Annotated in this window: 97 protein-coding genes, 3 tRNA genes, 1 rRNA gene, 1 pseudogene and 1 other annotated feature (2 of these 103 cut by a window edge); of the genes and pseudogenes, 25 read left to right on the top strand and 77 right to left on the bottom strand. The window is 38.2% G+C overall.

Features of this window, described 5'->3' with window-relative positions; all coding sequences use genetic code 11:
- From MY533_RS00815 to MY533_RS00805, 3 genes are all read right to left on the bottom strand, one after another.
- Positions 1-609, bottom strand: partial view of an MFS transporter gene (locus MY533_RS00815; protein ID WP_248717671.1) — the 5' portion only. It extends 552 nt beyond the left edge of the window; only the first 609 of its 1,161 coding nucleotides appear in the window; it begins with the start codon at positions 607-609; the stop codon falls past the left edge of the window.
- A 548-nt stretch (positions 610-1,157) separates the two neighbouring features.
- The gene (locus MY533_RS00810; protein ID WP_248717670.1) at positions 1,158-5,549 is read right to left on the bottom strand and encodes an S-layer homology domain-containing protein; all 4,392 of its coding nucleotides are present in this window, start codon (positions 5,547-5,549) and stop codon (positions 1,158-1,160) included.
- A 665-nt stretch (positions 5,550-6,214) separates the two neighbouring features.
- Entirely contained in the window at positions 6,215-7,795 is a 1,581-nt protein-coding gene (locus MY533_RS00805; protein ID WP_248717669.1) for a sensor domain-containing diguanylate cyclase, read from the bottom strand.
- Between the two features lie 404 nt (positions 7,796-8,199).
- Here MY533_RS00805 and MY533_RS00800 point away from each other — a divergent pair, with 404 nt between their 5' ends.
- Together MY533_RS00800 and MY533_RS00795 are read left to right on the top strand one after the other, a co-directional pair.
- Positions 8,200-9,111 (top strand): CAP domain-containing protein, encoded by a 912-nt coding sequence (locus MY533_RS00800; protein ID WP_248717668.1) that lies wholly within the window; start codon positions 8,200-8,202, stop codon positions 9,109-9,111.
- 396 nt (positions 9,112-9,507) lie between these two features.
- On the top strand, positions 9,508-10,692 hold the full coding sequence (locus MY533_RS00795) for a CaiB/BaiF CoA transferase family protein (protein WP_248717667.1): 1,185 nt from the start codon (positions 9,508-9,510) through the stop codon (positions 10,690-10,692).
- Between the two features lie 234 nt (positions 10,693-10,926).
- Here the strand turns inward: MY533_RS00795 and MY533_RS00790 are convergent, their stop codons facing one another.
- The 4 genes and pseudogenes from MY533_RS00790 to MY533_RS00775 all read right to left on the bottom strand — a co-directional run bounded on the left by MY533_RS00790 (position 10,927) and on the right by MY533_RS00775 (position 15,940).
- On the bottom strand, positions 10,927-12,402 hold the full coding sequence (locus tag MY533_RS00790) for a hypothetical protein (RefSeq protein ID WP_248717666.1): 1,476 nt from the start codon (positions 12,400-12,402) through the stop codon (positions 10,927-10,929).
- Between the two features lie 828 nt (positions 12,403-13,230).
- Positions 13,231-13,785 (bottom strand): HPP family protein, encoded by a 555-nt coding sequence (locus MY533_RS00785; protein WP_248717665.1) that lies wholly within the window; start codon positions 13,783-13,785, stop codon positions 13,231-13,233.
- Between the two features lie 231 nt (positions 13,786-14,016).
- The gene (locus MY533_RS00780) at positions 14,017-15,375 is read right to left on the bottom strand and encodes an acetamidase/formamidase family protein (RefSeq protein WP_248717664.1); all 1,359 of its coding nucleotides are present in this window, start codon (positions 15,373-15,375) and stop codon (positions 14,017-14,019) included.
- An 82-nt stretch (positions 15,376-15,457) separates the two neighbouring features.
- Positions 15,458-15,940 (bottom strand): annotated as a pseudogene (locus MY533_RS00775) (PH domain-containing protein).
- 867 nt (positions 15,941-16,807) lie between these two features.
- Here MY533_RS00775 and MY533_RS00770 point away from each other — a divergent pair.
- Both MY533_RS00770 and MY533_RS00765 read left to right on the top strand, forming a co-directional pair.
- A complete protein-coding gene (locus MY533_RS00770; protein ID WP_248717663.1) occupies positions 16,808-17,530 on the top strand; it encodes a response regulator transcription factor in 723 nt (240 codons plus the stop codon).
- On the top strand, positions 17,527-18,921 hold the full coding sequence (locus MY533_RS00765) for a sensor histidine kinase (protein WP_248717662.1): 1,395 nt from the start codon (positions 17,527-17,529) through the stop codon (positions 18,919-18,921). Before MY533_RS00770 ends, MY533_RS00765 begins: the two co-directional genes overlap by 4 nt.
- Before the next feature lie 26 nt (positions 18,922-18,947).
- On the opposite strand, the gene MY533_RS00760 is transcribed toward MY533_RS00765, so the two are convergent.
- The 7 genes from MY533_RS00760 to MY533_RS00730 form a co-directional block, all read right to left on the bottom strand.
- A complete protein-coding gene (locus MY533_RS00760; protein ID WP_248717661.1) occupies positions 18,948-19,310 on the bottom strand; it encodes a YxeA family protein in 363 nt (120 codons plus the stop codon).
- Position 19,311: 1 nt separating this feature from the next.
- The gene (locus tag MY533_RS00755; RefSeq protein ID WP_248717660.1) at positions 19,312-21,180 is read right to left on the bottom strand and encodes an ABC transporter permease; all 1,869 of its coding nucleotides are present in this window, start codon (positions 21,178-21,180) and stop codon (positions 19,312-19,314) included.
- Entirely contained in the window at positions 21,167-21,934 is a 768-nt protein-coding gene (locus MY533_RS00750; protein WP_132363565.1) for an ABC transporter ATP-binding protein, read from the bottom strand. The genes MY533_RS00755 and MY533_RS00750 overlap by 14 nt, the downstream gene beginning before the upstream one ends.
- A gap of 185 nt (positions 21,935-22,119) precedes the next feature.
- Positions 22,120-22,596, bottom strand: coding sequence for a glutathione peroxidase (locus MY533_RS00745; protein ID WP_248717659.1), 477 nt, complete (start codon positions 22,594-22,596; stop codon positions 22,120-22,122).
- A 19-nt stretch (positions 22,597-22,615) separates the two neighbouring features.
- Complete coding sequence (locus MY533_RS00740) at positions 22,616-23,950, bottom strand: FAD-dependent oxidoreductase (RefSeq protein ID WP_248717658.1); 1,335 nt, start codon at positions 23,948-23,950, stop codon at positions 22,616-22,618.
- Positions 23,951-23,963: 13 nt separating this feature from the next.
- Positions 23,964-25,109, bottom strand: coding sequence for a VanZ family protein (locus tag MY533_RS00735; protein ID WP_248717657.1), 1,146 nt, complete (start codon positions 25,107-25,109; stop codon positions 23,964-23,966).
- Positions 25,110-25,407: 298 nt separating this feature from the next.
- Positions 25,408-25,695, bottom strand: a complete 288-nt coding sequence (locus tag MY533_RS00730) for a DUF6509 family protein (RefSeq protein ID WP_132363573.1) — start codon at positions 25,693-25,695, stop codon at positions 25,408-25,410.
- Positions 25,696-25,864: 169 nt separating this feature from the next.
- On the opposite strand from MY533_RS00730, the gene MY533_RS00725 reads away from it, so the two are divergent.
- From MY533_RS00725 to tatC, 5 genes are all read left to right on the top strand, one after another.
- Positions 25,865-27,049, top strand: coding sequence for an alanyl-tRNA editing protein (locus MY533_RS00725; protein WP_248717656.1), 1,185 nt, complete (start codon positions 25,865-25,867; stop codon positions 27,047-27,049).
- Positions 27,050-27,379: 330 nt separating this feature from the next.
- Complete coding sequence (locus MY533_RS00720) at positions 27,380-28,126, top strand: gluconate 2-dehydrogenase subunit 3 family protein (protein ID WP_248717655.1); 747 nt, start codon at positions 27,380-27,382, stop codon at positions 28,124-28,126.
- A gap of 14 nt (positions 28,127-28,140) precedes the next feature.
- Positions 28,141-29,853 carry a GMC family oxidoreductase gene (locus tag MY533_RS00715; RefSeq protein ID WP_248717654.1) on the top strand — a complete coding sequence of 571 codons (1,713 nt, stop codon included), beginning with the start codon at positions 28,141-28,143 and terminating at the stop codon, positions 29,851-29,853.
- Between the two features lie 295 nt (positions 29,854-30,148).
- Positions 30,149-30,352 carry a twin-arginine translocase TatA/TatE family subunit gene (tatA, locus tag MY533_RS00710; RefSeq protein WP_132363581.1) on the top strand — a complete coding sequence of 68 codons (204 nt, stop codon included), beginning with the start codon at positions 30,149-30,151 and terminating at the stop codon, positions 30,350-30,352.
- 11 nt (positions 30,353-30,363) lie between these two features.
- Positions 30,364-31,209 (top strand): twin-arginine translocase subunit TatC, encoded by an 846-nt coding sequence (gene tatC, locus MY533_RS00705; protein WP_248717653.1) that lies wholly within the window; start codon positions 30,364-30,366, stop codon positions 31,207-31,209.
- 14 nt (positions 31,210-31,223) lie between these two features.
- Here the strand turns inward: tatC and MY533_RS00700 are convergent, their stop codons facing one another.
- The 11 genes from MY533_RS00700 to MY533_RS00650 form a co-directional block, all read right to left on the bottom strand.
- The gene (locus MY533_RS00700; RefSeq protein ID WP_132363585.1) at positions 31,224-32,039 is read right to left on the bottom strand and encodes a metallophosphoesterase; all 816 of its coding nucleotides are present in this window, start codon (positions 32,037-32,039) and stop codon (positions 31,224-31,226) included.
- A gap of 835 nt (positions 32,040-32,874) precedes the next feature.
- Positions 32,875-33,597 (bottom strand): amino acid ABC transporter ATP-binding protein, encoded by a 723-nt coding sequence (locus MY533_RS00695; protein ID WP_248717652.1) that lies wholly within the window; start codon positions 33,595-33,597, stop codon positions 32,875-32,877.
- Positions 33,590-34,249, bottom strand: a complete 660-nt coding sequence (locus tag MY533_RS00690; protein WP_132363591.1) for an amino acid ABC transporter permease — start codon at positions 34,247-34,249, stop codon at positions 33,590-33,592. Before MY533_RS00690 ends, MY533_RS00695 begins: the two co-directional genes overlap by 8 nt.
- A gap of 84 nt (positions 34,250-34,333) precedes the next feature.
- The gene (locus MY533_RS00685) at positions 34,334-35,131 is read right to left on the bottom strand and encodes a transporter substrate-binding domain-containing protein (RefSeq protein ID WP_132363593.1); all 798 of its coding nucleotides are present in this window, start codon (positions 35,129-35,131) and stop codon (positions 34,334-34,336) included.
- Between the two features lie 263 nt (positions 35,132-35,394).
- Positions 35,395-35,754, bottom strand: coding sequence for a Na+/H+ antiporter subunit G (locus tag MY533_RS00680; protein WP_248717651.1), 360 nt, complete (start codon positions 35,752-35,754; stop codon positions 35,395-35,397).
- Positions 35,732-36,016 (bottom strand): Na(+)/H(+) antiporter subunit F1, encoded by a 285-nt coding sequence (locus tag MY533_RS00675; RefSeq protein WP_049663615.1) that lies wholly within the window; start codon positions 36,014-36,016, stop codon positions 35,732-35,734. Before MY533_RS00675 ends, MY533_RS00680 begins: the two co-directional genes overlap by 23 nt.
- Positions 36,016-36,498, bottom strand: coding sequence for a Na+/H+ antiporter subunit E (locus MY533_RS00670; RefSeq protein WP_132363597.1), 483 nt, complete (start codon positions 36,496-36,498; stop codon positions 36,016-36,018). Before MY533_RS00670 ends, MY533_RS00675 begins: the two co-directional genes overlap by 1 nt.
- Positions 36,498-38,003 carry a Na+/H+ antiporter subunit D gene (locus tag MY533_RS00665; RefSeq protein ID WP_248717650.1) on the bottom strand — a complete coding sequence of 502 codons (1,506 nt, stop codon included), beginning with the start codon at positions 38,001-38,003 and terminating at the stop codon, positions 36,498-36,500. The genes MY533_RS00670 and MY533_RS00665 overlap by 1 nt, the downstream gene beginning before the upstream one ends.
- On the bottom strand, positions 37,996-38,334 hold the full coding sequence (locus tag MY533_RS00660) for a Na(+)/H(+) antiporter subunit C (RefSeq protein ID WP_132363601.1): 339 nt from the start codon (positions 38,332-38,334) through the stop codon (positions 37,996-37,998). The genes MY533_RS00665 and MY533_RS00660 overlap by 8 nt, the downstream gene beginning before the upstream one ends.
- 3 nt (positions 38,335-38,337) lie before the next feature.
- Positions 38,338-38,760 (bottom strand): Na(+)/H(+) antiporter subunit B, encoded by a 423-nt coding sequence (locus tag MY533_RS00655; protein WP_132363603.1) that lies wholly within the window; start codon positions 38,758-38,760, stop codon positions 38,338-38,340.
- Positions 38,747-41,161, bottom strand: coding sequence for a Na+/H+ antiporter subunit A (locus MY533_RS00650; protein ID WP_248717649.1), 2,415 nt, complete (start codon positions 41,159-41,161; stop codon positions 38,747-38,749). Before MY533_RS00650 ends, MY533_RS00655 begins: the two co-directional genes overlap by 14 nt.
- Positions 41,162-41,922: 761 nt before the next feature.
- Here MY533_RS00650 and MY533_RS00645 point away from each other — a divergent pair.
- The gene (locus tag MY533_RS00645) at positions 41,923-42,609 is read left to right on the top strand and encodes an adenine nucleotide alpha hydrolase family protein (protein WP_132363607.1); all 687 of its coding nucleotides are present in this window, start codon (positions 41,923-41,925) and stop codon (positions 42,607-42,609) included.
- Positions 42,610-42,646: 37 nt separating this feature from the next.
- Here MY533_RS00645 and MY533_RS00640 read toward each other — a convergent pair whose 3' ends face one another.
- Positions 42,647-43,852: an MFS transporter gene (locus tag MY533_RS00640; RefSeq protein ID WP_132363609.1), complete on the bottom strand. Its 1,206-nt coding sequence runs from the start codon at positions 43,850-43,852 to the stop codon at positions 42,647-42,649.
- A 118-nt stretch (positions 43,853-43,970) separates the two neighbouring features.
- Here MY533_RS00640 and MY533_RS00635 point away from each other — a divergent pair, with 118 nt between their 5' ends.
- Entirely contained in the window at positions 43,971-44,696 is a 726-nt protein-coding gene (locus MY533_RS00635; RefSeq protein ID WP_371873283.1) for a DUF421 domain-containing protein, read from the top strand.
- A gap of 18 nt (positions 44,697-44,714) precedes the next feature.
- On the opposite strand, the gene MY533_RS00630 is transcribed toward MY533_RS00635, so the two are convergent.
- A complete protein-coding gene (locus MY533_RS00630) occupies positions 44,715-45,419 on the bottom strand; it encodes a CBS domain-containing protein (RefSeq protein ID WP_371873282.1) in 705 nt (234 codons plus the stop codon).
- A gap of 668 nt (positions 45,420-46,087) precedes the next feature.
- Here MY533_RS00630 and MY533_RS00625 point away from each other — a divergent pair.
- Positions 46,088-46,741 (top strand): GAP family protein, encoded by a 654-nt coding sequence (locus tag MY533_RS00625; RefSeq protein ID WP_248717647.1) that lies wholly within the window; start codon positions 46,088-46,090, stop codon positions 46,739-46,741.
- A 109-nt stretch (positions 46,742-46,850) separates the two neighbouring features.
- Here MY533_RS00625 and MY533_RS00620 read toward each other — a convergent pair whose 3' ends face one another.
- The 6 genes from MY533_RS00620 to MY533_RS00595 all read right to left on the bottom strand — a co-directional run bounded on the left by MY533_RS00620 (position 46,851) and on the right by MY533_RS00595 (position 52,181).
- Positions 46,851-47,633, bottom strand: coding sequence for an ABC transporter permease (locus MY533_RS00620; protein WP_248717646.1), 783 nt, complete (start codon positions 47,631-47,633; stop codon positions 46,851-46,853).
- Entirely contained in the window at positions 47,630-48,523 is an 894-nt protein-coding gene (locus MY533_RS00615) for an ABC transporter ATP-binding protein (RefSeq protein ID WP_248717645.1), read from the bottom strand. The genes MY533_RS00620 and MY533_RS00615 overlap by 4 nt, the downstream gene beginning before the upstream one ends.
- On the bottom strand, positions 48,520-48,723 hold the full coding sequence (locus tag MY533_RS00610; RefSeq protein WP_132363619.1) for a PLD nuclease N-terminal domain-containing protein: 204 nt from the start codon (positions 48,721-48,723) through the stop codon (positions 48,520-48,522). Before MY533_RS00610 ends, MY533_RS00615 begins: the two co-directional genes overlap by 4 nt.
- 248 nt (positions 48,724-48,971) lie before the next feature.
- Positions 48,972-50,654, bottom strand: a complete 1,683-nt coding sequence (locus MY533_RS00605) for a hypothetical protein (RefSeq protein WP_248717644.1) — start codon at positions 50,652-50,654, stop codon at positions 48,972-48,974.
- Positions 50,655-50,781: 127 nt separating this feature from the next.
- On the bottom strand, positions 50,782-51,213 hold the full coding sequence (locus MY533_RS00600; RefSeq protein ID WP_248717643.1) for a protein-tyrosine phosphatase family protein: 432 nt from the start codon (positions 51,211-51,213) through the stop codon (positions 50,782-50,784).
- 20 nt (positions 51,214-51,233) lie between these two features.
- Positions 51,234-52,181, bottom strand: a complete 948-nt coding sequence (locus tag MY533_RS00595) for a carbohydrate kinase family protein (protein ID WP_248717642.1) — start codon at positions 52,179-52,181, stop codon at positions 51,234-51,236.
- Positions 52,182-52,457: 276 nt separating this feature from the next.
- Between MY533_RS00595 and MY533_RS00590 the strand changes: the two genes are divergently transcribed.
- From MY533_RS00590 to MY533_RS00560, 7 genes are all read left to right on the top strand, one after another.
- Complete coding sequence (locus MY533_RS00590) at positions 52,458-53,021, top strand: GNAT family N-acetyltransferase (protein WP_248717641.1); 564 nt, start codon at positions 52,458-52,460, stop codon at positions 53,019-53,021.
- Positions 53,022-53,034: 13 nt separating this feature from the next.
- Positions 53,035-53,952 (top strand): EamA family transporter, encoded by a 918-nt coding sequence (locus MY533_RS00585; protein ID WP_248717640.1) that lies wholly within the window; start codon positions 53,035-53,037, stop codon positions 53,950-53,952.
- A 415-nt stretch (positions 53,953-54,367) separates the two neighbouring features.
- Entirely contained in the window at positions 54,368-55,459 is a 1,092-nt protein-coding gene (locus tag MY533_RS00580) for an extracellular solute-binding protein (RefSeq protein ID WP_248717639.1), read from the top strand.
- A 124-nt stretch (positions 55,460-55,583) separates the two neighbouring features.
- Entirely contained in the window at positions 55,584-56,654 is a 1,071-nt protein-coding gene (locus tag MY533_RS00575; protein ID WP_248717638.1) for an ABC transporter ATP-binding protein, read from the top strand.
- 12 nt (positions 56,655-56,666) lie between these two features.
- Positions 56,667-58,388 (top strand): ABC transporter permease, encoded by a 1,722-nt coding sequence (locus MY533_RS00570; protein WP_248717637.1) that lies wholly within the window; start codon positions 56,667-56,669, stop codon positions 58,386-58,388.
- 27 nt (positions 58,389-58,415) lie between these two features.
- Positions 58,416-59,930, top strand: a complete 1,515-nt coding sequence (gene argH, locus MY533_RS00565) for an argininosuccinate lyase (protein ID WP_248717636.1) — start codon at positions 58,416-58,418, stop codon at positions 59,928-59,930.
- Complete coding sequence (locus tag MY533_RS00560; RefSeq protein WP_248717635.1) at positions 59,927-60,874, top strand: N-acetylglucosamine kinase; 948 nt, start codon at positions 59,927-59,929, stop codon at positions 60,872-60,874. Before argH ends, MY533_RS00560 begins: the two co-directional genes overlap by 4 nt.
- A gap of 302 nt (positions 60,875-61,176) precedes the next feature.
- Here the strand turns inward: MY533_RS00560 and MY533_RS00555 are convergent, their stop codons facing one another.
- From MY533_RS00555 to MY533_RS00540, 4 genes are all read right to left on the bottom strand, one after another.
- The gene (locus MY533_RS00555) at positions 61,177-62,478 is read right to left on the bottom strand and encodes a transglutaminase domain-containing protein (RefSeq protein WP_248717634.1); all 1,302 of its coding nucleotides are present in this window, start codon (positions 62,476-62,478) and stop codon (positions 61,177-61,179) included.
- 105 nt (positions 62,479-62,583) lie between these two features.
- Positions 62,584-63,741, bottom strand: a complete 1,158-nt coding sequence (locus MY533_RS00550; protein WP_248717633.1) for a transglutaminase domain-containing protein — start codon at positions 63,739-63,741, stop codon at positions 62,584-62,586.
- A gap of 246 nt (positions 63,742-63,987) precedes the next feature.
- Positions 63,988-64,248: a metal-sensitive transcriptional regulator gene (locus tag MY533_RS00545; RefSeq protein ID WP_004233098.1), complete on the bottom strand. Its 261-nt coding sequence runs from the start codon at positions 64,246-64,248 to the stop codon at positions 63,988-63,990.
- 66 nt (positions 64,249-64,314) lie between these two features.
- Positions 64,315-65,034, bottom strand: coding sequence for a glycosyltransferase family 2 protein (locus MY533_RS00540; RefSeq protein ID WP_248717632.1), 720 nt, complete (start codon positions 65,032-65,034; stop codon positions 64,315-64,317).
- Between the two features lie 423 nt (positions 65,035-65,457).
- On the opposite strand from MY533_RS00540, the gene MY533_RS00535 reads away from it, so the two are divergent.
- Complete coding sequence (locus tag MY533_RS00535; RefSeq protein WP_248717631.1) at positions 65,458-67,320, top strand: tetratricopeptide repeat protein; 1,863 nt, start codon at positions 65,458-65,460, stop codon at positions 67,318-67,320.
- Between the two features lie 352 nt (positions 67,321-67,672).
- Here the strand turns inward: MY533_RS00535 and MY533_RS00530 are convergent, their stop codons facing one another.
- From MY533_RS00530 to aceA, 6 genes are all read right to left on the bottom strand, one after another.
- A complete protein-coding gene (locus MY533_RS00530) occupies positions 67,673-69,043 on the bottom strand; it encodes a sensor histidine kinase (RefSeq protein WP_248719118.1) in 1,371 nt (456 codons plus the stop codon).
- Entirely contained in the window at positions 69,043-69,714 is a 672-nt protein-coding gene (locus MY533_RS00525) for a response regulator transcription factor (protein WP_248717630.1), read from the bottom strand. The genes MY533_RS00530 and MY533_RS00525 overlap by 1 nt, the downstream gene beginning before the upstream one ends.
- Positions 69,715-69,843: 129 nt before the next feature.
- Positions 69,844-70,941, bottom strand: a complete 1,098-nt coding sequence (locus MY533_RS00520; RefSeq protein ID WP_248717629.1) for a DUF1648 domain-containing protein — start codon at positions 70,939-70,941, stop codon at positions 69,844-69,846.
- 3 nt (positions 70,942-70,944) lie between these two features.
- Positions 70,945-71,340, bottom strand: a complete 396-nt coding sequence (locus tag MY533_RS00515) for a GntR family transcriptional regulator (protein WP_248717628.1) — start codon at positions 71,338-71,340, stop codon at positions 70,945-70,947.
- 426 nt (positions 71,341-71,766) lie between these two features.
- Positions 71,767-73,365 (bottom strand): malate synthase A, encoded by a 1,599-nt coding sequence (gene aceB / locus MY533_RS00510; protein ID WP_248717627.1) that lies wholly within the window; start codon positions 73,363-73,365, stop codon positions 71,767-71,769.
- 110 nt (positions 73,366-73,475) lie between these two features.
- Positions 73,476-74,759 carry an isocitrate lyase gene (gene aceA, locus MY533_RS00505; RefSeq protein ID WP_132363653.1) on the bottom strand — a complete coding sequence of 428 codons (1,284 nt, stop codon included), beginning with the start codon at positions 74,757-74,759 and terminating at the stop codon, positions 73,476-73,478.
- 214 nt (positions 74,760-74,973) lie between these two features.
- Here aceA and MY533_RS00500 point away from each other — a divergent pair, with 214 nt between their 5' ends.
- Positions 74,974-75,645 (top strand): LytTR family DNA-binding domain-containing protein, encoded by a 672-nt coding sequence (locus MY533_RS00500; RefSeq protein WP_248717626.1) that lies wholly within the window; start codon positions 74,974-74,976, stop codon positions 75,643-75,645.
- Between the two features lie 138 nt (positions 75,646-75,783).
- Here MY533_RS00500 and rrf read toward each other — a convergent pair.
- The 19 genes from rrf to MY533_RS00405 form a co-directional block, all read right to left on the bottom strand.
- A 5S ribosomal RNA gene (gene rrf, locus MY533_RS00495) occupies positions 75,784-75,899 on the bottom strand.
- A 193-nt stretch (positions 75,900-76,092) separates the two neighbouring features.
- Positions 76,093-76,538: a sequence feature (most likely nonfunctional fraction of RNA operon), on the bottom strand.
- Between the two features lie 888 nt (positions 76,539-77,426).
- Positions 77,427-77,699 carry a hypothetical protein gene (locus tag MY533_RS00490; protein WP_248717625.1) on the bottom strand — a complete coding sequence of 91 codons (273 nt, stop codon included), beginning with the start codon at positions 77,697-77,699 and terminating at the stop codon, positions 77,427-77,429.
- 223 nt (positions 77,700-77,922) lie between these two features.
- Positions 77,923-79,425 (bottom strand): lysine--tRNA ligase, encoded by a 1,503-nt coding sequence (gene lysS, locus MY533_RS00485; RefSeq protein WP_248717624.1) that lies wholly within the window; start codon positions 79,423-79,425, stop codon positions 77,923-77,925.
- Positions 79,426-79,609: 184 nt separating this feature from the next.
- Entirely contained in the window at positions 79,610-80,650 is a 1,041-nt protein-coding gene (gene dusB, locus MY533_RS00480; RefSeq protein ID WP_248717623.1) for a tRNA dihydrouridine synthase DusB, read from the bottom strand.
- A gap of 163 nt (positions 80,651-80,813) precedes the next feature.
- Positions 80,814-81,335, bottom strand: a complete 522-nt coding sequence (folK, locus tag MY533_RS00475) for a 2-amino-4-hydroxy-6-hydroxymethyldihydropteridine diphosphokinase (RefSeq protein WP_248717622.1) — start codon at positions 81,333-81,335, stop codon at positions 80,814-80,816.
- Positions 81,335-81,700, bottom strand: a complete 366-nt coding sequence (gene folB / locus MY533_RS00470) for a dihydroneopterin aldolase (protein WP_132364396.1) — start codon at positions 81,698-81,700, stop codon at positions 81,335-81,337. Before folB ends, folK begins: the two co-directional genes overlap by 1 nt.
- Positions 81,700-82,554: a dihydropteroate synthase gene (gene folP, locus MY533_RS00465; protein ID WP_248717621.1), complete on the bottom strand. Its 855-nt coding sequence runs from the start codon at positions 82,552-82,554 to the stop codon at positions 81,700-81,702. The genes folB and folP overlap by 1 nt, the downstream gene beginning before the upstream one ends.
- A gap of 13 nt (positions 82,555-82,567) precedes the next feature.
- Positions 82,568-83,407, bottom strand: a complete 840-nt coding sequence (gene pabC, locus MY533_RS00460) for an aminodeoxychorismate lyase (RefSeq protein ID WP_248717620.1) — start codon at positions 83,405-83,407, stop codon at positions 82,568-82,570.
- Positions 83,408-83,989 (bottom strand): aminodeoxychorismate/anthranilate synthase component II, encoded by a 582-nt coding sequence (gene pabA, locus MY533_RS00455; protein WP_248717619.1) that lies wholly within the window; start codon positions 83,987-83,989, stop codon positions 83,408-83,410.
- Complete coding sequence (pabB, locus tag MY533_RS00450) at positions 83,986-85,395, bottom strand: aminodeoxychorismate synthase, component I (protein ID WP_371873280.1); 1,410 nt, start codon at positions 85,393-85,395, stop codon at positions 83,986-83,988. The genes pabA and pabB overlap by 4 nt, the downstream gene beginning before the upstream one ends.
- 306 nt (positions 85,396-85,701) lie before the next feature.
- On the bottom strand, positions 85,702-86,631 hold the full coding sequence (cysK, locus tag MY533_RS00445) for a cysteine synthase A (RefSeq protein WP_248717618.1): 930 nt from the start codon (positions 86,629-86,631) through the stop codon (positions 85,702-85,704).
- Positions 86,632-87,086: 455 nt separating this feature from the next.
- Positions 87,087-88,058: a peptidyl-prolyl cis-trans isomerase gene (locus MY533_RS00440; protein ID WP_248717617.1), complete on the bottom strand. Its 972-nt coding sequence runs from the start codon at positions 88,056-88,058 to the stop codon at positions 87,087-87,089.
- Positions 88,042-88,923 (bottom strand): Hsp33 family molecular chaperone HslO, encoded by an 882-nt coding sequence (gene hslO, locus MY533_RS00435; RefSeq protein ID WP_248717616.1) that lies wholly within the window; start codon positions 88,921-88,923, stop codon positions 88,042-88,044. The genes MY533_RS00440 and hslO overlap by 17 nt, the downstream gene beginning before the upstream one ends.
- 21 nt (positions 88,924-88,944) lie before the next feature.
- Entirely contained in the window at positions 88,945-89,712 is a 768-nt protein-coding gene (locus MY533_RS00430) for a type III pantothenate kinase (protein ID WP_132364372.1), read from the bottom strand.
- A 798-nt stretch (positions 89,713-90,510) separates the two neighbouring features.
- Positions 90,511-91,344 carry an aldo/keto reductase gene (locus MY533_RS00425; protein WP_248717615.1) on the bottom strand — a complete coding sequence of 278 codons (834 nt, stop codon included), beginning with the start codon at positions 91,342-91,344 and terminating at the stop codon, positions 90,511-90,513.
- A 148-nt stretch (positions 91,345-91,492) separates the two neighbouring features.
- Positions 91,493-93,517, bottom strand: coding sequence for an ATP-dependent zinc metalloprotease FtsH (ftsH, locus tag MY533_RS00420; RefSeq protein WP_248717614.1), 2,025 nt, complete (start codon positions 93,515-93,517; stop codon positions 91,493-91,495).
- A gap of 448 nt (positions 93,518-93,965) precedes the next feature.
- Positions 93,966-94,508 carry a hypoxanthine phosphoribosyltransferase gene (hpt, locus tag MY533_RS00415; protein ID WP_132364364.1) on the bottom strand — a complete coding sequence of 181 codons (543 nt, stop codon included), beginning with the start codon at positions 94,506-94,508 and terminating at the stop codon, positions 93,966-93,968.
- A gap of 64 nt (positions 94,509-94,572) precedes the next feature.
- A complete protein-coding gene (gene tilS / locus MY533_RS00410) occupies positions 94,573-95,979 on the bottom strand; it encodes a tRNA lysidine(34) synthetase TilS (protein WP_248717613.1) in 1,407 nt (468 codons plus the stop codon).
- 28 nt (positions 95,980-96,007) lie between these two features.
- Positions 96,008-98,401, bottom strand: coding sequence for a SpoIIE family protein phosphatase (locus MY533_RS00405; protein WP_248717612.1), 2,394 nt, complete (start codon positions 98,399-98,401; stop codon positions 96,008-96,010).
- A gap of 625 nt (positions 98,402-99,026) precedes the next feature.
- Here MY533_RS00405 and MY533_RS00400 point away from each other — a divergent pair.
- The 3 genes from MY533_RS00400 to MY533_RS00390 all read left to right on the top strand — a co-directional run bounded on the left by MY533_RS00400 (position 99,027) and on the right by MY533_RS00390 (position 99,266).
- Positions 99,027-99,101: transfer RNA gene (locus MY533_RS00400), tRNA-Gly, on the top strand.
- Between the two features lie 11 nt (positions 99,102-99,112).
- Positions 99,113-99,189 (top strand) — tRNA-Met (locus MY533_RS00395).
- 5 nt (positions 99,190-99,194) lie between these two features.
- Positions 99,195-99,266: transfer RNA gene (locus tag MY533_RS00390), tRNA-Glu, on the top strand.
- Positions 99,267-99,449: 183 nt separating this feature from the next.
- On the opposite strand, the gene MY533_RS22060 is transcribed toward MY533_RS00390, so the two are convergent.
- A complete protein-coding gene (locus MY533_RS22060; protein WP_256469492.1) occupies positions 99,450-99,581 on the bottom strand; it encodes a hypothetical protein in 132 nt (43 codons plus the stop codon).
- Positions 99,582-99,720: 139 nt separating this feature from the next.
- Between MY533_RS22060 and MY533_RS00385 the strand changes: the two genes are divergently transcribed.
- The gene (locus tag MY533_RS00385) at positions 99,721-99,972 is read left to right on the top strand and encodes a hypothetical protein (protein WP_248717611.1); all 252 of its coding nucleotides are present in this window, start codon (positions 99,721-99,723) and stop codon (positions 99,970-99,972) included.
- A gap of 150 nt (positions 99,973-100,122) precedes the next feature.
- Here the strand turns inward: MY533_RS00385 and MY533_RS00380 are convergent, their stop codons facing one another.
- The 14 genes from MY533_RS00380 to glmU all read right to left on the bottom strand — a co-directional run.
- Positions 100,123-100,551, bottom strand: a complete 429-nt coding sequence (locus MY533_RS00380; RefSeq protein ID WP_036215142.1) for a S1 domain-containing RNA-binding protein — start codon at positions 100,549-100,551, stop codon at positions 100,123-100,125.
- A 134-nt stretch (positions 100,552-100,685) separates the two neighbouring features.
- The gene (locus tag MY533_RS00375) at positions 100,686-101,150 is read right to left on the bottom strand and encodes an FtsB family cell division protein (RefSeq protein WP_248717610.1); all 465 of its coding nucleotides are present in this window, start codon (positions 101,148-101,150) and stop codon (positions 100,686-100,688) included.
- 17 nt (positions 101,151-101,167) lie between these two features.
- Entirely contained in the window at positions 101,168-101,659 is a 492-nt protein-coding gene (gene yabQ / locus MY533_RS00370; RefSeq protein WP_371873279.1) for a spore cortex biosynthesis protein YabQ, read from the bottom strand.
- A complete protein-coding gene (gene yabP, locus MY533_RS00365; protein ID WP_004229167.1) occupies positions 101,656-101,955 on the bottom strand; it encodes a sporulation protein YabP in 300 nt (99 codons plus the stop codon). The genes yabQ and yabP overlap by 4 nt, the downstream gene beginning before the upstream one ends.
- A 159-nt stretch (positions 101,956-102,114) precedes the next feature.
- Positions 102,115-102,405: an RNA-binding S4 domain-containing protein gene (locus tag MY533_RS00360; protein WP_132364343.1), complete on the bottom strand. Its 291-nt coding sequence runs from the start codon at positions 102,403-102,405 to the stop codon at positions 102,115-102,117.
- A 4-nt stretch (positions 102,406-102,409) separates the two neighbouring features.
- Positions 102,410-103,870 (bottom strand): bifunctional methyltransferase/pyrophosphohydrolase YabN, encoded by a 1,461-nt coding sequence (gene mazG / locus MY533_RS00355; RefSeq protein ID WP_248717609.1) that lies wholly within the window; start codon positions 103,868-103,870, stop codon positions 102,410-102,412.
- A 9-nt stretch (positions 103,871-103,879) separates the two neighbouring features.
- Positions 103,880-105,502, bottom strand: coding sequence for a putative polysaccharide biosynthesis protein (locus MY533_RS00350; protein WP_248717608.1), 1,623 nt, complete (start codon positions 105,500-105,502; stop codon positions 103,880-103,882).
- A 148-nt stretch (positions 105,503-105,650) separates the two neighbouring features.
- Complete coding sequence (spoVT, locus tag MY533_RS00345) at positions 105,651-106,187, bottom strand: stage V sporulation protein T (protein WP_132364334.1); 537 nt, start codon at positions 106,185-106,187, stop codon at positions 105,651-105,653.
- Between the two features lie 507 nt (positions 106,188-106,694).
- The gene (mfd, locus tag MY533_RS00340; RefSeq protein ID WP_248717607.1) at positions 106,695-110,207 is read right to left on the bottom strand and encodes a transcription-repair coupling factor; all 3,513 of its coding nucleotides are present in this window, start codon (positions 110,205-110,207) and stop codon (positions 106,695-106,697) included.
- Between the two features lie 425 nt (positions 110,208-110,632).
- On the bottom strand, positions 110,633-110,860 hold the full coding sequence (locus MY533_RS00335) for an anti-sigma-F factor Fin (protein ID WP_132364328.1): 228 nt from the start codon (positions 110,858-110,860) through the stop codon (positions 110,633-110,635).
- 419 nt (positions 110,861-111,279) lie between these two features.
- Positions 111,280-111,840, bottom strand: coding sequence for an aminoacyl-tRNA hydrolase (gene pth / locus MY533_RS00330; RefSeq protein WP_248717606.1), 561 nt, complete (start codon positions 111,838-111,840; stop codon positions 111,280-111,282).
- A gap of 265 nt (positions 111,841-112,105) precedes the next feature.
- Complete coding sequence (locus MY533_RS00325; protein WP_248717605.1) at positions 112,106-112,696, bottom strand: 50S ribosomal protein L25/general stress protein Ctc; 591 nt, start codon at positions 112,694-112,696, stop codon at positions 112,106-112,108.
- A gap of 606 nt (positions 112,697-113,302) precedes the next feature.
- Positions 113,303-114,262, bottom strand: a complete 960-nt coding sequence (locus MY533_RS00320; RefSeq protein ID WP_132364320.1) for a ribose-phosphate diphosphokinase — start codon at positions 114,260-114,262, stop codon at positions 113,303-113,305.
- Positions 114,263-114,286: 24 nt separating this feature from the next.
- Positions 114,287-115,343, bottom strand: partial view of a bifunctional UDP-N-acetylglucosamine diphosphorylase/glucosamine-1-phosphate N-acetyltransferase GlmU gene (gene glmU / locus MY533_RS00315; protein WP_248717604.1) — the 3' portion only. It continues 314 nt past the right edge of the window; the window shows 1,057 of its 1,371 coding nt (coding positions 315-1,371); its start codon lies beyond the right edge, outside the window — the gene reads right to left on this strand; the stop codon is at positions 114,287-114,289.

Here is a 115,343-nt window from a genome sequence, read left to right as displayed (position 1 = left end):
CCAGACTTTAGTTTTTTCTTGTACAGTACCATTTTCTGACGTCGAGTGTGGTGTCTTTATCACAAAAAATGCCACTAATACGACTATGATTGTGATTACTTCAAATACTAACCACACTCCTCGCCAGCCAAGCTCAGGAAAATGCTGTAGCATAAAGGGTACAATTAATCCAGACAATAACATCCCTACTCCTGCACCACTCATTAGTAACCCCATCACCGTCCCTCTCTTCTTTGGGAATGAGCTAACTGCTATTGATAGTAGTGGTGTATAGACGAGAGCACTACCAGCACCAGCTAAAAATAAAGCTATAGCAGCCCACCAAAAGTTCGGGATAAATATAAGACTTCCTAAACCCGCAATAACTAAGCCTCCACCTACCAACAGCACGTTTTTCGCCCCAATATGCATCGTCAGCATCCCAGACAGACCTACTGTAAGTAAATAACCTAAAAAAAGCACCGTACCTAATAAACCTGACTGTGTTGTAGTTAATGACAGCCCTTCCTGCATAAAAGGTAATATAATACCGTAAGCCATACGAGCAAATCCCGTAGTTGTAACGATTAATAGCATTCCTGTTATAACAAATACCCAAAAGTTTTTCATTTCCATTCCCCTTTCATTATTAATGCCTATAACTCTTAAAATAAAAAACTATTCACTATGTTGATCTAAGATCCCCTTTTCGTCTTTTCTATTTTTAGGAATATAGTTATCTTAATTTTTTTAGTTCTACTACTCTACCGATTGACGGATAATAATGCGGTTTAACGGATTTTATTTTAAACATAAAAAGACACCTCAATGGGATTTGAGGTGTCTCTTCTAGGAACTATACATTTCTATCAGTAATTTTATTCTAGGCATTAGACTTGCTTTTTATTGAAAAATGGAAAGCAGAGCAAGCACTACAATTTTATAACGACCAAGTAGATACCGAACGGAAAATTAATTTCTGATGGTAATGAATTGCTTCTTTCTTCTTGAAAGTGTGAATTGCTAAATTCATTTTAATTCAAGAAATGCCTATCAAATAAATACATTGCCTTTGCTAAGATTTTAGCCAGGGGGGTTTCATCCAAAAAGATTGGCGGAATCTTTCATCAAAAGTGAAAACCAAGTGGTCTTTATATGACCACTTGGTTTTTGTATGCTTATGGCGATGTTTGGATGGCAGGGTCCTTATAGCCAACCTTCGCATAAAACTTATGGAAATTACCATACTTATCTTCCAATACAATTGTTACCCAGTCACCGTTAAAGAATTTGGCTGGATGCGTCAGCTCTTTTGTAATACGAGCAACATTTGTTGCAATTGTTCCTGTTCCTTTTGCTAATGAACTATTTGAGCCATTTACAACTGTATCAATTACCTCTGCTGGTAATCTATCTTTAATAACATTAGGATCTGTTCCTGCTGTATCGGATAAGTAGTAGTACTTCAGTAATTCGCCATTTTCATAGAATTGTTGAGCAGAGCCCAGTAAATCGAAAGTCGCTTGAACTTTTCTATCGTCACCTGACGATTCAAGGTAGCCAAGTTTAATTTCCATAAACTTCGCATCCAATGTTCTGTATAGATATTGACCAGTATTAATGAACTTATGTCCTTCAAAGCCTGGAATAACAAAATCTCGAGTTTTATCATTCATTGTAACAGTAATTGTTTTATCACCGTCACTTTTTGATTTCGGTTTAATAATGAGTTTACTTTCTTTTGTAGTATCTGCTCCTACTGTATAAGACACAGGTTCGTATTTGTTTGTCACATCAATATCATTACCATTCGTGTCTTTTGTAGTAATCTTCAAGATATCTGTTAAACCAACAACAACTTTATCATCTGTTCCTACAAGGCTTGATTTACCGTTTTCATCACGCATAATCGTTTCACTAAACGTGATTGTAAATGTATCATCATTATTGCGATAGATAAGTCCTGGATACTTTATCTTGTCCATAGGGGACGTCATGCCAATGCTTGGTGGTGTACCATCCGAGTAGAAATCTTGTTTCATCAACTGTGTTCTATCATGGTCATTATATGGATCATTCGCCTTATAAATCGTGAAATTACCATACGTATCCTCTGCTCCGACGTAAACAACATATTCAGTATGTGGCTTTAATGATACTCCTACCGCATCTACTTTTCCTGAAATACCTTTACCTATTTTAGATACAGATGGACTTGCTTTCAGTTTCGTTTCTAAATACTTTTCATCAGCTGGCGCCGTTAATTTAGCGTCTGGATTATCAATTAAATTGCCATCTTTATCTTTAATTCTCTTTTCTACAAACCAGTAATGAACTTTTGCTGTTTCGTTCGTTTCAAAGCTAATCGTTGCTTTTTTATCATCATTTTCTTTTGGTTTAAGATCCAAATCTCGAATTAACGGTGCTTTAACATCTCCAAATACTTCTTTAGGACCTGCAATTTTAGAAAGCTCACCACCACGATCTTTTAGTACCATGTAAACAGAATAGCTGCTAAACGGATCCAGGTTTTTTTGTTCAACAGATACAGGGAATTTTTGTGTAGTCGTTTCTAAATCAGCAGTACCTGAGCCACGTTGAATATAAACATCTTCTCCACCAATTTGGAAGTACCCAGATTTATTAGAATCACCGGCAAATTCATTGATAAAATCACGTTCTGTAATATTATTATCTGTTAAATACTGTTGGAAAGTCTTCGTTTCGCCATTATCGACTACAGTATCTGGTAGTATCATATAGTAATACGTACCTGCCTTGTTCGGCTTGAATTCAACTTCTGCTCGACGGAAACCATCAGATTCATCAGCTTTATTCACTGTATTTTCTATTTTTATAACTGGCATTACAGTATCTTCATGTTTATACTCCGCGTAGTTACGGATAGAGTTTCCTGGCTTCACGTTATTTGCGTTTTCAAATGCATTATCCGCTAAATCTTTAACACCAGGTAACACCGTTACACGTAGTGTATCACCATTAACAAACCCTGTATCCGATGGAATTGTTAATAATACTTTTTTATCTCCAGGCTTATACTCTACAGCTGATGGTTTAATCCCTTTTTCTCCAGTTACATTAACAATAACTGTACCTGTTAACAAATAATTATTAACGTCATTAGCACTTTTTGGGTCTAATGCTTCGCTCACAGTTAGCTCAAACTGATTGTTGTTCTTTCTTACTAGCTTTCCTTGTTCCACATATGGAGGAACATTATCAAGCTCGCTCGTTTTAAACTCCTTCACTGTAGCGGGATCTTTTGAATAATTCCCTGAATCATCCTTCATCACTACATAAAGTTGATACTCTGTTTCAGCCTCTAAACCTGTTAGAATTTCAGTAATTCCAAGTTTACCTGCAACTGCCTTGCCCTTACCTGTTGGTTTAGCAACAATATCTGCTGTTGTTGGATCAGCAGCGGTTGTCTTTTTACGTACGTAGTAGTAATAGTCTCCTGGTTCACTCGCTGTAAAGGTAAACTCTGCACGTGTACCACCCTGTAGAGGTGTAACTGTTAAAGATTTAACAGTTGGCGGTGTTCCATCTTTCATTTGGAATGATTGTGATTTAATATCCGAAACATTTTTCGCCCCGTCAACAACCATCACATAAACGACATATTCTTTTTTCTCACCTAAATTAGTGATTTTAATAGTGTTTTTGCCATTCACCGCTGCGCCTGTTCCATTTGCCGCATTGTCAGTAGAAATACGATTCACCATTTCTTTTTTCGTTGGTGCTTCAGCGCCTTTTTCACGAACAATATAGTAGTAAGTTCCAACTTTATCTGATGTAAAGTCGACCTGAACATCACTACCGTTTAGAACTGCTACATTTGTAATGTCGATTAAAGGTTTTGTTTTATCAGCTGGTTTTTGATTATCAATGTCGTCTTTATCGACTGGTTTACCGTCTGGATCTGTAATAATGCCAATATTATCTTTATCCTCTAGGAAGTCATCGAAAATATTATTCGGTGACTCGTCCTTCGGTATAATAGCTTTGTCAACATACGTGTAATCGCCAAGATCCACCCAACCATAAACATTATCAACGTACAAAATCCCTACGCGACCGTCTATATAAAGCTCTAAATCAGTAAAGCTATTGTAATTTACCCTGTCGATATTACCAGTTCCGTAAATTGTTATCTTCGTTTCTGTATCAAGGTTTAGTGTGCCAATATTTCCTTGAATCTCAAATTCACGGACACTCCTGATGATGTCTACACGTGGTAGCTTCATATTTGTTTCGATTTTTGTACCACTTTGAGAGACAACTAGGCGTGATACAGTGCTGTTATAAAATTCGATATGTTTTTCAACATTTTTCATCGTCACTTTATCTTTAGACCAGTTCACAAATGGCTTGTTTTTATCAGGATTCTTGTCGGAATTCTGATCTGTCCAATTTTGAAGATCTGTTGTTGGACCGTTATTGGATGAGGACGAGCCTTCATCAGTTGGATTATCTGGATTAGACCAGTTGATAAATGCCGTATTTGTGCTTGCTATAGTAGGGCCCAGTCGTAATGGCTTATAGTAGGAAACACCTAATTGTAAAGGTGGACGTACCGTTTCATTAACAAACATTGTGCCAGTCAATGTAACATTTGAAAATTCAATATAGTTCCCATTGACAACGATTGTCGCACCAAAGGACCCATGATTACCATCAAACTCTAGAAATCTTGAGCTTGTCCCACTAGCGTTCAATGTTAGCTTCGACACAGAGCGAATGGTTTTCCCTGACAGATCCCCTTCAATAAGTGCACCTTTTAATACCGCGGCGTTATCTTCGTTAAAAATATGCGAGAAACTTGTCGGTACTGTGTAAGGCTCACCATTTATGTAGATCTGGTCGTCTTCAACACCTGTAATTTTGAAAGATGTGGCATTGCCCCTTTGCTCTTGTGAACGCACAATAAAGGATGCAATTTGTCCACGTGTTACCGCATTATATGGTGAAAAAGTGACAGGTGTTGTCCCTTCTGTAATCTTTAAATCTACTAAAGTTTGAATATAGATAGCGTTGCTTGTTTGGCTAGTTACATCTTTGAAACTATTATTGTAATTAGATGCTACCTCAAATTTAAAGCCAAGCACTAAAATTTTCGCTAATTGCCCACGCGTAATCACTTCATTTGGCATAAATGTTCCATTTGAATACCCAGCCATGATTCCTGCATTTTGTAATGCGGCTATATATTTGTAGTATTCACTGCTTTTTGGGACATCTTTAAAATAAGGATCTTGTACATTATTTAAATCTAAGTTTAAAACAGTTGCCAGCATTTTCGCTGCTTGACCTCGTGTTACATTTTGATCTGGTCGAAAGGTTTTATCTGCATACCCACTTATCGCACCTTGAGAGTATAATTTTAAAATATTATCGTAATGGCTTGAATACTGGTCAATATCCGTGAATGGTGAATTAGCCGCAGCGGACGCTTTTTGTGGTGGTGGCACTACAACAGCAACCCCACTAGTAGCAAAAACAGTTGCTATAAGTGCTTTATTCACTTTTTGGACTTTTGTTTTATCCATTCCACTCTTCCTTTCATCTATGTATTTGATACGTTCAAAATATCATTTTCATCATACCCTTTATATCGACAGGTATATAGTGAACCTTCATAGATAAACCTAAATTAATGGAAGAAAAACGTTAACAAAATACAGAAATAAATATACGGAAGTTCACCATCATAACGTGAGGTTGATCTCCGTTCCGACTGGGCGCTTTCCTGGGGGCGTCCGATGAGCCGCTTCGCTTCGCTGCAGGGTCTCATCTGTGACGCTAATCCCCAAGGAGTCGCCCAGTCTCCACTCCAATCAACTTATACAATGGCATACGTTTTGTACCAACTTATGTGATGAATCAAAAAACTATTTGGACACTGACACTCTAAGCTATCCAAATTGCACTACTCACCAATCACTTATCTTTTCTCGATTCCTTTCCCTTAATCCAATAAAAAAAGCCAAGGAGCATCGGTGCTTACTTGGCTTTAACGATATATAGGCGTACATCTAGTCGCTTGCGATGTCATAAGGGAAAGGGGGATAACCTTACATCTTGTCAAGTCGATCGAGAGATGTGTCCCGAGTTTACGTATCATTTGGTCATATGGGAAATGACTTAAAAGTAGCTTGCCCAAATAATCGTTCCATTAATCATGTACCCTAAAAATTAGAAATGTATGCTTATTTTAAAACATTTTTTTTTTATTTTTTGGCTCTGCTACCATGACTCGATTTCGTCCAGCTTGTTTTGCAAGATACAGCGCATCATCTGCTACTTCAATCAACTTTTCTGTCGTGTCAGCCATATGTGGATACACTGCAACACCCGCTGATAATGTAACTGGGCGACCACAAGGACTTGTAGTATGTGCCAACATATCGCGGAGTTTTTCAGCAACCTGTGCGGCTTCCATAGCAGTAGTAGTTGGCAATAACATCACAAATTCCTCACCACCATAGCGACAGCAAACATCTCCTTCACGAGCGACCGCTTTCATATTAAGAGCTAAAAATTGTAAAACTTTATCACCTACGGCATGACCATACGTATCATTAACACTTTTAAAATGATCTAGATCTAGCAAAATAAGGGCATGTGGCAAATCGTTCTCAAGCCACTCAGCTAGCATCGCATCCATTGTGCGACGATTAGTTACACCTGTTAACGGATCTGTTGTAGATTGATCTTTAAAATAGGACACCTGTCCCTGTAAAAAAGTTAAACTCCGAATGAGTGCACTTTTTAAAAAGTGCGCTTCAAAGTACCAACTACGTACAGATTTTAAGCCTTCTACATTTTTCGATTCCATGCTCTCCTCTGTTAAAGTAGCCAATTGCTGTAAGGGATTAGCTATACGTGCTGCCATCCAAAGGACTATAAAAAGCGAAATTAGCATTAGCGGAATGGATTTTATAGCTACATCCTGTACTCTATCAAATGAAGGAGCCAATGCAACCTTTAACGGTCTTTGAGCAACTACTCCCCAGCCTGTTAAAGGTACGGTGCTATAACCAGCAAGCATTTCTACCCCTCTAGTATTTGTTACTTGCTGAGCCCCACTTTTCCTAGAAACCACTGCTTGAACAACTTCATTATCAATAGCGATATCATTGACCCTACTTGAGTCCTGATGATAGATAACGCGCCCATCTGAATCAACTACGTACACATATGAACCATCATGATAATAATGCTCCCCGAGTAATTCATTAAAAACATTTCGTTCCTTTAAATAAATTGTCCCGGCTACCATTCCTAAATATTCATTTGTCTCTGAAAATATAGGATACGAGATAAAAATAAGGAGACGCCCTGTAATCCCCTTATAAGGCTTTGAGACAAGAGGTTCCCTTTTAGATAAAGCCTCTTTCGCTCCAACTGAAGTTAATACTTTACCTTGTACCTCCTCAGATGGTGGTGAAATAGATAATACATGACCTTTTGCATTTGTAATAAGAACAGAGTTAAACATGTTATTTTGCTCTTTCAAACGCTCGGTTTCCTGAATTAATGCATTGCTATCATGCATTTTCGTCTTTATCGCACTCGCGCTATACCTTAAAATTTGGAAAGATTCTTCAAGATAGGAACTTGCGGTTGTTGCTAATTTCTGTGCATATACTCGATTCGTTTCAAGCGAATTTTCTTTAATCGAAGCAACATTCATACGGTAACCGCTCCAAACGCTACCAATGCCTGTTAAGAAAAAAGCAGCCATGGCAACACCCATGATTAAATACTTTAACTTTATTTGTTTTGATTTCATTTTCTATTATTTACCTCTAGTTTATAATTTCTTCTATTATTCTATTTAAGCACAAAACATTCCTTATTAAGAAAATTTCTCGTATTGAGAGCAAAGTATTTGTGAAAAACAGTACTTTTGAAGTCCCTTTTATTACAAAAGCTTATCTTAAAAATTCGAAATGAGAATTTACCTTGTATATAAGAGGTACACGAGTGAAGCGGCTTATCGAACTCCCTTAGCGATAAAGCGCTCAGCCAGAACGGAAATCAACCCTAACACTTTGATGGTTAGCCATATAGTAGGCAATGTTCCAGGATTTTAGCATCGTTAATATGACAAAAATATAGTATTTTATATCTATAGGACTTTTATTATTTTGATAGATTTTCATTATAAATTTATTATTAGAAGAGGGTTTAAATATGTTGTTACGTAAAGTAGCTCCAATTATGGTTGGTTTTAGTATGGCTTTATGGACGAATACTGCTCTCAATTCGAATAAGTCAGCTCGTACAAAAATAACAAATACACAAAATACCTTGTCACTATCCAGCTTTCAAAGTGAGTATAAAATGAAATGGCATCAAGTAGAGATGGACTACTCCCAATATTTCCTCGTAGGAAGGCATAATTCCAAAGTGGTCGGAGGCTATGAAACACGCGCTGGGCATAGCGTATTTGGTATTCCTATTGGTGCTAATCGAATAGATGTGAATAGAATATACGGTCTTCCACTTAGAGCTATTCACTATCAAAGCACAAGCTATTTGCTCGATTACAATGATTGTGACGGTAATACTTCACACGGGACCTATTTGATCGATGGTCACTATGTTACTTTTTACTATGATTTACACAAAAACAATATTGTTCGTTCTATTATTTGGATTAATGCCAAAACCGAATTTAGTAAACGTGGTTATTATGGTAGGCCTTCCGATGAACTACGAATAGGCCTTGAAGATTTAATGGTTGAACTTATTAACCATGAGCGGGTTAGAGAAGGTTTGCAACCACTCATTTATGACAAAAGATGCAATCCTATCGCTCGGCAGCATAGTAGCAATATGATCACACACCAATTCTTTAGTCATGAAGATCATAATGGTAATCATTCCAATGATCGCCTCAATGCTGGTAGAGTTAATCACTATTGGTATGGCGAAAATATAGCACAAGGTCAGCCCAATAGTATATTCGCCCATGAAGCACTGATGAATTCAAAAGGACATCGTATAAATATTTTAAGAAAAGAATTTACACATATTTTTGTTGGTGTCTGCTTCAAAGATAACGGTGCGCCCTATTATACAATTAACTTTTATTCTAAGTAATTTAATAGTTACGTTGATGGCGGATGACCAATATACACAAAAATCTCTATGCAGGAATCTATTGCATAGAGATTTTTTAAACCTTATCGCCGTGTAAAATTTATTAAAACATATGATTTTATAAGTGATTGGTTTGGATTTATTATAGAGATAACATACATTCTGAATTTTTTCACTTTTATCGTTATTCTGACATATGATTTTTCCACTAGATATTTTATAATAAAATTTAACATAGTCAAGCCATCAATTCTTTTGTTATAATACTGATAATTTATCACCGCACTGTATTAATACAGTGGTGATGCATGCTTTTCACAAAATGGGGATTATGAGAAAAGCGCTACAATGCATTTTTGAATACAGTGTAGCCTACACAAAAAGGGGTTGGGAGATTTGGGTATTTTAAAGGGGTTAAAAATTCTCGATTTTTCTGCATTACTACCGGGACCAATGGCAACGATGATATTCGCTGATCTTGGCGCTGAGGTTATTCACGTTGAATCATCAAAGCGCGTAGATTTAACACGTATTATGCCTCCTTACGACGATGATCATGAGGCGTATATTCATCAACATTTGAATCGTTCTAAAAAGTCATTAACATTAAATTTAAAATCACCTGAAGCTATAGAAATTGTTAAGTCACTCGTGAAAGAGTACGACATCATTATCGAAGGATTTCGACCCGGTGTCATGCAACGACTTGGCATCGGCTATGAGGCTCTAAAAGAAGTAAACCCTAAGGTTATTTATTGCGCTATTACAGGCTATGGACAAACTGGACCATATAGCAATCGGCCAGGACATGACAATAACTATTTATCATTAGCGGGCATACTTGATTATTCACGTCATAAAGATAAAAAACCTGTCTCAATGGGTATTCAGCTTGCTGATTTGGCTGGGGGCACGATGCATTCAGCAATCGGAGTACTCGCAGCTGCTTTACACCGTGAAAAAACAGGTGAAGGGCAATATATTGATATAAGTATGACCGATGCTGTATTTTCACTCAATGCTATGTATGGATCTGCCTATATTGGCGGCGGTCGTATACCTCAGCCTGAGCAGGAAATTTTAAATGGCGGTAGCTACTATGACTTTTACAAAACAAAGGATGGCCGATTTTTCTCGGTAGGAAGTCTTGAACCTCAATTCCGCAGATTACTCTGTGAAGCGCTTGATATTCCTGAGCTCATTGATAATACGTTTAATGATTCATACTACACACAAATTCGTTTTAAAGAAGCTGTCCATGATGCGTTTTTATCGAAGACTTACGAAGAATGGCTTGAAGTATTTAACGAGGATTTCGAGGGATGTGTCGAACCAGTATTAACTTTCCCAGAAGCATGCGAGCATCCTCAGCTTAAGGCTCGTGATATGATTGTTGATATTCCCAAAAGCGACGGTACTACGCAAAAACAAATTGCATCTGCTTTTAAGTTTGACGGTTATAAGCCTCAGTACAAGCATGTCGGTGCCAAGCTTGGAGAGCATAATGAAGAAGTGTTGTCTTCACTTGGCTATAGTGTCGAGCAAATTGCTGACTTAAAGGACAAAGGGGTTTTAGAATAATATCATTAGCCAACTACACGAAATAAAAAAAGGTGTCTACTGTTGCAAAACACATTAGACACTTTTTTGTATTTCTAATCAATTATGCCTCGGCAAGATGTTAATAACTCAGTCGTATATACTGTTCGCACAGATAAATTGCCACAGGACGTGCGTTCTTGGACGGAGTTCCTCTATAATTTCAGCGGTTATCTTTTGTGCCAATAGCTATGGATGTTTGTACACCCGCCGAAGTTAAACATATGCGCTAATAAAGACTCGTAGCTTTTCAAAATGGTCATCAATAAGTAAATATTTTTTATAAATTTCCATTAATTTTTCAAACAGCTCATACTGTTCCGTCACAAATAAAACTTTTAAAATATTGAGCATATGCAAGGATGCGCTCAGTGCTACCAAATAGCAAGGTGTTTCTAGCTGACGATAATATCGACGCCATTCTTCCACAGACAAACCAATATGCTGTAATGAATTATTCACATGGAGAGCAATATCCTGTTGAACTGATGCCTCAATCGCAATAAATTGCTCATTACTATAGTTACCCTGTACTAAAGAGGCATGTATTTTTTTATTGGATGCTAGTACATGTTCCTTTAAAAGCAGGAGCCCCTCTTGATAACGCTCCATTTTCACATAATGATCAAGCAATATGGCATACAAGTTTTCTAAAAAATTAAGTTCATAATTTTTAATAATGGCCGGAGGTGTTGGCTTACGGTTCGGCAATAAGTCCTTATATTCCAACAAAATCTCTATCGCGTAATTATTAAGTCGTTCATCTTCTAATAAATACTCTCCGTAGTGAATAACAGTTTCAGAATTCTGCTCATGATGTGCTATATGAAACAGTAGATATGCAATCAGAACTTTTTCTTTCTCTGTCAGTGCATACATCGAATAACGCCAATCCGCTTCAAAGGAAGTAATTAGCGCTTTAACACAACGATAATCCCCTTTCGATAAACGATAATGCGTTACAATTTGGTAAAGATGTAACTGTTTTTTAGCCAAGCATGTAGAATTTCGGTTATCCACATAAGTTATACACTTATCAAGAGTTTCTCTATAATTATTCACAAAGTTATCCACATGTACACAAGTTTTTCTTGTGGATTGCTCAACATGACCCATCATTTCATGGATAAATGTGAATTGTTCTAATGGTTTGTGGATAAATAGTGAATAAACTTTTTTTATGAAAAGCCAATGCCAAAATTGGGCTTCTTCTTTATAAATCATATGCACAAAATATTCATTATCAAATTTATATAAAAATATAGTTTGTAGTTCGTTAACTGGCATTGTAATTTGCATTCGCTTCCCGAAAATTAGCCAAATTAATCGCTCTAAGTCCATTGTATGCTGTGCAAAAAGCTGCTCAAAAAAGGTCTCCTTGCCTTTTTGCGTATAAAAAAAGGCATTGAGACGTTCATTAACAAATTTAGTATCTAAACCATGGTTATTAAAAAAAGTTTTCATATCTGCCGTTACACGACCCCAATATTTTCGTGCAGTTGAAAACGCAATATTCATCGCTGTTTCCTCATTCACTAAAAATAAACTAGGTGAAAGTGCAGTACCTAGAATTTTCGGGTCTGCTGGTGAATCAATCTCTGCTTCTACCCATTTTGAAAGTAACTTTTCAGCACCCTTTTCACCACTTTGTTTATAGGTCATGAATAACTGCTCATCACAATCCAACAACATGCAAATGGAGCCCCCCATCAAATTCAACCAACAAAGATCTTCCCCTATCATGTAAAATACTTGCCTAAAAGTTTAATCACTCTTTCTTCAATATAACAAATCTTATCCAACATATGCTAAAGAAATCGTGATATGGATAAAAGAAATGACAGCAAAAGTATTCGTGTAATATCGACAACTTTAACTACAACGCATAAAAAAAGCCATCTAAAGGTCAAATACCTCATAGATGGGGAAAGATGATTTGCTGTTTAAAAGATGAGCGGCAAATGAGCTCATTGGACAATCACTCATAAGTTGGTAGCCCATTCGTATTGTCACAAATAGCTCATTGCCTACGCCAGCTCAAAGCTAACGCCATAGTACGCACAACTTAAAAAGCTATGCATCATTCACCAATACAAACGAGAAAAAGCACTCTCACAACAGTAGACGAGCGACCAACAAAATAGTTACAAAAAAAATCCGTCATTTTTGACGGATGTTTTTCTGCCCCGAAAGCGTAGCGGCAGGGGCAAAAGCTTTTCTAATCCGTCAATTTGACGGATTTTTTCTGCATCGAAAGCGCAGCGGCAGATGCAAAAAGCTCTTTACGTCAAATTTTTTGAGGGATTTTTTTCTGCCCCGAAAGCGTAGCGGCAGGGGCAAAAGCTTTTCTAATCCGTCAATTTTGACGGATTTTTTTCTGCATCGAAAGCGCAGCGGCAGATGCAAAAAGCTCTTTACGTCAAATTTTTTGAGGGATGTTTTTCTGCCCCGAAAGCGCAGCGGCAGATACAATGTTTAGCTTTGGAACAAGACATTTTTCCGCCACTTCCTTAAATTTTTTTACCAAAATAAAGGATACTTCCGCGTTTCTCGCAGATTATTTATCACAAGACCAAAGAATACGATAATGAGTGCACCAATAAGAACGGGCATTACTAGATAGCTCCAGCCATAGCCTCCTAAAATAATAATAATTGGATTCGCTCCTGCTGGCGGATGAATGATTCCTAATAAGGCCATAAAAAAAATGGTTAAACTTACGCCAAGGCTAATTGAGACTATGCTCGTCCCTAACAACGAATACATGGTCAAGCCGACAAAGGCCGAAATCAAATGACCTCCTATTATATTTCGAGGTTGTGACAACGGCGCATTCCAAGCGACAAATACAAGTACACAGCTCCCACCAAGTGACCCCATTAACCATGGGGTACCTGTATAGTTCGTCAACCAAAGCAAGGCGGAAATACATATTAACCCACCGATTGCACCTGTTATTGCATCGGCAAAATTTGTTCGTGAAGGAGCATGTCCCCCACCTTTCATCTTGAATATGTATGTTTTAATAAGATTTGATTTTTCTCCCTTGTCCTGTAAACGTACGAAATCTGCCATGAGTCACCTTTCTTTCTATTCATAATTCTATAAAACCGTATCATTTTTTGTATATTCTAAGCTTGTTCTATTAAACAACTACTTAATAGAGTCTAATTTACAAATGTAATATTTTGCAATCATTTAAAGTATGTCTTTCACCATATTTTTTAGCATTTTAATCTATTAGAAAGAAAAAGCAAACTATGAAATTTTCTAGTTTGCTTTCTTTTTAGACTTCATTTTATGCATTTAATCATATTGTTTTTTCACTGGTTTATAAATTTTTGCTTTTTTTAGTACTGTTTTAGGTACTTGGAAAGTTGCTGTTACAACTCCTGGATGACGACCAATTTCAATCGATCCTGTAATCGTCGCTCGATTCATAACCTCTGGCTCGCTCATCTCAAAAAGCCTTGCAGCACGACTTATAGCATTAGTTGTTGCTTCATTTAATGTTGTTCCAGAGCCAATAATTGATACAGGGAATACGTCCTCCACTTGTTTAACGCCGAATTCCTCAGCAAGCTCACGTGCACGGCGTTTTTCTTCCTTTGTAAAAGGTTTAGCCGTATAAGGTAAATCCTCTGTATTTGGCAGTAGCACAGGGCCATCCAAAGCTACTTTTTTCAACACACTTACCTGAAGTTGAACAATACCAGCAACATCCGTTGTATGTCCTGCAATTTCTCCATCCCCTTGCATTGCGTGCATATCACCAATATACACACCACCACCCGGAACCTTTACTGGACAAATAATTGTTGCCCCCTCACGGACACGGCTTATATCCATATGTCCATCTGTACGATGTGTATCTAATTCAGTCTGCGTAAATGCATATTCATGTGGCGCACCGATTAAAAACGAACCAAAATCACCAGCATTATGGGAATCGGGCATCGCCTTTGAAGGTGTCGTTCCAAGCTGCCCTAAAAAAGGTCGCATTCTTGCCATAACACCAATCAAATCACTTGGTGCTAATGCAACCGCAGGATTTTGCGCAGAATTTTCAGGTGTACGCATATAATTTTTAGCATCAAGTGCAATACGACGAGCGCCTTCTCGCCCAACAGTGACACCAATATTGCCTTTATGATCTAACGCCATAGTATAGCCATGCGTCATGTTAAAAGGTGATGTTTCTGTATCACATGTCGAACAGCGAATGGCCTGTCGACCTATTCCTTTGACAACTGTATTAGGATGTAGCTTACCACAGCCGGGACATTTTACTGATACGAATGGATCCCCAATGAATCGGTCTAAAATCGCCTCATCATGCCCAGATGCCGTTGCTACTGTTGTTACCTGTATTGATTTAATCTTGATAACAATGGCGTCTCCTACCTCTGCCCCTTCTACAAATACAGGCTTCGTTACTTCATGCCCACCGCGGATCGTTGGTGTTAGCATCGGGCCCCAACAGCCTGGTGTCGTATTAGCAATAATTGTTCCACCGTCTTTGACAGGTCCAAGCATATTTTGTTGTGGATCTAAAATACCATCTATGAACTCATTTACGAATAACGTTTCGACAGCTTGCGGCTGCTGTACAAGATCTTCACTTTGTATTCCTTCTTTTTCTAGCATTTGCAATTCGCTTGTCATTTTTTCGTCACGCTCCTAGTTCTAATTTTATGTATATACTTAAGTTAAAAATGCTCTCCACAAAACGTAGAGAGCTATATTTTTAATTGTTCATGTATAAATCAAATATGTGTGAGAAATCACCTTTCTTGTATTTTTCTTTATGGTCAATCATCCAATTATTCGCAAAACATGTAATCTCCTCAAATGATGCAGATGGTTCTGCTACCTCTAGCTTGTATGCATTTTGCTTTTGCTCATAGCTAATGGCATGTGACACTTTATATAAATCTTTAATGTCATCGATAAAACGTTTATGAATATCAATTGATAATGGTTTATTGTCGATTGTAAATTTAATTTCGACATTAAGGTCAATAGTTCCTGCTGTTTCGAGGAATACATTACTAATATTGTGCATTAGGTAGTCGTAACGACGCAGTAAACGCTTTTTGCTCATCGCGCACTCACCGTTTACATGGATAATCGCACGATTTGTAAAGCAATAATCATCTGCGTCCGTCATCATAGCCCTCTCGAGTGATAACTACCCGAAATCTGAAAGTCCGAGCGCGTCTGCTGCTATTTTTTTAAAACATTGTTTCCACCTTAATGATTGACACTCTTATTACGCTTTTACATCTGTAAATGTGTCAAAAAGCCTTAGTACTCTTACTAGTACTGACCTTTTCTGGGATGGTTTTAAAAAGTTATGAAAAAGCTCCTGCGATCAATGACACGCAGGCGCTAGAGAGTATTGTATTCTAATGTACAGTTGTTATCATTCTTCATGAATTTCTAGCAAAATATAATATTGCTCACTTAATAAAATGAGATTATCTAAATCCGGATAACAATTACCGTTTTCCCATTTTGAAGGTTCATCACCAAAAGTTATGGATGACTTTTGTTAAAACTTCTACTATGTAAATAGTTGATTGGAGTGGAGACTGGGCGACTCCTCGGGGATCAGCGTCACAGATGAGACCCTGCAGCGTAGCGAAGCGGCTCATCGGACGCCCCCCCAGGAAAGCGCCCAGTCGGAACGGAAATCAACCACACGTTTTGGTGATGATCAATTTTGACTCATTGGTTACTTTTTCCGCAACCTAAAGTTGCATCGTTGATTTTAAAGGCTTTTCCACAAAGTTCTAGAAACCTGTACGTGTTTAAAAATAAACTTTTCAGCTGAGTATGTAAATCATTATTTCCCCTTTATAGATAACTAATTGGTCTTTATATTTCTTAATTCAAATAATGAATAATGTCTCAATTCCTTTTTTAAGCAAGTTTCATTTATAATGAGTCACATAACGTGAAATTTTCAATCGGTTATTTTTATAGCAAAATAATAAGGAATTGCTTATCGTGCTATCACTAACTTATTAGCCATACGCTATTCTTAAAATTCTAATGACGATTGACCATATAAAGAAGAAAGGACGTGTGAACAATGCAAGAACCAACAATTCTAGTAGTGGATGATGAGGCAGATTTAGCAAAGCTTCTAAAAGTCAGCCTGCAAAAAGAAGGGTATAAGCAAATTCATACAGCTGGCTCCATTCAAGAAGCCTGGACGAGCTTTCAACAGACTCAGCCCGATATTGTACTTCTTGACGTGATGCTTCCTGATGGTGAGGGCTACGATTTATGTCGACGTATTCGAGAAGTGTCGCATGTGCCGGTGCTTTTCATGTCAGCCAAAAACGAGGAAATTGATAAAATTTTAGGACTTGCTATCGGAGGAGACGATTATATTACGAAACCTTTTAGTCCTAAAGAGGTCGCCTATCGTGTGAAAGCACAGCTTCGCAGAGCTGGTTATCAAACGCAGGAAGCAGTGCCAGTAACTTCAGCGAAATCGATTCAAGTTGGACCATTCTTGCTTAATGGAGATGAAACGGAGGTACATAAGGACGGCGTTTTATTGGAGCTAACAGCGAAAGAAATCGGTTTGATGGCTTGCTTTATGAAACATCCTAATCGAATTTTAAGTAAAGAAACTCTGTTTGAGCGTGTATGGGGAGAGGACTTTTTCGGCTCAGACAACACTGTTATGGTGCATATTCGACGTTTGCGTGAAAAGGTTGAAAATGATGCGTCAAAACCTATGTATATTACAACGGTAAAAGGGCTTGGCTATAAATTTGTCGTTCCTAAAGAGGAGCAAGTATGAAATGGAAATTAACAGCACGTTTTCTCCTGTCAGTATTATCTATTGTCATCATAGTCATTTTCGTCAATACAGCTATTCTAGTTGGACTTCTCACCTATCGACTAACAAATGATTATGATAGTGGTATACATGCAACTACAGAGGAAAGCTTTGTCCGGGACTTCCAGCAGTATATTGAAATTAATAATGGTACACCTTCGGTAAATGAAGAGGGGTTGCAACATTTACATCAACGAAATGCTTGGATTCAATTACTTGATGTTAATGGTCAGGTCCTTAAATCTCATTTCGCACCAGATGAGGCTCAGTCCCATTATGCACCCATCGATTTAATTCAAGTATATAAATATAAAGAGTTTGATGGTGACACTACGGTGTATGTAGGCAGTAAAGATGATGTTAGTTACCTTATTGGTATTAAGGGTAGTGGTGTTACAAGATTAGTCATGCATTTTTCTGGCTCATCTGTATTACAATTTAGTGGCAAGTTTGGGTTATTCATTGTTATTGCCGACCTATTAGTAGCTACATTAGTTGGATGGCTTTTCGGTCGTACGCTGACCAAGCCTCTATATGCACTGATTGAACGTATTCGTCATTTAAAAAATCGTCAGCATATGCCTAATAAAATGCCTGGTGGTGTATATAAACCTGTTTTTGAGAATTTAAATGAGGTATCAAGAGAGCTTGCTGCACATGAACAGGAACGTAAAAGATTAGAGATGATGCGTGAGGAATGGATCAGCAATGTTTCCCACGATATGAAAACACCCCTTGCCTCCATTCGTGGTTATGCGGAGCTACTGAATGATGGAAAATCAACGCCTTATGAACAAACGGAATATGCTCAAATTATCGAAAAACAATCATTGCATATGCAAAATTTACTAGATGATTTAAATTTAACTATGCGATTAAGACATCAGCAGCTTCCATTAAGTTTAACCGAGGTAAATATGGTGCAATTTATTCGTGAAATCGTTATTGATACACTTAATACCCCACAATATGAGCAAGCCAATATTGAATTTAATGCAACTAAAGATGTTATTAAACATCACATTGACGAACATTTTATGAGACGAGCAGTAATGAATTTTTTACACAATGCATTGCTTCATAATCCTTCTGATGTTGCAGTTAATGTCCTTGTAGATGACCATTCTATTACGATTTCTGATAATGGTAACGGTATTTCTGCAGAAGATCTTGAACATATTTTCGAACGCTATTATCGAGGTACGAATACTGAGCAAACACATGGTACTGGTTTAGGTACTGCTATTGCTAGAGATATTATTGAAGCGCACGGAGGAACTGTAACAATTACCTCTGAAGAACAACAAGGTACAGCTGTCAGCATTCAATTACAAGAAGAACAAAAGGAGTAGCCCAACACAGGGACTACTCCTTCTTCTTATTTCTTCATTAGCTCCTGTACTTTCGCAGGTAGCTCATGGAATTTTACTTCGTCATATGATGTAACTTCCGTCTCTTTTTTTACATAAAGCTTCAAATATGCATCGTGACGTAAATTTTTCTGAGCTGAAAATTTTAATGTTTGCTCTTCACCTTTTTCGTCATAAGCAGGTATCTCGTACCAATACGATTTCATAATTTGTCCACTATCTAGCTTATATTCCTCTACTTCACCATCAGTAGTGATATGAACATAGTATGCTTCTTTATTTAAACGGTTAAAATCAACGGTCATCAGCACAACAAGTCCTGCTACGAACAATAGGAACAATGCTCCTATACCTAAGAAAACCTTTTTCATATTAATTCCCCTGTCTAATAATTTTATAGAATGAACGAACTGTAAAGATATAATATACGCCGTAAATTGCTGAATAAGCAATCATCCACAGAATTACTGGTTTAGTAATATCCATACTAAATAGCTGTGAAAAGGCTAGTAGCGCAAATGCGCTATGGACGATGCCAACAAGGAGTGGTGCACTAAAGATAACGGCAACCTGCCCTGCAACTGTTTTTAGTATTTGTTTTTTGTTCACACCAATTTTATTTAAAATAGCATATTTAGGCTGATCTTCCTCTGCCTCTGTTAAAACTTTGAAGTAAATAATACTTCCTGTCGCTGCTAAAAATACTAATCCTAAAAAGCTTCCTACAAACAATAGTGATCCTACAGTAGCTAAACCATCCTCATAACTTTGCGGAACACTTGAAAACCCTTCTTGCTGTTCAGTAGATAATTGATTGTAAATTTCCTTTGAAATAGCCTGTTGCTTTAAGTCATTATCCATACCAACTACCTGCATTTTAACATCTTCTGCATTAGTTGCAGCGAACACTTTATCATTTACAACGAGGACTGTCCCAGCTGGAATAAAGTTTAATACACTCTCTGTATACATTTTATCCACATGGAATGATTCCCCGTTCTCTAATTTAAATTCTTCACCGGTAAAATCATGTGAAAAACGTTCATCAAAGCTTGTATCAAGTAAAACTGTTGCACCATTTGCAATGTGCAGTTGTTCATCTTTTCCCTGCAATTTTGCTAGACGATTATAGTCGGATTCCTTTAATAATGTATATTCAAAAAACGAAAATTCATTATCCACACGTAATTTTTTCACAGAAAGCGATTCGTTGTATAAGACGTCTTCTTGAGAAAATTTTACCGTATCGCCCTTCCACATAAATGTGTTAGGTAGCGCATGACGTACACTGGCTTCGGCATTGTAATACATACCGAAAACGCCGCCACCTGCTGTGATCGTTGTCGCACTTAAAATAGCGATAATAGAAAGTGATTTAGCATTTGCTCGAATACGGTACAATAATTGTGATACACCAATTAAATTCAAGCCTTTCCATGACCAAGAAGTTGCTTTTTTCAACGCCGTTAACACAAATACGCTAACACTATGGAATAATAAATATGTCCCTGCAATTGTCATACCTATAACCATTAGTGGCGTCCCTAATATTGTGAAGAATCTCCAAATTTTACTCGTAAAAATATCAGCTGACGCTGTATAATAACCAAATGCAAGTAGCGCTGTCCCAAGAATAGCTGCTATTAATGATGCACGTGGAATTTTCTCTCCTTGCTTCTCAGCATGAAACAGGTCAATCAATTTAAATTGATAGATGACACGATAGCCTTGTAAAGATGTGAATAAAAATAGTAGCGCAAAAATACATGTTGTATTGACTAGAGCCTCAGGGGAAAATGTTAAACTTCCTACAACCTCAAAGCCCATTAAACGTACTAAGATCATTAATAAACCTTGTGACATAAAGAATCCAAGAACAATCCCTAGTACTAGAGAAACAAAACCGATCACTAAATTCTCAAAAAAGAGCATTAAGCCGATTTTCTGTTTACGTACACCTAATAGCGAATAAAGTGCTACTTCCTTTTTACGTTTTTTCATAAAAAACGAATTGGAATACGCCATAAAGATGACGATAAAGAATAATAACACAACAGATGATCCACTCATTAAGCCTTTAATTTGCCGTGAAAATTGTTGTGAGGCTAAAATATCATCATTATATTTTAATGTCACAAACGTAAAGTAGATGACGATACTAAAAACCATCGAGGCGATATATAAAAAGTAGTTCGACAAATTACGCTGAATATTTTTACGCGCTAAACTAAATAACGTCATTTACTCCACCTCCGATGCCAGCAAGCACCTGTAAAATCTCTTGGAAAAATTGCTTTCTTGTTTGAGTACCACGATGAATTTCCTTAGAAAGCTGTCCATCTTGAATAAATAGAATGCGCTGGCAAAAGCTTGCTGCGAATGCATCATGCGTCACCATCATAATAGTGGACGCTTGAGAATTATTCAAATCACTTAAACTTTCAAGTAAGTCTGTTGCTGATTTTGAATCCAGAGCACCAGTTGGCTCATCCGCAAATATTAATTTCGGCTCTGTCACTAATGCACGTGATGATGCTGTACGTTGTTTTTGCCCGCCAGAAATTTGGTAAGGGTATTTATCGAGTAACTCTTTTATCCCAAATAGTGTAGCTATGCGTTCTACCTTTGCGTTAATTGCCTTTGTTGGCACTTTTGCAATCGCAAGTGGCAGTACGATATTTTCACGAACGGTTAAAGAATCAAGTAAGTTATAGTCTTGGAAAATAAAACCTAGATTGTCGCGACGAAAATCTGCTAACTCTGCGTCCTTCATGCGCGCTAAGTTTGTATCACCAATAATGATTTCACCAGTCGTTGGTGTATCGATTGTCGCTAACACATTTAGTAGCGTCGATTTCCCAGCCCCCGAAGGCCCCATTACACCAACAAACTCTCCTTTTTCTACTTCAAATGATATATTCGATAGCGCTGTAAATGTATTTGCGCCTTTGCCGTAAGTTTTTTCTACATTTTGTACCTTTAATAATGGCGTCATAAACGCTCACCTCTTCTTTCTGACTTTAGTATACGACCCCAAACTTACAACAAAGTTGTCGCAAGCTTACAACAACCTTAAATTGTAGACAATTTATCGAGAATTTTTTGCACTTTATCGAAACTTTTATGTGTTTTATCGACCAAAAAGGATTCACACACAAACTGTGCGTGAATCCTCCAACTTTAGTATGCTAATACTTTTTTAATATCATTCTCAAAACTACTTGGCTTATCCGCTGAACCATAGCGTCCTACAACCTCACCATTACGATTCACAAGGAATTTGGTGAAATTCCACTTTATACGGTTGCCTAGAAAGCCTTTAGAATGGGATGTCAAATGCTCAAAAATAGGGTGTGCATCTTTACCATTGACCTTTACGATTTCATGCATCGGGAATGTCACACCATATGTCAAACGACATTGGGACGCCGCTTCCTCAGCAGTCGCAACTTCTTGCTTAAACTGATTTGATGGGAAGCCAAGAATAACAAGGCCTTTATCCTGATACTTTTTATATAGATCTTCTAATTCTTCAAACTGTGGTGTAAAACCACATTTGGAAGCCGTATTAACAATTAACATTGCCTTACCCTTATAACGATCTAAACTATACTCAGTACCATCGTCTAAAGCGACTTGAATGTCGTAAATGCTCATTTCTAATTACCCCCTAATATTATAAACGCCCATTTTTTCTGGCAATCTGCTGTAGAGGATCCCAAACACCATTGAATGGAGGCGCGTAGGCTAAATCTAAATCTAGTAAATCTGGTAATGTCATTTTATTGTATAAGGCGGTCGCAAACACATCGATCCGTTTATCAACACCTGCTGGTCCAACAATTTGTGCTCCTAAAAGTTGTTGATCTCGTTTACGAACAACAATTTTAATAAACATCCGTTGAGCACCAGGGTAATAACCTGCAATATGGCGGGCAGATAATTTAAAGGCCTCATACTCAAAGCCCAGCTCTTTAGCCTTGCGCTCATTAATACCTGTCGTAGCGATTGTTAAATTGAAAAACTTTAAGATTGAAGTACCTACAATACCGCTAAACGGCGCAGATTTGCCTGACATATTGAGTCCCGCTAAACGACCTTGCTTATTAGCAGTCGTGCCAAGAGGTACATAATCTAAGCGTTCTTTTACAATATTAAAATGCGTTGCACAATCTCCCGCAGCATAAATATGGTCAACAGATGTCTCTAAATGTCGATTGACGATAACTGCACCATTTTTAGCTAGTGCTACACCTGTTCCCTCTAAAAATTGTGTATTCGGTTTAATTCCAACAGCCATAATGACTAAATCTGTATCAAAAGCGCCATTGTCCGTAATGACACGCTCAACACGGTGATTGCCCTCAAACGCCTCTACTTTTGTATTTAGCACAAGCTCGATGTCATTCTTTTTTGCTTCCTCATGAACATGTTGCGCAAGCTCTTCGTCTAAAATTCTTGCAACATAGCTACCTCGTTGAATCAATCTTACTTTTTTACCACAAGCATGTATCGTCTCGGCCATTTCTAGCCCAATATAGCCTGCACCTATAATTGTTACATTTTCTATATCTAACGTTAAATCAGCTAGTAAATCCTCTAGCTGCGGTATTGTTTTCACCGTGTGTATACCAGCTAAATCTGAACCCTTCTCCACCGGTATAATAGGATCTGCACCTGTTGCAATAAGTAGCTTATCATAAGGAATTTCAAACGATTCCCCGGACGACTGCGTTCCAAACACTAGCTTCTGTTCGACATCAATTCTGGTCACCTCATGACCAACACGGGCATCAATACGATACTTATCACGAAAAGTTTCTACATCTCTTGCTATAAGACGCTTAGTCGATGAAATACGCCCATCTACCACATAGGGCAAGCCACACTGCCCATATGAATAAATAAAGCCACGTTCTACAGATGTAATCTCTGCTCCTGGTACATTTCGATATATTTCCATTGCTGCTGACATTCCGGCAGCATCTCCTCCAATGATTACGTATTTCATCCAACAATCCCCCTTATTTTTTTCTCGTTGCTAGTAAGCCTGCGTAATAGTCCATAAATAAACGGCGTCTACCTCCACTTACGATGACCCGTATTACATGAATAGCAATTACCATCGTTAGAACAAAATTCGCAATAAAGGCTAGCAATGTAATGACAATTTGCAGTACATAAAATGGTGAATCCATATCTAATTGAATATTTCCAAAAGTTGTTATCATTTGCGACGTACATACTACCACGAGAATAGCAACACAACGGCGCCAAGATTGACTGACAATACTTTTACCATTTTCACTGACCATTGTAAAACGCATAAATTTCATCCCTAATGTTGCCCCACCTGTAAAGCTTGGAACAACTCCAAATAGCAACATATACAAAGCAATTTTCACTAAAAACTCGAACATGCCACTATAGCCTGTTACGACACTAACGAAGAACAAAATGAACTGTGCGATTATCAAATCCACTGCTAGTGCTAACAAAATAGATAATGGCTTGATGATATCTTTTTCGACCATTTCTGCTGCTTTAGCCGCTACCTCTTCATGTGAAGGAAACAGCGCCCACACAACAGGGGCTAAAAAGAATCCTAATAGTGCACCAACACTGTTAAGCATTAAATCATCCACATCAAAAATTCGATACGCACAATTAAAGATGCCATAAATCCCCGTAAATTGAGTTACCTCATAAAACAATGTTAGCAAAAAGCTAAATAGAAATGCACGCTTCCAGTACTCTCTTTTTTTAAGAAAATAACGCAAGTATACTCCGAATGGCATGAGCAGTAAGAAATTATAGAAAGCTTGATAAAAAGCGGGCTGCTTCGGTATATAAATCCACGTTGATGGATTCGTCAGAACAATCCCACTATCCTTTAAAATATCCGTGACAAATTGAAAAGGATGTAAATTATAATGGACTGTATCTGCAGCTTGTAGAGAGCAAGTATCACGTGTTTCCGGGAAAGGTAGTAAAACTAAGCATAATGCCGATAAAAAGTAAAAAATAAAGGAGAACATAATAATCGTTTTGGATACAGATAAGTAGCCATATTTCCGATACGTATAAATAAGCCAAGGTACAAATAGTATAAAGGAAAAGAAAATTGTTATTAACAAAGCTACCATAATAGAATGTGTATAAACTGACATAGAACACCTCTTCACCATAAAGTGTGGTTGATTTCCGTTCCGACTGGACGTCCGATGAGCCGCTTCAGTGATAAACTTCAAAATAACCTTAAACTTAGTTTAGCACTTGAATACAACACGAATGTTTCACCAACCTTAAATAATCTTAACTAATGATGTAAAGTTAAAATTCCGCGTAAACTCCCAGGAGACAAACAAGAGTACGCCAATGTAGCTCGTGCCTGCCTACTGAAAGAAGAGCGGAATTTTACCAAATAAGAATATTAATTTTTGTTGGAAAGGCATTTACGCGAACATATTATGCTTTTGCAATTTCCTCATTGCAGAATGCTAAAATTTCCTCTAGCTCTTCATCCTCTAATGCAAAGTCTAAATATTCACCTTCAGCTTTTTCCATGATGAAGTAATTTAAAATAAATGACTCTTCACCTTTTTCAGCAATTAGTACACGAATTTCAATTCCTGCTTCGTGATAAAGCTCATCCTCTTCATCAATATCTACATCTAAAATAAATTCGTAGCGCTTGCCTTCAATAATGTTTGTTGGATCTAATATTTCTTCCATTGAGAATTGTGTAATTTCCATTGTACGATCTCCTTTAAGTTAACCTGTTCTTATATATATTAAATCAAATTCAGCATGGGTCAAATAGAAAACTCATATACACTAGAAAGTAATTATGCCACAATGAAATGGAACTAATTGAGAGATATGATTCTCATATGAATACTCTACATAAAGGGGAGGCTTTTTCTTGAAAGAACTACTATATTATCAAGATGTTATGCTGCGTGAATTTAATGCAACATTTGTCAATAAAGGGACCGATTTAGATGGCCGTAACTACGTGGTGCTATCAAATACTGCATTTTATCCAACTGGAGGCGGACAACCTCATGACACAGGTACTTTAAATGATATCGAGGTCATCGATGTTGAGAAAATGAATGATGAAATTCGTCATTATATTCAAGGTGACTCTTCAAATTTAGTTGGTGAAGTGCATGGTAAATTGAATTGGCAACGGCGCTTTGATCATATGCAGCAGCATGCAGGTCAACATATTTTAACAGCGGCTTTTGTCGAGCTTTTTGATGCACCTACCGTTAGCTTCCACTTGGGCACTGAGCAGGTCACAATTGATATTGCAGTGGATACCCTAACGGAAGAGCAGCTTGTAGCAGCAGAAGCTCGTGCTAATGAAATTATTCTAGAGAATCTTCCGATTGAAACGAAATGGATTACAGAAAAAGAACTGGAGAACTATAGCCTACGTAAAGAGGTAGCCGTCACAGGAGATATTCGACTTGTTATTATTCCGGACTTTGATTACAACGGTTGTGGCGGTACACATCCAACATCTACAGGACAAGTAAGTGCGATAAAAATCCTTGGCACTGAAAAAATGAAGGGTAATATTCGTATCTCCTTTGTCTGTGGTTACAGGGTTTTAGCAGAGCTTGCCATGCGCAAGAAAGTACTAGCTGACGTTGCAAGACAATTAAGTGTACCTGAGGTTGAAGCAGCTACAGCACTTACAAAAATGTTAACTACACAGAAAAATACAGAAAAAGCACTCGTAGCAGCAAAAGAGGAGCTACTGAATTATGAAGCAAAGGCGCTAGTATCTAGTAAAGAACGTATTATTACTGCAGCCTTTACTCAGCGTACTATGCAAGAGCTGCAAAAATTAGCTAGAACTATTGTCGCTGAGCAGACTGAAGCGATCGTATTACTTATTTCAGAAAATGAAGACAAGCTCCAGTTTGTCGCAGCACGTGGTGCAAAAGTTGAGAAAAGTATGAAGGACATTGCTGCAAAAGCATTGCCACTCATTAACGGAAAAGGTGGCGGCAGTGAGCAGATGGTACAAGGCGGTGGCGAGCGTATTATTTCTACCGAGCAACTTTTTGAAGCTATGCAAGAAGTAGTTCAATAACAAATCATTTCGATGATAGGAGCTCCCCATTGCTGGGGTAGCTCCTTAACTCATTTATGGCATCGTTTACTGAACATCCTATTGCCGCTATCTCCCCCATTGATAATTATCCACAGACATTTGCTCAGCTGCAGTAATCATTATCTTATTTCCCCACACATTATCCACATTCAATGCACAACTTATCCACAATCTATCCCGATTACATTAAATTGAATCATCGATTGGATTAAATTATAAATTTTACCAGGGATACCTGATTATAATTTACTTTTTTTGCTGATTATAAAAAATAGAATAGTTTCTATACATTTTGAGGGGAGGATTTCTATGAGTTCGGAAAAAGATATTTCACGTCGTGATTTTTTGAAAACGACAGGGATTGCAGCAGGTACATTAGTCGGCGGTGGATTAATAGGAGGCCTTGTAGGCTATAACATGCCTGGTAAAGGAACTGCTACGCTAGAGCATGGTCAGCATGGAACTGCTACTGAAGAGACTGGCTCGCCAAAAGCTAAAATGTTTTTTATGAATCAAAGAGATTTCAATATTTTAGCAAATGCGACTGAACGTATTTTCCCTGAGGACGATTTAGGTCCAGGGGCAAAGGGCTTAGATGTGCCTTACTTTATCGACCATCAGCTAGCAGGCCAATATGGTAGTAATTCTAAAGAATACATGCATGGACCATTCGGTGAGGGTGCGCCAACACAAGGTTATCAGAGTCGTTTAACGCGAGCGGAAATTTTTAAGCAAGGTGTCCAAAGGTTGGAGTCGGAAGCACAGAATCGCTATAAAAAGAGCTTCAATGATATAGAGGCTAAGCAAATGGATGAAATTTTAACTGCCTTCCAGAAAGGCGACGTACAAATGAGTGGCGTCACATCTGCTTTCTTCTTTACTTTATTACGTGCAGCAACATTAGAAGGTGCTTACTCTGACCCTATATATGGCGGTAATCGTAATATGGATGGCTGGCGTATGAAAGGCTTCCCCGGTCATCAAATGGCGTATATTACGCAAATCGAAGAACCGAAATTCCAAAAAATTGAGCCTAATTCATTAGGTAGCCACTAATAGGGGGTTAGTAAATGGCAAAAACATTACCAAGTGTAGATGTTGTAACAGTCGGGGTAGGTTGGACCGGTGGCATTGTCGCTGCAGAGTGCTCGAAGGCAGGCTTAAAGGTCGTTGGCTTAGAGCGTGGACAAAAGCGCGGCACGGAAGATTATTTGACAATCCACGATGAGTATCGTTATGCAATTCGTTATGATTTAATGCAAAATCTCTCAAAGGAAACGATCAGCTTCCGTAATAATCGGAATATGAAGGCATTGCCTATGCGTCAGCTCGGTTCCTTTTTACTTGGGGAAGGGCTTGGCGGCTCTGGTACACATTGGAACGGTATGTCGTATCGCTTCTTACCGTATGATTTTCAAATTAAAACAATGACAGACAAACGTTATGGTGCGAATAAGCTTGGACCTGATTATTTATTACAGGATTGGGCATTAACATACGATGAACTTGAGCCCTATTTCGACAAATTCGAAAAAACGTCCGGTATTTCAGGTGATGATAAAAATCCTTTTAGCGGGAAACGTTCAAATCCTTATCCGACGGGGCCAATGAAAATGACACCGATGCTTACGCAATTTGAAACAGCTGCAAAAAAATTAAAACTATCGCCTTACATGGTACCTTCTGCAAATTTATCAGAAGTTTATAAGAACCCTGACGGTGAAACGATTAATGCTTGTCAATACTGCGGCTTCTGTGAACGCTTTGGTTGTGAATATGGCGCCAAATCATCTGCGGAGGTTACTGTTGTTCCTACTGCATTAAAAACAGGTAACTTTGACTTACGCTATAATTCCAATGTTGTTGAAATTTTAAAGAAAGGCAATAAAGTAACTGGTGTCCGATACATCGATACGATATCTGGTGAAGAATTTATTCAACCAGCAAACGCTGTTGTACTTACTAGTTATGTCTTTAATAATGCCAAGTTATTGATGGTCTCTAACATTGGGGAACGATATGATCCAGCTACTGGAAGAGGGACACTTGGAAGAAACTATTGCTATCAAATACTTCCTGGAGCTGCAGGGTTTTTCGATGAGCAGTATAACACATTTATGGGTGCAGGTGCCCTTGGTATGAGTTTAGATGATTATAATGGAGATAATTTCGATCATAGTGATTTAGATTTTATTCACGGTGGAAATATAGCTCTGACACAAACAGGTGCGCGTCCTATTGGCTCAAACCCAACACCTCCTGATACGCCAACATGGGGATCAGAATTTAAAAAACAATCTATTCATTTCTATACACGCTCATTCGGGATTGGTGCACAGGGTGCTTCAATGCCACATAAAGAAAATTATTTATCTCTAGATTCTACGTATAAGGATGCTTACGGCTTACCTCTTGTACAGTTAACCTACAACTTTACGGATCAGGATCGCGCACTTCATAAATATATTTCAGCACGTGCAGCTGACATTATGAAAGAAATGGGCGCTAAAATTGTTGTCCCAAATGCTGAAATCACTGATTACAATATTGTACCGTATCAAACAACCCATAATACAGGCGGAACAGTTATGAGCTTAAAGCCAGAGGATGGCGTTGTGAATAACTACTTGCAACATTGGAATGCAGAAAATCTTTTTGCTGTGAGTGCCGGAAACTTTGCACACAATAGTGGCTATAACCCAACAGGTACTTTAGGGGCACTTGCCTACCGCTGTGCAGAGGGTGTTGTGAAATATAGCAAATCAGGTGGTTCCTTAGTATAACTTCTTTTTAGCGGGTGTTTGGACACCCGCTAAAATAGAGGAACTGAGTCTAAGAACGCCACGTCCTGTGGCAAGTTATCTGTGCGAAAGCGAAGCGACAACAACAACACACTACTGAGTGACCAACATCTTCTGTTAACGCTGCGTTAGTACTACGCTTTCGCGCAAAAAACATCTGTTGGTCGGATGTCACAGAATCGAAAAAGGAGTTCTTTGTGCTTGCACAAAGCCGATTCCAAATGCAATTATGCCGAGGCATGATTGATATACTAATTTTTTAAAAGGAGGTAAGACTATGGGAGGTCTCGGAGCAATTGGGGTACCTGGGTTAATCATTATTTTAGTCATTGTTTTAATCGTGTTTGGTCCAAAAAAATTGCCGGAAATCGGTGGTGCAGTCGGTAAAACATTTGCAGAGTTCAAAAAGTCCACGAAGGGGCTTATCGATGATGAGGATGATTCAGTGAAAAAAGAAGAAAAAAAATCTGACGCTTCGTAGGAGGTTGTCCTATGGATCCATATGAAGAAGGAAAAAGAAAATATTTAAGTCCACTTGATAAGCAAGAAGCTGAGCCTCTCACACCTGTAGAGGCTTTTGTTGAAGTTCCAGTTGAGACAATTGAACCGGATACGGAAGCCGATGGGTCCCTTTTTCCAATAGCCTCATTGCTTGAACATCTTACAGAACTGCGAAAACAAATTATTAAAGGGCTTATCGTATTTATTTTATTTTTTATTATCGTATTCTCTACTATTAATAGTTGGTTCCCTTATGTAACTCGAGGACATACACTAATTATTTTAGGGCCGTTAGAGGTTGTCAAATTTTATATGACGATTTCCACAACATTAGCATTTGGGCTATCAATGCCATTTTTAGTTCATTTTTTGTGGAGTTTCGTAAAGCCAGGTTTAAAAGAAGAAGAAAGCCGTTTCCTCGGTCTTTATGCACCTGTCATGCTTTTACTCTTTTTATTAGGCGTAGCTTTCGGTTACTTTATTGTGAATCCACTTAGCTATTCATTTTTAGTAAGTGTTGGAGCAGCTAATTTTGATGTGATGGTATCCGCAAATGAATACATGCATTTTTTAGTGATGACAACTGTACCACTCGGACTACTCTTTGAATTACCAATTGTAGCCCTCTTTTTATCGGCCATTGGTGTACTAACGGCTGAATCCATGAAAAAAATACGAGGCTGGTCTTATATCGGGATGGGCGTTGGTTCTGCTGTAATTACACCACCGGATTTTATTAGTCAGCTACTCGTCTTAATTCCGATGATTATTTTATATGAAATAAGTATCTACCTTGTTAAACGTATAGAGCGTAAACAAATAGAAAGCACTGCGTAGCAAAGACGCAGTGCTTATTTTTTCTTTAATTCCATGACAACAATCTCTGGTGGATTAAAAATCCGCATAGGTACTGTACTGTTGCCTAATCCTCGACTAACGACCATAGTTGTTGTGCCTTCTTTAGAAAGACCAGCCGTATATTTCGGGAATATTCCCTGTCCTCGTGCGAAAAGACCGCCAATACCAGGAATTCGAACTTGTCCACCATGGGCATGTCCTGCAAATACTAAATCAATTCCAAACTCTACATACGTATTAAACACTTCTGGTCGATGTGCTAGTAATATCGTTAATATATTTGGTGGAACATTTTTAGTTGCTATTTCTAGCATTTCTTTCGTTGTTCTACCTGATAACGGATCTTCTATGCCAACAATCGCCAAGCGCTCCCCGTCGCGCTCAATAAAGGTCGATTCATTGGACAAAACATGTACACCTAACGATGATAGCTCCTCATAAATTTCATTCACTTTATTCGTCGCTACTTCATGGTTTCCTAGTACATAATAGACATCCGCTAATTTAACTAATCCTCTAGCAGCTTGCAAGCTTCGCTCCAAATCATAACGATTACTATCAACTAAATCACCTGTAATAAAAATTAGGTCAGGATTTGTTGCTTTCACCTTTGCTATGAGCTTCTCTTGCTGTTCGCCAAAGAGAGCATCCTGTAAATCTGATATTTGTGTAATGCGTAGCCCATCGAAGCTGGCAGGCACTTTTTCTGACTCGAATTCATACTTGCTTACAACCAGCCAGTGATTGTTTACGTACAAAAAAATGACTATAAAAACAACAAAAAAAGCTACATATAATAATTTTTTCAATCGCAATCGCTCACCCTAGGCTACTTTTTCATCAGATCAATTTCGCCTTGGCGTAATCGCCGCTAACGCTTTGCTTCGCGCAAATAAACAATGCGTCCGAATTTTCCACAATTCAACCCTTTAAAAATCCGTGACATCCGCCGGAGGCTTTGGCCAACATATGTTGATCACTCAGTCGTGTGCTGTTGTTGTTGTTGTTGCTGTCGCTTCGCTTTCGCACAGACAAAACCCGTGTTGCTGTCGCTTCGCTTTCGCACAGACAAAACCCGTGTTGCTGTCGCTTCGCTTTCGCACAGACAAAACCCGTGTTGCTGTCGCTTCGCTTTCGCACAGACAACTTGCCACAGGACGTGGCGTTCTTTGCTTAAGTTCCTCTATTTCAGTAGATACTCACTGAAAAGGAACACATGCACATTCATCTCATCACCTTGGAGAGTTGGGAGATTCTACTGAATGAAGATAAAAATCTGACCCCCCTATTATAAGCATAAAACAAAATAATTGTAAGCACATACACAGAAAATCATTAGATTGAACGAAAGAGTAACCCAAAAGTGCTACATTTAAAGGTTACTCTAAAGTAGGGCAAGAATGATCAAGATTATTTTTGAACTCTTCAAACATATTAAACCGAGTGATAAAAGCTTATCTACTCAGGCTTAAATATCACTAACTTGAAATGCCTACTTGCTCTTCAAATCTATGACTATTGAAATATTTTTTGCTATTAAGAAAATTACGGGGCCCTGAAGAGATAAAATAAAATGAATACCTCAACAAAAACAAAAAGCGCATTTAGACACTCCTTTTAGAAAGTCTAAATGCGTTATGTCGTTTATAATACTTTTTCTAAGAAATCCTTCGCACGCTGAGTAGACGGTGCGGCAAAAAACTGTTCTGGTGATGTATCCTCAATTAACTTTCCGCCGTCAAGGAATAGTATACGGTCAGCCACTTCACGTGCAAAGCCCATCTCATGCGTTACGATTAACATCGTCATCCCAGTATCAGCAAGATTTTTCATAACCGCTAATACCTCTTTTACCATTTCAGGATCAAGAGCAGAAGTAGGCTCATCAAATAACATTACTTTTGGATCCATTGCAAGTGCTCGGGCAATGGCAACACGTTGCTTCTGCCCTCCTGATAGACGGTTTGGATATTCATTGCGCTTATCAAATAGGCCTACCTTCATTAATAAATCTTCAGCCTTTTTAATCGCAGCTGCCTTATCCATTCCCTTCACATTAATCGGTGCATATGTTAAATTTTCAAGTACCGTTTTATGAGGGAAAAGATGAAAATGTTGAAATACCATACCGACTTCTTCACGGATCTTCATAATGTTTGTCCCTTTGTCCGTTAGAACGTCGCCAGCAATTGTAATCTTTCCGCTCGTTGGCTCTTCTAATAAATTTAAGCAGCGCAGGAATGTTGATTTACCAGACCCTGATGGTCCAATAATAGCAATTACTTCTTTTTCTTTAATTTCTGTTGAAATACCTTTTAGTACTTCATTTTTCCCATATGATTTGTGTAAATCTTCAATTTTAATCACTTTTTCTCATTCCTTTCTCGATTCGTTTGCCAAGGAACGTTAATACAAGTGTCATAATGTAGTAGATTACACCTGCAAATAGTAAAGGTTCTAGATAGCGATATGTTGCACCACCAACAATGTAAGCACGGCGCATAATATCAAGTGCACTAATAACTGTGACAACAGCTGTTTCTTTATTTAATGTAATAAACTCATTGACTAAAGATGGCAAAATATTTTTTATTGCTTGTGGGATAATAATATCCTTCATCATTTTTGCATACGGAATACCAAGTGCTTGTGCCGCTTCCATCTGTCCTTTATCTACGGCATTAATACCAGCGCGAATGATTTCAGAAATATAGGCACCTGAGTTTAACCCAAATGCAATAATAGCCGTTGGAACTGGGTCAATTTGAATATCTAATAACTGTGGCACTGCATAGTAAATAATCATTAATTGTAATACGAGCGGTGTGCCACGGAAAATCGATGTATAAAAATCTGCAAACCAACGCAAAACATTCACTTTACCAATTTTACATAACGCTAGTAATATACCAATTATAAAACCGATGATTGAAGCACCGATTGCAATTTGAAGTGTAACACCTATCCCTTTTAATATGTAAGGAATAGAGGGAATGATAGCTGTAAAATCTAAATTCACAGTGCCCCCTCCTTTCTTGTGTTCTTTTAAGGAAATGAAAGTATAAGCGATAGCTCGAAATAGAGCTATCGCAGTCCTACTTGCTTATTTAACTTTTAACCATTTTTCTTCTAGCTCTTTAATTTTGCCTTCAGCAGCTAATTCTTTTAATGCTTTGTTAATTTTATCTTTAAGATCGCTACCTTTTTGAACAGCGATTGCTTTGAAGTCTTCAGGTTGCTCTTTAACAAGGAACGCCTCAAGTTTATCATTCGTATCAAGATAACCTTTTGCTACACCACTTTCTACAATTCCAGCATCTAAACGTTTAGACATCATGTCTTGAATAATTTCAGGAATTCGTGTACGTCCTTCAACTGTTGCATCTACTTCTGTAGCAATTTTGTTGCCTAATTTTTCTTGAATTGAAGCGTTTTGAACACCAATTTTTTTACCAGCTAAATCAGCTTCTTTTTTAATTCCACTATCCTTTTTCACGATAAACACTTGCTCTGTTTGATTATATTTATCAGAGAAATCTACAACTTTTTCACGTTCTTTATCAGGAGACATACCAGAAATAACAACATCCACTTTACCTGCTTGTAGAGCTGGTACTAGACTATTGAAGTCAATATCTTGAACTTGCATTTCTGCACCAATCTTGTCACCAACTAATTTAATTAAATCGATATCAAAACCAATAATGTCTTCACCTTTTGCAGCGTCAACATACTCAAATGGTGCATAATCAGATGAAGTACCTACTTTTAATACTTGCTTTTCTTCTGTGCCTTCGCTTGCATTTGTTTTTTTATCGCTTGCCTTATCATCTTTTGCGCCACATGCTGCTAATACACCAATTACTAGCACAAGCATTAGCATAAAAATTTTGTTTTTCATATTCACGATCCCCTTTTAATTGTATTTTTTGTCTATAAAAATCTACGTTCTCGAAATTAATAAAATGGATATTTATTCACTTTAGAGAATAAAAAATCTATCTGCTAATAAGATATACCCTTTTGACGTAATAATCAAGCAAAACTAAAAATTTTCCGATAAAACATTTTACACTTAATTTTCAGATAAATCAATCTACTCAGACAAATGCAGCAGTTATATTCAACAAAGGACCCCCAAAAATGGGGGTCCGACCACTAATGTTATTTTTCATCTGGAAATAGCTTTTCCTTCAACTCATCCTCTCCAGACCCTTCTGCTAAAGGTACTCGAGAGCGATACGCTGCACGACATATTAAATGCCCTGCTACAGGAGCTGTTACGAAAACGAAGATAATTCCTAAAATTAAACGTACACTCACATATCCATCATGCACCCAAAAGTAAATAAATGCACCCAGTAGACATGTTAAGACCGACAATGTTGAACTTTTCGTTGCAGCATGTGAGCGTGTGTAAACGTCCGGCAAACGAATCATCCCTAATGCACTAATAACACTTACAATGGAGCCAATCAATATAAGGATAACTGCTGCCCATTCAATCATTTGATTTACGTTCAACAATCACACCTCTTTCAATATATTTCGTAAATGCAATCGTGCCGATAAAAGCTAAAATACCTAATATTAAAATAGCTTCTAAATACGCCTTTGTTTTCAATATAATGGAGACGATAGCGATTGCTGAAAGTAAATTAACACCTATTGTATCCAGTGCTATGGCACGGTCGGGCAACGAAGGACCTCGAATCACGCGAAACAGCGACAACGCAATCGATACACTGAATAACGCCAGAGCCAATAGCAAAATTTTTTCAGTCATTAACGTGTCACCTCCATGATTGCTTGTTCAAATTTCCCTATAGAACGAATGACAGCTTCTTTTGATTGTTCAATATCCATTGCATGAATATAAAACATGTCTCCCTCTTCACAAACTTCCATCACTACTGAGCCCGGAGTAAGAGTGAGCAACAACGCAAGTGCTGTTATTTCCCAATCTCCTTTAAGCACTGTTTTATACGTAAATATACCAGGCGTAATCTTGAGCTTCGGCGTAGTAATTTGTCTTATTACACTATAACTCGATAATAGTAGCTCCCAATTAAAGAGCCATAATAATTTAATGATTGAAAATACACGTCGTAAATAAAATTGCGTGCCGTAAAAGCGATGCATAGCATATAAAATTCCTATTCCGACGATAAACCCCATTAAAAATGTCGAAAACTGCGGGATAACTTCATCTTGTAACAAGAGCCAAAGTGTTGCGATAAATAAATTTAAGATAAATTGCATCGCCATTATTTATTCACCTCACCTTTCCACGTCGTACCATCCAGCACTGCATCAATATAGATGGATGGTGTGTAAAGCGTTTTTGCTGCATCTGTTACATACGGAGCCAGCCATTCAGCTCCAATTCCTAAGCCAATTGTACAAGCTGCCAATAATGTTAGTGGCAAGACCATACACTTTGGTAACGGCTTTTCATCCTCTAGACTAATAATGGTTTCTCCAAAGAATGAGGAGAGGAATATTCGTAATAGTGAATACAAAACAATTAAACTAGATAAAAATCCTAATCCTAGTAGAACAAAATTTCCGCCCTCAATAGCTCCTTGTCCAATTAAAACCTTCCCTAAAAAGCCACTTAATGGTGGTATTCCAGCAAGGGAACACATGACAATAAAGAATAACCAACCAAAAAGAGGGTAATTTCGAATGAGCCCACTCATTTTATCAATAACCGTTTCGCCAGTAACGTACATCATCATTCCAACTGCTAAAAACAGCATGGCCTTAGCTACCATATCATGCATCAAGTAATAGGTTACACCCTGTAAAGCTGACTCCGTACCGATCGCTAGACCAGCTACTATAAAGCCGACACCAATTAGGACATTATAAGAGGCAATTGTTCTTACATCTCGCCCTGCTAATGCTCCCATACATCCAGCAATAATCGTAACTCCCGCCATAATTCCTAGCACCATATGAGTCACTTCAGTATTCGTTGGGAAAAGTAATGTAAAGGTGCGGACGAGTGCATAAATGCCAACCTTCGTTAATAATGCTGCAAAAAGTGCAGCTATAGCTGTTGGAGGTACACTGTATGAGCCCGGAAGCCAGAAAAATAATAGGAGGCCAGCTTTCAAGCTAAAAACAATTAAGAAAATAAGAGCCACGGTCGTTATTAATGGATTAGCTCCTGCCTCCATAACACGGACAGAAATATGTGCCATATTCAACGTGCCAACTGTTCCATATAAAAAAGCTAATGCCACTAGGAAAATCCAAGATGCAACAATATTAATCAGCACATATTTTAACGCCTCGCGCAGTTGAACTTTATCGCCACCTAAACTAATAAGTGCATAAGAAGCAAGTAACATAACCTCAAAGCACACAAACAAGTTAAAAATATCCCCTGTTAGAAACGAACCGTTAACTCCCGCTACCATAAGTAGGACAAACGGATAAAAATACATCTTTTCAAAGCTCTTACCGATTGAAAAAATGGCATACAGCAAACAAATGGCTGCGACAATATTCGCTACTAATATAAGAAGCATTGCGAATGAATCTGCAACAAATAAAATGCCGAACGGTGGTGCCCAGCCACTAAAATCAATACGCATCACACCTTGTTTTTGAATCTCTAGCAATAAAATGACACTAATAAGAACAACAAAGCTTAATGTCAATAAACTAATAATGCGCTGCAAAAAAACATTTTCACGTAAAAATACAAGTAAAATCGCCGTAATAACCGGCACGATTAATGGTAAGACAATCATATTACTCATCCGGCGTACCTCTCAATTCATCAAAATTCGCCGAATCGTTCGTTTTATACGCTCGGTAACCAAGAACGAGTACGAACGCCGTTACTGCAAAGCTAATGACGATTGCAGTTAAAATTAATGCTTGCGGCAAAGCATCTGTATAAGGACCTTCTGATTCTTCTAAGAGTGGTACATCCCCTTTTTTCAGTCCACCCATCGTTAATATTAGTAAATGTGCCGCATGCGATAAGACTGCAGTTCCTAAAATCACACGTAATAACTGTTTCGAGAGGATTAAGTACGTCGCAACAGCTACTAATACACCAACTAACACTAGTATTAAAGACTCCATTGGCTACTCATCCTCACTTATACTTAAAATTATTGTGACTACAACACCTACTACCGTTAAAGCTACGCCAGCCTCGAAAATTGTTACAGTCGAAAAGCCCATTTTCCCAAATATCGGTACATTTATATAACTATGTGTTTGCGTTAAAAACGGAACATCGAAAAATAATGAGCCGATTGCTGTGCCTGTCGCAAGTAATACGCCAAGCGCCGCAACTTTTTTAAAATCCAATGGCATTCCTTTATGCACCGTTTCAATGTCATATGCTAAATACAACAGAACAATGCCAGAGGCCAGCACGAGACCACCTATAAAACCTCCACCAGGAGCATGATGCCCTGCAAAGAATAGATAAATACCAAGGGTTAAAATAATGAAGACGACCGTCTTTGTGATAGTACGTAAAATGACGTCATTGATTTTCATGATCCGTTTCCTCCTTTCGTGGCTTTAGCTTCGTTAATGTATATACTCCTAAGCCTGCAATCAGAAGAACGACCACTTCTAGCATCGTATCAAATGCACGGAAATCGCCTAATATTGTGTTGACAATATTTGAGCCACCCGCGAGTTCGTAGGAATCATTGAAGTAAGTAGCCACTGGCTTAAAGCGATCAAAATGGACAACCGCTAAGCCAATTAAAGTAACTGTGGCGCCAACGAAAATGGATATAATCGCCTTAGACCATTGCTTTTTTTTCCGCGAAGCTTCAGGCATTAAATCGGGTAAATATTTAAAGCATAGAAGGAATAATGCAGTTGTTACAGATTCAACGACTAATTGGGTTAATGCTAAATCAGGGGCACGGAAAATAACAAAGAAAAATGCAATTGAATAGCCGAGTACGCCATTTAATAACATGGCTGTTACACGTCCTTTAGCGAAAATTATCCATACTGCGGCGAACATCATCACAAATACTAAAATGAGCTCATAAGACTCAATTGTGGAATCCTTTGCAAAATTAAATGCACTAGCATCCGACCAAATAAAATATCCTGCAATTAGCGCAACAAAAAATACATAAATATAAACAAAATAATGCGTTAAATTGCCTGTCATATAACGATTAGTAAGCTTCGCAGAACTATTTTCACTAAACTCAATCATACGATTGTAATACATATTAAACGTATATCTTTGCGGGAATATCCGATACAAAGGCTTCCAGCTTTTTAACGTTTTAAATAAGATGACCCCAATAATAATTACACCGAGCGTCATTAACAATTCTGCATTTATGCCATGCCAAGCATGAATATGTGGCGTTAATTCACTCGTTGATGGGAATGTTGGATAAATGCTCGCCATAGCAGGCTCTAAAATATAATGCCCTAGCACGTTCGGGAAAAAGAAAATCCCAACTACAAAAATGCACAGAATGATTGGCGAAAATAGCATCCCTAACGGAGCTTCATGCGGTTTTTTATCCAACTTATCTAGCCGTAGTTTTCCGAAAAATGTTCGGCTGATCAAAATCATACAGTAAACAAATGTAAAGATACTTGCCACCCATGCCACTATTGGAAAGAGTAGTCCCAAATCAGCAATTGAAAATGCCTCTACGTTGCGAATCGCTAGTACCGCTGCGAAAAACATTTCTTTACTTAAGAAGCCATTAAAGGGAGGTAAGCCTGCCATAGAAAATCCACCAATGACTGCAATTGTGAAAGTTATCGGCATTATGGCCATTAGCCCTCCGAGACGGCGAATATCGCGTGTGCCTGCTTCATGATCGACAATACCAACCATCATGAATAGTGCACCTTTAAACGTGGAGTGATTAATAAGATGGAACAACGCTGCAAAGCTTGCCTGCGTATAAAGAACAGTATCTGGCGCATAACCGTAATAATGACCTACCGATCCTAGCCCAAATAAGCTCATAATCAATCCAAGTTGACTAATCGTTGAAAAGGCTAGTAACGCCTTTAAATCCGTCTGACGCACAGCATTAAATGAACCCCAGAACAATGTTAGAAGGCCAATCACACTTACTAGCCAGAACCAAACAGCCTCTCCTCCAAATACTGGGGAAAAACGTGCAACTAAATATATACCGGCTTTTACCATCGTTGCCGAGTGTAAATAAGCACTAACCGGTGTTGGCGCCTCCATCGCATCTGGTAACCAAATATGGAAAGGAAACTGTGCGGATTTTGTAAATGCACCAATTAGAATAAGGATTAATGCTGGGCTAAACAGTGTATGATCTCGTATAATGCCTACATTGGCTACGATTTCGCGAATACTAAATGTACCTGCAGCTACATAGAGCATCAAAAAGCCTGCTAACATTGAAAGGCCACCAAAAACGGTAATTGTCATAGCTTTCCTTGCACCAGCACGAGATGCTTTTCGATGATGCCAAAATGCAATTAACAGGAAAGATGACACACTTGTTAGCTCCCAAAATGTGTATAAGACCATTAAATTATCTGAAAAGACGACGCCAAGCATAGCGCCCATGAATAGTAATAAATAGCAGTAAAAATGGTGAAGAGATTCTTTCGTTGATAAATAAAAAATAGAATATAAAATAACTAAACTACCTACACCCGTAATCAGTAAACCAAAAATCATACTGAGTCCGTCGAGATAAGTTGTGAAATTTATATTAAAAGAGGGAATCCACTCATATGTATGCATAAACGTTTTACCCTCGGCAATTTGAGGAATGTAGCGCGCGAGTAAAAGAAACAAGATGAATGGAACGGATAACACAAACCAGCCTAGATGTGCAACACGCCTTAGTCGCCTATAAAGTAGTGGAATAAGTGCAGCACAGATAATTGGTAAAAGAATCGCAAAGAGAACTGTAACCAAGTGAAAACCTCCTACTAACAATTTCGTTCAGCAACTGTATGATATGGTGCGAAAAAACTGTGTATATGAGAAAATAACCGATAATAAAGTATTCCCAAATCTACTGAAGTTACTACTGTTTTATACTTTGCTTCACGCACAAAAATTTAACAATTGCTGGAGATCCTAAAAAAACTCACTAAAAATGAATAAAGCTAACTAACATATTAGAAATTCTCTTGAAATTTGATTCATGTAATAAAGTGTGTACTCCTTGAATCGGAAAACAAATGGTAAAGATCTAGCTCAATTTATACAGGGAAAAAGTTTCTGGTGATTACACTGCATAAAACAAAGGGAGTCTTTCAGGCTATGAACTTTTTCTACTGAGAAGCCTAAATACCGATAACGTATTGCCTTAAAGCCTTTAGAAAATGGCACGACTTTTTGAGAGATAATATGTACACACTATCCATGTCACTATAGTTTTACCAAGTCACTTGACTAACTAATTAACTAACTGCATAATAGTGTGGCATATAGAGGCAATTGGCTTAAATGTACGGAATGCATAATTCAAATAACTGTAAAGTATAGAGATAACCCAGTTTCCTCAAGGTTTTCCCAATATATTATCATTAACTTTTATACGTTTTTTAGTATACAATATAAATGAGCATAATGCACTGTATCAGTATCGATTTTTGCTGTTTTAGGCTATTTTTTTCAAAACCGACTGTAAAAATGACAAAATAACGACAAGATAAGAGGTGTTAATTTTTATGAAGCATGTAAAAGGGCGTTTAGACGAAAGTATATTAGTTTGTGTCTACTATGGACTTAACGGTGAGCGATTAATACGACGTGGTCATAAAATGGCTACAATGTTAGATTGTCCGCTCTATATTCTTTCGGTCGATTCGCAACCCCTTGATGCATTTGATGCAGAGAAATCTAGCTACATTGAGCAATGGAAAAAGTTATCTGATGAGCTTGAAATTGAAAAGTTCATATTACAAGATAATGAGAAGCGCCCCATCCAAAAGGTTATTGCAGAAGTGGCAAAAAATTACGGAATCTCCCAAATTATTGTAGGCCAAAGTGCACAAAGTCGCTGGGAAGAGATTACAAAGGGTTCCTTCTTAAACGTCTTACTAAAAGAGGTTCCTTTTGTTGATTTTCACATTGTAGCTGTCCAACGTCCAACTGACGACGATGCGAACGATACATACGAAAAAGGTGTACGTGCTTATTTAATCCAAGAACACGAAGATTTTAAAGTAGCATTTACATGTCCTAAATATGTATCAATTGAAGGTATATTTTTCAAAGAGATTGGCACTGACTTTGATAATGGTATTTTTAAATTCACTTACAACGATAAAATGCATGAAGTTCACATATCAGAGGGCTATGTACTAGATAAAGAAAAACTTCCGGCTGAATTTTTATCTCCATTACGCCAATAATAAAAACGCGTTTCTCAAACTTGAGAACGCGTTTATTTTACGCCGCCGAAGCTGGTTTATCCTTAGGTAAGAAAAATGCTACTAGTAATAATAAAGGAAGCAAAGATACAACCATCATCGTAAAATCAATACCCCTATGATCCATTAATACACCAATTACCATCGCACCGATTGCGCCCATTCCGAAAGCAAAACCAGTTGTTAAACCAGCCATTGTTCCAATTTTTGTTGGAACAAGCTCCTGTGCGTAGACAACTGTTACTGAGAAGCTAATCATAATGAGTGTGCCGATAATCACTAAAAATATCATTGCTGCCCATAACGGTACATAAGGCAATGCCAAACAAAATGGCATCGGCACAACAACGGACAGTAAAATTACGTTTTTTCTACCAATTCGATCGGATAATGAACCTCCGAAAAATGTGCCAACGACGCCAAAGGCCATAAAGGTGAAAATTAATATTTGTCCAAGACGAAGACTAACATCATAATGATCCATTAAATAAAACACATAAAAACTTGTAATATTCGTTGTATAAAATGATCTCGCAAAAATAATCGTAAACAGTAACGTTAACGCAATACCTACTTGTTTCTTTGTTAATGGAGGCAAGTTCGAAACTAATACTCGTTTTTTCTTTGCTATACGTTCTTGCTCTAGCTGCTTTCTATACCACGCTGCAATTTTGCTCAATAAAACAATACCTATTGCTGCCACTACTAAGACAATTGCTGCACCACGTTGCCCAAAAATATCAAAAATATAAGCACTAATTAGTGGTGCAAGTGCTTGCCCAGAGTTTCCTCCAACCTGATAAACTGATTGAGCAAGTCCTCTTTTTGAGCCAGCTGCCATGAATGAAACACGAGAACCCTCAGGATGGAAAATAGCTGAGCCAAACCCTAAAAATAATACTGCAATAATAATTATCCAATATTGTGATGTGAACGCTATAATAGCAATGCCTATAAATGAGCTTGCCATCCCAATCGGTAGTGCGTAAGGCATCGGCTTTTTATCGCTAGCAAAACCAACAACAGGCTGCAGAGCAGAAGCAAACATATTTAATGCGAACGAAATAAGACCTATTTGCGTGAAAGTTAACCCTAAATCACTCTTCAATATCGGGAACATCGCTGGAATAACAGCTTGCATTGTATCATTGATAAGATGGGCAACAGCTATTGCAATCATAATTGGATAGACTGGATTGTTTAAATTCCCATTTTGTTTATTCATACCGCCACCTCCCTTTCTAATCTTTGTAAATTTTCATTATAAGAGATCGTCGCATACAATTGTCCTTTTTGCACAAGCTATTCATTGAAAATAGCAGTTTTAAGGGAGTGATTTATGTATGAATATAGACGAATTTTTTAAAGCCGATTTTTGGGAAATGATACTTAGGGCAACACTTTCCTTCTTTGCTCTACTCATCGTCACCCGATTACTAGGAAAAAAACAGCTTGGGCAACTAACCTTCTTCCACTATACAACAGGTATCACATTCGGTTCCATTGCTTCTGAAATAGCAGCACAGGCTGAAACACCCTTTTTAGATGGCCTTATTGCCCTCATTTGGTGGAGCATCTTAACTTATATTATGACTATCATTACTATTAAATCTAAAAAAGCTCGTGTAATTGTTGATGACAAGCCAACAATCCTAATTCAAAACGGAATTATTTTAGAGTCCGCCTTAAAGAAAAATCGTCTGCATATGGATGAGTTAGCGATGATGCTACGGGAACAGGCCATATTCTCAATACAAGATGTCCAATATGCATTACTTGAAACGACGGGTAAATTAAGTGTGTTACCAAGACCCGCTGAGCAACCGGCTACAAAGCAAGATGTTAAAGCTGATGTTACGCCGCCAACCTATATACCAACAGAAGTGCTTTCTGACGGTAAGGTTATTTATGAAAATTTAGTTGAACTTGAATTGACTGAAGATTGGCTTATGAAAAAGCTGAAAAAGCAAAATGTCCAAGCCGTTGAGGATGTTTATTTTGCTCAGGTTCAAACAAACGGCTCCCTCTATATAAGCATGAAGGATAAAGCAAGACGATCAAGCTCTTAACAGCTTGTCTCGTCTTGCTTAATCTATTTTTACAATATCTAATGGTGTAACAATGCCGATTAGTTTTTGATGTGGTTTACCATGCTCCGTTATTAATAAAGCTTCAAAGCGACGTCCCCGTTCCACACCTTGTTTAAAAATATCTTCGGCCTCGTAAATCGTTATGTATCTACTCACAAATTTATAATTCACCTTATTTTTTTCATGCATCAAAATATCATGTAAAGACGGAATTTTCTTAGGTATTTGATCGCCTCCCATCATCGTAGCTAGCCAATTTGTAATTCCTACTGTCGTTACAAGCCCTTTAAATTGATCTTTATGATATACGGGAAACTGTGTAAATTTACGATGACGTATAACTTTTAAGACATGTTTTAGTGAATCTCTTTCCTGAAAAATTAATACTTTTTTATGAAACATTTGGCCAACAAGTGTTGGCTTAGCAAGTGTTGCATCTATATATTCAATTCTTTCCACAACATCTATATGTGGTTCAGCGATGACATACTCTAATGATGTGCGATGATGAACAATTGCATTTCGTAAATCTGCATACGAGCGCAGATCGTCTTCGTATTTACGAACTAGTACTTCCTTTTTCTTCGCTTGATCGATAAGACGATAAAAGGGCATAAAGTCCTTTGCGCCAACAATATCTCTTAACCTATGATCTATCCGATTAAACGCTGTAAGAAAGCGATCGGAATTTTCTGTAGCCAATTTTTCCACTTCCTCCTACTTATATTTTCATATTTTCCGAGTTATTAGACAAATTCTGTTTCATAGCTCCATTATATTCCTAAGTTATGGATATTCCAAGATAAGTAATTACATCATATAGCCTTGTTGCCATAACGTGGGGTTGATTTTCGTTTTAACTGGGTGCTTTCCTGGAGGCGTCGGGCCATTTATTTATGCTACTTTTTTACAGTGTCCAAACACCTGCTAAAAGAAGATAAACAAGTATACCTAGATTACTTGAAAATTATGCAAAGTTTTTTGAATATTATTGGATTGGTATGTATAATATTGGTAATAGCCAAAAAGGGGGATTTGCTTTTTCTTGTCATTCATAAGCATCTAAACAAACAGAGATTTCCGTTCGGACACTGCGTTATGATAAAGAAATTGGTCTCTTATTGCCGACAGCCAAAACAGAAGAATCCACAATCTTTAGAATAGAGTCTATTAGGTCGATTGAAGGAATTGAGAAGAAATTATAATGCGAATCAGAATCAGTGCAACGCATTATTAAACGTGAATAAAGAAATTTTCTTTACAGTCTGAACAAGTTGAATTGTATCCGTTAGAGGAAGTTTTCTTACATTTAATTGAACATGCTTTTACGATATTTGAAGTTAAAAATAACTAGAAGGTGATCTCCAACAATGAGTATAGAGACGTTATCAGTAATTGGTGTCTTAGCTATATTAGATACGTTGAGCCCTGCTATAATCGGTGTGACTGTATATGTATTGCTTGTGGCAAAAAAACAACAAAGTCGACTGCTATTAACTTATTTAACGACAGTGGTTTTATTTTATTTTAGTACCGGTATTTTTTTGATGCTTGGCTTAGATGTTATTTTTGATCCAATTGCAAATGCATTAAATAATCAATCTGCTAGATTAGTAATGATAATTGTAGGGGCAATATTATTTGTCGGAAGTTGGTTAGTACCAAAGAAAAAAACATCGGGATCTCCTAAGCCGAAAGCGTTTAGTATAGGAGCAATGATTGCTTTAGGATTTACGACTTCTCTTGTAGAAGTGGCAACAGCTTTACCCTATTTTGCAGCAATAGGTATTTTAACGAGCAATCATTTAGCCTTTTACGAATGGTTGCCCATCATAGCGGGATATAACCTAATAATGATTACGCCAGCGATCCTATTACTCTGCTTACACATACTGTTCAAACGCTTTATGAATAAGCCGTTAAGAAAAATACAAGCGCTTTTTGATAAAAGCACAAGTTCTGCTCTTTCATGGGCAATGTTTTTCGTCGGTCTTATTTTGCTGATGAATGCTCGTATGCTTTAAAAAATAATATAGTAAAAATCCGCTACAGTTTTTCATCGATAGCGCCGCTGGTTTTAGTGCTCGTGCCCTATGTTAAAAGTTTACGCGGATTTTTACCTCCATACTTCCTTTAAATTTTCGTCATCGATGCGTTTTTCTTCATTGTCAAAATTCCTATACCTATACAAATTATGGTGATAACTAATGTAATAGATAGGCTCCACCAATAATCCGACATCTCCATCGTGCCCCTCATTAATTGAACACCATATACCGGTAATTTCCACGGTGATATTGTCCAAAATGCCCCAACTAAAGCATCCAATATTTGCCCAATAAATATGATAGCAAATGCACATGCTGTTGCTACCACTGTTTTAAAAGTTGCACTCATCATTAATGTCACGGCTATCACAAAGAGCAGCCAAGAAAAATACGTAAAAAAGCTTGCTATAAGTGTCCCTATCTCAAATGTCCCATAAAGCACGACCGTATAGTATACGCTCGCGGTAAAACCAGCTAATATACTAACAAGGCCAACAGTACTCATGACGATAAATTTACTCATAAAATAAGCGCCGAACGATATTGGACGGACATACAATAAAGTAGCCATTCCACTTGCTCTTTCTTTACTTATGGTGCCTACGAAAGTTGCCATTAATACGAGTAAACCTATCGTCTGAAACTGTCCAATGGAAGCTTGTAATAGATCCACTGGCATTAATTCTGGCATCAACATTTCAAAGCCTTCTGGTACGTTACCAACAGCATTTAAAATATCCATCATATAATAGTTCGTCAGTGGATCGCTCATACCGAGCAAAGCAAATACAAGAGGTATCCATAAAAACTTCCAGCTTCGCCAAGCTTCTCTGAATTCCTTTTGAAGTAGTACAGTAAATCCTCTCATATCTTTCTCGCCACCTTCATGAAAATCTCTTCAAGCGATGCTGTTTGACGCTCTACTTTTCGTATTTCATAAGGACAACTACTCAAATGTTGAAGCAACCCCTGCATACTTGGTTGTTCATCAATAATTCCTATATATACATAACTGCCCTTAGCTTTTCCTATAAGTTCAGATTGACTGGCAAAAAGTTGTGCTTCTTTTTCAGTGCTAAATTCTACAACATAATTTGATTCTTCGAAACGTTGTCGAACTTCACGTAATGTCCCCTGCTCTACTAGCTTTCCATCACGTAAAAACAGTAATTGATCTGTCATCTCCTCAGCATCATTTAAAATATGTGTCGAATATAAAATCGTTGTTTCCTGCTGTAAGCCCTTCAATAAATCAAGAACTTCCCTACGACCTACTGGATCCAATGCAGACACAGGTTCATCTAATAACAGTAATTTAGGCTTATGAACAATTGCCTGGGAAATGCCAAGCCGTTGCTTCATGCCACCAGAAAACGTAGAAATTTTCTTATTTAAATCATTACCAAGACCTACAAACTCAAGTGTTTTTTTGGCTTCTGCTTGTGCTTTTTTTGCTGGCACACCATTTAACTTTGCCGCCATTTCAGTAAACTCTAACGCACTTAACCAAGGATAGAATTGCGGATATTGTGGCAAGAAACCAATATTAGCTCTTAAATGACCATCTAGCATTTTTACACTTCCGGAGGTTGGTTTTAATAAACCTGTTAGCATCGATAATGTGGTTGTTTTGCCAGCGCCATTAGGTCCAATTAAAGCTGTCGATGTATTTTTTTCTAAAGAGAACTCAATCCCATCCACAACTACCTTTTCTGCAAATTGCTTTGTAAGTCCTGCTACCTCAAGTAATATCGTCATGATTGTTTTCTCCCAACTATAAAGTACGCAATCGATCCAATAATATTTGTAAAAATAATAAGAAGCGCCCATAAAACTTTAGGGCCATTTGTTGCATGGACTTTACGTAAATCAACTAAAGCTACAATCATTAAAATAAATTGAACGACTATTAGTGGTGCGATGACTGCCCATGGAACTTTCGCTAATTCCTCCATCATATAATTCACCTCATCTTTGTTATATTATCACTATAACAAAATCTGTTCTAATATGTATAGCACAAATTTATGTATCGGCTGTTAAAAATAATCCGGCTAAGCACTTTCTTGGGGCGTCCAATGAGTCGCATCGCTTGCGCTACAAAATCTCATCCGAGACGCTGATCTCCAAGAAGTCACTTAGCCTTCACTCTAATCAATTTAACAAATATCATCCATATGTTTCTTCCACTTAAATCGCGTATGCATTAATTCGACTCAAAACCTTTACAACCATCGACTGCTAACGCCATTGCTAAAGTGTAGAATGTGCGACGTGCTCCAGCACAGTTTGGAGATTCTTTATCAGTAGTAGTTAGGTCTGTAGCCGAGCTAACAGTCCCATCTGTATTTGAAACATCTGCTAATATATCTAAGCGAGCTAAATCCCAAAGACCTGAACGACAGTGTGATGGGAAGGCATTTTGCCCATGTAATGCTCGACCAACTTCAAGTTGGAGTTTAATTGCTTCCCCGATTTTATGAATACTTGTAGATCCTTGACCTGCGAATCCAGGATAAACATTGAACAATCCGACCATAGCTTGATTGATCCCCTCACCCTTATTAGGTATTTGCCATGGATTTTTAATCAACTCGGATGAACCTAACATTGCGTTTTCTGGAATGTACATACCCCAATATTTAGCTTGGCTAAACGAATTATTTATTAAAGTATTTTTGATAATTGAATAGTTTGTAAATATATCTTGGTAAGTATTAATCATCTGAACTACCATAATTCCAGAATCTGAATCAGAATTTGGAACAAGATTGTACCATGATGATACTGTTGGATTGTCAATCAAGCTTGCAAAGATCTGTAAGAATGTTATTGCAAATGTATTATATGCCGGAGAATCAAATCGAGATCGCAGCATATTATTCGTTAAGTTTACTTCGGAATATCCATGAACCGGCAGAACTCTTTTAGCAGTTAATGCATCGTTAAATGGCTCTTGTTGGAAGCACCCTTTAGCATCATTAGCAACTAACGTATTTGAACCCCAATGAGTATAGCTAAGAACATCTCTGATTGCATTTTTCAAGTTATATGCAGGATTTAATGAAGCTCCAGTTTTATTCACTTTTACATCATAAACATGTGCCGCCATCCATAATGCAATTGTATTTAGCGATTCGTTAAGAATAAATCGCTCGTTTTTAGTGTTGAAATAGGAATGGTGATCTATATAATCTCTATCACTTGTTCCTGGCTGAATACCAGCAAAAGAAACTTGTCCTGAGCTATCAAGAACTGTTGGCATCTCTAAGTATTTTTTTTGAGGATCTGTGGATAAATCTGCAGTAGTTATCCAGTATCCTATTTGGCCCGAATATGGTCCAGTAGCAAAACGGTACGCTTTTTCTGAGTCATTATATGTCCAAGCAGACGGAGTCCGATGATACATTAAAGAATAGTTTTCTTTAGAACTTAATACTTCATTAGCAAAATAGCCTCGGTATCGATCTAACAACTCATCTACATTAGAAAGTGATACATCGCTTTGAGACTCATCCAACTTTTTAAGCATCGCTACACCAAGATAAATAAAGCCTGCTAACGGATTGATTGACGGGAAATTATATGTTCTTTTCAAAAGTTTAGGAATAACAGCATTAACCACTTCTTTGTAAACTGCATCACGCTCTCCAACCAATGCCTTTTGTTGAGCGAACTGGGCACAGAACATCATTAATTGCCCAACACCTTGTTGATAGGTGGAAGCATCATTTGTACCATTTAATAAATGATTTTGGAAAAATTTCCGCACTCGTGGATATCGACCTTTATCCTTCTTATAAGGATGGTTTACAGATACCTGCTCGTTAGACAATAAAAAAGCTTCTGTAAAGGCTTGAGCCTCTTGTAAGGGTGTAAATGTAGTCAATTGATTCACTCCTAAATTTGTATTTTTAACTTACAAACATAAAAGTGAATGATATTTTCAAAAATAAATCAATTTATAAAAAAGAAGATGTACCAAAGTTGAAAAAACTATTGGTACATCTTCTCTTTTATTTGTATAGCTTCTGCAAAGCATCTGCCATTTTTGGACGAATTGTAACTTGTGGACGGGCTTTCTTTACCGCCACTTCCGCTTCCTCTAGAGAATTGGCCATGCCAAGCTCCATTAATACAGCAGTGGCAGCCACTCCTGCGCGACCTCCCCCGCCTCCGCAATGGAAGTACACTTTTTGTCCATTCTCATAGGCAGAAACAATTTCTTTCGCAACTTTTTCAATTGATGGTGCAACCTCTATGTCCTCATCTGCAATCGGCATATGCTTGTACGCATATGAAGCCGCTTCTTGCTCCTCTTTAGATAAGCCATTTACTCGAACATCAATCACGATATCAACCGTTTCTTGTTCAAAAGCTAAATCTGCATCTTTTGCACCGCCAAAGAATAATCGATCCTTCACTAATACATCGTAATTTTTCTCCATTGTATGCACGCTCCAAACGATTATTTAAGTAAATGTTTAATATCATCATAAAATGGAAGAGCTGTTAATGCCCCTGCTTTAGTAGCTGCTAAAGCGCCCATCTTATTGCCAAAGCTTACACAACGAACAAGTTCTTCTTCTGTTGTAGGTAAACCATTGTAATGAACATCGCGTAATACACCAGCCATAAATGCATCTCCAGCACCTGTAGTATCTACTGGCACAACCTTTTCTGTCGGTACATGGATAACCTCACCATTTAATACCGCAAATGTGCCCTTTTCCCCTACTGTTACTAAAATAATGGGCACTAAATAACTGTTTAATTGCTCAATGCCCTCTTCCAAGCTAGTTGTTTCTGTAAGGAAAAATAATTCTTCATCAGTAACCTTTAAAATATCTACGTGCTCAAAAAATGACGTGATCGTTTCACGGCAAACCTGCTCACTGCTCCAGCGTAGAGGGCGAATATTCGCGTCCATTGCGATAATTGCCCCTTTTTCCTTTGCCATCTCTACAGCAGCACGTGTAGTATCAAGGGCTGTAGGATGGAACATTGTACCTGAGCACACAGTTAAAGCAGATGCATGTTTAAAAGCTGCTTCATTTAATTGTGTTGCTTCTACTTGTAAATCTGGCGTCTCATCGACATAATCCTTAAAAATTCGCTCACATGCTTCCGTTAAATGTACATAGACACCGCTAACACGCTTCGCAGGGTTAAATACCGCATAATCCAGGCTGACCCCTTCTTGTACAAGGCCATCTCGAACAAACTGAGATCCTTCGTCATCTCCTGTGATCGTAATTAACGCAGATGGAGCACCGATACGGCTAATTCCCGCAGCAACATTTACTGTTGCACCACCCATATATTTAGTAAAAGATGTATTTGTTACATCATCAGCGATATAGTCAATAAAAGCATCTCCATAAACTAAAATATAATCCTTATCTTCCTTTGTCATTGTTGTCCTCCCGAAACTCTAGTCATTATAGATTAACATGAAAATTGATGTCGTATAAAGTTTTAAACTTTCGGAAAAATAATCAATTATGCCCTGGCACAAAGCACTCCCTTCCGATTCCAAGACATTCGCCGGAGACTTTAACTTCTTACGGCAAGTATTTGGCACCCACTGAAAGAAGTTAATGATGCCATCAAAATATCCCCATTTACTCAAAAACTTGAGTCATCCTCTATCTTTGTTATACTTGCCTATAGAAAGGTAGGGATTTTGACAATGAGTATTACAATTCGACAAGCGCAACCACAGGATGCCCATGCCGTTGTACCATTAATTATTGATGCGATTGGTGATATTGCCAACCGTTTAACAGGTGAACAAACAGCGAAAGCCGTTGAACAAGAACTTACTGTACTATTCAAGCGTGAGGACAATCGACATTCCTATTTAAATACTTTTGTTGCTGCTCTAAATGAGCAAGTATTAGGAACTCTTGTTTTTTATAATGGTGCCGAAGCCATTCATATGGATGCAAATCTCGTAAAATGGCTTGAAGAAAAAAATGCGCCATCCATCATCATCGATAAAGAGGCTCATGAAGATGAATATTATATTGATACTATTTGTGTAGCACCAGAAGCTCGTGGTAAAGGAATAGGAACATTATTACTGCAATTTGCCATAGAGGAAACAGAAAAACGAGGCTATACAAAATTATCATTAAATGTTGAAACGGAAAAAGAGGACGCTCGTCGCCTTTATGAACGCATGGGCTTTGTCGTTACCGAGCCATGGTCCATAATCGATGAACCATTTCATCATATGGTGAAGCAATTTTAGGAAGTGAAAAAACATGAAGAAAAATTTATTTTATCCTCTTTTAATTGTCATCGCTTCTAGTAGCTACGGTGTACTATCGACAATTGTCAAAGTAGCTATGCAGCATGGCTTTACAACAGGAGAGGCAGTATCGAGTCAATATATTATTGGCTTTATGCTGGTTGCAACAATTTTTATAGTAACACAAAGACAATTACCAAAGCTCTCTAAAAAGGGACTGCTTATTTTGGTGTGCGCCGGGATATTTACCGGAACTACAGGAATTATATACGGCGAATCATTAAAGTATCTACCAGCCTCTCTTGCAGTAGTAATGCTCTTCCAATTCACGTGGATTGGCTTATTAATAGATTGTGCCCTTCATAAACGCTTACCAAGTCGGACTGAAGTGATTTCCATCATTGTATTATTTGCTGGAACGATTTTAGCTGCTGGCGTACTAAATGTAGATTTGAGCGATATTCCTATTCAAGGCTGGCTACTAGGTTTTGCTGCTGCCTTTACTTTTGCTTGCTTTATTCAATTTAACTCTCGTCACGTGGAAGGTATTACAACGACCTCACGCGTGTTGATTGTTTCCTTTGTCGCTCTTATCATTATTGGTATTTTCCTAAACCCTGAAGTTCTTTGGAACGGCAAATTATTCGCCGGGGGGTTATGGAAATTCGGACTAGCACTAGGTCTCTTTGGTATTATTTTGCCAATTTATTTATTCTCTATAGCTGTTCCGAAAGTGGGCGGAGCTCTTGCCTCTATTTTAAGTGCTATGGAGTTGCCCGTTGCCGTAACCGTTTCTGTTATTGTTCTCCATGAGCCATTAACTTCTTTACAAATAGCGGGTATTATTTTAGTTATTTTAGGTATGATGTTACCGACAATACTTTCGCAGCGACGACAAAAGGGAAAATCTTTAGAGCCTGTCAGTAAGTAAATACTTTAAACTACATTATAGGGAGATAGATCATTTTTTTGATCCATCTCCCTTAATTTCTGTATTTAACTAACACTAGGTAATGAAAACGGCAATTTTAATTACAGCGAGTAGTGCAGCAATATATCCACTCGCCCAGTGTGATGCACCGACTCGCTGAGAAAATTTTGAGGATCCCTATTCTCTCCTTGATAGAGAGCGGATCACACCTGAACCCCTAGAATGATAATTTAGGGACCCCTTTCAAAATCAATTGTTCACTTACATTTTCGATATTCTATCCTCAAAACTCTTATACTAGAAATCTTAGCTAAGATAATATAATTATAATTTTTTAATTATTCTAACATTAATGTACGGTCTATGGATTATACTGATAGTATGTAAGTTTTTCACTATTAGGGAGGGGAAGATTATGCAGAAAACACGTATTTTCGGTTTTTTACTTGTGCTGATGCTTCTTGTCTTAGCTGCTTGTAGTAGTGACAAGGCTACTACAAAAGATGGCGACAAAACGTCCAGTTCTGAAAAGACCGATGTAGCAGCTAAGCCATCTGGAAAGCTTGTTATTTATACAGGGCGCGATGAAGAAATGGTGCAAAAAGTAATCGATCAGTTTAATGAAAAGTACCCGGACATTGAAGTGGAATTTTTAACGATGGGCGCACAGCAAATTTTAGAACGCCTACGTGGTGAAAAAGCAAATCCTCAGGCTGATTTTTGGTGGGGCGGTACGCAATCTGCACTAACTGTCGGTGCCAATGAAGGTTTACTTCAAGCTTGGAAGCCTAGTTTTAACGACTCCATTGATGCAGCCTATAAAGATGCGGATGGTCGTTGGTTTGGTGAAATGTTATTGCCAGAAGTTATTATGATTAATAGCGACGTATTAAAGAAAGAAACAGGTCCACAAGATTGGGATGAATTATTAGATCCAAAGTGGAAAGATAAAATTTTAATTCGTGGTGTGTTAGCATCTGGGACGATGCGTACTATTTATTCATCTATGATTTTACGTCAAGGTGCAGATACACCTGAGAAAGGCTATGATTGGTTATTAAAATTAGATGCCAACACGAAGGAATATACACAAGATCCGAATGCACTTTATTTAAAGATGACAAGACAAGAAGGCAGTGTTTCTTTATGGAATTTGCAAGATATTTTATTAAAGAAATATACGACTGATTATCCGTTTGATTATATTTATCCGAAAAGTGGTGCACCGATTTTAGTTGATGGTGTTGCTGTTGTTAACAATGCTAAAAACTTAGAAAATGCAAAGCTCTTCGTAGAGTTCTTATTTGAAAAAGGAATGGTGACTCAACTAGCAAACGATTACTATCAAATTCCTACTCGCTCAGATATCGATAAAGCTTCAATGCCTGAGTGGTATAAAGAATTAGACTTAAAAACTTTTGATATAGACTGGACACTCATGTCTGATAAAGAAGCAGAATGGATGGAGTATTGGGATAACAATATTAAAGGACGCGGAAAAAAGTGACCGATTATTAAAGATTTTTGACCTCTAAAACACCTACGAATATTGCGTATATTTTTAAGCCTCGAGTATATGTTTGCTCGAGGCTTCATGTAACTAATTTTTTAACAAGAAAGGAGCATTTCAGTTGAAAAGTGTCAAAATAAAAAATGTCTCTAAGAAATTCGGTCACATTCATGGCGTAAAAAATTTAGATCTTCATATTAAAGCTGGTGAATTTTTCACCTTCCTCGGCCCAAGTGGTTGTGGGAAAACGACTACACTAAGAATGATAGCCGGCTTTTATTACCCAACAGAAGGGAAAATTCTTTTTGATGATTTTGATGTGACAAGGCTTCAACCTAATAAACGAAATATCGGTATGGTGTTTCAAAATTATGCCCTCTTTCCACATATGACGGTAGATGAAAATATCGCCTTTGGATTACAAGTACGAAAATTTTCGAAGTCGGAAATCAAACAAAAGGTCGACCGTATTAGAGGGCTTGTTCATTTATCGCAATATGGGAATCGGAAAATTAATGAATTATCTGGTGGTCAGCAGCAACGGGTTGCATTGGCAAGAGCACTTGTAATAGAGCCCGATATTTTATTGTTAGACGAGCCATTGTCGAATTTAGATGCTAAATTACGCGAAGAAACGCGCGTAGAAATAAAACGTATTCAATCCGAGCTTGGTGTTACAACCATCTATGTTACGCATGATCAAATGGAGGCTATGTCCATGTCAGATCGGATCATGGTCATGGAAAATGGGAACGTCAGACAAATCGGTACTCCGCAAGAAATTTATAATCAACCTTCTAACCGCTTCGTCGCAGATTTTATTGGTGAGACAAACTTAATTGAGGCGACAATTGATGCTGTTAATGGTGACGATATACAAGTAAAAACGACAAGTGGACTTGTTTTGACTGGGCGAAAGCAACAGAGCTCCCCCACTTTAACGCATATGATTGGAGACAAAGTATTTATTTCTATTCGCCCTGAATCCATTAATCAAGGTACTGGTGAAAACACATTAACAGGTAAAATCACTTTTGTTGAATTTACAGGAATAAGTGTGAACTACATTGTAGAATGTCTAGATTTTTCACTAAAAGTAATGATTATCAATATGAACGGTCAACTTAAAAAAATTGGTGAAGACATCACCTTAAATATAGCCCAAGATTCACTGTATTTTTTAGGAGAATAGGAGGGTAACAACATGGAAAAAACACACCTCAATCCTTCTGAAGGAAATGCATGGACACGACTAACTAGCTCAAATTGGTTTGTCTATATTTTAGTTGCACCTTTATTTTTAGTGTTGTTTGCCTATGTAGTATACCCGTTCTATCAAACTTTTACAGAAAGCTTTTCTGGTGATGATGCACTATCTAATTATAAAAATTTTTTTAATATAGCTAGCCCAGCAAATATAGAAGCATTATGGACTAGTATTTATATATCCGTTATCAGTGTTATTTGCTGTGCAATCGTCGGTGTAACTATGGCATTTTTACTGGAACGCTATGATTTCCCAGGCAGACGGATACTCTCTGTTTTAGTATTGGTACCCATGGCTCTTCCGCCGCTAGTAGGTGTGCTGTCCTTTACATTTTTGTATGGAGAGAGTGGGATTTTCCCACGTGCGTTTCAGCACCTATTCGATTTAGAGCAAGTTCCATTTTCATTAAAAGGCATATGGGGAGTTATCGTCGTACATACATTCACTATGTACACTTACTTCTACTTAACCGCCTCAGCAGCTATAAAAGGTCTTGATCCAGCTTTAGAAGAAGCCGCAACTAGCTTAGGTGCCGGGCGTGTTCGAATATGGACAAAGATTATTCTACCCATGTTAACACCCTCGATTGTTGCCTCATCCCTACTCGTATTTATGATTTCTATGGCATCCTACACTGCACCTTTAATGTTCGGTGTTGAACGCACGATGACCATGCAAATCTATTTATCACGTACGAATGGGAATTTAAATATGGCAGCGACACAATCTATGATTTTATCCTTTGTGTCCATTACCTTTTTAATTATTATGCGCTGGTATCAAAACCGCCGAAATTACCAAAATCTTAGCAAAGGTATTAGTGTTCATCGATCCGAAGTGTCTTCAAGAGGCATGAAAGTTATGGCGACTATTGCGTCTTTCATAGGGACATTAATTTTAATTTTGCCGATTTTAGTGCTTATATTAATTTCATTTTCCGTTGATGGTGCATGGAAAACGCAAATTCTCCCAACAGATTATACATTAGATCATTATTATGCTCTTTTTACAGATGAACGGACGTGGCGGCCGATTTGGAATTCCGTTCGAATGGGGATTGTTGCCACGCTCGGCAATATCATTTTCGGTGTTGCTGCAGCCTATGCTATGGTGCGCTTAAATTTTAAAGGTAAAACATTACTCGATATTTTAATCATGGTTCCTTGGGCATTGCCGGGTACCGTTGTAGCTGTCAATCTGATCGCAGCTTTTAGTACGGAAAATATATTCTCTTTTAATCAGGTTCTTATCGGGACATTTTGGATTTTGCCGTTAGCTTATTTTATTAGACATTTACCCCTTGTTTTCCGATCGACATCTGCATCACTTGTGCAATTAGATCAATCTATCGAAGAAGCATCACGAAGCTTAGGTGCAACCTGGTGGTATTCATTTAGACGTATTGTACTACCACTTACATTTACGGGCATTTTGGCGGGTACATTACTAGCACTTGTTCAAAGCTTCGGCGAATTCGTAGCGTCTATTCTTCTTTACAGTACGTCAACGATCCCATTATCAGTGGCGATATTTCAAAAATTGTATTCTTTTAAATTTGGTACTGCTTGTGCATACGGTGTCTTACAAATTTGTTTAATTTTAATTGTATTGATTATTTCCGAGAAGTTATCTAAAGGCAGTGCTGGTTCGGCCATATAACTGCTAATCTACTAGGAGGCAATAACTATGTTTGAAGATTTCCGCAACAAGACCCAGCGAGAAGATGGGATGATCTTTCCTTCCAATATTTATCGTAAAATTGTCTTGCAACCGGCTTACGATGAAGCCAAGAAAAACTTTTTAACAATTATGTTGCAAATCAATATTGCACACTTAAAAATGTTAGAAGAACAGGGTTTAGTTAAACAAGAAGAAGCTAAAGAAATTGGTACTGCTTTAAAAAAACTAGACTTGAACTATTATCGTATAGAGGATTACAGCCCGCGATATGAGGATTTGTTTTTCCGCATCGAAAATAAATTAATAGAGCTTGCTGGTGATGTTGCAGGGAATCTTCACATTGGTAGAAGTCGTAATGATATGGGCATTGCCATCTATCGCATGACTTTAAGAAAAAAATTGTTATTGCTTATGCAAGAATTACTGACATTACGAGATGATTTAATCGCAGCGGCTGAGGAGCATGTTGATACGATTATGATTGGCTATACTCATACGCAGCAAGCACAGCCAACAACCTTTGCGCATTATTTGAAAGCTGTCATCGATCAACTTGAACGAGATTTTGAACGTTTACAGCATGTCTATAAAACGGTGAATCGCAGTAGTATGGGGGCCGCGGCATTAACGACAACAGGCTTCAATATTAGTCGAGAGCGCATGCGTGAGTTATTGGCATTCGATGATATTATCGAAAATGCGTGGGATGCTGTTGCTGGAGCAGATTATATTGCGGAGGCAGCGAGTATCGTGCAACTTGCGGCACTTAATCTTGGCCGTACATCCCAAGATTTCTTACTTTGGGCTACACAGGAATTCAATGCGTTTACGCTAGCAAGCCCGTACGTGCAAGTTAGCTCTATCATGCCACAAAAGCGCAATCCTGTTTCGATAGAGCATACACGTTCATTGCTATCAGCGGTTGTTGGTGATGCTAGTACAGTGTTACAAATGGTACATAATACACCTTTTGGAGATATCGTAGACACAGAGGATGATATGCAACCTTATTTATGGCGCGCGATCGACCGTTTAATAGGTATTTACAAACTATTTGGTTCACTTGTTGTCACGATGGATGTAAACAAGAAAAAACTAAGAAATCGAGCAGAAAATAGCTTTGCCAATGTGACAGAGCTCGCAGATACGTTTGTGCGCTCTGAAGGGATTTCCTTCCGCCAAGCACATAGTATTGTTAGTAAATGTATTAAAGTATTGCTCTCTCATGGGGAGGAATCTCTAGCAAGTCTTACATGGGGTCTTGCCAATACACAATCTAAATTAATTACTGGTAAGCCATTAAAAATTTCTGAGGAAGATTTTTATAGCACATTAAAACCAGAAACTTTCGTTGGTGTACGTACATTACTTGGTGGTCCAGCGCCCGCAACGATGAAAGAATCTCTTGAACGCTCCAAGGCCAATACTCATAACCTTAAAGAGTGGGTCAGTTTGAAAGAGTCTAAAATTGTTGAGGCAGAAAAACAATTAACATTAATTTTCGAGGAATGGAATCAATGATGGAATGGCTACTTATTATTGACGGTGGTGCTACAAAAACGGCATGTGCGCTCGTACATGCCGAGTCAGGTGAAATAAAATATACAACATCAAGCAGTGGCTCGAATTATCAAGCGATTGGTGCTACAGCTTCTATAGAAATATTGCAAGCTTTATTAGCAAATGTGCAAGGTTTTTTACAACAGCAAGATACCTCAACTATTGCCGTTGCTACCTTCGCAATGGCTGGGATTGATTCTCCCAAAGATCATGAAGCCGTATCAGCAATCGTTCATAGTGCACTATCTACATTACAGTTAAAGATAGATACGCTTATTATAGAAAATGATGCACAAGCCACTTTACTTGGTGTTACTGCTGGACAGGCAGGCGCATTACTCATTGCTGGAACCGGAGCTATTGCGTACGCATATGATGGTACACAAATCGTACGTGCAGGTGGTTGGGGGCACCGTGCAGGAGATGAAGGCAGTGGCTATTGGTTAGGACAAGAAATTATACGCGCCATTTTCCGCATGGAAGACGGGCGTGGTGAGCCGACCATATTGAAAAGTGCTGTCTATGATTACTTACGAATCCAAGATGTTACAGAGCTAGCTTCTTGGCTATTCCGTCCATCCTACACAAACGCGCAGCTTGCAAAAATGAGTGCATTTTTAGCAGAGGCTGTGACCAAAAAGGATTCATGCGCTATTCAAATATCAATGCGTGCTGCTCATGAATTAGTACTCCTTGCATGTGCTGTGGTGAAAAAAATTGATTATAAGGGCGAAGCATTCAGCCTTTATTGTAATGGTGGTGCCATAAAGCATAATCCATTAATTTTTAAAACTTTTTCACAAGAAATGAAATCGGTGTATCCTGAAATTGAGATTTCTTTATGTCAGCATCAACCTATCTATTATCTTATAGAGCGAACAAAAAAAGCCTATGACAGATTGTAATGTCATAGGCTCTTCATGTTGTTGAAAACTATTATATTCAATGACAACAAGGTGTCTATTTAAACAAAGTACTACTCCTCTGCAAAACGAAGGGTTGATTTCCGTTCCGACTGGTCATTTTGTAGCTGCCGCTTCGCTTTCGCTACAGAGCAAAGCTTCCCGGGGCGTCCGCTGAGCCGCTTCACTCGCATTCTCGCTCCAGCATATCATCTGTGACGCTAATCCCCAAGGAGTCGTCCAATCAACCACTTCACATAAAGTGTATCTTCTGGCATGACACTCATATCTTTTTATTGATCAAGTTAAAGCGCCATTTTTTTCAGTTCATTTGTCGTGAAATATAAATAGTTGTCCTGCACAAATAAATCTTTCGTTTCTTCCCTATTTAATACTTTTTCGCCGCTTCCATCCGGGCGAATCTTTGTTAAATACGCTCCTTGTGAATAATTACTAAAATATAGCCAGCCATCTGCATAAACGATGTACTGTGCACGTGATTTAGTGACACGTTTCGATTTACCAGTTTGTAAATCAAGCACGTACAACTTATTATCATCAGCAACATTACTATAAAATATTTGTTGCCCTACTTGTGCAGCGAAATCTACATTATGAAAGTAGCTATACATTGTACTCGTTGCTTTCGGGTAGTCTTTAGCAATCCATGTATGATCCTTTGCCATCGTTCGATCATCCACTAAAAAGTATTGATAGCGAACCGCCCCTTTACGATCAGGCACCGGGTCATTCCATGTTGTATCAAGGTGATACCATTGACCATCCAGCTTTACTAAATTCCAAGCATGTCCTTCCTGTCCGACATAGCCTATGATATATTTCGTTTCTATACCTAGCTTTTGTAACATCGAATGTGCCAACAACGCATAGCCCTGACAAACGCCCCCATGTTCTGCAAGCACTGTATAAGCGCTATGTGGACTTGAATTCGTTTGATCCGTATAGGCGGTGTTGGCGACGATATAATCATTGACAGCCCTAACCTTCTCTACATCACTTAATGATTTCTTATTGATTGAGGCTACAATCTCTTGCACATTCACTTCAACAAATGATGCCTGTTCTGGTGTCATTAAATAACTTTGCTCTCCAAAGATTTTGGCTGTTTTTCTTCCATATTCAAAACGAATTGAATGCTTACTAATATGTCCATATACATAATCATCTCGTTTTATAGCATTTTCATAGGCTTCTTCCACTAACTGTTCAATTCGTTGTGTATCGCCTTTATATTGAATCTCAAACGTAGGTGAAAAACTACTATAGTATGCATACATCGCATCAGCCATTTCCTTTGCATTTGTTACAACTAACTTTGCTTCAGGCTTTTTGGCTACAGGAGCTGTAACGACTCCTCCTTCTGGCTTTTCTTCTATAGGTGTGGCCGTTTCAATGGAGGTATTCTCTGAAAGTTTAGCAGTAACATCTATGATTTTGTCCTTTGTTGAAAGAAGCGCCGTTTCTATTTCATCATTATTTGCCCAAGTTATTACTTGTTGTACAACTGCTTTACCAGCCGTATAAATGGGGTCAATAAAAATAATTAAAATTACAATAATGGCTAATTTTTTCCACAAAATCCTCACCTCCAACCGTTTTCCTGTTTTCATTATATACAAAAAAAGCACAAAGGACTCACTCGGAAGTCCTTTTGTGCTGTCATTTTATAAATAGAAAAGAATATTTGAAGTTTATTTTATTTTAAGCTTCTGTTCTTTGCCATTAACATTATAAACTAAATAATTATCATTAATTCTTAAATCAGAAACTACTTGCTTCACGAGCACCTCAGTTTTTAATGTTTTAAGATTTAATTTTGTTAAGTAGCCACTGTTACTGTAATCACTGAAATATAAAAAGTTATCCGCTCCTGTAATATACAAAGCACGTTTATCAATGACCTTTGTTTTGTTACCACTTGCTAAATCGAGCGTATACAATTTATCTTTGTCTGCCGTATTGCTAAAGTACAGCGTATTATTAACCTGATATGCAAAATGAACATTTTGCATATAGTTATATTTTGTACTTGTTGCAGCAGGATAATTTGATGCTATCCATTTATGATCTTTCTTTAGCTGTGCATCCGTTACTAAAAAATAATCATACGAAGAAGCACCGAAACGATTTGGTAATGGATCATTCCATGTTGTATCTAAATGATACCAGTTACCATCAATCTTCACTAAATTCCATGCATGTGCCTCGTTATTATTAACAGTACCAACAACATATTTTACATCGAATCCAGCTTGTTCTAACATTTTGTAAGCTGTTAACGCGTAGCCCTGACACACAGCTTGTCCTTCCATTAACAATGCATAAGCACTATGAGGACTAGCCTTTGTTTTAGTACCATATGTAGTATTTGACACAATATAATCATTAATCGCTTTTACTTTTTCGAATTCTGTTTTCATTGAAGGCTTAATAATCGTTTTTAATAGTTGATCAACCTTTTTTTGTACAGCCGCTTCTTGCGTTTGGTTTGTCAAATACTTCACTTTAAATGTCACATTACCCATTGAGTCTGCTGAAATAGCCGTACTCTCCATATGACCACTCGCATAGACTGCTTGTTCCTGTGCTTTTTCAAAGGACTTCATAAAATTCTTTTTGAAATCAGTCATTGATCCACTATATGTAATTTTAATTTCAGGAGCGAAATTATTTAATTGCTTTACGATTTCTGTTGTGAATTGATCCCAAGTTGTTACTTTATTATCAGCTACTACATTATAAGCAAACACAGAGGAAGTATTTACTGAGCGAGCGTCTGCATGTTGAGCATAGGCTGCTGTTGGACTTAACATCAGTAATGCTGCTCCGCTTATCAACAATTTCTTCACAATAAATCACCTTCCATTTGTTATATTCTTGTAATTAGAATAACAGAGAAAGGAACTACAATTCTATCGGACAAGTTCACTATCCATGACTTTTAACTAAATGTATAACTCATAATCAATAGGTATAAGTACCTTTAAATAAAATATAAGTATCGAATTAAACTATATTTTTGTAAAAAAATAAAAACTCACCTGTTTTAAAGTGAGTTTTATGATGATTTTTTTATAAGATAGGCTTCCCTTTATTTAACGGCTTTTCACCACTAAATTAACTGCTTCTTGAATAGCTTCATTCATTTTCTCGCCATCACCTTCAGCATTTTGTACACATTCTAAAAGATTCGTACTAACAATAACACCAACTGTACGATCTACTGCTGAGCGTACTGCCGATAATTGAGTAATGACTGCCTTACAGTCCTTTTCTTCTTCCATCATTTTTAAAATTCCACGTAGCTGACCTTCCATCCGTTTCACACGATTTTTCACTTGATCTGAATATTCCATCATCATAGCTCTCCTTCTTTCTATGCTTGCTACGTTCTTGAGTAATTTTTATCCTAGCATATTACTTTACCTATAGTGATTTTCTCTTGGATTTAAATAATTCATAAGCATTTTAGCAATAATTGATCTTGCATTTGTTATTTCATCATACTGGATCACTGTATTTTTCTTTATTCGTAGCTGACCAATCTCTACTTCAAAAATTGGACATTTTCTTTTAATTGCCGCAACCAACATATTAGTGTCGTAGTCATATCGTTCACCTTTTACTTTCATCAGCCACGGAAGCTCTTTTTTAGAAATAAAGCGTAAACCAGTTTGTGTATCCATCAGTTTTCTATGATAAAGGATTTCAAAAAACAAACTTGTTGTTCGATTAGCCCAATATGATAAAAACGTACTGTCCGAGGAATGGAAATTACGTACGCCTAACACAATTCCTTCAGAAAATACCTTTGTCATTGTTAAAACTAGCTTCACATCCTGTAAAGTATGTTGGCTATGAGCACCTACTGTTATAACACCTTGAAACATCCTCCTTTGCTCCATTACATAGGCAAAGGCTGTTTTTAGTGCGCCTCCCTTACCAATATTGTGGTCATGCTCTAGTACTCGACAGCCGTCAATCTTTTGTAATTCTTCAAATACATTTGCATATTTTTGGTCGCTACCATCATTGACAACAATAACTTGACTAATAGTGGTGGCTAATAATTGGTGGACATAGGTTATAAGTGACTGTTGTGGATTATAGGCTGGTATAATGGCTGCAATATTTTTCATCATTTTTATCCCCCGGATAATATGAAACTTTGGCATATGCACTCTCTAATAATCGTTACTGAATTTCAACAAATCTCCTTATAACAAATAGTATCATGTATCGAGGACAATTCAACAATAACGGTATTTTCCCGATATATGAAAAAAGGCTATCATTCGTAGTGTATTGTGATTTCTGCTCCGTTAGCAACCGCAACTGCACGATATTGGTCCAAGGGCGTTATCTAGGAGTGATGTAGCCTTCGTTCCTCTATCGCTAATCCTCAAAAGTTCACCCAGTCGGAACAGAAATCAACTAATAACAAATTAAATATCCAAATTTTTAGTGAAGAGCATACAAAGAAGAATTTTATGAAATAGGTGATTGCTATCGTTGTACAATATAAAATTGTCCAAGATCAATGTAAGAAGTTAAAGGCTTTGTGCATGGTGAAATTGGCTGAAAATTTACAGGAGGCTAGCTCGCTCGCCATTGCAAAGCCAGCTCTATCCCTTCAAAAATCACTCCTAGTACTGGAGGAAGTTTTATATGAACTTTATAAGCTGGAAATGCATACTGAACCAAAGCTAAAAAATAGACGATCATTACTCAATAATCGTAGCTTTGTTGCAAAAATTCATCCACGCCGCATTTATTTATTAATGAATCTTGTAAGCAAAATGACTTCTAGTAATAGAAGTGAAGTTGTGGAGGCAAAGGCGGCAAAAATTGTTCTTGATTATATAAGTGATATTGTCGAATGGTTTATCGAACGCTATGACCGTACCTTCAAGGAAAAGTTGATGCGGCAAAGCTCCCGCTTTGAAGATATAACCTCAGCTTTTGATATAAATACGCTACTTCAAGATGACCAATCAACCGAGGCCTATAAAACAGCTGCAGACTGGTTTGAGCTTGCCGCAAAACAAGGGAATGCTAGTGCTCAATATAATTTAGGCGCTCTTTATAATCAAGGGCGTGGTGTAAAGAAAGATTATGCAGTAGCAAAAATGTGGTATGAACGTGCTGCTGCGCAAAATGATGCAAACGCACTTTATAGCTTAGGTGTGCTCTATCATTTAGGTCATGGTGTTATGCAAAATTATGAAGAAGCCGCTCACTATTATAAAGCGGCTGCAGATTTAGATAATGCAGATGCGCAGTACAATCTAGGAGTCCTATACAATCAAGGACTCGGTATGCCACTAAACTTTTCCAAGGCAGCAAAATGGTACATGCTAGCAGCCAATTCAGGAAATACAAGCGCTCAAAATAATCTTGGATTCCTTTATCACAATGGGACTGGTGTCGAGCAAAGCTATGAGGAAGCTATAACCTATTTTGAAATGGCTGCATTAGCAGGTGATGCTAGTGCTCAATATAATCTTGGCTATATGTACCTTAAAGGTCGTGGCATCTCGCAAAATTTTGAAGAAGCTGCGCAATGGTTCCATTTAGCTGCACTTCAAGACCATACAAATGCAGAATTTCAATTAGCTATGCTATATAACACTGGACAAGGTATTCCTTATGATCGCCTAGAGGCTATAAAATGGTTTAAGCTTGCAGCACATAAAGGACACTTGAATGCCCAATACTGTCTCGGTGTGCTCTATGTTAAAGAAAACGATATAACTTTAGCTAAAAAGTGGTTACAGCTAGCCGCTAGCAACGGACATATAAGTGCGGGCTTTGAGCTTGGACGTATTTATATATACCACCTTCAGCAACCAGAGGAAGCTCTCCCTTACTTCAAAGCGGCTGCTGAAAAGGGGTATGCTGATGCTCAGTACGAGCTAGGGTTATTATATGAAGCTGAATTGAATTATGACGAAGCAGTAAAATGGTGGAGGGCCGCTACTGATCAATCCCATATTCAGTCTGAATATCAATTAGGGTTATTATATGAGCACGGATTAGGGGTCGAGCAGGACCTAGAGGAGGCACGACGCTGCTATCGACTCGCTGCAACCCAAGGACATGCCGGTGCTCAATATCAGCTCGGTAATTTATTTGATAAGGGTAAAGGTGTCGAACAGGATTATACGGAGGCTGCGAAATGGATTGAACAAGCTGCCGCTAAGGGACATGCCAAAGCACAATATCAATTGGCTCAAATGCACAGTCATGGGCAAGGGGTACCAAAGGATTTTGCGAAGGCTGCCCAGCTGTATCGACTCGCTGCCAATCAAGGGCATCAAAAAGCACAATTCCAGCTTGGTATGTTTTACAAAAAAGGACACGGTGTTGCACAGGATTATACGGAGGCAACAAAATGGCTTAAGAAGTCCCTTGAAAATATTAAATAAAGGACTCAGCTTAACGTAGGGTTAATTTCCGTATAACGAGCCAAACAAAGCTGTTGTTCATAAAAAATACCGTGTCACTCTTATTAAAGATGATGACGCGGTATATTATTTAGTTCTTCTTTTCTTCTTTTTAATCTACCATAAATATTACAACGTTGAATAAAGCTAATGAAAATCATTGTAAATGCTCTGCTATGGATTCAAATTGTAGAACCACATGCCTAGCGTTAAGGCAAAAATCGCAGCAAGACGAATAAGGCGTATACTCCATTTTTGATCCAAACGATACCCTAAGCTGTTCAACTTATTTAGCAGTTTATCTTGTGAACATAAACTTTACAGGAACTCCTCATTACAGTTTAGGTAAGTGGACACGCACCTTCGTACCGGAATTTATAACACTGTCCATATGAACCGTTCCTCCATGTAACGCAGCAATTTGCTTCACGATGGCTAGTCCAAGCCCAGTACCTTGCTTTGTTCTGGACGCATCTACTCGATAAAAGCGATCAAATACCTTTTGTAGCTGCTCGGCAGTCATTCCTATGCCGCTATCCTCAATAAGCACTTCAACTGAGGTTGAGGATTGTTGTATGTGAATATGAATTTCTCCACCTTCGACATTGTATTTAATGGCATTTGTCAATAAATTATCCCACACATTTTGTAATAACCCCGCATCGCCATCATATGTTACTGGTTCAAGCTGATACGATAATTGTACATTAGCGTCTTCAAGCTGCCAGCGATATTTTCTTATGGTTTCCTTTAATTGCTCATCTAAACGATAAGGCTCACACTTTAACAGCCTTGTAGATTGATCGAGTGATGTTAGTAATAGTAATTGCTTCGTTAATGTCGACATACGCTTCGTTTCTAGCTCAATAATCGTTGTATATTCCTGCCTCTCCTTGTCGGTCAGCAAGGGATTCTTTAGTAAATCTACATAGCCTTGAATATTCAACAATGGTGACTGAAAATCATGTGATACATTACTGATAAATTCTTTACGTATTCGATCATTTTCCTGTAATTTTTCTGTCATGACATTAAAGCTAACCGCTAATTGTCCAATCTCATCTGCTCGATCTATATCCAGTAGCGTATCGAATTTTTCATGTGCAAGCTGATGTGTTGCCTCTGTTAGTTTTGTAATAGGGCGAATTAGAGCCTTCGCAAAAAGTAGCATTGCCAATAGACTAAGTACTGTCATCGTAAGCATAAGTCCACCAAGTATCGTATGCACTTCAGAGAACAACAAGCGAATATCAGGTCTAATGAACAGCGCATACTGCTTATTTTCATAAGTAAACGGCACACCTATCGTATTAATTAACTCATTCGCAAAAAAGCCTGTCACAAAAGTCTCTTTTGGAAAATCGCGCATACCATGATAAATTTCCCCGTTTAAAACACGCTTGACTGTATTTGATGGTAATGTTTTATCACGATACTCACCGCCGAAGAAATGCCCTTCGCCATCAGTTGTTACATAAATTTGATAGCCTATTTCACCAAGAGTCGTTAAATAATTATCTAAATCATTAGGCTTTGAAGACTCAATGTATTTTGCAATTTCCTGCGCAATTTTCACATTTTTAGCATCGTTTTTTTCCTTCACAACTTGATGATAATACGTATTTGTCGCTAAAAAGCCGATACATAAGCTGCCAATCATAACGACCATCGTCGTGACAACAAATCTACTATATAACGTTTTTATCATGTGCTAACCTCAAGCTTATAGCCAACACCACGCACTGTTGTAATCTCAACATCTGATTTATAACGATGAAGACGTTCACGAATCCGCTTCACATGTGTATTTAAAGTCTGCTCATCTCCATCGTAATCATAGCCCCACACCTGCTCCATAATAAAGCTACGTGTAAACACCTGATTCGGGCGAGATGCTAGTAATGCCAATAATTCAAATTCCTTTAAAGGTAGAACAAGTGTATCTTCCCCAATAACAACCTCAAAGCTTCGACGATCAATAACGAGTCTACCCACCTGGATGGTTACCTGATTTTTCTTATCGAATCTACGCAATATCGCGGCTATGCGAAACAGCAATTCTTTAGGTTCAAAAGGCTTTACAACATAGTCGTCTGAGCCTGCCAAAAACCCTCGTTCTTTGTCCTCAAGCTCGCCTTTTGCTGTTAATAACAATACGGGGATATCGTACTCCTGGCTCAAGGTCTCGGTTAATGTAAAACCATCCATTCCTGGCATCATAACATCTACAATTGCCAAATCAGGCAAGTTTCCTTCAAGTAGTTTAAGAGCCTGGTGTCCGTTTTCCGCCTGTATCACCTGATAGCCCTCTCTTGTCAGATAAATATTTACTAGCTGTAAAATATGTACATCATCATCTACAACAAGAATTTTCATTCAGGTCAACCTCCATCCAACTTGTTTCTGGTACACTATTTTAACAAAAAATCCGCCGAAAAAAGTTAAAGTCTCCGGCGGATGTCACAAAATTATGCCGAGGCATAATTGATAACTTCATTTTTCATATTATAACGAAAAGAAAGAAATAAACAGCAATATAAGTAATGGCAAACCAATTACGATATAGCCACGTGGATTTGCAAAATTCATCGTCCAACCGACCCCAAAGCGTTTCTCTACAAAAACGGAAGGATCTTGACGATTCGCATAAATTAATCCACCCTTCCAATAGCGATCCTCATCAACATCCATTACTTCTGAAACGACATTGTCTCCATAGCTCACCCTCAGCTTGCGTTTCTTCCAGGCATAAACGAGGACTAAGCCAAGAACAAGCAATAAGAACAAAATAAATACCGGTAGTAGACTTTTTGCTGTAGCCATTGAAGGGTAGATGTTGCTTAGCTGTAATACTGTAAATAATATTGTAAAGGCATAGCTTAATAACATAATGCTCCAACTCATATACTTTCGGCTTTTTAACTGCTCTTCCAATGATTCTTCCTTACGGTTAACAGCCAACTTGATTGCTGAATGCTTTATAGAATCTACAGTTCCCCACATCATACATTGTAGCATCAACATAACAAGTGGCAGTGAAATAACAGTAAAATAAGTTTTGCTTCTCCAAGAATCCGCTTCACCGCTAGGTCCCCAGTGTACAGCAATGTGATCTGGTATTTGATCATAATGGCGGAATGTAAAGATAATTAGAAGTGCTGTAACGCCAAAAGGGATTACATAAAATGGCCATGGAAGCATTTCATCACGACTACGTGCCGTTAAGTCAACAGCACGAACTTGTTTTATAGTTAAGCCCCATTGCCCTTCCTTTTTAAGTTTTAAAATTTTTTGATGGTTTATCCAATATAATGTCATACTGACTGCAAGCATTGCAAATAAGCAGCCAAGCAGTAAAATACTTTGCATAGCCTCAAATTGTGCAAAGTAATAATAGCTAAAAATCATTATCATTAATAATAGGACACCAGAAATTCCAACGATTTGAGCATAATGCTTTTTCATATTACGTAATGCGGGATGCTTTACATTTTGTTCAGGTACAGTAACGCCAAAAATGATTGTCTCTCGTACTATATATGGAACAAATACTTGTAGAGCTAATGTAAAGAGGTAGACGGTTAAGAAAACGAAAAGTAGCATGTGCTACACCCCTTCTGCAGGTATTTGCAAATCAGAAAATACCTTTTTTATCATGTGCTCGATTTGTTCAGCTGTTGCGCCGAGCACCATCCCTTCTACCACAACAGGCTTTAGGCTTTTTTCAATTTGTTGAAATTGTTCAGCAGTTAATGCTCGCTCCTCTGTTGAACGAATAATAGCACCTGATTTGGCTCTTATAGTAATGATCCCCTTTTCCTCCAGCTCATGATAGCTTTTATTAACTGTGTGCATATTGACGCCCAGATCAGCCGCTAAACTACGTACAGATGGTAGGGTATCTCCTGGCTTCATTTCTCCTCTTGCAATACCTTCAATAATTTGCCGTGTTACCTGTTCATAGATTGGTACTTCAGATTGTGGCTCTATTTGAATAAACATTCATATCATCTCCAAAGTTGTTATATAGCTAATATAACAAATAATCATTTTTTGTCCATTTAAAAATGAGAACAGTTGATTTTTATATTCAATATGAACAATCGAAAAAAGGAGATATCCCTGATTAATTCGGGAAATCCCCTTTCAACTATCGCAAATGCATCATAAATTTCATCAACAAAAAAATGCCTTACAAGCTCCCCATCTAAGCTCGTAAGACATCCTTCACCTATTTAAATCTCTTTTTATAATAGACCCCTTTTTTGTAACCGTGTTCATTTAGTAAGGAACAAGGGAACAGACCCCGTCCGTTACACTAGTGGAATATGGTGGACTCCATTCGAGTTTAGTCCACAACAATTTAGGGAAGTTTGGATATGTTCGTTTCGTAGATTCGTATTTCAAATCAATTATGCTAAAAGCAAGTTAAGCTAATTTTTCGTAGCCTGGAAGCGTCAAGAATTCCACAAATTCATCTTGTTCAATTAAAGATTTAAACAGCTCAGCAGCTTCTCCATAGCGTCCGCTGTTATAGGCTTGTTCCCCAACAGCCTCTTTAATTTTTACAAGCTCTTCCTCCAAGATATCTAGTACAAAGGCCAATGTAATACCACGGCCATCATCTAAAACACCTTTTGGATGACGAATCCATTGCCATACTTGTGTACGAGAAATTTCTGCAGTTGCAGCATCCTCCATTAAGTTGTTAATCGGTGCAGCTCCGTTGCCTCGTAACCAAGAAGCAATGTACTGAACCCCTACACTACAGTTAATACGAAGACCTTCAAGTGTAATTGTACCTTCTGGCACAGCTACTAAATCTTCCGCTGTAACATTTACATCCTCACGCTTTTTATGGATTTGGTTTGGTGTCGTCATAATCGCATCAAACTGTTCCATAGCCGTTGCAACCATACCCGGATGCGCTACCCAAGTTCCATCATGGCCATCTGTTGCCTCACGACGTTTATCTTCTGCAACCTTTGCAAACGCTACAGCATTCGCGTCGTCATCTCCTTTAACAGGGATTTGCGCTGCCATACCGCCCATCGCAGGAGCATTACGTTTATGACATGTTTGAATACATAATGACGTATAGGCCTTCATGAATGGTACAGTCATTGTCACTTGCCCACGGTCCGGTAAAATTACACCAGGCTGATTGCGCAGACGTTTGATATAACTGAAAATGTAATCCCAACGCCCACAATTCAGACCAGCTGAATGTTCGCGTAATTCATATAAAATTTCATCCATTTCAAATGCTGCTAAAATTGTTTCGATTAATACAGTAGCCTTAATTGTCCCTTGTGGAATTCCGATATAATCTTGTGCAAACACAAAGACATCATTCCATAAGCGAGCCTCCAAATGGCTTTCAAGCTTTGGTAGGTAGAAATAAGGTCCTGTACCTTGTGCCAATGCATTTTTAGCATTGTGGAATAAATACAGACCGAAATCAAAGAAGCTACCAGAGATCGGTTCACCATCTACTAGTACATGCTTTTCAAGTAAATGAAGACCACGTGGACGAACTAATAACACAGCTGTGTTTTCGTTTAATTTATACGTTTTACCATTAGATGCTTGTGTAAATTCAATTGTCTTATTAATAGCATCACGCATATTAATTTGACCGCCAATCATGTTTTCCCATGTCGGGGCAGATGCATCCTCGAAGCAAGCCATAAACATTTTTGCACCAGAGTTTAATGCATTAATAACCATCTTACGGTCAACAGGACCTGTAATTTCTACACGACGGTCTTGCAAATCTGCTGGAAGTGATGCAATTGTCCAATCTCCCTCACGGATCTTCTTTGTTTCTGGTAAGAAGTCGAGTTTCTCACCTGCATCAAGACGCTTTTGACGTTCTTGACGAGCCTCTAACAGCTCTTTTCGACGAGCATCAAATTTTTCGTGCAGGGCAAGAACAAACTCAATGGCTTCTGGTGTTAAAATTTCTTTTGTCTGCTCGTTTTGTTCCCCAACAATTTTAAGCTTACCTGTTGTTGCTTGTTCCATCAGTTATTTCCCCCACCTTTGCGAATTTAAGTAGTCATCCCCCGCTTTAGGAGGTGCGGAGGAGACTAATCTATGATTATGAATTTAGGAATACGCGTACTTTGTGAAACTTAAACGAATTGTTCTGTCTCTGTAGAACCAGCCATCGCTGTTGTAGAAGAAGTACCGCCAGAGATAACTTGAGATACATCATCAAAGTAACCAGTACCCACTTCACGTTGGTGACGTGTAGCTGTGTAGCCTTTTGATTCTGATGCAAACTCAGCTTGTTGTAACTTAGAGTATGCAGCCATACCATTATCTTTATAATCATGTGCAAGCTCAAACATAGAGTGGTTTAATGCGTGGAAACCAGCTAATGTTACGAATTGGAATTTGTAACCTAATTTACCTAGCTCGCGTTGATATTCTGCGATTTCTTCTTCTGATAAATTTGCTTTCCAGTTGAAAGAAGGTGAGCAGTTGTATGCTAGTAATTTACCTGGGAATTCAGCATGAATAGCTGCCGCAAATTCACGAGCTTCCTCAAGAGATGGTTTAGACGTTTCACACCAAATCAAGTCTGCATATGGCGCGTAAGCTAAACCACGAGCAATCGCTTGTTTGATGCCTGGTTTTGTACGGAAGAAGCCTTCTGGAGTACGTTCACCCGTAATAAACTCAGCATCACGCGGATCGATATCAGATGTTACCATATCAGCAGCATCAGCATCTGTACGTGCGATTAAAATCGTATCAACGCCCATTACGTCTGTTGCAAGACGAGCAGCGATTAAGTTACGAACAGCATTTTGGGTTGGAAGTAACACTTTACCACCTAAGTGACCGCACTTTTTCTCAGAAGCTAATTGGTCTTCTAAGTGAACACCAGCGGCTCCAGCTTCAATCATTCCTTTTACAAGCTCAAATACGTTTAGAGGACCACCGAAGCCAGCCTCAGCATCTGCTACGATTGGAGCGAACCAATCAAATTGATCTACACGTCCTTCAGCATGATCGATTTGGTCTGCACGTTGTAAAGCTTGGTTAATACGCTTCACTACTGCTGGAACAGAGTTTGCTGGATATAAGGATTGATCAGGGTACATTTGACCTGAAAGGTTAGCATCAGCAGCGACTTGCCAGCCCGATAAGTAGATTGCTTTTAATCCTGCTTTTACTTGCTGTACAGCTTGATTACCAGTCAATGCACCTAATGCATTAATGAACGGTTCTTCTTGTAAAGACTTCCAAAGTCGAGCCGCACCTTTAGTTGCTAAAGTTTGTTCAAGTACTACAGAGCCCTGTAGCTTAATAACCTCTTCAGCTGAATATGTGCGTTCAATACCTGCCCAACGAGGGTTCTCTGCCCATTGTTTTTCTAATGCTTGGATTTTTTCTTGACGTGTTGACATATTGAAATTCCACCTTCCCCTTTGTATACAATATACTCTGTTAAAAAACTTTCAATCATCTGTTCCACAACAGGTTTATTTGTTATAAATTAATATATAACAGTACATCTGAATTTTCATTATTTTTAGATAAAATACCAAATTTTAATGATAAAACCGCTTTTTCGGGCGACGAAATTTGGTAAACTGTTTACAAACAAGGGGGATATTCACAATGAAAAATGAGTTTAATTCTTTGTCAAAAGATATATCGCAACAGTTTATTTCAATGTTAAAAGACTGGGTTCCAGCCAATTCATCCATTGCAATTGCTGCTGAAAACTCCTATATCTATTTTCATTCTGGACATCAAAACATTAACTTGGAAATAGGTCAACAAGTACAGTCTGGTAGCATTGCCGAGCAAGTACTACGCACAAGGAAACGAACAGATGCCGTTTTAGATAATTCCTTATTCGAAACACCCTATTATGGAATAGGTTATCCTATAAACATATTAGATGAGCCTGCTGCTCTTGTTGTAGTTTTACCTTCAACCTTTACCGAAAAGAAATTAGAGCCCTTTCAATTTTTAACTGGAAAGCAAGAAGAGGAATGGAATCCTGTTGCAATAGAAAAAATCTCTCATATTGAAAGCCTGCAGAAAAAAACGTGGTTTTATGTAGAGGGGGAACAATTTAAAACAAGTATTACTCTTAAAGAACTTCAAATGCGTCTACCGTCATCTTTTATTCGCATTCACAGGTCTTATATTGTTAATATTCATTTCATAAAAAAAATAGCTCGTGATCTTACTTCTAATTTTGTTGTCACTCTAAAGGATGGCAGTGAACTACCCATTAGCCAATCTTATTTAAATAATCTTCGAAACTCCCTTGAATTTTAGATTTTGCCTTGCGTAATTGTTATTGCTGTCGCACAGAGAACATTGCTGATTGAAGAAAAAAGGCTGTCCTATACATTTATTGTATAAGGCAGCCTAAAAAAATAAAAAAGCCTGAGAAAAAATCTCAGACTTTACATTGCCTAGCGACGTCCTACTCTCACAGGGGGAAGCCCCCAACTACCATCGGCGCTAAAGAGCTTAACTTCCGTGTTCGGTATGGGAACGGGTGTGACCTCTTTGCCATCATCACTAGACTATTTTCGGCTTTCAATATACATCGTATTTCTTCGTCAGCTTCTGTCGTTCAGTCAGTCACGTACTTGAGTACGCTCCTTCCTTCTCTCCATCGCTTCCTCGAACTACTCGTATCTTGAAACCCTTGAAAGATTATTCTTTCAAAACTGGATAAACGGTGCATTGAATGTTTCAAACATTTTGGTTAAGTCCTCGATCGATTAGTATTCGTCAGCTCCATGTGTCACCACACTTCCACCTCGAACCTATCTACCTCATCGTCTTTGAGGGATCTTACTTACTTGCGTAATGGGAAATCTCATCTTGAGGGGGGCTTCATGCTTAGATGCTTTCAGCACTTATCCCGTCCACACATAGCTACCCAGGCCGATCACCCTCTCAGGTCGGCTACGCATCGTCGCCTTGGTGAGCCGTTACCTCACCAACTAGCTAATGCGCCGCGGGCCCATCTTATAGCGACAGCCGAAACCGTCTTTCAGTATTTCACCATGAAGTGAAATAGATTATTCGGTATTAGCCCCGGTTTCCCGGAGTTATCCCAAACTATAAGGTAGGTTGCCCACGTGTTACTCACCCGTCCGCCGCTAACGTCAAAGGAGCAAGCTCCTTTTCTGTTCGCTCGACTTGCATGTATTAGGCACGCCGCCAGCGTTCGTCCTGAGCCAGGATCAAACTCTCCATAAAAAGAAATTTGATTAGCTCAAATTGTTTTGCTGGCATCATGTTTGATGTCCAAAATTTTGTTTCGTTCACTAACTCAAGGTTAGTTACTAAAAACTTTATTGATTACGTTTTGCTTGTTCAGTTTTCAAGGTTCATATCGTTGTTGTTTTGTTTCAACAACTTTTATAGTATAACATTTCTTGTTTTTGTTGTCAACTCTTTTTCAGAAGTTTTTAATGCCTCTTTCAAAAGCAACAACTCTTATATAATATCACTCTACGTTTTCAATGTCAACATCTTTATTTAATGTTTTTTTGAATACGTTTCGTTTTCTTACGTCGTCTTAACGACAAGTAATAATTTATCACGAATCCAATGAAACCACAAGCGTTTTTTACTATAAAATTATCTTTTTTGATAAATATAGAATTAGTGAGCTATTTTATGCTTTTTCGAGCACTAAATAATTCTAATAATCTTCTAGCTATCTCTTTATTTGTTTTACTATACATCTCTTTCTCATAAATCTCAATAAAATCAATTATGCTTCGGCATATGAAATCCTCCAGAGACTTTAACTTACATTAAGAAGAGTATCTATATTAGTAAGGATCCCTTCTAAAGCTTCCTTTGGTAAAGCATCAAAGATATCAAATACACATCGGAACGCACCATCGTCCTAGTGAATACTCAACTATGAAAAAAGGAGTCAAGGTGGTTCTCCTGCCCCTCTTGACTCCTACTTATTCATATTTGTTACTTATAACTTTATTGTTCTGCCACAAAAACCAGTTGTAGCTGCGCTTCGTTTTCACTAATAAAATAAAACAATTGTTGAAAGAAGTTAAACTTAAATCTAAAAATCAACTATTTTGTTTATCAGCTACATCTAGGCACCAATTGAAATTATCCCACGCAGAGTACCAGCCACTGAAAATTTCAGAGGAATCATCCCAACGGACATCGAATTTCTTCTGACCGTCTATATCCACTAAATATAAAGTAAGCGTTGGATCTGCCTTAGAAACCGCCAATTTCATACCATGCTCAAGCTCTTCCTCAGTTAACATAACATCTGAAACTGAGCGTACTTGTGCCTGTTCAAATACTTGTTTGTTAAAGATTTTATAATTCATTATAAGCCTCCAATAAAACTTTTGATAATGTCTATTTCTATTTAATCCGCAAATTATAGAACTCTAAAAGTATACCTTAAATTCATTCATCATTTAAATACTCTACTTAATTCTTTTAAACTTTTAAATATTGACTATTTCATTGCAGAAGATGCAAAACAGGAGTCTTAGTGCTTGTTCTGCACCTCGACTCCTGCTTATTCAAGATAACCTTTTAAAACTATTACTTAGTAGTATGACGCATTGTTGGGAATAATAATACGTCGCGAATTGATGGCGAATTTGTAAGAAGCATGATTAAACGGTCGATACCAATTCCTAACCCACCTGTTGGAGGCATACCGTATTCTAATGCTTCAATGAAATCATTATCCATTTCGTGTGCTTCATCATTACCAGCTGCTTTTTCAGCTAGCTGAGCTTCAAAGCGCTCACGTTGGTCAATTGGATCATTTAGTTCTGTAAAGGCATTTGCATGCTCACGACGAACGATAAATAGTTCGAAACGGTCTGTGAAACGCTCGTCCTCTGGGTTTTTCTTTGCTAGAGGTGAGATTTCTACTGGATGACCATAAACAAATGTAGGCTGAACAAGAGTCTCTTCAATTTTTTGCTCGAAGAACTCGTTAATAATATGCCCTACCTCATGTGTTTCTTTAACTTCTACTCCATGTTCTTTAGCAAGCGCTTGAGCTTGTTCCTTAGTCATTGGTTGCCAGAAGTCTACACCTGTAGCTTCTTTTACTGCATCTACCATATGAACTCGTTTCCAGCCTACAGCAAGATTAATTTCATCTTCACCGTATTGAACTGTAGTAGTACCTAAAACCTCTTGAGCTACATGAGCAATAAGGTTTTCAGTTAGAGACATAATATCTTTGTAATCCGCATAAGCTTCATACAGCTCTATCATTGTGAATTCAGGATTGTGGCGTGTTGAAATCCCTTCATTTCGGAAAACACGACCAATTTCGTATACTTTCTCTAGTCCACCAACAATCAGACGTTTCAAATGTAGTTCGATTGCAATACGCATATATAATTCCATATCAAGTGCATTATGGTGTGTAATAAACGGACGAGCCGCTGCACCACCAGCAATTGTATGAAGCATTGGTGTTTCTACTTCTAAGTATCCTGCATTATCTAAATAATTGCGAATGGCACGGATAATTTTAGAACGTGTAATGAATGTTGTTTTACTATCTTCATTCGTCATTAAATCTAAATAACGTTGACGATAACGTTGCTCAACATCTTGTAAGCCATGGAATTTTTCTGGCATAGGGCGTAGAGCTTTTGATAGGAATGTGAATTCTTCAGCTTTGACTGAAAGCTCTCCTACTTGTGTTCGGAATACATTACCACGAATACCTACGATATCACCTAGGTCAGCTTGTTTAAATAATTCGTATGCTTCTTCGCCAACATGATCCTGACGAACGTAAATTTGAATTTGGCCACCTAAATCTTGCATATGCGCAAAGCCAGCTTTTCCTTTACCGCGTTTCGTCATAATACGACCCGCAATAATTACCTCTTGTAGGTTTTCTTCTAGCTGCTCTTTTGTTTGATCTGCAAATTGTTCACGCACTTCTGTTGATAAATGCGTACGTTCAAAACGACTACCAAATGGATCTTGACCATTTTCTCGAATAGTCGTCATTTTTTGGCGTCTCACCAAAAGCTGATCATTTAATTCTTCTATGTTTGACACTTGTTTCACTCCTTATTAAATTGTCCGCGTTGCGTTTACGTCCATAATATTTCTATTGTACACAATTTTATTGTTGTAATCATCTGTTTCGGTTTAATTTCCATAAGAGAAAAAATGATTAATAATTCTAAAAATTGATGTTAGCAGAAAAATAGACGTCTCAAAACGAACAGAGAGACGTCTATTTAATATATTAAAGAATTAATTCTTTTGCTTCTGGTACTATTAATTTAGATTCAAGCTCTTCATAGTCTTGTACGATTCCATTTAATAGCGCACGAAGCTCTACCGCAGTCTCTGTTTGGTTAATCGCTTTACGCGCTTTACCATTACCACGAATACCTTTTAAATACCATGAAGCATGCTTACGCATTTCACGTACCGCCACACCTTCTCCTTTTAATTGCATAAGGCGTTCAAAGTGTAGCAAGCACACATCAATTTTTTCGCGTACACTTGGCTCTTCCTTTAACTCGCCAGTTTCAAGGTATTGCACTGTACGATAAATCATCCATGGATTGCCTAGCGCAGCTCGTCCAATCATTACTGCATCCACCCCAGTAGTATCAAGCATACGTTTTGCATCTTGAGGAGTTTCTACATCGCCATTACCAAGCACAGGGATTTTTACATTTTCCTTCACTTGACGAATGAAATCCCAATTTGCTTTTCCTTCGTACATTTGTACACGTGTACGTCCATGAACAGCTACCGCTGAAGCACCGGCACGTTCGGCAGCTTGTGCGTTCTCTACAGCAAAGATATGCTCGTCATCCCAACCAATACGCATTTTCACGCTGACAGGTTTTTTTACCGCATCTACAACAGCCGCTACCATTTCATATAATTTATTCGGATCTAAAAGTAAACGGGCGCCCGCTTCACATTTAATAATTTTATTAACTGGGCAACCCATATTAATATCGATGATATCGGCAGTTGTGTTTTCATCTACATACTTAGCCGCTTCCACTAGCGTTGCTTTATCACCACCAAAAATTTGCAATGAAAGTGGATTTTCACGTTCATCGATATAAAGCATGCCTAGTGTTTTTTCGTTCTTCTGGACAATCCCTTTATCACTAATCATTTCTGCATATACTAGCCCTGCTCCGAACTCCTTAACCGTTAAACGGAAAGCAGAGTTACAGATTCCTGCCATTGGTGCTAATACAACACGGTTGTCCATGACTATATCGCCAATTTGAAACGGCTTCTCAGTTGTCTGACTCAACGCTGTTTTCCTCCTTCTATAGGTTTTCACCTATTCCATATATATCAATTGTTAATGCTACTCAAATCAATTATGCCTCAGCATGATGGTATCCGAATTTTGCTTTTGCCTGAAGATGTTAGTCAGCCGATACACCCATTATCTTTGACCATTGGATAGGAACTTAATGAACGGACTGCAAAATTTTCAGCTCTGCTGATGCTCGCCATAAAGTTACGCCTTCCTCTTCACAATTCATCCGTTGCATTATATCATGTGCCCTTTGCAGTTGTTGTCCAACTGGTGCAGGCGTAATTTCTATTAATGGTACTAATACGAAAGCTCGCTCATACATTCTTGGATGCGGAACAATTAAGCTCTCTGTTTCAACATTTTCGTGATTGTAGAGTAGAATGTCAAGGTCTATAATGCGAGGGCCCCATCGAAATTCACGAACACGTCCAAGTTCGCTTTCAACCCATTGGCAAATTTTCAGCATTTCGGAAGATGAGTAACTCGTTTTAATATGAACAGCAATATTTAAAAAATCTGCCTGATCCGTGTAGCCTACAGCAGCTGTTTCATAAACAGATGAAATGTGCACAACTTCAATTTCCTCTTTGCCCTTTAAAAGGGTAACAGCATGTTGTAAGTTTTCAAATCGATCTCCCATATTTGTACCGATCGATAAATACACATCATTCATTAGTAATCACCTCGCGTTATTTCTACCGATACTTCTTTATAATAGCCATGGATCGGTGGATCTGGTTTAATAAGCTCCACGCGAACCCCCTTTACCTTTTCTGAGTATGTTTCTAAAATACTGTTTGCTATTTTCGAGACAAGCGCTTCAATAAGCTTGAACGGCTCTCCTTCTACAATATCACGGCATAACGCATAAACCTCAGCATAGTTCACCGTATGATTTAAGTCATCCGTCTCTCCAGCCTTTGTCATATCTACAGCAAGTGAAACATTGGCTCGGAAGCGTTGGCCAAGTGTTGTTTCCGCCGCTAAAACGCCATGATAGCCGTAAAACTGCATATCCTTTAAATGAATATAGTCCATCATGCTTCCTCCTTATAAATACGCTTACCTACTAAAATATCAGCCATATGTGTAGAGCGTGCCATTTCCTTTACATCATGCACACGAATCATATGGCAGCCTTTTTCAATACCGTAAACAACTGTTGCTCCTGTACCTTCTATACGTTCCTCGACAGGTAGCTTTAAGACATTACCAATCATTGACTTACGTGAAGTCGCTAGCAAAACAGGATAACCCATTGCTACTAAATCCTCTAAATGCTGCATCATTTCAATATTTTGAGCAGTAGTTTTCGCAAAGCCTATGCCTGGATCTAAAATAATATGATTATCTGGTATACCTGCATTCCGAGCAACAGCAATACTCTTCTCTAAGTCAGCCTTTGCCGTCATCCAGAAATCAGTACCATAATTAGTGTTGTCTCGATTATGCATTAAAATAATCGGTACATTTAAATCTGCAGCAACCTGTGCGATCTCGGGTTCAGCTTGCGCTCCCCAAATATCATTAATAATATGGGCACCCGCTTCAATGGCTGCACGAGCTACGTTCGCTTTATACGTATCAACTGATATAACCGCTGGCACTTCAGCTACTAAAGCTTGAATAACTGGTACAATTCGTGCAATCTCATCTTCATCGGAAATACGTTCATAACCAGGGCGTGTTGATTCTCCGCCAACATCAATAATTTTAGCGCCATCAGCTACCATTTTTTTCGCTTGAGCAACGGCAGCTTCAACGTTATTGTACTTCCCTCCATCTGAAAATGAATCTGGTGTGACATTTAAAATACCCATCACAAAAGTTTCTGCTGTATAGTCTAACGTGATCCCGTTAATCGTTAATGGTGTTGTATATTTTTCAAGCATGTTAACTCTCCTCTTATTCTTGTTCCACTTCATTGACAAATACTGCATGTAAACGCGAATAAACAGGCCCTTTATTGCCTAATAACTGCGTGCTCTCTAATTTAGAAATTGGAACAAGCTCTTGTATAGAGTTAGTAATAAAGCACTCTGAACTTTGCTCTACATCCTCTTTAGTAAAGAAGCCTTCTTTTACCTCAATCCCTAAAGATTGTGCTCGCTCAATTACCCACGCTCGGATAATTCCAGGTAAAATGCCAGTCTCTAAAGAAGGCGTATATAGTATATCATCTTTCACCCAAAAGATATTTGATGTTACACCTTCAGCAACAAAGCCATTTTCCGTTAAAAAGAAGCCCTCTTGTTGCGCCAAAGATGGCATCTCAAAACGTCCAAGAACGTTATTGCCGTAATGGTGCGATTTCACTCGAAGCCCTTTTTCAGGAGTATTACGCGGTGTCACAAGCCACTGTGCGTTTTTTTCCATACCTCGAGGTGTATCATGTAATTCTTTGCGAAAAACAATAACATTCGGTTGTCTATAGTCAGTAGGCTGCAATCCGATACTATGTTCTCCAGCTGAGACATTTATACGGAAATACCCGTCTTGTCCATTGGCCTGTTCATTTAATTGCTGAACAACCTTTAATAAATCCTCTTCCGTATACGGCATATGAATACGATATTGAGAAAGCGCGGTTTGCAACCTTTCCATATGTGCTTCCCAGTAAAACACTTTGTCCTTATACGTTCGAAACGTTTCAAAAAAGCCTAACCCGTATAAAAATCCATGATCAAATGGTGAAATACGCAAATCCTGCGCCACTATATAGTCTCCATTCATCCAGCACAGCATTTACTTCGCTCCCCCAACATACAAATCTATAAACTGGCGTAGAAGCTCTTTACCTCGCTCCGTCATAATCGATTCAGGATGGTATTGTACTCCCTCAATGGGATAGTCCTTATGGCGAATGCCCATAATTTCGCCTTCCTCTGTCCATGCCGTCACTTCAAAACATGCCGGTAACGTTTCCCTTTCTACAATTAAGGAGTGGTAACGAGTAGCTGCAAATGGATTTGGCATCCCCTTATGCAAACCTATTTCAGCATGTAGCACAGGTGACGTTTTACCATGCATCAAACGTTCAGCTCGTATAACATTCCCTCCGAATACTTGAGCAATGGCTTGATGGCCAAGGCAAACGCCTAAAATCGGAATATTTCCCGCGAAATACTTAATAATGTTCAGGCTTTCACCCGCTTCATTCGGGCTACATGGCCCCGGAGAAATAACAATCATATCTGGTGTAAGCTGCTCAATATCTTTCACCGTTAATACATCGTTTCTTTTGACCACTAATTCATGTCCAAATTCCCCAAAATATTGTACAAGGTTATACGTAAAAGAATCGTAGTTATCAATCATTAAAATCATTTTGCTCGCCCCTCTGCCATTGCCTTTGCCTGCCACATCGCCTTCGCTTTATTTAAGGATTCTTGATATTCTCTCTCCGGAACAGAATCAATAACAATGCCTGCTCCTGCCTGAATATGTGCTACTCCATCTTTAATAAATGCTGTACGAATAACGATATTAAATTCCATATCACCTGTAAAACCTAGCCAGCCAATTGAACCCGTATATAACCCTCGTCTTACAGGTTCTAATTCTTCAATAATCTCCATCGTACGAATTTTAGGTGCACCAGTTATTGTCCCTCCTGGGAACATGGCACGGATAACGTCTGCATTGGTTTTTCCCTCAGCTATTTCTCCTCGTACATTGGAAACAATATGCATCACGTGTGAATAGCGTTCAATCACCATGAACTCATCTACTTCAACAGTCCCATATGTAGATACTCTCCCTAAATCATTACGCTCTAAATCAACAAGCATTACATGTTCAGCACGTTCCTTATCGTTATCTATCAATTCCTGCGCTAACGCTAAATCCTCAGCCTCGGATTTTCCTCTTGGACGTGTACCAGCGATTGGTCGAGTAGACAACTCATTACCGTGACGCTTCACCAAAAGCTCAGGTGAACCTGAAACAACTGCAAAATTCGGTGCTTCTATATAAGCCATATAAGGTGAAGGATTAAATGCACGTAATGCTTCATATACATCCATTGCAGTTGCGTTTAATTTTTTGGATTGACGTACCGACAAATTCACTTGAAATACATCGCCTTGCGCTATGTATGTTTGAATTTTACTTACTGCTTCCTCAAAGGCAGTCCCCGCAAATGATACTAACAATTCACTTTCGTCATTTACTATTTCGACAGCGCTTGTTTTTTCAAATTTCCGTGTAAGCAATCCTTCTTGTGCTGCCCCTTGCCACACATTAGCCCATTCTTCCAAATCTACATGGCAATCAGCTAGCTTCATAAGCGTTACTTTATTTGTTTTCACATCATGTACTGCCCAGCAATCAAAAATATAAAAATAAATATCTGGTATATGTAAATCATCTACAGCAGTATGAGGTAACACTTCAATTTTACGAGCGTAATCGTATGCTACAAACCCAATAGCCCCACCTTGAAAAACAGGAAGCTCAGAATTATATGCAATGTGATAGTTCTCTACTAATTTCTCTAACAAAGCAAGAGGTTCACCGTTTAAATTTTCAGTCTCACCATTTCTCCAATTTACAAGTAAACCGTTCTCGATCGATTGTGCTGTAGCTAGTGGATTCCAAGCAGCTATTGTAAAATTTCCTCCACGTCCACTTTCTAAAAATATATGTGCTTGTTCTGCTTCTGTTTGCTTCTTATAACTATAAAAAAACGAGTCTGCATCCATCGATATTGTTTTCGTCAGTATTGTCTTCAAATCGCTATTCCCCTTTAAGTCATATGATGTGATTCCATCTTAACTTGAATATTGCTTGGAAGCGAATATTTTTCAGGTAGCCACTTAAAATTTAATTACCGAATGTTTCTACATCCGATCGGTGATAACCAAATATGCTAAAGCGCCTATTTACATCCGAAAAAAAGTTGGAGAACCGAAGGAACATTACGCACTCCACCTCTTTGCAAACGAAACATCTAATCCACAATTTGAAAATAGAATTAGATTCTTTAACAAATAAAAAAGACTCCTCGTTTAAGGAGCCTTAACGTTCAAATAATTGGATTAGTCTTCAAATTGATATAAAGGTGTTGATAAATAACGTTCCCCATTAGAAGGTACGATCGCAAGAACATTTGAGCCCTTACCTAAACGTTTTGCGGCTTCAATCGCAACATGAATAGCTGCACCTGATGAAATACCGCATAAGATACCTTCTTCACGCGCTACTTTACGAGCTACCTCGAAAGCAATTTCATTTTCCACAGGGAATACAGAAGAATACACATCTGTATCTAACACTTCAGGTACGAAGCCAGCCCCGATACCTTGAATTTTATGAGGCCCTGGTTGGCCGCCAGAAAGTACTGGTGAATCTTTTGGTTCAACAGCAATAATTTCAATCTCTGGATACTGCTCTTTTAGCACAGCACCCGCACCCGTAATTGTACCACCTGTACCAACACCAGCAACAAATGCATCTAATTTTAAACCTTCAAATGCTTCTACAATTTCAGGACCTGTTGTTAAACGGTGAACAACTGCATTAGCTGGGTTCGTGAATTGTTGTGGTAAGAAGTAGCCATGCTCAGCAGCTAATTCCTCCGCCTTAGAAATCGCACCTTTCATACCTGCTGGCCCAGGTGTTAATACAAGCTCTGCACCATATGCACGTAATAAGTTACGACGCTCTAAGCTCATTGTTTCCGGCATTACTAAAATCGCTTTATAGCCCTTAGCCGCAGCAATCATCGCTAGACCAATACCCGTGTTACCAGAAGTAGGTTCAATAATTGTACCACCAGGCTTTAATGTACCGTCTTTTTCTGCCGCTTCAATCATCGCTAAAGCTAAACGGTCTTTCACTGAGCTACCTGGGTTAAAATATTCTAATTTTACATAAACTGTACCTTCGTTTTCACCTGTTGCATGATTTAATTTAACAATTGGCGTTTTACCTACTAATTCAGCTACCGAGTTTGCTAATCTACTCATTTATCAATCCACTCCTAATCCCTACTAATTTTATAGGTTTTACTTATTTTTGATTTTATCAATTTTTCCATTCGATTGTCAATAAATATAACTTATATTTTCAGAATATTTATTGCTTCACCTACGTCAAAGGTTATTGGCTAATATTGACGCATGAAGGGAAACAAAAATCTGCTCAATATCCCGGAGTGGCCATTACTCTGTTGACGCTAAACGTCTGCAGGGTTTCCCTGGCTCACTTTTCCCGCAGATATCTTGCAGATTCTTGAACTTCTTTCAGCACATATATTATGGAGCGAAAGCGAAGCAACAAATACAGAAGTCTCCCACCTCTATAGATGGTGAGCTGAAAGAAGTTAAAGCCTTCGGCGCATGTCACGGAATCGGTGCAAACACAAAGCCGATTCCGGACGAATTATGCCGAGGCATAGTTGATACTCATTCAGAGCAATCTGTTATTTACCTTTTTTCGCTTCTCCGTAATACCAAGTCGCATTGAATTCAGACCAGAATGATTCCGGTGTAACATGTTGTGGCAATTGTTCTAACGCAAGCTCACGTTCAATATGTTCTTTCACATCGTCATATGTAAAGGATTGTCCTTCTGTTATCTCTTGAACTTGTACAATTCCGTAATGACCGTTAGCAAGCTTAAATGCTTTACTAACCTCATCTGCTTTTAAAACCTTCACTGCTTTTAAAATGGCAGGATCAACGTTTTCCTGTTTTTCTGTGAGGAAACCAATATCTCCGCCTAAGCTAGCCGAAGCACTGTCTACCGAAACCTCACGTGCTAGCACCGAAAAATCAGCGGGAGCTTTTATTTCACTTAATGCTTCCTCAGCTGCTTTTTTTGAATTCACTTCTATAAAATTCGTACGATAACTTGTTTTCGTGTTGTACAGTGCCTGATTTTCCTCATAATATTTTTCAATACTACCTTCTTTTATAACCACATCTTTTGTCAGTACTTTATCTAATATAAGCTGTGAGCGAATTTTTTGTCGCAGTTGCTCTGATGAAAGGTTTTGCATTGCAGTATCAAATTTATCTTGGGCAGAACGCATTAAGGCTAACTCTAAATCAATCTCTTTATCCGTTACTTTTATGTTAAACTTTTCAGCTGCTTTTTCCATCACTGATTCATTCACTAAATTTTGTAGCGTCTCTTTACCATAGCGTTCTTCCATGGCAACCATCCACTTTTGACGTGTAATAATTTCCCCATCAACGGCAGCGACTTGCTCGTCGCTACCAATTTCCTGGTCTTTATTAGGAATGAGCCAAGCTATAAACCACAAAATATTTCCTAATAATAAGATTGCCATAACTGTTAATGCAGGTTTTGTCTTCAGACGACGTTGCAATAAGGGCGTTTGGTTGGGTGTTTTAGCGGATAAAGGCCGTCGATTACGCGTTGAGCTCATCGATGAATCCTTCTAACTCTTCTTTTGAGAAGTGGTATGTTTCTAAACAGAAGTGACATTGTGCTTCTGCTTCGCCATCCTCTTTTATCATTTCTCGAATCTCGTGTGTCCCTAACCCTAAAATCGCTGTACCAAATCGCTCTTTTGAACATTGACATTTAAATTCTACCGGCATGGAATCTAAAATTTGCAGATGACCGTTTCCTAATACCGCTTCTAAAATTTGCTCTGGTGTAAAACCTTTTTCAATCATTTTTGAAACAGGCTCTATAGAAGCAAGATGCTGCTCAATTTCGTCAATTGTTTCTTCTTCACAGCCTGGCATTAATTGAAGGATAAACCCACCAGCCGCTAGAATTGTGTTATCAGGATTTACTAAAACCCCTAATCCAACTGATGAAGGTACTTGCTCTGATGTAGCGAAATAGTAAGTAAAGTCCTCTGCAATTTCACCCGATACAATTGGCGTTTGTCCAGAGAACATGTCTCTCAAACCAAGATCTTTTACAACTGTTAATGAGCCCTCTGTCCCAACACCTGCCCGAACATCAAGCTTGCCGTGCTCGTTTAAATCGAAATGAACGTGGGGATTTGTTACAAAACCACGTACTTCACCGTGCGCGTTACTGTCAATTACCATCGGACCGATTGGACCGTTCCCCTCAATTTTCACAGTGATTTTTTCTTCACCTTTTAACATAGCACCCATCATCACCGCAGCAGTCATAGAACGACCAAGGGCTGCCGACACAACAGGCCATGTATTATGACGACGTTGCGCTTCTCCTATAGTTGTTGTCGTACAAGCTGCAAAAACACGTACCTGTCCGTTGAACCCTAAACCTCGTACTAAATAATCTTTCATAAATGAAATGTCCCTCATTTCTTATTGATTGCGTTTATATAGCTTATATAAGCCTTTTAATGTTAAAAACGGATCGACTACATCAATAGCTTGCGTCTCACCAGCAATTAAATTTGCTAATCCTCCAGTAGCAATTACTAAAGGCTCTTCCTTACTTTGTGCTTTCATGCGATTAACAATTCCCTCAACTTGCCCAACGAAGCCATAAAATATCCCGGCCTGCATCGCAGATACGGTTGTCTTTCCAACAATATGTGTAGAGCGCAATATTTCAATACGTGGCAATCTAGCTGCCTGTGTATAAAGCGCCTCCGTTGAAATCGAAATACCCGGAGCGATAGCACCGCCCATATAATCGCCCTTTTCGTTTAAGTAACAATATGTTGTAGCAGTTCCAAAATCAACAATAATCAGTGGTGCTTTATAAACATCAAGAGCTGCAATAGCGTTCACTATGCGGTCTGAGCCAACTTCACGCGGGTTTTCATATTTAATATTTAGTCCTGTTTTCACACCCGGTCCTACAACGAGCGGTTTTTTACGAAAATACTTTTGACACATCGTTTCTAACGAAAACATTATTGGTGGTACAACAGAGGATATAATAATGCCTGTAACCTGTTCAAATGAAATGCCTGCATGATGAAAGAAAGATAATACTTGCATTGCATATTCATCTTCTGTTTTATGAAGGTCAGTCACCATACGCCAATGGAAGGCCAATTGATCGTTGTCATCATAGACACCTAATACGATATTCGAATTTCCTGCATCTAAAACTAAAATCATGGTTGATGCCTCCTATTTATTGCCCTTCATCGTAATTGTACCTGTCACTATACGATTGATACAACTAAAACAATGCATACTCATGCATAAAAAATTAAGATCAATTATCCCTTGACATGCTTGCGTCCGGAATGGAATTTGCGCTACACAAAAAAGTTAAAACACTTTAGAAAATGATACCACACTTTTATTACTATGAAATAACATTCATCTCACTCCAAAAAGGAGCCACCCTCATATTAGGTAGCTCTTTCAAATTAAATCTCATATTAAAACGTGAAGTTGATTTCCGTTCCAGGCTACTCGCTTTCCTGTGGGCGAGCGTCGAGCCGCTTCTTCCGCTTGCGCTCCGTGCAGGGTCTCGCCTGTCTCGCTTTCCCACGGGAGTCGAGTAGCCTTCCACTCCAATCAGCGATAGTGTAAATTTTTATAAATCTTATTCATTTCAAAAGTGTATAATATTGCGACTTATAACAGAGAAGAAATTGTTCAACTGTTATTGCTAACGCTTCGCTTTACGCACAGATAAACAATATTGCTGAAGTTTCGTTTTATAACTATAAATTAGGCCATGCCAGAAAATACACCTTTGTGAATTGGTTGATTGAAGTGGAGACTGGGCGACTCCTTGGGGGTCAGATCACATCGCGAGTGAAGCGGCTCATCGGACGCCCCCCGCTCTGCGCGAAAGCGAAGCGTCAGCTACAAAGCGCCCAGCCGGAACGGAAATCAACCCCTCGTTTTGCCGAAGAACCATACAAAAGGGAGCCACCCTCAAATTAGGTAGCTCCTTTCAAATTATTTAAAATTAAATTTTTCTGGGTCTGGTCCGCAACGTAAGCCATCATTTAGTGCATCTAACTGAGCCATTTCTTCCTCTGTTAACGCAAAGTCAAAGACCGTTAGATTTTCAGTCATTCGTGCAGGAGTCATTGTTTTTGGAATTGTGACTACACCATGCTGCACATCATAGCGTAAAACGATTTGTGCAGGTGTTTTGCCATATTTAGAAGCTAGCTGCTGAATCAATGATTCTTCCAATAAAGAACCATTCATTAGCGGCGACCACGCTTCTACTTGTATTCCTTTTTCCTTACAATATGCACGAACTTCCTCTTGAGTTAAGTGAGGATGGAATTCAATTTGATTAATTACAGGAACAACTGATGTTTCCTTTAATAAATTTTCTAAATGTTGAACATGGAAGTTACTAACGCCAATTGAGCGTACACGTCCATCCTGATAGATTTTTTCAAGCGCTTTATAAACATTAATATAATTTGTATCTATTCCCGGCCAATGAACTAAATATAAATCTAAATAATCTAGTCCTAATTTCTCTAAACTACTATCATAAGCTGCAAGTGTTTCTTCATAGGAGAGTCCATCATTCCAAACCTTTGATGTTACGAATAGTTCTTCACGTGTTACTAAGCCCTCATCAATCGCTGCGCGAATTCCTCGCCCAACACTTTCTTCATTGCGATATACTTGAGCTGTATCAATGCTACGGTAACCTTTTACAATAGCTGTTTTTACTGCCTCCGCCAAGTCATCCCCTTCAGGTACTCGAAAAACGCCATAGCCGATTAACGGCATCTCTAAACCATTATTCAATGTTACGTTTCCCATGTTTCAACACTCCTATCTATTTTGTCCTTAAAACATTAAAGAATCTATATTTCGCAGTTGCGTAATATAGATTCCATCGTAATACCTATTACCGAAAAAAGGCAAAGAAAAAGACTGTTTACTAAAATCGTAAACAGTCTTTCTCATATTAATCACGCTTTTCGTCGATACCTTTTGGTGTATCATTCGATTCTCTACCTTCTTTAGGTAAATCAGCTGTTGTTGGATCTGGCTCATTGCTAAGCAATTCTTTTTTAATTGCCTGTTCACCAACTACATCTAATATTGGTTGAACTTCAGCTTTAGGCGCTTTTTCCACAACCGTTTCTACCTCTGGTTCAGGTAAGACACCGTGATCTCGTAAATGCTCGATTTCTTGCGCATTCAATGTTTCTTTTTGCATTAATGTGTTAGCAATTAAATCAAGTAAATGACGTTTTTCAGTTAGGATTCGTTTAGTACGCTCATATTGTGAATCGATAATTTTTTGCATTTCCTTATCAATTTCATAAGCGATTGAATCAGAGTAGTTTTGATCTGAATTAAAGTCACGTCCAAGGAATACATTCCCACCCTGACTTGAACCAAACTGCATTGCTCCAAGATTTTCACTCATACCATATTCAGTGACCATAGCACGCGCAATACTTGTTACCTTTTGGAAGTCATTATGTGCCCCAGTAGATACTTCGCCAAGTACGATTTCCTCTGCAACACGACCACCAAGTAGGCCTGCAATACGGTCTAATAGTTCTTGTTTTGTTGTGAAGAAACGTTCTTCCTTCGGTAACATAATCGCGTAACCTCCAGCTTGGCCACGAGGGACGATTGTTACTTTGTGTACTGTATCTGCTTCATCCAGCTCCAGGCCTACAACTACGTGGCCGGCTTCATGGAAGGATACAAGTTTCTTCTCTTTCGCTGAGTAAACACGGCTAGCTTTTGCTGGACCTGCAATTACTCGGTCAGATGCCTCATCGATATCTGCCATATTAATTGTACGTTTACTTTTACGAGCCGCCACAAGTGCAGCTTCATTTAACAAGTTCTCTAAGTCAGCGCCTGAGAAACCTGGTGTACGTTGTGCAACAGCTGCTAAATCTACTGTATCTGATAAAGGCTTGTTACGCGCATGTACTTTTAGAATTGCTTCACGACCTTTTACATCAGGATGTCCTACTGTAATTTGACGGTCAAATCGACCAGGACGTAATAACGCTTTATCTAAAATATCTGGGCGGTTTGTTGCAGCGATAATAATAATACCTTCGTTTGCTCCGAAACCATCCATTTCAACAAGTAATTGGTTCAATGTTTGTTCGCGCTCGTCATGGCCACCACCAAGACCTGCGCCACGTTGACGACCTACTGCATCAATCTCATCGATAAAGATGATACAAGGTGCATTTTTCTTTGCATTTTCGAATAAGTCACGCACACGTGATGCACCGACACCGACAAACATTTCTACGAAGTCAGAACCTGAAATCGAGAAGAATGGTACGCCTGCCTCACCTGCTACCGCTCGTGCAAGTAATGTTTTACCTGTACCAGGAGGACCTACAAGTAAGATACCCTTTGGAATTCGGGCACCAATTTCAGTAAATTTACGGTGATCCTTTAAGAAGTCAACAACCTCTACAAGCTCTGCTTTCTCTTCATCAGCACCCGCTACATCTGTAAAACGAACTTTTTTCTTCTGATCGTCATAAAGTTTGGCTTTACTTTTACCAAAGCTCATCACTTTATTACCGCCACCTTGAGATTGACTCATTAGGAAGAAGAATAAGAAAATGATAATGATGAAAGGAATAATCCCTGTAAAGAACTGAATCCATCCACTTGTTTCTGGCGCTGTTAAATATTTAATATTACTATTCTTATCCTTAGCAGCCTCATCGATGCGGTTCAATAAAGATTGGTTATCACGAGGGATATTCGCTGTAAAGCTTTGACCCTTCTCATACCCCTTCATCGTACCCTCAACGATGTATACTGATTTATCAGGTTGAATTGTAGCACTTGTTATTTCTTTCTTATCTAGAGCATCTTGAAACTCAGAATAAGTTAACTCTTTCGTTGGCGCATTTCCCCCATTGAAAGTACCAAATATACCGATAATCACTAAGAAAATCAGTAAATAGAATATGGTATATCGAAATATTCGATTCATCTCCAGCCTCCTCATTACAAACAGAAAAATTATAAGTAAAATCTTAACATATCATGATTTCATCATACAACGAAAAGCCCTACATAAAAAAAGTTTCGTCCCATTTTTGTCGAAATCGAAAAATATTTATGCATTTATCAAGTATGTTCCAGCGTAGTTGTATCTAACAATGTACCTAAATTTTTGAATTACGATCAATTATGCCTCGTGCCACAGGACTTGATGGATATTTGGACACCCGCTGAAAAGTGACTTAAAACCGCATTCATCTCATCACCTATAAGGGCGGGAGACTTCTGTACCTGTCGCTGCGCTTTCGGTACTGAAAACATTTGTAGCTGACACTTTGCTTTCTTTGCTGAATGAAGTTAAAAAATAAAAATCTATGACCTTCGCTGGAGGCTCTTACTTTTCATAGCTGGTGTTCTTTCGTTAATTTCTTACTTGATTAGAAAGAATAAACTGCCGGCTTTAAAATGCCAATGTACGGTAAATTACGGTACTTTTCTGCGTAGTCTAAACCATACCCTACAACAAAGCCATCTGGCACTTCAAAACCAACATAATCAGCACCTAAGTCTACTTTACGACCTGATGGTTTATCTAATAATGTAACAATTTTAATGGATTTTGCTTTGCGGTATTTAAATAAGTCTACTAAATAGCTTAACGTTAAGCCGCTATCAATAATATCCTCGATGATTAATACATCACGTCCCTCAACGCTCGTATTTAAATCTTTTAAAATTTTAACTTCCCCTGATGAAACTGTAGCATTGCCATAGCTAGAAACATCCATAAAATCTAGCTCAATGAAAGAATCGAAACGTTTCATTAAGTCTGTCATAAAAGGCATTGCCCCTTTTAAAACACCAACAGCTAACGGGAATGAATCTTTGTATTCCTCTGTCAATTGTGCCCCTAACTCAGCGATTCTTTCTTGTAATTGTTCTTCTGTAATCATAACTTTTTCGATGTCATTTTGTAACATAGCGATTCCTCCTCGTGTGTATAAAAAAATGTTCAACCATTAGCGGTGAAATTTTACAAAGACCTTAGTCTACGATGAGCACTGTATCATCGTTTGGTTGCGGAGAGGTTGAAAAAAACATTCCCATACGCACACCAATTACCGCTACGACCTCATCAGATTGAGAAATCAGTAACGGCCAGCTATTTCGCTCATTTAAAGGAATCTTTTCATCTATAAAAAGGCGGGATAAGCGTTTAGGCTGACCCATTCCTTTTAACAGTATTCTGTCCCCTTCCTTACGCGCCCTAACATAGAGTGGAAGTTTGAGTTTGCTAGCGTTAAAATAAAAAAGTTGTGCAGTATCCGTCAGCATTTCAGACGATAAATCAGGCAACTCGACTACGCATAAACGTTCACCATTCGTCAGTGTTGTCCACCCATTAGCAGTCGAAATAATCTTTTTCTCAGGAGAAGCGTGACCTTCTAATGGCTCTTTCTTCTGAATCGTTAATTTTCCGTAACGGCGAACTGCTATAAAATCTTCTGGCAAGTGAACTTCAGCATACCCTGCTGTCGTATCACAAAGCTTTAAAATTGAAGTCAATAAAGCATAACTTTGTATCGTATTTGAATCTTTGTAAAGATAGTTTAATAGTATTAAAATGAGCCTCCTTTGTAAAGCAAGTGGTACCAATTGAAGAGCCTTAATTTCCATGCTATATGTATTTCCGTCTTTTCTTTTTACTATTCTAGAAAATACATCCTCCGCTAATGTCATTAAATAGGCATCGTCTTCTTGCAATAGTTTTGTAAAATGGGTTACCTGCTCTGTTACCCTTGGGTTTTCTGCCTCCAACAAAGGTACCACATGATGTCTAAAACGATTGCGTACATAGGTATCCTTAGCATTGCTAGCGTCTTCCCGATAATCTAAACCTTGCTTAAGTAAATATTCCCTTATTTCTAACTTTGTAACCGTTAAAAACGGACGAATTAATGTTTTCCCTTCAAAAATACGTTGTGAACGTATACCTTGCATACCATTTATCGTTGCATTTTTTGTCAGGGCCATTAATACTGACTCCAGTTGGTCGTCCGCATGATGTGCAGTTACAAGCTTGCTAGCATTCGTTTTTTCAATAACCTCTTTAAAATATCGATACCGCTCTCTACGACAAATAAGCTGTGTATTGCCATTTTCTGAAGCCATAATCTCTGGTATTGGAATTGCCTTTGCATATAAGTATACACCATTCTTATCACAATATTTCTGGACAAAAGTTCTGTCCTCAGCAGATGCTTCACCTCTTAGCATATGATCAACATGTATGGCTTCTATCGTAATTCCCCACTGCTCTTTTGTTTTGACAAAATAATGGAGCAGAGCCATTGAATCCACTCCACCCGAAACGGCGATGAGAAGATGGTCGTCTTGCTGCAATAATTGCTCTTCTTCGATAAATTTTTTGACCTTTAATTCAAGTGACAAACGCTTCTCCTCCCCTTTTCGTTCTCTTTTATGATGAACTGCTCATAGAGTGTTGAACTGGCTTAAATACAGCCCACGTAGGTACAACATGCGTAACTTCTAGCATTAATACGGTGCAATCGTCTTCAATAGCATAGTAAGCTTGGAAAGATTGCATAATCGTAGTTAGTTTTTCCTGGATGGTTTTAGTAGTGCCAGCCACTTGCTGTGCATACGCTAAAAATAGCTCTTCCTGCTCGTCCCAATCATCAACACTAGAAAATAATCCATCAGAATGCATTAATATTACATCGCCAGCTTTAAGCTTTCTTTTTTCAGCCTCGACTGCTGAAATGGATAAAAAACCTACAGGCGCTGCATTACTTTCTACCTTCAGCACTTCTTTTCCACGTAAAATATACGTAGACATACCCCCAGCCTTCCACGACCATAAATCTCCGTGTTGCAAATCGACAAGTGCAAAATCAAGCGTTGCATACATATCGTCTTGTTGCTTTAAGGACATGACATAATGCAACGTATGCATCGCAGTCTCTGGGTTCATATTGTAATTTAAACATTCTCGCATTAAGTGTATTAACTTTCTACTCTCATGCTGTGCTTCTTTACTCTGCCCCATACCATCTGACAATAAAATTGCAAATAGTCCTGGATGTAATTGAAATAATGCATGGGAATCACCGGAATATAACGTCGCATCTTTAGACATGCTGTATATATCATACTCTACTTCAAAGCTAATAGCTGATCTAAAGCTTACTTGAATGTGACGAAATGGTATATCGCTTGCTACTACTTTTTCAATTTCAAATGGTTCTTCAAAAATATCATATAAAATCGGCAATATCATCCGCTCAGCTACTGTTGTGTCTTCCTCCCAATTGACTCGTGCTGGTGCTAAAGCGCAGACAATTTTTCGTGCTCCAGGCTTATTACTAAGCACATCTAGTTGAAAACATTCAATATGAGCATCTTTTAATCGTTGCGTAATGTCCTTCTCCACACTAACGAATGAAATCGTTTCTTCTTTCATCTCCGCTATTAACTGATTTAGGTGATTGCTCATATCACGTAGCTGAAGCGCTATCATTTTCTTACCATGAAAATACTGACCATTAATGCGCTCTCGATACAGCTCCGTTTCCAATTCCTCGAAAATTTTCGTTGATTTCACACATTTATAGCGTATTTGTTCTTCGACACGATGAATACCAGAATCCTTGCCAACACCTTTCATATGAAACCAGTCTGTCATAAGCTTGTCCATTCCATTACTTTGCGCTCCCCAACAACGATCATAGCGGAAACAGCTTAAGCAAGTATTCATTGGCGACACTTCCTTCGCCTCTTCTATAGGGGTTGTCATAAAACGCTCAAACACAAGCTCCTTCATAAATTGTACAAAATGTTGAAAATGCTCTAATTTAAACGTAACATGCTCCGTTAACCAATTTTGACGAGCGAGTAGGATCTCCTCACGCTGTGGAAACAGCTTGTCCCGCACCTTTTCGGAATATTTACTAGGGATAGTTATAAAAACGATACTCCCCACAACAATCGATGTAAAATAAACGCTATCTAACGGCAATGTTGCATCGTAAAATAAAAAAAATACACTTGGCAAAATGCTGCCAATTGCTACACCGAATCGTCCAACACGAGCCCCCATCCCGGCACACAATCCTGTTAAGGTGGCTACAGACAGCATACCCGTAAATGAAAGTTTTGCAACCCCAATGAGAGTCCCGAGCACGGCTCCGATAACCGTCGCTAATGGTACACTTCCTACTAATGCACCGAAGCAAATGAATAGTTGTAATAAAAAAATGGGGAGTGAAAAATAGCTTATAACAATTGCTTGCATCCCTGTAAGCATAGCAGCAAATACAACTAATCCAGAGCCTAGCTTCTCATAAGTCCAATGACTCGTAAACCATTCATGAGAATTAACAAACAACACTTGCATAAACAACGTCATAATAAGAGCTAAAGCTGCTTCACAGCCTACATAAAATTGCACAAGCACCGGGGGTAAACCTTGATACATAACTCCCTGCCACATTATTTGCACAAGTAGTACCGCTAAAGATACTGCTATACTTTGTGGTAGCTGCCAATAACGGAAGCGCATAATACATTCATACAAGACGATCTGCAATGCTAAAATGAAGACTTGTCCAAAACCGAGGAAAAAACACCCTATTAAACCACCGAACAAAACATATTTGGCATATTCTTTATATTTTGTTCGAATAATTGCCCAAAAAGGAACTGAGAAAGGTACGGCCGCTTCAAATACCACAGACTGAGCTAAAAAGAAGGATGTTAAAAAAAATAAAGAGCCTATTAACAATTGCCTTTTTCTCACTCCTAATTTCTGTTTGTCTACATTTGCCGTGTTATACCATTCAATACTCGTCATTTCACTATCCCCTTTCTGCACGTTTGGAGCTATTATAAGAAATTATGTATGGAAAGATTGTCTGAAGGTGACAGAAAAAAATATAAACATTTCGACGAATACATATGCATAAATACGAGAAATGGCAACAATATCTACAAAGACGATAAGCTACACACCAATATAAACATCACTTTCCATAAAATTTGTTTAAAAATTACGAAAATTACATAACCCAGTACCACCTTCGCTACATAAAAAAACGTTGCAAATTTTTATATGAGAGTTCTAATGTCTTTTTCATTGATCGATACTCCCAATTTCATCACAATACTAAATCAACAATTACACTGATATTTTTCTACTTAAGAACAAAAAGTTTGATAAATTCCCAGTCAAAAGGCTCAACACCAAAAGTAGTAGAGGCCATTTGTTAAACTTACTCCATTCTTTATTCAGTAGAAGACTACCTCTTGTAACTGACGCTTCGCTTTTGCTATCAAAATATTTAAACTGCCGTTTCACTTTCGTATAAAAAAGGTTAAATAATTTATAAAACCATATATTTTTATTAATTTTTTTATAAAAACTTCTTGACGTTAGTTACAAAGGCATGTATTATATAACTTGTTGCTTAAGACAAAACGCGGAAGTAGTTCAGTGGTAGAACACCACCTTGCCAAGGTGGGGGTCGCGAGTTCGAACCTCGTCTTCCGCTCCATAATATTTAATGGCGGCCTAGCTCAGCTGGCTAGAGCGTACGGTTCATACCCGTAAGGTCGGGGGTTCGATCCCCTCGGCCGCCACCATAGTAGGCCCCTTGGTCAAGTGGTTAAGACACCGCCCTTTCACGGCGGTAACACGGGTTCGAATCCCGTAGGGGTCATCTCAAATAGGCGTCTCAGAACGATTTCTGAGGCGCCTATTTTTTTGCATATTAACATTGGATTCTAGAGAAACATCGAATATTTTTTTTCTACCCGAGACCCCAGAGCATTCAATTTAGGAACATCCTGCGATAATGGTTCAAGAGCAGTTTCCCTTTGTTATTGTAGCTGTTGTTACGTCGCTACCGCTTCGCACAGACAATACCCTGTTGTTGCTGTCGCTTCGCTTTCGCACAGACAATACCCTGTTGTTGCTGACGCTTTGCTTTCGCACAGACAAAAACTTTGTTGTTGCTGCCGCTTCGCTTTCGCACATAAAAAATACTCGTTGCTCCTAACGTCCCCTCGGAAGGTCCTAGCTGAAACGGAAATCAACCCAAGTTATGGTGGTAAGAATAAAAATATGGCATACTAATAATGAAAAAAGCGTGTAAACTAGGAGGTTTATTTCCTTTGGGTTCATTAACTAAAGCTGCTTTAATTTGTGGAAGTGGCTCTATGATTATTCTCGTATCCATTCTTATTAATTTACCATTTGCCGTACAAACATTTTTACTCCTCGCCGGATTAGCGGTTAGTGTTTATGGTGTGTTTTTACTTGTTAAAATGGTCGTTAAGCCACCCGAAAAGTCATTAGAAACACTAACAGAACAAGCATCCGCACAAGCTCCTAAAAAGAAGAAAAGACCGACATCCACGTTGTAGGGCGATACATAGATCCTACTAGAAGGGTTTTATGACTTATAGCTAGATGAGGTGTATGCAAACATTATTAAAAAAAGGGATTAGCTTTATTAAAAAGCTAATCCCAAATCTATTTAATACACTTTTTCTACGATTAAAACAGTCAGCAAACTACCCTCTTCTAGCTCCACGACCACCGCGTTTTGATTCTGTAGCACGTTTAAGTGTTGCTAGGCGTTCATCACTATCTTTTAAGAAACGTGCCATTTTTTGCTCAAAATTTTCTTTTGGCTGATGACGATCGTTGCGATCATTAGAACGATTATCGCGACGTGGACGTGCTGGACGCTCTGGTCTCTCTGCTTGAGGCTTTGCTTTACGGATTGAAAGACCAATCTTCCCGTCCGCTTCAACATTCATCACTTTTACTTCAACTTCATCTCCAACTTTTAGATGCTCATTGATATCTTTTACATAATTGTCAGCAACTTCACTGATGTGTACTAAGCCTGTTTTGCCGTCTGGCAGCTCAACGAATGCTCCAAAATTTGTGATTCCTGTTACTTTACCTTGTACCTTGCTGCCTACTTCAATTGACATAAAAAAAATGCTCCTCCTTAAAAATTAAGCGACTCATTTGAGTCATGTAATCAATTTAATCAAACTTTTTACTACAATAAGTTTCTCTTTTCATTATATATAACAATAAAAGAGTGTCAACAATACATAGCTTTTCAGTCTTCTTTTTTACCTTTCTTTTCTGATATGCTGTCTTTTTTATCTTTTTTCTCCGGTATATCGCCTTTTTGCCCTTTTTCGTCCGGTATAATGAAAATTATTTCACCTTTTTCGGATAGAAAATAATCTTTGCGTAATAATTTTGCGATATACTCATCATCCTCTAACTGTTTAATTTTAAGATTTAACGAATCTCGCTCATCTTTCAATTCAGAAAGATGCTCCTTCGCTTCAATCTTTTTTTGCTCTTTTGCAGCTAGCGTTTCATTTTGATTCAAAAGTATATTTAAGAGAAAGGCAATAATAACGACTGGCACAATCGCAAAAAAGGCAATACGGCGTATTTTCCGTTTTCGCGCTTGAATTTTACGATTTATAGCTTTATCCGTGTTACGGACATAGTCATTATCAAGTTTAGTATAGTTTTGTTGGTCATCCTTTGATGAACGACGTATAGTCATGCCCGCACCTCCGAAAATTATTGTTGTCTTTTATTATACTTGATAAATCGAACTTTTTTAAAAAAAGTGTTGGACAAATACGAATAAATTTTGACAAAAGGTCTTAAAAGAAACGCACAAACACTTATTAAGAATTTAAAAATATGTCGAATAATAGCACTTATTAGTCGTATAATGAACCACAGAGGTCTCCATGTTATATTCACAAAAACCCTTGCGACGAAACGTAAAAAAGTTTGAAAAAACGTTTGATACAAAAAAATTCCGGCTATTTGCGCTAGCGGGTCATAAGCCCGCCAAGCGCCATCTTTTAGCCAAAATAACAAATAGTATGTCAGGCCTCCAAGCAAAATCCAGGTAAGTAGTTCAAATACCATCATCCACCTTCGAAGGCTTGACCTTTTTGGAGTTGAAAAAACAATGAGTCTTACACTATCAATAATGAACCCAACTGCTATACCGCTCAAAACCATGACTAATAGCTGAACAAATTGTTCACTAACAATCATCCAAACAGTTTATGAAGGAAACCTTTCGAGAAGCCACTTTCCTCCTCGTCATACTGCAAAGTTTTTACAGTTCCTTCAAGCGTCAATAACCCTTTGTCAACATCTAAGTGAACGATATGCAGTTCTTCTCCACGGATTAACAAATGCCCTTGGGACGTCTTAATGAAAAATTCTTCCTGATCAAAGCGTTCAATCGATTTTACAGAAGTCATGTCCATTCTTTTACGATTACGAATCGTTAAAATATGCTCTCCAGATGGAATTGTGTAACGGTTACTTTCTTGATGTAGCGTCATTTTCTTCCTCCTTTAGTCGTCCTAGCTTCTGTTCACTTTATGCGGACAACCTTAAAAGCATGACAACTTTATTAAAGTTGTTTCACTTTTATCTCCACTTCAGCACGTTTATGGCCAAAGCTAAACGACAACTTCAGAAGACTCCTACACTACTATTTATTAATCCTCATCATCAATAAATTCAGGTTCAATTTTTTCAAGACGCTCTTCCTTCAAAATAGTAAACATTTTTGCGGCATCTTCTTTTTTCACAGTATCACGTAATTCCTCTACACGTGCTGTCACAATTTTTTGTCCAAAACGAATAGCTAGCTCATCGCCAGCTTTAACAGCACTACTAGCTTTCGCGACCTTATCATTAATCGTAATACGGCCTTGGTCTGCTACTTCCTTCGCTAATGTACGACGTTTAATTAAACGTGATACTTTTAAAAATTTATCTAATCGCATATTTTTACTCCTTTTCTTGCAGCTTCGCTTCATTCCAGAAAGCATCTAATTGTTCTAATGTATAATCAGAAAATGGCTTTCCACTTTCCTTTACCTTTGTTTCCACATAACCAAAGCGTCTCGCAAACTTCTCATTCGCATGTAACATAGCCTCTTCTGGAGATAGCTTGTAGAAACGTGCTAAATTCACAAGTGTGAACAAGACATCCCCAAATTCATCAAGACGTGACGCATTTGTACCTTTCGTCACCTCATTACGAAATTCCTGCCATTCCTCTGCAAACTTGTCCCATGCACCCTCTACATCAGGCCAATCAAATCCTACCTTTGCAGCTCTTTTTTGATAATTATATGCTGTTTGTAGAGCAGAGGACGCCCGGTATTCCTCTTTTAATAGTGGCTTATCACTTATACCCTTTTCTTCCGCTTTTATAACTTCCCAGTTTGCTACAACACCCTCTGCATCTTCCACCGATACATCTCCAAATACATGCGGGTGTCGACGAATCATTTTTTCACTTATCGAAGCCAATACATCTTCCAACGTAAAGTAACCTTGATCTTCTCCGATTTGTGCATGAAGGAACACTTGTAACAGTACATCTCCAAGCTCCTCAATCATCGCAAAGTCATCCTCTGCATCTACCGCTGCCAAATATTCGTGTGCTTCTTCTAGTAAATATTTTTTCAGCGACTCATGTGTTTGCTTTTGATCCCACGGACAGCCATCCGGACCTCGTAAAACAGCAATAATTTGACGGAAGGTTGTCCAGTCTCGTAAAGCTTCCTCTTGTGATTTCACAGGCGGCACATATACCGTTGTTAAATTATCTACCTCAACGCTTTGGTCGAGCTCATAAAGTGGTACTGTCACTAATTTTTCCTGTGACGAGCCCGCTGCTGTCACGACTGTAACAGGGTATTCGTCATCGTATTTCTCCATTAACGTTAGCTTTACTTCTGATGCACTAAATGTATCATATACTTGGGCTATTAAAATATGTTGACGCATGTTAATGTCATGCATAGAAAAGCTAGTGCCATCCAGCAGTTGAAAACCTTCAATTGGGTCGATTTTTAACGCGCCAAATATTGGATCTAAAAAGCTTTGCCCACCTTCAATGACTAGTTTTATTTTTCCCTCATCCGCAGCAGCAATAAGCAATTGTACAGTCTGCTCTGCTACAAGCGGATGCCCCGGTACGGCGTACATGACATCTTCATTTTTTGTAGCAGCCACAAGCTTTTCTGCAATTTCCTCATACACAGGCTGGAACGTATTATGTTTTTCATAGACTGCGTCAAAACTTTCAAATTGTAAGCCCTCAGCAGATAATTCTTCTAATACCGGATGATCCACTGTACGAACATATAATTTTCTTGCCGCTTTTAGTTTTTTATAGACACCCATTTGCAACTGATTAAAATCACCCGCACCTAGACCTATAACTGTTAACGTATTCAATCAATCCACCTACTTTTTTCGATTTAACCATAATTGATAAACTGCCATTTTGCGCCCAAACGGTAGTAAGTACCACTCTTTTTCGACTAATACTCGTAACTTAGCAATTATGGTGATCATTATAAACGCCCCTAAACACACGGCTGAAAAACCGACTACCACTGCGACAAATCGAGGTGATAAAAATTGGCTTAACAACGGTGGTATAAACTGTAGCCAAACTAGCACTACAGCTGCCATGCTAAGTGATGCAATTCCAACTTTTTTATAAAAATTGGCTGACGCTAATTGAATGGCAGTCATTCTCTTTAAATAAAAAATAAGCATTAGAGCCGTAAACAAAAGACCCACATTGTTAGCAATAGCTGCACCTAATACACCAAACAAACCAATTGTCAGCACATTCAATATTATTTTTAACATAAAACCTATAATCAAAAATAAAGCTGGCTTTTTTAATTTGCCATAGCCTTGCAAAATAGCTGTAAATGTTAAAATAACCGACAATGGCACAATTTGTAATACATAAACCATAAGTACTTCCGACAGTGCATCTGTTTTAAAGAGCATGGCATTAATATAAGGCATAACAAGTATTAAACCTAGAGATGCCGCCCAGCCAAATAATACAGACGCTTTATACGTTAGTTGAATAAACGGAATCGCACTACGACCTTCCTGTTTTTTGGACATATGCGCGACAAGAGGCACAATAGCAAGAGAAAGTGAAGAAGCAATGACAACTCCGAGCTGCACCAATGGCTGCCCGCGATCATAAACGCCTTTTGTTGCCTTAGCTACCGTCTGATCCATTCCACCATCTATTAATAGCGAATAAATTGTAAAGGAATCAACTAACTGATAGCCAAGTAACAATAGACCACTCATGCTCACACTTAAACTAAGCAATGTTACCTCTTTAATAATGGGGAAACTTTCGATACGCCGCTGTTGTTTCTTATTATTAAATAAACCAAAACGTTTTTTAAAAATAAACGCAAGTAATACAAAGCCTACAATTTCGCCAATAACTGTACCTATGATAGCCATTTGTCCAGCACTATATAGTGATTCTGTCGTCTTCATAATGATAAATGTTCCAGCTAAAATAACTGATACTCTCACAGCCTGTTCAAGGACTTGCGCGTAAGCAATCGGCTCCATAATGCCTCTTGATTGAAACCCGCCCTTTAAAATAGCATGTGCTGGCATAACAAGTACTATAAATGAACCTGTCCGTATTATAGGCGCAAGCTGCGTATCGCCCATAAGCTGCGCAATTATTTCAGCACCACTAAATAAAGCGACAAAAAACAATAACGATAGTACTGTTAAATAACGAAAGACAATACGCATAATACCGCTTCGTTTTTGCTCCCTCTCTAGTGGGTCTAAAATACAATCATTATCTGCAAGCATTTTAGAAACAGCGACTGCAAATCCACTAGCTGTCCATACGACAAAAATAGATATAACCGGATACACCTGCTGATAAATATAAAACCCTTCATCACCAACAAGATTTTGAAAAGGCACACGATAAATTGCACTAAGAACCTTCACAATAAGAGCAGCAATTGTAAGTAAGGCCGCTCCCTTCATGTAGCTTTTCATGCCAAAACGTTCCGACATAAATTGCCCTCTTTCCTTCTTTAACAATGCCAATAGTATAGCATATCTCCAAAGTTTGACGCGCGCGGGTAGCACTACCGTATAACTATGTACGAAAAAAAGTTATTGTTCAGCCTAAAAAGGTCAGCGCAATAACTTTCAATTCTTATCAACTATTCATTTGTTTAGCTAAGAAGTTAGCAGCTGTTTCAGCAACTTTCACTTCAACTTCACCGATAAAATGTACTTTAGACAAAATGATAATACAGCCGATCGGATCACCATTTACCATAATAGGCGTTGCACAATAAGACTTAACTTGCTCATATTGTCCAGGAACAATCTCGATAGTTGTTTCCATTTTTTCTATTTTTGTTGAACGTTCGTCCATAAAACCTTCCGCAAAGGATGTAATACGACGATTAATATACTCTTTTTTACCGATCCCTGAGACAGCAATTACTTCATCTCGGTCAGTTACAAATGCTGGAGTACCTAACGTTTCATATAACGTTTCCACATATTCCCTTGCAAATTCTCCTAAATCATTAATTGGAGAATATTTCTTTAAAATGACTTCACCTTCACGGTCTGTATAAATTTCTAGCGGGTCTCCCTCACGAATACGTAACGTTCTACGAATTTCTTTTGGAATAACCACACGCCCTAAATCATCAATACGACGAACAATTCCTGTTGCCTTCATTCATAATCCTCGCTTTCGCTACAATGAAATTTTTTCAATTTTAGTATGGTTTTTTATGAAGCAATCTATGCAAAAACTGAAGAAAAAGGATTTCACATCCAACAATATTTTCAAAAAGGCCTTAAACCTAAGCAAATACCTGTAGAATTTCAACTTCAATCAACTTATCTTAGATTAACCACAAAAACAAATTTTTATAAATAATTTATAAAATATTTTTAACAAGAAATAATAATAATTCAACCTTTACCATTACGTCAATAAGACAAAAGGATGTTTATCACAAAAGAACCATAACAAAAAGTGATACTTTTACCCTTATTTTCCCTACTATCTAGCTCCTGAGTCTCAATTTGTAATATTGCTCTCTAAGGAGCCACACAGTCTACAGTAAAATTAACGAATGAAGATAAAGCGCCACAACATTCACAGAGTTTTCCTTGTAATTTTTTGTTTTAAATGATAAAAAGCTGATCATTATCCTAGGAGATAAGATCAGCTTTTCTTCTATTGTTGTTTTTTCGAGTCAGCAATAATATGCATCATTTCTTCTAAAATATCAAAGGGTTGATATTTCCCACACTTTCGTTCATCAATCGTTAATTTCAATTGCATACCATCCATGCCAAACCCGACAGCACGTTCAAATTTCATAGATTCTGCCACAATTTTACCGCCGTCAACTTGCCCTGTACCTTCTTCTGACAACAATATTGTGATGATTTTTTGCTTTTCTTTTACAGACAATACACCTGTACTTAAGCCCCATACCTTCATACGCGCAACCCGCAGTAAACGCTCTGTTTCAATTGGAAGATCACCAAAACGATCCTGTAATTCCTCTATGATTTCGCTGTACTCCTCCACTCGATCCATTGCTTTTATACGTTTATACATTTGAATTTTTTGATAGCCATCAGGGATGTATACATCCGGGATATATGCATCCACACTCAATAAAATTTCAATGTCAGGCTTCTCTTCTTTTTTGACACCTGTTTGGCGCTCAGCAATCGCCTCTTCCAGCATTTGTGAATATAAGTCAAAACCAACAGAATCAATAAAGCCATGCTGCTGCGCTCCAAGTAGATTTCCAGCACCACGAATAGATAAGTCACGCATAGCAATTTTAAATCCTGAACCTAACTCTGTAAATTCTTTAATCGCCTGTAATCTTTGCTCAGCTACATCCGTAAGAACTTTATCACGTTGATACATAAAGTAAGCATAAGCCACCCTATTAGAACGCCCAACACGTCCACGCAATTGATAAAGTTGCGCTAAGCCCATTCGATCCGCATCATGAACAATCAATGTGTTAACGTTTGGTATATCCACGCCAGTCTCAATAATAGTTGTCGTTACAAGCACATCATAGTCACCTTCTAAAAAGGCTAATATAACAGATTCTAATTCTGATTCCGTCATTTTGCCATGTGCATGCCCAATACGTGCTTCTGGGACAAGCATTTGAATTTCATCAACCTTACGAGCCATATCTTCTACACGATTGTATAAGTAGAATACTTGCCCACCACGCGCCATTTCTCTCTCAATAGCTTCCCGCACTAATGCACCGCTATGCTCCATTACATAAGTTTGCACAGGGAAACGGTTCGCTGGTGGCGTTTCAATTACCGATAAATCACGAACACCTACCATCGACATATGAAGTGTTCTTGGAATCGGAGTTGCCGTTAGCGTTAATACATCAACATTCGTCTTTAGTTGTTTAATTTTTTCCTTATGCGTTACACCAAAACGTTGCTCCTCATCAACAATCAGCAACCCAAGGTCTTGGAATGTTAAATCTTTAGATAAAATCCGATGCGTGCCAACGACAATATCAACTTGCCCTTCTTTTAAACCCTTTAATGTCGCTGTTTGCTCTTTTTTTGTGCGGAAACGAGACAAGAGACCTACATTAATAGCAAAGTCTTGGAATCTCTCACGAATCGTTTCGTAATGTTGCTGCGCTAAAATCGTTGTCGGCACAAGGAAAGCTACCTGCTTGCCATCTTGAATTGCTTTAAATGCCGCGCGGATCGCTACCTCTGTTTTGCCATACCCTACGTCTCCACATACAAGACGATCCATCGGACGCTCACGCTCCATATCACGTTTTACTTCAATAATTGACCGTAGCTGATCCTCTGTTTCTTCATAAGGGAAAGAAGCCTCAAAATTACGCTGATCGTCGTTGTCAATCGCGAATGCATGGCCTTTCTCTGCTTCACGTTTCGCATACAGCTTAATTAAATCATCAGCGATATCTTGCACAGCAGAGGATACTTTTGCTTTAGCTTTTTTCCACTCTGCTCCACCTAATTTATGTAGCTTCGGTTCTCGGTCTTCAGATGCTACATATTTTTGGATTAAATCTATTTGCTCTACCGGAACATATAACTTATCATCTGCACGGTATCGGATGTGTAAGTAATCCTTATGTGTACCATTTACCTCTAATGTTTCTAAGCCTATATATTTCCCAATACCGTGATGTACATGTACAACATAATCGCCCGGTTTAATTTCTGTATAGCTTTTAATACGTTCTGCGTTCGTCATTTTTTGAGGACGCGCCTTTTTCTTTACCTGTTGTTTAAATAGCTCATCCTCTGTAACAATCACCAAGCGTTGTAGTGGTAATTCAAAGCCACTAGATAGTGAGCCATCCACAATATAAATACCCGCTTCTGTCGGCTTACCAATTGTCGTATGAATATCGTATTCTCCGAGCATTTGCTGTACACGTTTAACACGATCTTTATCTCTCGCAACAATTAGTACTGTAAATTTACCAAGCAGCCAGCGTTCAATCTCACTTTGTAATAATGACATTTGGCCATGAAATTGTTGCATTGGCTTGCAAGAAAAGTTTGTCGTCTTATTAAAGGATACACCTGCAAAAGTTCGCGAAAATAATGAGAAATATAGTTTTTGTTGAGACAGCATTGCTAAAATTTCTTTCAAGGAGAATGCTGGCTTTACGTCATGCACCATTTTTCCTTCTTCAATTAATGATAAAAACCATTCATCCTCTTCACGCTCCCAGGCATCCATAACCTCCTGAATACGTCCGAGCTCATCAAACAGCACAATGCCATCCTGTACAAAATAATCTCCTAAATAGGATGTTTTCTCATATAATAACGAACCATATTTATTTACATAGTCCGGTAAATTCCCTTGTTGTAACAATTCAATATCATATTGAATATGCTGATACAGTAATTCCTTCGTCTCCTGCTTTTTGACCTTCTTTAAACTTGTCGCTAATGCAGCTTCTAAACGGCCTGCCAAAGCCATTCTTTCTTCCTTTGTCAAAATAACTTCTGACGCTGGTAAAATACGAACCTTCTGCAATTTATCAATGGAACGTTGATCGTCCGCAGAAAATGTTCGAATCGAGTCAACTTCCGTATCAAATAATTCTATTCGAATCGGCTCTTCTAAATATGGTGGATATATGTCTAATATCCCTCCACGTAGCGCAAACTCTCCAGGTGTTGTCACCATCGAATTACGCACGTACCCCATCTCTACTAACGTTTGTAGCCATTCATCAATCTGAATATCTTCGCCTACTGAAATTTGTAAAAAATATTGTTGCCAATGCTCTTTAGGCTGCATCATTTTACGTAAGCCCGCAACTGGTATCACATAAACAGCTTTTTCGCCTCTTGCTAAGCAATCAAGCGTTGCAATACGCTCAGCTCGCAATTCTGGAGAGGCAACAGACAAATCTGCAACAATAAACTCATCGGCAGGATAATAATGAACATGCTCCTCACCTAAAAGTCCCGCCAGCTCGTCAACCATTTTTTGTGCCTGCAATAGATTAGGAGATACAATATAAATAGGTTTTTTTACATATTCAAATAACGCATCGACCATTACCGGGCGCGCGCTTCCTGTTAATCCTGTTATAAGCTGTGTTGCAGAATGACCGCTCTGAATCTCCTGTAAAAATGATGCGATATGTTTGTCCTGCATCACAAGCTGTCGTAAAACTTCCAATGTCAAAAGCTCCTTTCAGCGCATAATTCTATTCACCATTACTAGTAATCTAGTACTATAATATGCATCTTTATTGTATTTTTTATCAATTATGCCTCCACATAATTGCGTCCGGAATCGGCTTTGTTCTTGCACAAAGTACTCCTTTTCGATTCCCTGGCATCCGCCGGAGGCTTTAGGCCAACACGATGTTGGTCACTCAGGCATTTTCACAGGATGTGTCATTCTTATCCTGAGTTCCTCTATTTCAGCGGATGTTTGGAACCCGCTGAAAAATGACTTAAAACCACATTCATCACACCACCTATAAAAATAGGAGACTTCTGTACCTGTCGCTACGCTTTCGGTACATAAAACAATTGCTGAAAAAAGTTAAATGGAAAAAGCTTTGAACGCACATGATGTGCGCCAAAGCATCCTTCCAATCATTGAATCCATTTATTGAGTGCGTGATAATCTGGATATTGTTTCAGTGAATCCTCACACTGCTCACAAATGCAGTGCACCGTCGTGTGACCATGCTGATCTTTCTCAACATAATCATCCGCTTCACCCATTTCGAAAATATGTAGTTTTCGAATTGTATCATCTGCATCAAATGGTAGTGTTCCTATTTCTACTTCACAATGACGACATCGATAGCGAACTGACATCTCCAAATCATCCTCCTTTAAGCAACTTACTACTTAAAGTATAGACATTTGTAAAACAGATTATGCACTTCCAATTTCGCCTTAACGCCATTTAGAATATAGAAACTTGGGGTTGATTTTCGTACCAACCGTGCGCTTTACTAGGGACGTCCGATAAGCCGCTTAGTTCAACTGTACGAAAACGCAGCGGCAGCGGCAAATGCTTCTGTACGAAAGCACAGCGGCACGATATTGGACACAAAAGCGTTATCACAGGACGTGATGGTTGTAGCCTTTGTTCCTCTATTGCTGATCCCCAAGGAGTCACCCAATCGGAACGAAGATCAACTTATTTATATAACATAAGTTTTAACCTAAAATTTTCCCCAACCTTAGGTATAAAAACAACTGTAATATCCACACTACGCTTTAATCTATTATTACCCGTTAAAGCGATTCATCACATCAAGAAATGGCTTTGAAAGAGATTCTTCTACTGCATCTACACATTTTTCAATCGCTTCGCCAACAATAGCTTGATCTTCTTTTGAAAATTTTGATAACACATAATCTGCTACCTTCATACCAGCTGGTGGACGATTAACCCCAACACGTATGCGATTAAATTCTTGTGTATCTAAATGCTGAATTAATGATTTAATACCGTTATGTCCACCCGCACTTCCTTTTTGACGCAGGCGCAATTTTCCTGTTTCTAAATCTAAATCGTCATAAATAACAATTAAGTCTTCCACATCAATATCAAAATAGTTCATAAGGGGCCCAACACATTCCCCCGATAAATTCATATATGTTAAAGGTTTAACAAGTAGAACCTTTCCTTCAGGACGATGTACCGTTGCATACATACCATTAAACTTTGAATTAGTTAAAGGTGTACCCCATTTTTCAGCTAATGCATCAATAACATCGAAGCCAATATTATGTCTTGTATGCTCATAAGGCTTACCTGGATTTCCTAAACCAACGATAATTTTCATAAGTACCCCTCTTCTTTCAAATCTAATAGTCATTATTTTACCATACCATACGCTAAGAAAGCAGTTTGTACAGTTTTTGAAAGTAAAAGTTCAATAATGGCTTGATATTATATGAAATCCTCACTTTAACCATATATATCGGTAAAATAATACATGCCGTATTAAAGAACAAAAGCAAACATACGAATAATGTCGGCCATTAAATTCAAAAGGCTACTAAAGAAGTTTTTAGTCTTCCTTAGTAGCCTTTCCTTAACATATCTTTTTACTCTTGTTCCTGTGCAATGTCTGCCGTTTCTTCAACAGCAGCGACTGGAGCCATAATTGTTACCAATGTATGATCATCTTCACTGATAATCTCAAAATCAATCGCATCTCGAATATCTGCTACTGTAATTGTTTCACCAATTTTAAGCTCAGTAATATCAACTTCAATAGCTTCCGGGATATCTGCTGGCTTTACTTTAATTTTCACGTCTAAGTTAGGCTGCATTAATATGCCACCTAAACTAATACCAACGGACTCTCCTACGAGTTTAATAGGCACCTCAGACTCTATTGCTTCGGACATATTAATTGCTAAAAAGTCGATATGATTTACTTCATCTTTCATAGAACATTGTTGAATTTCAGACACAACAACATTCACTTTTTTCCCATCTAGCTCCATCAAGAACACACCGTTTTGCCCATTTTTTTGAACGGATTTTCTGAATTCATTCGCTGAAATAGAAATTGGGGTCGAATCTAAATTATAGCCGTAAATAACCGCAGGAATGGCTCCCCCTTTTCTAAGTTGGGTTAATGTCGAACGATGCCCAGCTTCGCGCTTTTTAACACTTAATACTGTACTCATATCTATCTTCCCCTTCCAAGAAAAAATTATTTACGCCTTATTAGAATGTCACTACTTTCGAATTATTACTTCTTTCAGCGGGTGTTTGAATACCCTCTGAAAAGCAGCTTAAATCCGCATTCATCTCACCACCTAAAGAGGTAGGAGTCTTCTGTACGCTTTCGCTACATAAGTTAAATTAATGACATTTGTTAAGGCTATAATAATATTTACCTTTATATTTTTTGGTTCATCGCCATGGCGTCGGTTTCGTTTTAACAAAATGTATCCCAACCTTAGGCGGCAAACTATTTTTTATAAAGTAAAGTAAATATTATTAAGTCACAGTTTCTATTATACCCTTTTATAAGAAAATTCACACAAATGGAACATCTAAAAAAGGACAAATCTACTTGCAAACGTAGATTTGTCCTTAATACGCCACATTTTACTGCATGTGGCGTTTATTTATCTTCATTCAACAGAACACTCCCATCTTGAAGATAGTGAGATGAATGCGGATGTTGTCCATCACATCTGCTAAGTGAAGATAAAGCCCCCGGCTAATATCACGAATTCACAACTCAAAATCCGGACACCATTAAGTCAAGGTAAACTTGCTTTATATTAATCAAATAGAGTACTTACAGATTTATTTTCATAGACACGAGAGATTGCATCTGCCATCAATTTAGCGACTGAAAGCTCTGTAATTTTTGGAGATTTTTTCTCTTCAGGAAGTTGGATTGTATTTGTTACAACTAATTCTTTAATCGAAGAGTTTTCGATACGCTCGATTGCCGGACCTGATAATACTGGGTGTGAACAACAAGCATAAACTTCTTTCGCGCCAGCTGCACGTAATGCATCCGCGCCAATTGTAATCGTACCTGCAGTATCAATAATATCATCAATCAAGATTGCCACTTTACCATCAACATTACCAACAATGTTCATTACTTCTGCAACATTTGGTTTCGGACGGCGTTTGTCAATAATTGCAATAGGTGCTTTTAAACGTTCTGCCATTTTACGAGCACGTGTTACACCACCATGGTCTGGAGAAACAATAACGATTTCATCTTCTGGGATACCTTTTGTTTTAAAGTAATCAGATAATAAAGGAACTGCCATCAAGTGGTCGATTAAAATATCGAAGAAACCTTGGATTTGAGGTGCATGTAAATCTAAAACGATCACACGTGTTGCACCAGCTGTTTCAAGTAAGTTTGCTACTAATTTAGCTGTAATTGGCTCGCGTGCTTTTGCTTTGCGGTCTTGACGAGCATAGCCATAGTAAGGCATTACAACGTTTACTGTACGAGCAGATGCGCGTTTTACAGCGTCTACCATAATTAAAAGCTCCATTAAATGTTCGTTTACAGGTGCAGAAGTAGATTGCACGATAAACACATCACAACCACGAATACTTTCTTCAATGCTAATTTGAACCTCACCATCGCTGAAGTGCTTAACAGAAGATTTACCTAATTCAACACCCATTTCTTGAGCAATTTCTTGAGCAAGTGGATTATTAGAATTAAGTGAAAATATTTTTAATTGTGAGTTTGCATAATGATACGGCATGATGGCCTCCTGTTTAGTTGATAATTATTTTGAATTTAATTTACTTACGTAATTCGGTTTGTTTTCTTGTCTTGCACGAGCAATTGCAAGTGCATCCTCAGGAACTTCTTTTGTAATTGTAGATCCTGCTGCAATAAATGAACCTTTTCCAACTTTCACTGGCGCTACTAAGTTAGTATTACATCCTACAAATACATCATCTTCAATAACTGTTTGGAACTTGTTTTTCCCATCATAGTTTACTGTAATGGAACCACAGCCAATATTGACATTACTTCCAATTTCAGCATCGCCAATATAGCTTAAGTGTGATACTTTCGTGTCATTACCTAGTTTACTTTTCTTCACTTCTACAAAGTTACCAATCTTCACATGGCTACCAATGTCAGAAAGTGGTCGAATATGTGCATACGGTCCAATAGCTGTTTCTTCTGCTACAACGCTTTCACGCACAACAGAAGAATGCACAGTTGTTCGATCACCAATACGGCTATCTACGATTTGTGTGTTAGGCCCGATTATACAATCTTCACCGATAACAGTTGTACCTTCAATCATAGAACCTGGTTGGATGACAGTATCACGACCAATTATTGCATCCACGCTAATATATGTGGCTTCTGGATTAATAATTGTGACACCGTTACGCATATGCTTTTCATTAATTCTTGTACGCATTAGCGTCTCTGCTTGAGACAGCGCAACACGATCATTGACACCAAGTGTTTCTTCAAAATCTTCCGTTACAAATGCTTCAACGACATCACCTTGTGTTTGTAAAATTTCAATTACATCAGGTAAATAATACTCACCCTGAGCATTGTCATTTTTCACAAGCTTTAATGTCTCAAATAACGCTTTATTATCGAAGCAATATGTGCCAGTATTAATTTCTTTAACTAATTGCTGCTCTGCAGAAGCATCCTTTTGCTCAACAATTTGTTCCACTTGTCCATTGTCGCCACGTAAAATACGACCATAGCCTGTTGGATTTTCAGCAATAGCTGTTAAAATTGTTGCTTTTGCATTCTTTGCTTGATGATGCTCGAACAAAGCTTGCATCGTTTCAGGGCGAATAAGT

It is taken from the genome of Lysinibacillus sp. Ag94 (assembly GCF_023242215.1).
Lineage (GTDB): Bacteria > Bacillota > Bacilli > Bacillales_A > Planococcaceae > Lysinibacillus.
The sequence above is the reverse complement of the archived record's forward strand: the minus strand, read 5'-3'. Positions and strand labels throughout refer to the sequence as shown.

Coding starts and splice junctions, on each gene's coding strand:
- MY533_RS00810 (WP_248717670.1), bottom strand. CDS start 5,549: ATGGATAAAACAAAAGTCCAAAAAGTGAATAAAGCACTTATAGCAACT.
- MY533_RS00805 (WP_248717669.1), bottom strand. CDS start 7,795: ATGAAATCAAAACAAATAAAGTTAAAGTATTTAATCATGGGTGTTGCC.
- MY533_RS00800 (WP_248717668.1), top strand. CDS start 8,200: ATGTTGTTACGTAAAGTAGCTCCAATTATGGTTGGTTTTAGTATGGCT.
- MY533_RS00790 (WP_248717666.1), bottom strand. CDS start 12,402: ATGTTGTTGGATTGTGATGAGCAGTTATTCATGACCTATAAACAAAGT.
- MY533_RS00785 (WP_248717665.1), bottom strand. CDS start 13,785: ATGGCAGATTTCGTACGTTTACAGGACAAGGGAGAAAAATCAAATCTT.
- MY533_RS00780 (WP_248717664.1), bottom strand. CDS start 15,375: ATGACAAGCGAATTGCAAATGCTAGAAAAAGAAGGAATACAAAGTGAA.
- MY533_RS00770 (WP_248717663.1), top strand. CDS start 16,808: ATGCAAGAACCAACAATTCTAGTAGTGGATGATGAGGCAGATTTAGCA.
- MY533_RS00765 (WP_248717662.1), top strand. CDS start 17,527: ATGAAATGGAAATTAACAGCACGTTTTCTCCTGTCAGTATTATCTATT.
- MY533_RS00760 (WP_248717661.1), bottom strand. CDS start 19,310: ATGAAAAAGGTTTTCTTAGGTATAGGAGCATTGTTCCTATTGTTCGTA.
- MY533_RS00755 (WP_248717660.1), bottom strand. CDS start 21,180: ATGACGTTATTTAGTTTAGCGCGTAAAAATATTCAGCGTAATTTGTCG.
- MY533_RS00750 (WP_132363565.1), bottom strand. CDS start 21,934: ATGACGCCATTATTAAAGGTACAAAATGTAGAAAAAACTTACGGCAAA.
- MY533_RS00745 (WP_248717659.1), bottom strand. CDS start 22,596: ATGAGCATTTACGACATTCAAGTCGCTTTAGACGATGGTACTGAGTAT.
- MY533_RS00740 (WP_248717658.1), bottom strand. CDS start 23,950: ATGAAATACGTAATCATTGGAGGAGATGCTGCCGGAATGTCAGCAGCA.
- MY533_RS00735 (WP_248717657.1), bottom strand. CDS start 25,109: ATGTCAGTTTATACACATTCTATTATGGTAGCTTTGTTAATAACAATT.
- MY533_RS00730 (WP_132363573.1), bottom strand. CDS start 25,695: ATGGAAATTACACAATTCTCAATGGAAGAAATATTAGATCCAACAAAC.
- MY533_RS00720 (WP_248717655.1), top strand. CDS start 27,380: ATGAGTTCGGAAAAAGATATTTCACGTCGTGATTTTTTGAAAACGACA.
- MY533_RS00715 (WP_248717654.1), top strand. CDS start 28,141: ATGGCAAAAACATTACCAAGTGTAGATGTTGTAACAGTCGGGGTAGGT.
- tatA (WP_132363581.1), top strand. CDS start 30,149: ATGGGAGGTCTCGGAGCAATTGGGGTACCTGGGTTAATCATTATTTTA.
- tatC (WP_248717653.1), top strand. CDS start 30,364: ATGGATCCATATGAAGAAGGAAAAAGAAAATATTTAAGTCCACTTGAT.
- MY533_RS00685 (WP_132363593.1), bottom strand. CDS start 35,131: ATGAAAAACAAAATTTTTATGCTAATGCTTGTGCTAGTAATTGGTGTA.
- MY533_RS00675 (WP_049663615.1), bottom strand. CDS start 36,016: ATGACTGAAAAAATTTTGCTATTGGCTCTGGCGTTATTCAGTGTATCG.
- MY533_RS00670 (WP_132363597.1), bottom strand. CDS start 36,498: ATGGCGATGCAATTTATCTTAAATTTATTTATCGCAACACTTTGGCTC.
- MY533_RS00665 (WP_248717650.1), bottom strand. CDS start 38,003: ATGAGTAATATGATTGTCTTACCATTAATCGTGCCGGTTATTACGGCG.
- MY533_RS00660 (WP_132363601.1), bottom strand. CDS start 38,334: ATGGAGTCTTTAATACTAGTGTTAGTTGGTGTATTAGTAGCTGTTGCG.
- MY533_RS00655 (WP_132363603.1), bottom strand. CDS start 38,760: ATGAAAATCAATGACGTCATTTTACGTACTATCACAAAGACGGTCGTC.
- MY533_RS00645 (WP_132363607.1), top strand. CDS start 41,923: ATGAAGCATGTAAAAGGGCGTTTAGACGAAAGTATATTAGTTTGTGTC.
- MY533_RS00640 (WP_132363609.1), bottom strand. CDS start 43,852: ATGAATAAACAAAATGGGAATTTAAACAATCCAGTCTATCCAATTATG.
- MY533_RS00635 (WP_371873283.1), top strand. CDS start 43,971: ATGAATATAGACGAATTTTTTAAAGCCGATTTTTGGGAAATGATACTT.
- MY533_RS00625 (WP_248717647.1), top strand. CDS start 46,088: ATGAGTATAGAGACGTTATCAGTAATTGGTGTCTTAGCTATATTAGAT.
- MY533_RS00620 (WP_248717646.1), bottom strand. CDS start 47,633: ATGAGAGGATTTACTGTACTACTTCAAAAGGAATTCAGAGAAGCTTGG.
- MY533_RS00615 (WP_248717645.1), bottom strand. CDS start 48,523: ATGACGATATTACTTGAGGTAGCAGGACTTACAAAGCAATTTGCAGAA.
- MY533_RS00610 (WP_132363619.1), bottom strand. CDS start 48,723: ATGATGGAGGAATTAGCGAAAGTTCCATGGGCAGTCATCGCACCACTA.
- MY533_RS00600 (WP_248717643.1), bottom strand. CDS start 51,213: ATGGAGAAAAATTACGATGTATTAGTGAAGGATCGATTATTCTTTGGC.
- MY533_RS00595 (WP_248717642.1), bottom strand. CDS start 52,181: ATGACAAAGGAAGATAAGGATTATATTTTAGTTTATGGAGATGCTTTT.
- MY533_RS00590 (WP_248717641.1), top strand. CDS start 52,458: ATGAGTATTACAATTCGACAAGCGCAACCACAGGATGCCCATGCCGTT.
- MY533_RS00585 (WP_248717640.1), top strand. CDS start 53,035: ATGAAGAAAAATTTATTTTATCCTCTTTTAATTGTCATCGCTTCTAGT.
- MY533_RS00580 (WP_248717639.1), top strand. CDS start 54,368: ATGCAGAAAACACGTATTTTCGGTTTTTTACTTGTGCTGATGCTTCTT.
- MY533_RS00570 (WP_248717637.1), top strand. CDS start 56,667: ATGGAAAAAACACACCTCAATCCTTCTGAAGGAAATGCATGGACACGA.
- argH (WP_248717636.1), top strand. CDS start 58,416: ATGTTTGAAGATTTCCGCAACAAGACCCAGCGAGAAGATGGGATGATC.
- MY533_RS00560 (WP_248717635.1), top strand. CDS start 59,927: ATGATGGAATGGCTACTTATTATTGACGGTGGTGCTACAAAAACGGCA.
- MY533_RS00545 (WP_004233098.1), bottom strand. CDS start 64,248: ATGGAATATTCAGATCAAGTGAAAAATCGTGTGAAACGGATGGAAGGT.
- MY533_RS00540 (WP_248717632.1), bottom strand. CDS start 65,034: ATGATGAAAAATATTGCAGCCATTATACCAGCCTATAATCCACAACAG.
- MY533_RS00535 (WP_248717631.1), top strand. CDS start 65,458: ATGGTGAAATTGGCTGAAAATTTACAGGAGGCTAGCTCGCTCGCCATT.
- MY533_RS00525 (WP_248717630.1), bottom strand. CDS start 69,714: ATGAAAATTCTTGTTGTAGATGATGATGTACATATTTTACAGCTAGTA.
- MY533_RS00520 (WP_248717629.1), bottom strand. CDS start 70,941: ATGCTACTTTTCGTTTTCTTAACCGTCTACCTCTTTACATTAGCTCTA.
- MY533_RS00515 (WP_248717628.1), bottom strand. CDS start 71,340: ATGTTTATTCAAATAGAGCCACAATCTGAAGTACCAATCTATGAACAG.
- aceB (WP_248717627.1), bottom strand. CDS start 73,365: ATGGAACAAGCAACAACAGGTAAGCTTAAAATTGTTGGGGAACAAAAC.
- aceA (WP_132363653.1), bottom strand. CDS start 74,759: ATGTCAACACGTCAAGAAAAAATCCAAGCATTAGAAAAACAATGGGCA.
- MY533_RS00500 (WP_248717626.1), top strand. CDS start 74,974: ATGAAAAATGAGTTTAATTCTTTGTCAAAAGATATATCGCAACAGTTT.
- MY533_RS00490 (WP_248717625.1), bottom strand. CDS start 77,699: ATGAATTATAAAATCTTTAACAAACAAGTATTTGAACAGGCACAAGTA.
- folK (WP_248717622.1), bottom strand. CDS start 81,335: ATGAATGATGTGTATTTATCGATCGGTACAAATATGGGAGATCGATTT.
- folB (WP_132364396.1), bottom strand. CDS start 81,700: ATGGACTATATTCATTTAAAGGATATGCAGTTTTACGGCTATCATGGC.
- folP (WP_248717621.1), bottom strand. CDS start 82,554: ATGCTTGAAAAATATACAACACCATTAACGATTAACGGGATCACGTTA.
- pabC (WP_248717620.1), bottom strand. CDS start 83,407: ATGCTGTGCTGGATGAATGGAGACTATATAGTGGCGCAGGATTTGCGT.
- pabA (WP_248717619.1), bottom strand. CDS start 83,989: ATGATTTTAATGATTGATAACTACGATTCTTTTACGTATAACCTTGTA.
- cysK (WP_248717618.1), bottom strand. CDS start 86,631: ATGAGTAGATTAGCAAACTCGGTAGCTGAATTAGTAGGTAAAACGCCA.
- MY533_RS00440 (WP_248717617.1), bottom strand. CDS start 88,058: ATGAGCTCAACGCGTAATCGACGGCCTTTATCCGCTAAAACACCCAAC.
- hslO (WP_248717616.1), bottom strand. CDS start 88,923: ATGAAAGATTATTTAGTACGAGGTTTAGGGTTCAACGGACAGGTACGT.
- MY533_RS00430 (WP_132364372.1), bottom strand. CDS start 89,712: ATGATTTTAGTTTTAGATGCAGGAAATTCGAATATCGTATTAGGTGTC.
- MY533_RS00425 (WP_248717615.1), bottom strand. CDS start 91,344: ATGGGAAACGTAACATTGAATAATGGTTTAGAGATGCCGTTAATCGGC.
- ftsH (WP_248717614.1), bottom strand. CDS start 93,517: ATGAATCGAATATTTCGATATACCATATTCTATTTACTGATTTTCTTA.
- hpt (WP_132364364.1), bottom strand. CDS start 94,508: ATGTTACAAAATGACATCGAAAAAGTTATGATTACAGAAGAACAATTA.
- MY533_RS00405 (WP_248717612.1), bottom strand. CDS start 98,401: ATGACGAGTATTGAATGGTATAACACGGCAAATGTAGACAAACAGAAA.
- MY533_RS00380 (WP_036215142.1), bottom strand. CDS start 100,551: ATGTCAATTGAAGTAGGCAGCAAGGTACAAGGTAAAGTAACAGGAATC.
- MY533_RS00375 (WP_248717610.1), bottom strand. CDS start 101,150: ATGACTATACGTCGTTCATCAAAGGATGACCAACAAAACTATACTAAA.
- yabQ (WP_371873279.1), bottom strand. CDS start 101,659: ATGATTGTTAGTGAACAATTTGTTCAGCTATTAGTCATGGTTTTGAGC.
- yabP (WP_004229167.1), bottom strand. CDS start 101,955: ATGACGCTACATCAAGAAAGTAACCGTTACACAATTCCATCTGGAGAG.
- MY533_RS00360 (WP_132364343.1), bottom strand. CDS start 102,405: ATGCGATTAGATAAATTTTTAAAAGTATCACGTTTAATTAAACGTCGT.
- MY533_RS00350 (WP_248717608.1), bottom strand. CDS start 105,502: ATGTCGGAACGTTTTGGCATGAAAAGCTACATGAAGGGAGCGGCCTTA.
- spoVT (WP_132364334.1), bottom strand. CDS start 106,187: ATGAAGGCAACAGGAATTGTTCGTCGTATTGATGATTTAGGGCGTGTG.
- MY533_RS00335 (WP_132364328.1), bottom strand. CDS start 110,860: ATGTCAGTTCGCTATCGATGTCGTCATTGTGAAGTAGAAATAGGAACA.
- pth (WP_248717606.1), bottom strand. CDS start 111,840: ATGAAAATTATCGTTGGTTTAGGAAATCCAGGTAAGCCTTATGAGCAT.
- MY533_RS00325 (WP_248717605.1), bottom strand. CDS start 112,696: ATGAGTACAGTATTAAGTGTTAAAAAGCGCGAAGCTGGGCATCGTTCG.
- MY533_RS00320 (WP_132364320.1), bottom strand. CDS start 114,262: ATGCCGTATCATTATGCAAACTCACAATTAAAAATATTTTCACTTAAT.